The sequence below is a fragment of the Actinoplanes sp. NPDC049599 genome, from assembly GCF_044465625.1.
In the GTDB taxonomy this organism is placed as follows: domain Bacteria; phylum Actinomycetota; class Actinomycetes; order Mycobacteriales; family Micromonosporaceae; genus Actinoplanes.
The window spans coordinates 1-110,902 of sequence record NZ_JBITLX010000015.1 but is presented as its reverse complement, the minus strand read 5'-3'; the positions used below and the strand labels follow the sequence as shown (position 1 = coordinate 110,902).

At 72.3% G+C, this 110,902-nt stretch carries 112 protein-coding genes and 1 pseudogene (1 of these 113 cut by a window edge); 58 read left to right on the top strand and 55 right to left on the bottom strand.

Annotation, left to right across the window (positions count from 1 at the left end):
• Nucleotides 1-641, top strand: the 3' portion of a protein-coding gene (locus tag ACIBQZ_RS25200) for a threonine/serine dehydratase (protein WP_396091221.1). It extends 313 nt beyond the left edge of the window; only the last 641 of its 954 coding nucleotides appear in the window; its start codon lies off the left edge, out of view; it ends in the stop codon at nucleotides 639-641.
• Nucleotides 642-728: 87 nt separating this feature from the next.
• On the opposite strand, the gene ACIBQZ_RS25195 is transcribed toward ACIBQZ_RS25200, so the two are convergent.
• Nucleotides 729-1,937: a DUF349 domain-containing protein gene (locus tag ACIBQZ_RS25195; RefSeq protein WP_396091220.1), complete on the bottom strand. Its 1,209-nt coding sequence runs from the start codon at nucleotides 1,935-1,937 to the stop codon at nucleotides 729-731.
• Between the two features lie 172 nt (nucleotides 1,938-2,109).
• Here ACIBQZ_RS25195 and miaA point away from each other — a divergent pair, with 172 nt between their 5' ends.
• Genes miaA through ACIBQZ_RS25180 form a run of 3 tightly spaced genes read left to right on the top strand, consistent with a single transcriptional unit; the run spans nucleotide 2,110 to nucleotide 4,618 of the window.
• Nucleotides 2,110-3,027, top strand: coding sequence for a tRNA (adenosine(37)-N6)-dimethylallyltransferase MiaA (gene miaA / locus ACIBQZ_RS25190; protein ID WP_396091219.1), 918 nt, complete (start codon nucleotides 2,110-2,112; stop codon nucleotides 3,025-3,027).
• Nucleotides 3,027-3,878, top strand: a complete 852-nt coding sequence (dapF, locus tag ACIBQZ_RS25185; protein ID WP_396091308.1) for a diaminopimelate epimerase — start codon at nucleotides 3,027-3,029, stop codon at nucleotides 3,876-3,878. Before miaA ends, dapF begins: the two co-directional genes overlap by 1 nt.
• Nucleotides 3,878-4,618 carry a glycerophosphodiester phosphodiesterase gene (locus ACIBQZ_RS25180; protein WP_396091218.1) on the top strand — a complete coding sequence of 247 codons (741 nt, stop codon included), beginning with the start codon at nucleotides 3,878-3,880 and terminating at the stop codon, nucleotides 4,616-4,618. The genes dapF and ACIBQZ_RS25180 overlap by 1 nt, the downstream gene beginning before the upstream one ends.
• A gap of 30 nt (nucleotides 4,619-4,648) precedes the next feature.
• Here the strand turns inward: ACIBQZ_RS25180 and ACIBQZ_RS25175 are convergent, their stop codons facing one another.
• A complete protein-coding gene (locus ACIBQZ_RS25175) occupies nucleotides 4,649-6,112 on the bottom strand; it encodes an NAD-dependent malic enzyme (RefSeq protein ID WP_396091217.1) in 1,464 nt (487 codons plus the stop codon).
• 189 nt (nucleotides 6,113-6,301) lie between these two features.
• Here ACIBQZ_RS25175 and hflX point away from each other — a divergent pair, with 189 nt between their 5' ends.
• A complete protein-coding gene (gene hflX / locus ACIBQZ_RS25170; RefSeq protein WP_396091216.1) occupies nucleotides 6,302-7,681 on the top strand; it encodes a GTPase HflX in 1,380 nt (459 codons plus the stop codon).
• A 73-nt stretch (nucleotides 7,682-7,754) separates the two neighbouring features.
• Nucleotides 7,755-9,590 carry a hypothetical protein gene (locus ACIBQZ_RS25165; RefSeq protein WP_396091215.1) on the top strand — a complete coding sequence of 612 codons (1,836 nt, stop codon included), beginning with the start codon at nucleotides 7,755-7,757 and terminating at the stop codon, nucleotides 9,588-9,590.
• 2,248 nt (nucleotides 9,591-11,838) lie between these two features.
• Here the strand turns inward: ACIBQZ_RS25165 and lexA are convergent.
• The gene (gene lexA / locus ACIBQZ_RS25160) at nucleotides 11,839-12,636 is read right to left on the bottom strand and encodes a transcriptional repressor LexA (protein WP_396091214.1); all 798 of its coding nucleotides are present in this window, start codon (nucleotides 12,634-12,636) and stop codon (nucleotides 11,839-11,841) included.
• A gap of 267 nt (nucleotides 12,637-12,903) precedes the next feature.
• Between lexA and ACIBQZ_RS25155 the strand changes: the two genes are divergently transcribed.
• The 3 genes from ACIBQZ_RS25155 (at nucleotide 12,904) to ACIBQZ_RS25145 (ending at nucleotide 17,084) form a co-directional block, all read left to right on the top strand.
• Nucleotides 12,904-13,239: a LysM peptidoglycan-binding domain-containing protein gene (locus ACIBQZ_RS25155; RefSeq protein ID WP_396091213.1), complete on the top strand. Its 336-nt coding sequence runs from the start codon at nucleotides 12,904-12,906 to the stop codon at nucleotides 13,237-13,239.
• 337 nt (nucleotides 13,240-13,576) lie between these two features.
• Nucleotides 13,577-14,098: a transcriptional regulator NrdR gene (nrdR, locus tag ACIBQZ_RS25150; protein ID WP_396091212.1), complete on the top strand. Its 522-nt coding sequence runs from the start codon at nucleotides 13,577-13,579 to the stop codon at nucleotides 14,096-14,098.
• 91 nt (nucleotides 14,099-14,189) lie between these two features.
• Entirely contained in the window at nucleotides 14,190-17,084 is a 2,895-nt protein-coding gene (locus ACIBQZ_RS25145) for a vitamin B12-dependent ribonucleotide reductase (protein ID WP_396091307.1), read from the top strand.
• A gap of 265 nt (nucleotides 17,085-17,349) precedes the next feature.
• Here the strand turns inward: ACIBQZ_RS25145 and ACIBQZ_RS25140 are convergent, their stop codons facing one another.
• Both ACIBQZ_RS25140 and ACIBQZ_RS25135 read right to left on the bottom strand, forming a co-directional pair.
• Nucleotides 17,350-17,793, bottom strand: coding sequence for a hypothetical protein (locus ACIBQZ_RS25140; protein ID WP_396091211.1), 444 nt, complete (start codon nucleotides 17,791-17,793; stop codon nucleotides 17,350-17,352).
• Nucleotides 17,794-17,810: 17 nt separating this feature from the next.
• A complete protein-coding gene (locus ACIBQZ_RS25135; protein WP_396091210.1) occupies nucleotides 17,811-18,152 on the bottom strand; it encodes a hypothetical protein in 342 nt (113 codons plus the stop codon).
• A gap of 332 nt (nucleotides 18,153-18,484) precedes the next feature.
• Here ACIBQZ_RS25135 and ACIBQZ_RS25130 point away from each other — a divergent pair, with 332 nt between their 5' ends.
• On the top strand, nucleotides 18,485-18,733 hold the full coding sequence (locus ACIBQZ_RS25130; RefSeq protein ID WP_396091209.1) for a hypothetical protein: 249 nt from the start codon (nucleotides 18,485-18,487) through the stop codon (nucleotides 18,731-18,733).
• A gap of 10 nt (nucleotides 18,734-18,743) precedes the next feature.
• Here the strand turns inward: ACIBQZ_RS25130 and ACIBQZ_RS25125 are convergent, their stop codons facing one another.
• Genes ACIBQZ_RS25125 through ACIBQZ_RS25115 form a run of 3 tightly spaced genes read right to left on the bottom strand, consistent with a single transcriptional unit; the run spans nucleotide 18,744 to nucleotide 22,507 of the window.
• Complete coding sequence (locus tag ACIBQZ_RS25125) at nucleotides 18,744-19,697, bottom strand: hypothetical protein (protein WP_396091208.1); 954 nt, start codon at nucleotides 19,695-19,697, stop codon at nucleotides 18,744-18,746.
• A gap of 25 nt (nucleotides 19,698-19,722) precedes the next feature.
• Entirely contained in the window at nucleotides 19,723-22,341 is a 2,619-nt protein-coding gene (locus ACIBQZ_RS25120; protein ID WP_396091207.1) for an NACHT domain-containing protein, read from the bottom strand.
• A 31-nt stretch (nucleotides 22,342-22,372) separates the two neighbouring features.
• Nucleotides 22,373-22,507 carry a hypothetical protein gene (locus tag ACIBQZ_RS25115; RefSeq protein WP_396091206.1) on the bottom strand — a complete coding sequence of 45 codons (135 nt, stop codon included), beginning with the start codon at nucleotides 22,505-22,507 and terminating at the stop codon, nucleotides 22,373-22,375.
• A 190-nt stretch (nucleotides 22,508-22,697) separates the two neighbouring features.
• On the opposite strand from ACIBQZ_RS25115, the pseudogene ACIBQZ_RS25110 reads away from it, so the two are divergent.
• A pseudogene (locus ACIBQZ_RS25110) lies at nucleotides 22,698-23,630 on the top strand (MFS transporter); the annotation flags it as partial.
• Between the two features lie 215 nt (nucleotides 23,631-23,845).
• Here ACIBQZ_RS25110 and ACIBQZ_RS25105 read toward each other — a convergent pair.
• Nucleotides 23,846-24,760, bottom strand: coding sequence for an alpha/beta fold hydrolase (locus ACIBQZ_RS25105; RefSeq protein ID WP_396091205.1), 915 nt, complete (start codon nucleotides 24,758-24,760; stop codon nucleotides 23,846-23,848).
• A 25-nt stretch (nucleotides 24,761-24,785) separates the two neighbouring features.
• Nucleotides 24,786-25,241 carry a hypothetical protein gene (locus tag ACIBQZ_RS25100; RefSeq protein ID WP_396091204.1) on the bottom strand — a complete coding sequence of 152 codons (456 nt, stop codon included), beginning with the start codon at nucleotides 25,239-25,241 and terminating at the stop codon, nucleotides 24,786-24,788.
• A 53-nt stretch (nucleotides 25,242-25,294) separates the two neighbouring features.
• Between ACIBQZ_RS25100 and ACIBQZ_RS25095 the strand changes: the two genes are divergently transcribed.
• Together ACIBQZ_RS25095 and ACIBQZ_RS25090 are read left to right on the top strand one after the other, a co-directional pair.
• A complete protein-coding gene (locus tag ACIBQZ_RS25095) occupies nucleotides 25,295-25,507 on the top strand; it encodes a DUF5522 domain-containing protein (RefSeq protein WP_396091203.1) in 213 nt (70 codons plus the stop codon).
• Nucleotides 25,508-25,572: 65 nt separating this feature from the next.
• The gene (locus tag ACIBQZ_RS25090; RefSeq protein ID WP_396091202.1) at nucleotides 25,573-26,127 is read left to right on the top strand and encodes a hypothetical protein; all 555 of its coding nucleotides are present in this window, start codon (nucleotides 25,573-25,575) and stop codon (nucleotides 26,125-26,127) included.
• A gap of 15 nt (nucleotides 26,128-26,142) precedes the next feature.
• On the opposite strand, the gene ACIBQZ_RS25085 is transcribed toward ACIBQZ_RS25090, so the two are convergent.
• On the bottom strand, nucleotides 26,143-26,844 hold the full coding sequence (locus ACIBQZ_RS25085; protein ID WP_396091306.1) for a metal-dependent transcriptional regulator: 702 nt from the start codon (nucleotides 26,842-26,844) through the stop codon (nucleotides 26,143-26,145).
• A gap of 156 nt (nucleotides 26,845-27,000) precedes the next feature.
• Here ACIBQZ_RS25085 and ACIBQZ_RS25080 point away from each other — a divergent pair, with 156 nt between their 5' ends.
• Together ACIBQZ_RS25080 and ACIBQZ_RS25075 are read left to right on the top strand one after the other, a co-directional pair.
• On the top strand, nucleotides 27,001-28,182 hold the full coding sequence (locus ACIBQZ_RS25080) for an acetoin utilization protein AcuC (RefSeq protein WP_396091201.1): 1,182 nt from the start codon (nucleotides 27,001-27,003) through the stop codon (nucleotides 28,180-28,182).
• Between the two features lie 100 nt (nucleotides 28,183-28,282).
• Complete coding sequence (locus tag ACIBQZ_RS25075; protein WP_396091200.1) at nucleotides 28,283-30,829, top strand: GNAT family N-acetyltransferase; 2,547 nt, start codon at nucleotides 28,283-28,285, stop codon at nucleotides 30,827-30,829.
• Between the two features lie 63 nt (nucleotides 30,830-30,892).
• On the opposite strand, the gene sigB is transcribed toward ACIBQZ_RS25075, so the two are convergent.
• Nucleotides 30,893-31,849, bottom strand: coding sequence for an RNA polymerase sigma factor SigB (gene sigB / locus ACIBQZ_RS25070; RefSeq protein ID WP_396091199.1), 957 nt, complete (start codon nucleotides 31,847-31,849; stop codon nucleotides 30,893-30,895).
• 311 nt (nucleotides 31,850-32,160) lie between these two features.
• Here sigB and ACIBQZ_RS25065 point away from each other — a divergent pair, with 311 nt between their 5' ends.
• On the top strand, nucleotides 32,161-32,946 hold the full coding sequence (locus ACIBQZ_RS25065) for a sporulation protein (RefSeq protein WP_396091198.1): 786 nt from the start codon (nucleotides 32,161-32,163) through the stop codon (nucleotides 32,944-32,946).
• 4 nt (nucleotides 32,947-32,950) lie between these two features.
• Here the strand turns inward: ACIBQZ_RS25065 and dtd are convergent, their stop codons facing one another.
• The 6 genes from dtd to ACIBQZ_RS25035 form a co-directional block, all read right to left on the bottom strand.
• A complete protein-coding gene (gene dtd / locus ACIBQZ_RS25060; protein ID WP_396091197.1) occupies nucleotides 32,951-33,373 on the bottom strand; it encodes a D-aminoacyl-tRNA deacylase in 423 nt (140 codons plus the stop codon).
• Nucleotides 33,361-34,005 (bottom strand): phosphotransferase, encoded by a 645-nt coding sequence (locus tag ACIBQZ_RS25055; protein ID WP_396091196.1) that lies wholly within the window; start codon nucleotides 34,003-34,005, stop codon nucleotides 33,361-33,363. The genes dtd and ACIBQZ_RS25055 overlap by 13 nt, the downstream gene beginning before the upstream one ends.
• A gap of 17 nt (nucleotides 34,006-34,022) precedes the next feature.
• Nucleotides 34,023-34,271, bottom strand: coding sequence for a hypothetical protein (locus tag ACIBQZ_RS25050; RefSeq protein ID WP_396091195.1), 249 nt, complete (start codon nucleotides 34,269-34,271; stop codon nucleotides 34,023-34,025).
• A gap of 46 nt (nucleotides 34,272-34,317) precedes the next feature.
• The gene (deoC, locus tag ACIBQZ_RS25045; RefSeq protein WP_396091194.1) at nucleotides 34,318-35,037 is read right to left on the bottom strand and encodes a deoxyribose-phosphate aldolase; all 720 of its coding nucleotides are present in this window, start codon (nucleotides 35,035-35,037) and stop codon (nucleotides 34,318-34,320) included.
• On the bottom strand, nucleotides 35,034-35,762 hold the full coding sequence (locus ACIBQZ_RS25040; protein ID WP_396091193.1) for a GntR family transcriptional regulator: 729 nt from the start codon (nucleotides 35,760-35,762) through the stop codon (nucleotides 35,034-35,036). The genes deoC and ACIBQZ_RS25040 overlap by 4 nt, the downstream gene beginning before the upstream one ends.
• Nucleotides 35,763-35,937: 175 nt before the next feature.
• Nucleotides 35,938-36,258: an antitoxin VbhA family protein gene (locus ACIBQZ_RS25035; RefSeq protein WP_396091192.1), complete on the bottom strand. Its 321-nt coding sequence runs from the start codon at nucleotides 36,256-36,258 to the stop codon at nucleotides 35,938-35,940.
• A 64-nt stretch (nucleotides 36,259-36,322) separates the two neighbouring features.
• Here ACIBQZ_RS25035 and ACIBQZ_RS25030 point away from each other — a divergent pair, with 64 nt between their 5' ends.
• Nucleotides 36,323-36,889, top strand: a complete 567-nt coding sequence (locus ACIBQZ_RS25030; protein ID WP_396091191.1) for an HhH-GPD-type base excision DNA repair protein — start codon at nucleotides 36,323-36,325, stop codon at nucleotides 36,887-36,889.
• On the opposite strand, the gene ACIBQZ_RS25025 is transcribed toward ACIBQZ_RS25030, so the two are convergent.
• Nucleotides 36,855-39,239 (bottom strand): putative bifunctional diguanylate cyclase/phosphodiesterase, encoded by a 2,385-nt coding sequence (locus ACIBQZ_RS25025; protein ID WP_396091190.1) that lies wholly within the window; start codon nucleotides 39,237-39,239, stop codon nucleotides 36,855-36,857. The genes ACIBQZ_RS25030 and ACIBQZ_RS25025 overlap by 35 nt on opposite strands.
• Nucleotides 39,240-39,349: 110 nt before the next feature.
• On the opposite strand from ACIBQZ_RS25025, the gene ACIBQZ_RS25020 reads away from it, so the two are divergent.
• Nucleotides 39,350-39,691: a DUF3099 domain-containing protein gene (locus ACIBQZ_RS25020; RefSeq protein WP_396091189.1), complete on the top strand. Its 342-nt coding sequence runs from the start codon at nucleotides 39,350-39,352 to the stop codon at nucleotides 39,689-39,691.
• On the opposite strand, the gene ACIBQZ_RS25015 is transcribed toward ACIBQZ_RS25020, so the two are convergent.
• Both ACIBQZ_RS25015 and ACIBQZ_RS25010 read right to left on the bottom strand, forming a co-directional pair.
• Entirely contained in the window at nucleotides 39,688-40,578 is an 891-nt protein-coding gene (locus tag ACIBQZ_RS25015) for a carbohydrate kinase family protein (RefSeq protein ID WP_396091188.1), read from the bottom strand. The two genes, ACIBQZ_RS25020 and ACIBQZ_RS25015, sit on opposite strands and share 4 nt — an antisense overlap.
• A gap of 61 nt (nucleotides 40,579-40,639) precedes the next feature.
• On the bottom strand, nucleotides 40,640-41,587 hold the full coding sequence (locus ACIBQZ_RS25010; RefSeq protein WP_396091305.1) for a pseudouridine-5'-phosphate glycosidase: 948 nt from the start codon (nucleotides 41,585-41,587) through the stop codon (nucleotides 40,640-40,642).
• 205 nt (nucleotides 41,588-41,792) lie between these two features.
• Between ACIBQZ_RS25010 and ACIBQZ_RS25005 the strand changes: the two genes are divergently transcribed.
• The 3 genes from ACIBQZ_RS25005 to ACIBQZ_RS24995 all read left to right on the top strand — a co-directional run bounded on the left by ACIBQZ_RS25005 (nucleotide 41,793) and on the right by ACIBQZ_RS24995 (nucleotide 44,456).
• A complete protein-coding gene (locus tag ACIBQZ_RS25005) occupies nucleotides 41,793-42,011 on the top strand; it encodes a DUF3039 domain-containing protein (RefSeq protein ID WP_203765641.1) in 219 nt (72 codons plus the stop codon).
• A 16-nt stretch (nucleotides 42,012-42,027) separates the two neighbouring features.
• Nucleotides 42,028-42,642 carry a trimeric intracellular cation channel family protein gene (locus ACIBQZ_RS25000; protein ID WP_396091187.1) on the top strand — a complete coding sequence of 205 codons (615 nt, stop codon included), beginning with the start codon at nucleotides 42,028-42,030 and terminating at the stop codon, nucleotides 42,640-42,642.
• A gap of 92 nt (nucleotides 42,643-42,734) precedes the next feature.
• Nucleotides 42,735-44,456 (top strand): DEAD/DEAH box helicase, encoded by a 1,722-nt coding sequence (locus ACIBQZ_RS24995; RefSeq protein ID WP_396091186.1) that lies wholly within the window; start codon nucleotides 42,735-42,737, stop codon nucleotides 44,454-44,456.
• A 1,737-nt stretch (nucleotides 44,457-46,193) separates the two neighbouring features.
• On the opposite strand, the gene ACIBQZ_RS24990 is transcribed toward ACIBQZ_RS24995, so the two are convergent.
• Both ACIBQZ_RS24990 and ACIBQZ_RS24985 read right to left on the bottom strand, forming a co-directional pair.
• Complete coding sequence (locus ACIBQZ_RS24990; RefSeq protein WP_125803548.1) at nucleotides 46,194-46,433, bottom strand: hypothetical protein; 240 nt, start codon at nucleotides 46,431-46,433, stop codon at nucleotides 46,194-46,196.
• A gap of 290 nt (nucleotides 46,434-46,723) precedes the next feature.
• Nucleotides 46,724-48,292 carry an RNA polymerase sigma factor gene (locus ACIBQZ_RS24985; RefSeq protein ID WP_396091185.1) on the bottom strand — a complete coding sequence of 523 codons (1,569 nt, stop codon included), beginning with the start codon at nucleotides 48,290-48,292 and terminating at the stop codon, nucleotides 46,724-46,726.
• Nucleotides 48,293-48,574: 282 nt separating this feature from the next.
• Between ACIBQZ_RS24985 and ACIBQZ_RS24980 the strand changes: the two genes are divergently transcribed.
• Complete coding sequence (locus ACIBQZ_RS24980; protein ID WP_396091304.1) at nucleotides 48,575-49,390, top strand: inositol monophosphatase family protein; 816 nt, start codon at nucleotides 48,575-48,577, stop codon at nucleotides 49,388-49,390.
• Nucleotides 49,391-49,397: 7 nt separating this feature from the next.
• Here ACIBQZ_RS24980 and ACIBQZ_RS24975 read toward each other — a convergent pair whose 3' ends face one another.
• Nucleotides 49,398-49,937, bottom strand: a complete 540-nt coding sequence (locus ACIBQZ_RS24975; RefSeq protein WP_396091184.1) for a LytR C-terminal domain-containing protein — start codon at nucleotides 49,935-49,937, stop codon at nucleotides 49,398-49,400.
• 387 nt (nucleotides 49,938-50,324) lie between these two features.
• Here ACIBQZ_RS24975 and ACIBQZ_RS24970 point away from each other — a divergent pair, with 387 nt between their 5' ends.
• Nucleotides 50,325-50,621, top strand: a complete 297-nt coding sequence (locus ACIBQZ_RS24970) for a DUF4193 domain-containing protein (RefSeq protein WP_023561654.1) — start codon at nucleotides 50,325-50,327, stop codon at nucleotides 50,619-50,621.
• Nucleotides 50,622-50,786: 165 nt separating this feature from the next.
• Entirely contained in the window at nucleotides 50,787-51,632 is an 846-nt protein-coding gene (locus ACIBQZ_RS24965; RefSeq protein ID WP_396091183.1) for a hypothetical protein, read from the top strand.
• On the opposite strand, the gene ACIBQZ_RS24960 is transcribed toward ACIBQZ_RS24965, so the two are convergent.
• A complete protein-coding gene (locus tag ACIBQZ_RS24960; protein WP_396091182.1) occupies nucleotides 51,622-52,104 on the bottom strand; it encodes a DUF3093 domain-containing protein in 483 nt (160 codons plus the stop codon). The two genes, ACIBQZ_RS24965 and ACIBQZ_RS24960, sit on opposite strands and share 11 nt — an antisense overlap.
• Before the next feature lie 101 nt (nucleotides 52,105-52,205).
• Here ACIBQZ_RS24960 and dut point away from each other — a divergent pair, with 101 nt between their 5' ends.
• From dut to ACIBQZ_RS24940, 4 genes are all read left to right on the top strand, one after another.
• Entirely contained in the window at nucleotides 52,206-52,682 is a 477-nt protein-coding gene (gene dut / locus ACIBQZ_RS24955) for a dUTP diphosphatase (RefSeq protein WP_396091181.1), read from the top strand.
• A 22-nt stretch (nucleotides 52,683-52,704) separates the two neighbouring features.
• On the top strand, nucleotides 52,705-53,415 hold the full coding sequence (locus ACIBQZ_RS24950) for a DUF3710 domain-containing protein (protein ID WP_396091303.1): 711 nt from the start codon (nucleotides 52,705-52,707) through the stop codon (nucleotides 53,413-53,415).
• Between the two features lie 146 nt (nucleotides 53,416-53,561).
• Nucleotides 53,562-53,942: an OB-fold nucleic acid binding domain-containing protein gene (locus ACIBQZ_RS24945; protein WP_396091180.1), complete on the top strand. Its 381-nt coding sequence runs from the start codon at nucleotides 53,562-53,564 to the stop codon at nucleotides 53,940-53,942.
• Complete coding sequence (locus ACIBQZ_RS24940) at nucleotides 53,939-54,712, top strand: DUF3159 domain-containing protein (protein WP_396091179.1); 774 nt, start codon at nucleotides 53,939-53,941, stop codon at nucleotides 54,710-54,712. The genes ACIBQZ_RS24945 and ACIBQZ_RS24940 overlap by 4 nt, the downstream gene beginning before the upstream one ends.
• On the opposite strand, the gene ACIBQZ_RS24935 is transcribed toward ACIBQZ_RS24940, so the two are convergent.
• Entirely contained in the window at nucleotides 54,709-55,389 is a 681-nt protein-coding gene (locus ACIBQZ_RS24935) for a potassium channel family protein (RefSeq protein WP_396091302.1), read from the bottom strand. The two genes, ACIBQZ_RS24940 and ACIBQZ_RS24935, sit on opposite strands and share 4 nt — an antisense overlap.
• Nucleotides 55,386-56,051: a potassium channel family protein gene (locus ACIBQZ_RS24930; RefSeq protein ID WP_396091178.1), complete on the bottom strand. Its 666-nt coding sequence runs from the start codon at nucleotides 56,049-56,051 to the stop codon at nucleotides 55,386-55,388. The genes ACIBQZ_RS24935 and ACIBQZ_RS24930 overlap by 4 nt, the downstream gene beginning before the upstream one ends.
• 113 nt (nucleotides 56,052-56,164) lie before the next feature.
• On the opposite strand from ACIBQZ_RS24930, the gene ACIBQZ_RS24925 reads away from it, so the two are divergent.
• The 8 genes from ACIBQZ_RS24925 to ACIBQZ_RS24890 all read left to right on the top strand — a co-directional run bounded on the left by ACIBQZ_RS24925 (nucleotide 56,165) and on the right by ACIBQZ_RS24890 (nucleotide 67,636).
• The gene (locus ACIBQZ_RS24925; RefSeq protein ID WP_396091177.1) at nucleotides 56,165-58,219 is read left to right on the top strand and encodes an APC family permease; all 2,055 of its coding nucleotides are present in this window, start codon (nucleotides 56,165-56,167) and stop codon (nucleotides 58,217-58,219) included.
• Entirely contained in the window at nucleotides 58,216-59,562 is a 1,347-nt protein-coding gene (locus ACIBQZ_RS24920) for a class I SAM-dependent RNA methyltransferase (protein WP_396091176.1), read from the top strand. The genes ACIBQZ_RS24925 and ACIBQZ_RS24920 overlap by 4 nt, the downstream gene beginning before the upstream one ends.
• 97 nt (nucleotides 59,563-59,659) lie before the next feature.
• Entirely contained in the window at nucleotides 59,660-61,585 is a 1,926-nt protein-coding gene (dxs, locus tag ACIBQZ_RS24915; RefSeq protein ID WP_396091175.1) for a 1-deoxy-D-xylulose-5-phosphate synthase, read from the top strand.
• A 43-nt stretch (nucleotides 61,586-61,628) separates the two neighbouring features.
• On the top strand, nucleotides 61,629-62,945 hold the full coding sequence (locus ACIBQZ_RS24910) for a PQQ-binding-like beta-propeller repeat protein (protein WP_396091174.1): 1,317 nt from the start codon (nucleotides 61,629-61,631) through the stop codon (nucleotides 62,943-62,945).
• 2 nt (nucleotides 62,946-62,947) lie between these two features.
• Nucleotides 62,948-64,273 (top strand): PQQ-binding-like beta-propeller repeat protein, encoded by a 1,326-nt coding sequence (locus ACIBQZ_RS24905; RefSeq protein WP_396091173.1) that lies wholly within the window; start codon nucleotides 62,948-62,950, stop codon nucleotides 64,271-64,273.
• 38 nt (nucleotides 64,274-64,311) lie between these two features.
• Nucleotides 64,312-65,628 (top strand): hypothetical protein, encoded by a 1,317-nt coding sequence (locus ACIBQZ_RS24900; protein ID WP_396091172.1) that lies wholly within the window; start codon nucleotides 64,312-64,314, stop codon nucleotides 65,626-65,628.
• 89 nt (nucleotides 65,629-65,717) lie between these two features.
• A complete protein-coding gene (locus tag ACIBQZ_RS24895; RefSeq protein ID WP_396091171.1) occupies nucleotides 65,718-66,410 on the top strand; it encodes a response regulator transcription factor in 693 nt (230 codons plus the stop codon).
• Entirely contained in the window at nucleotides 66,407-67,636 is a 1,230-nt protein-coding gene (locus tag ACIBQZ_RS24890; protein WP_396091170.1) for a sensor histidine kinase, read from the top strand. The genes ACIBQZ_RS24895 and ACIBQZ_RS24890 overlap by 4 nt, the downstream gene beginning before the upstream one ends.
• Before the next feature lie 13 nt (nucleotides 67,637-67,649).
• On the opposite strand, the gene ACIBQZ_RS24885 is transcribed toward ACIBQZ_RS24890, so the two are convergent.
• The 6 genes from ACIBQZ_RS24885 to ACIBQZ_RS24860 all read right to left on the bottom strand — a co-directional run bounded on the left by ACIBQZ_RS24885 (nucleotide 67,650) and on the right by ACIBQZ_RS24860 (nucleotide 77,111).
• Complete coding sequence (locus ACIBQZ_RS24885; protein WP_396091169.1) at nucleotides 67,650-68,774, bottom strand: DUF2637 domain-containing protein; 1,125 nt, start codon at nucleotides 68,772-68,774, stop codon at nucleotides 67,650-67,652.
• A 169-nt stretch (nucleotides 68,775-68,943) separates the two neighbouring features.
• Nucleotides 68,944-69,951, bottom strand: a complete 1,008-nt coding sequence (locus tag ACIBQZ_RS24880; RefSeq protein WP_396091168.1) for a hypothetical protein — start codon at nucleotides 69,949-69,951, stop codon at nucleotides 68,944-68,946.
• A gap of 142 nt (nucleotides 69,952-70,093) precedes the next feature.
• A complete protein-coding gene (locus ACIBQZ_RS24875; RefSeq protein ID WP_396091167.1) occupies nucleotides 70,094-71,050 on the bottom strand; it encodes a hypothetical protein in 957 nt (318 codons plus the stop codon).
• Between the two features lie 141 nt (nucleotides 71,051-71,191).
• Nucleotides 71,192-73,249 (bottom strand): 3-hydroxyacyl-CoA dehydrogenase NAD-binding domain-containing protein, encoded by a 2,058-nt coding sequence (locus tag ACIBQZ_RS24870; RefSeq protein ID WP_396091166.1) that lies wholly within the window; start codon nucleotides 73,247-73,249, stop codon nucleotides 71,192-71,194.
• A complete protein-coding gene (locus ACIBQZ_RS24865; RefSeq protein ID WP_396091165.1) occupies nucleotides 73,249-74,445 on the bottom strand; it encodes a thiolase family protein in 1,197 nt (398 codons plus the stop codon). The genes ACIBQZ_RS24870 and ACIBQZ_RS24865 overlap by 1 nt, the downstream gene beginning before the upstream one ends.
• 1,286 nt (nucleotides 74,446-75,731) lie before the next feature.
• Nucleotides 75,732-77,111, bottom strand: coding sequence for a ribonuclease D (locus ACIBQZ_RS24860; protein WP_396091164.1), 1,380 nt, complete (start codon nucleotides 77,109-77,111; stop codon nucleotides 75,732-75,734).
• 177 nt (nucleotides 77,112-77,288) lie between these two features.
• On the opposite strand from ACIBQZ_RS24860, the gene ACIBQZ_RS24855 reads away from it, so the two are divergent.
• The gene (locus ACIBQZ_RS24855) at nucleotides 77,289-78,281 is read left to right on the top strand and encodes a S1C family serine protease (RefSeq protein ID WP_396091163.1); all 993 of its coding nucleotides are present in this window, start codon (nucleotides 77,289-77,291) and stop codon (nucleotides 78,279-78,281) included.
• On the opposite strand, the gene ACIBQZ_RS24850 is transcribed toward ACIBQZ_RS24855, so the two are convergent.
• Nucleotides 78,282-78,854 carry a DUF3000 domain-containing protein gene (locus ACIBQZ_RS24850; protein WP_396091162.1) on the bottom strand — a complete coding sequence of 191 codons (573 nt, stop codon included), beginning with the start codon at nucleotides 78,852-78,854 and terminating at the stop codon, nucleotides 78,282-78,284.
• Nucleotides 78,855-78,940: 86 nt separating this feature from the next.
• On the opposite strand from ACIBQZ_RS24850, the gene hemE reads away from it, so the two are divergent.
• The 3 genes from hemE (at nucleotide 78,941) to hemQ (ending at nucleotide 82,179) form a co-directional block, all read left to right on the top strand.
• Nucleotides 78,941-79,969 carry a uroporphyrinogen decarboxylase gene (gene hemE, locus ACIBQZ_RS24845; RefSeq protein WP_396091161.1) on the top strand — a complete coding sequence of 343 codons (1,029 nt, stop codon included), beginning with the start codon at nucleotides 78,941-78,943 and terminating at the stop codon, nucleotides 79,967-79,969.
• A 114-nt stretch (nucleotides 79,970-80,083) separates the two neighbouring features.
• Complete coding sequence (hemG, locus tag ACIBQZ_RS24840; protein WP_396091160.1) at nucleotides 80,084-81,481, top strand: protoporphyrinogen oxidase; 1,398 nt, start codon at nucleotides 80,084-80,086, stop codon at nucleotides 81,479-81,481.
• Nucleotides 81,478-82,179 (top strand): hydrogen peroxide-dependent heme synthase, encoded by a 702-nt coding sequence (gene hemQ, locus ACIBQZ_RS24835; RefSeq protein ID WP_396091159.1) that lies wholly within the window; start codon nucleotides 81,478-81,480, stop codon nucleotides 82,177-82,179. The genes hemG and hemQ overlap by 4 nt, the downstream gene beginning before the upstream one ends.
• On the opposite strand, the gene ACIBQZ_RS24830 is transcribed toward hemQ, so the two are convergent.
• Entirely contained in the window at nucleotides 82,176-82,619 is a 444-nt protein-coding gene (locus ACIBQZ_RS24830) for a GNAT family N-acetyltransferase (RefSeq protein WP_396091158.1), read from the bottom strand. The genes hemQ and ACIBQZ_RS24830 overlap by 4 nt on opposite strands.
• A gap of 76 nt (nucleotides 82,620-82,695) precedes the next feature.
• On the opposite strand from ACIBQZ_RS24830, the gene ACIBQZ_RS24825 reads away from it, so the two are divergent.
• From ACIBQZ_RS24825 to ACIBQZ_RS24800, 6 genes are all read left to right on the top strand, one after another.
• The gene (locus tag ACIBQZ_RS24825) at nucleotides 82,696-82,971 is read left to right on the top strand and encodes an isoamylase early set domain-containing protein (RefSeq protein ID WP_396091157.1); all 276 of its coding nucleotides are present in this window, start codon (nucleotides 82,696-82,698) and stop codon (nucleotides 82,969-82,971) included.
• Between the two features lie 74 nt (nucleotides 82,972-83,045).
• Nucleotides 83,046-83,651 (top strand): NAD(P)H:quinone oxidoreductase, encoded by a 606-nt coding sequence (gene wrbA, locus ACIBQZ_RS24820; protein WP_396091156.1) that lies wholly within the window; start codon nucleotides 83,046-83,048, stop codon nucleotides 83,649-83,651.
• Nucleotides 83,652-83,700: 49 nt separating this feature from the next.
• Nucleotides 83,701-83,910, top strand: coding sequence for a DUF397 domain-containing protein (locus ACIBQZ_RS24815; RefSeq protein ID WP_396091155.1), 210 nt, complete (start codon nucleotides 83,701-83,703; stop codon nucleotides 83,908-83,910).
• A 74-nt stretch (nucleotides 83,911-83,984) separates the two neighbouring features.
• A complete protein-coding gene (locus ACIBQZ_RS24810; RefSeq protein ID WP_396091154.1) occupies nucleotides 83,985-84,239 on the top strand; it encodes a hypothetical protein in 255 nt (84 codons plus the stop codon).
• 65 nt (nucleotides 84,240-84,304) lie between these two features.
• Entirely contained in the window at nucleotides 84,305-85,102 is a 798-nt protein-coding gene (locus ACIBQZ_RS24805; protein ID WP_396091153.1) for a thymidylate synthase, read from the top strand.
• On the top strand, nucleotides 85,099-85,578 hold the full coding sequence (locus ACIBQZ_RS24800; protein ID WP_396091152.1) for a dihydrofolate reductase: 480 nt from the start codon (nucleotides 85,099-85,101) through the stop codon (nucleotides 85,576-85,578). Before ACIBQZ_RS24805 ends, ACIBQZ_RS24800 begins: the two co-directional genes overlap by 4 nt.
• Here ACIBQZ_RS24800 and msrB read toward each other — a convergent pair.
• Complete coding sequence (gene msrB, locus ACIBQZ_RS24795; RefSeq protein WP_396091151.1) at nucleotides 85,559-85,960, bottom strand: peptide-methionine (R)-S-oxide reductase MsrB; 402 nt, start codon at nucleotides 85,958-85,960, stop codon at nucleotides 85,559-85,561. The genes ACIBQZ_RS24800 and msrB overlap by 20 nt on opposite strands.
• A 76-nt stretch (nucleotides 85,961-86,036) precedes the next feature.
• Here msrB and ACIBQZ_RS24790 point away from each other — a divergent pair, with 76 nt between their 5' ends.
• From ACIBQZ_RS24790 to ACIBQZ_RS24775, 4 genes are all read left to right on the top strand, one after another.
• Nucleotides 86,037-86,525 carry a hypothetical protein gene (locus ACIBQZ_RS24790; RefSeq protein WP_396091150.1) on the top strand — a complete coding sequence of 163 codons (489 nt, stop codon included), beginning with the start codon at nucleotides 86,037-86,039 and terminating at the stop codon, nucleotides 86,523-86,525.
• 112 nt (nucleotides 86,526-86,637) lie between these two features.
• Nucleotides 86,638-87,153: an LPXTG cell wall anchor domain-containing protein gene (locus tag ACIBQZ_RS24785; protein WP_396091149.1), complete on the top strand. Its 516-nt coding sequence runs from the start codon at nucleotides 86,638-86,640 to the stop codon at nucleotides 87,151-87,153.
• Nucleotides 87,154-87,280: 127 nt separating this feature from the next.
• The gene (gene ligD, locus ACIBQZ_RS24780; RefSeq protein ID WP_396091148.1) at nucleotides 87,281-88,324 is read left to right on the top strand and encodes a non-homologous end-joining DNA ligase; all 1,044 of its coding nucleotides are present in this window, start codon (nucleotides 87,281-87,283) and stop codon (nucleotides 88,322-88,324) included.
• On the top strand, nucleotides 88,303-88,572 hold the full coding sequence (locus ACIBQZ_RS24775) for a CGNR zinc finger domain-containing protein (protein WP_396091301.1): 270 nt from the start codon (nucleotides 88,303-88,305) through the stop codon (nucleotides 88,570-88,572). Before ligD ends, ACIBQZ_RS24775 begins: the two co-directional genes overlap by 22 nt.
• Here ACIBQZ_RS24775 and ACIBQZ_RS24770 read toward each other — a convergent pair.
• The gene (locus ACIBQZ_RS24770) at nucleotides 88,562-89,032 is read right to left on the bottom strand and encodes a GNAT family N-acetyltransferase (RefSeq protein WP_396091147.1); all 471 of its coding nucleotides are present in this window, start codon (nucleotides 89,030-89,032) and stop codon (nucleotides 88,562-88,564) included. The genes ACIBQZ_RS24775 and ACIBQZ_RS24770 overlap by 11 nt on opposite strands.
• A 65-nt stretch (nucleotides 89,033-89,097) precedes the next feature.
• Between ACIBQZ_RS24770 and ACIBQZ_RS24765 the strand changes: the two genes are divergently transcribed.
• Nucleotides 89,098-89,556, top strand: coding sequence for a potassium channel family protein (locus ACIBQZ_RS24765; protein ID WP_396091146.1), 459 nt, complete (start codon nucleotides 89,098-89,100; stop codon nucleotides 89,554-89,556).
• Here ACIBQZ_RS24765 and ACIBQZ_RS24760 read toward each other — a convergent pair.
• On the bottom strand, nucleotides 89,507-91,060 hold the full coding sequence (locus ACIBQZ_RS24760) for an alpha/beta hydrolase (protein ID WP_396091300.1): 1,554 nt from the start codon (nucleotides 91,058-91,060) through the stop codon (nucleotides 89,507-89,509). The genes ACIBQZ_RS24765 and ACIBQZ_RS24760 overlap by 50 nt on opposite strands.
• A gap of 84 nt (nucleotides 91,061-91,144) precedes the next feature.
• On the bottom strand, nucleotides 91,145-92,212 hold the full coding sequence (locus ACIBQZ_RS24755) for an ATP-dependent DNA ligase (protein ID WP_396091145.1): 1,068 nt from the start codon (nucleotides 92,210-92,212) through the stop codon (nucleotides 91,145-91,147).
• A 91-nt stretch (nucleotides 92,213-92,303) separates the two neighbouring features.
• On the opposite strand from ACIBQZ_RS24755, the gene ACIBQZ_RS24750 reads away from it, so the two are divergent.
• Complete coding sequence (locus ACIBQZ_RS24750; protein WP_396091144.1) at nucleotides 92,304-93,254, top strand: SDR family NAD(P)-dependent oxidoreductase; 951 nt, start codon at nucleotides 92,304-92,306, stop codon at nucleotides 93,252-93,254.
• Nucleotides 93,255-93,288: 34 nt separating this feature from the next.
• Nucleotides 93,289-94,128: a MerR family transcriptional regulator gene (locus tag ACIBQZ_RS24745; RefSeq protein ID WP_396091143.1), complete on the top strand. Its 840-nt coding sequence runs from the start codon at nucleotides 93,289-93,291 to the stop codon at nucleotides 94,126-94,128.
• Here the strand turns inward: ACIBQZ_RS24745 and ACIBQZ_RS24740 are convergent.
• From ACIBQZ_RS24740 to ACIBQZ_RS24720, 5 genes are all read right to left on the bottom strand, one after another.
• Complete coding sequence (locus ACIBQZ_RS24740; RefSeq protein WP_396091142.1) at nucleotides 94,114-94,491, bottom strand: DUF3037 domain-containing protein; 378 nt, start codon at nucleotides 94,489-94,491, stop codon at nucleotides 94,114-94,116. The genes ACIBQZ_RS24745 and ACIBQZ_RS24740 overlap by 15 nt on opposite strands.
• Nucleotides 94,488-95,243: a HipA family kinase gene (locus tag ACIBQZ_RS24735; protein ID WP_396091141.1), complete on the bottom strand. Its 756-nt coding sequence runs from the start codon at nucleotides 95,241-95,243 to the stop codon at nucleotides 94,488-94,490. The genes ACIBQZ_RS24740 and ACIBQZ_RS24735 overlap by 4 nt, the downstream gene beginning before the upstream one ends.
• A gap of 79 nt (nucleotides 95,244-95,322) precedes the next feature.
• Nucleotides 95,323-95,874 carry a hypothetical protein gene (locus ACIBQZ_RS24730; protein WP_396091140.1) on the bottom strand — a complete coding sequence of 184 codons (552 nt, stop codon included), beginning with the start codon at nucleotides 95,872-95,874 and terminating at the stop codon, nucleotides 95,323-95,325.
• Between the two features lie 74 nt (nucleotides 95,875-95,948).
• On the bottom strand, nucleotides 95,949-97,445 hold the full coding sequence (locus ACIBQZ_RS24725) for a deoxyguanosinetriphosphate triphosphohydrolase family protein (RefSeq protein ID WP_396091139.1): 1,497 nt from the start codon (nucleotides 97,443-97,445) through the stop codon (nucleotides 95,949-95,951).
• 23 nt (nucleotides 97,446-97,468) lie between these two features.
• A complete protein-coding gene (locus ACIBQZ_RS24720; RefSeq protein WP_396091138.1) occupies nucleotides 97,469-98,047 on the bottom strand; it encodes a hypothetical protein in 579 nt (192 codons plus the stop codon).
• Between the two features lie 119 nt (nucleotides 98,048-98,166).
• Between ACIBQZ_RS24720 and ACIBQZ_RS24715 the strand changes: the two genes are divergently transcribed.
• Nucleotides 98,167-99,300, top strand: a complete 1,134-nt coding sequence (locus tag ACIBQZ_RS24715) for an MBL fold metallo-hydrolase (protein WP_396091137.1) — start codon at nucleotides 98,167-98,169, stop codon at nucleotides 99,298-99,300.
• 17 nt (nucleotides 99,301-99,317) lie between these two features.
• Here the strand turns inward: ACIBQZ_RS24715 and ACIBQZ_RS24710 are convergent, their stop codons facing one another.
• The 9 genes from ACIBQZ_RS24710 to ACIBQZ_RS24670 form a co-directional block, all read right to left on the bottom strand.
• On the bottom strand, nucleotides 99,318-100,733 hold the full coding sequence (locus ACIBQZ_RS24710; RefSeq protein ID WP_396091136.1) for a hypothetical protein: 1,416 nt from the start codon (nucleotides 100,731-100,733) through the stop codon (nucleotides 99,318-99,320).
• Nucleotides 100,734-100,821: 88 nt separating this feature from the next.
• Nucleotides 100,822-101,034, bottom strand: coding sequence for a hypothetical protein (locus ACIBQZ_RS24705; RefSeq protein ID WP_396091135.1), 213 nt, complete (start codon nucleotides 101,032-101,034; stop codon nucleotides 100,822-100,824).
• Nucleotides 101,035-101,200: 166 nt separating this feature from the next.
• Complete coding sequence (locus ACIBQZ_RS24700; protein ID WP_396091134.1) at nucleotides 101,201-102,109, bottom strand: diacylglycerol/lipid kinase family protein; 909 nt, start codon at nucleotides 102,107-102,109, stop codon at nucleotides 101,201-101,203.
• Nucleotides 102,110-102,159: 50 nt separating this feature from the next.
• Entirely contained in the window at nucleotides 102,160-102,387 is a 228-nt protein-coding gene (locus ACIBQZ_RS24695; protein ID WP_396091133.1) for a hypothetical protein, read from the bottom strand.
• 195 nt (nucleotides 102,388-102,582) lie between these two features.
• Nucleotides 102,583-103,161 carry a GAF domain-containing protein gene (locus ACIBQZ_RS24690; protein ID WP_396091132.1) on the bottom strand — a complete coding sequence of 193 codons (579 nt, stop codon included), beginning with the start codon at nucleotides 103,159-103,161 and terminating at the stop codon, nucleotides 102,583-102,585.
• Between the two features lie 145 nt (nucleotides 103,162-103,306).
• Nucleotides 103,307-104,596: a hemolysin family protein gene (locus ACIBQZ_RS24685; protein ID WP_396091131.1), complete on the bottom strand. Its 1,290-nt coding sequence runs from the start codon at nucleotides 104,594-104,596 to the stop codon at nucleotides 103,307-103,309.
• A 92-nt stretch (nucleotides 104,597-104,688) separates the two neighbouring features.
• The gene (locus tag ACIBQZ_RS24680; protein ID WP_396091130.1) at nucleotides 104,689-105,156 is read right to left on the bottom strand and encodes a GNAT family N-acetyltransferase; all 468 of its coding nucleotides are present in this window, start codon (nucleotides 105,154-105,156) and stop codon (nucleotides 104,689-104,691) included.
• Nucleotides 105,156-105,869: a dethiobiotin synthase gene (gene bioD, locus ACIBQZ_RS24675; RefSeq protein ID WP_396091299.1), complete on the bottom strand. Its 714-nt coding sequence runs from the start codon at nucleotides 105,867-105,869 to the stop codon at nucleotides 105,156-105,158. The genes ACIBQZ_RS24680 and bioD overlap by 1 nt, the downstream gene beginning before the upstream one ends.
• A gap of 692 nt (nucleotides 105,870-106,561) precedes the next feature.
• The gene (locus ACIBQZ_RS24670) at nucleotides 106,562-107,698 is read right to left on the bottom strand and encodes an 8-amino-7-oxononanoate synthase (RefSeq protein ID WP_396091298.1); all 1,137 of its coding nucleotides are present in this window, start codon (nucleotides 107,696-107,698) and stop codon (nucleotides 106,562-106,564) included.
• Between the two features lie 97 nt (nucleotides 107,699-107,795).
• On the opposite strand from ACIBQZ_RS24670, the gene bioB reads away from it, so the two are divergent.
• The 3 genes from bioB to ACIBQZ_RS24655 are packed head-to-tail and all read left to right on the top strand — an operon-like array spanning nucleotide 107,796 to nucleotide 109,486.
• On the top strand, nucleotides 107,796-108,791 hold the full coding sequence (gene bioB, locus ACIBQZ_RS24665; protein WP_396091129.1) for a biotin synthase BioB: 996 nt from the start codon (nucleotides 107,796-107,798) through the stop codon (nucleotides 108,789-108,791).
• Nucleotides 108,788-108,976, top strand: a complete 189-nt coding sequence (locus ACIBQZ_RS24660) for a hypothetical protein (RefSeq protein WP_396091128.1) — start codon at nucleotides 108,788-108,790, stop codon at nucleotides 108,974-108,976. The genes bioB and ACIBQZ_RS24660 overlap by 4 nt, the downstream gene beginning before the upstream one ends.
• Before the next feature lie 3 nt (nucleotides 108,977-108,979).
• Nucleotides 108,980-109,486, top strand: a complete 507-nt coding sequence (locus ACIBQZ_RS24655) for a GNAT family N-acetyltransferase (protein ID WP_396091127.1) — start codon at nucleotides 108,980-108,982, stop codon at nucleotides 109,484-109,486.
• Nucleotides 109,487-109,549: 63 nt separating this feature from the next.
• On the opposite strand, the gene ACIBQZ_RS24650 is transcribed toward ACIBQZ_RS24655, so the two are convergent.
• The gene (locus tag ACIBQZ_RS24650) at nucleotides 109,550-109,729 is read right to left on the bottom strand and encodes a hypothetical protein (protein WP_396091126.1); all 180 of its coding nucleotides are present in this window, start codon (nucleotides 109,727-109,729) and stop codon (nucleotides 109,550-109,552) included.
• 140 nt (nucleotides 109,730-109,869) lie between these two features.
• On the opposite strand from ACIBQZ_RS24650, the gene ACIBQZ_RS24645 reads away from it, so the two are divergent.
• A complete protein-coding gene (locus ACIBQZ_RS24645) occupies nucleotides 109,870-110,673 on the top strand; it encodes a DUF4184 family protein (protein ID WP_396091125.1) in 804 nt (267 codons plus the stop codon).
• Here ACIBQZ_RS24645 and ACIBQZ_RS24640 read toward each other — a convergent pair.
• A partial coding sequence (locus ACIBQZ_RS24640; protein ID WP_396091124.1) for a hypothetical protein occupies nucleotides 110,648-110,902 on the bottom strand: 255 nt, incomplete at its 5' end. The genes ACIBQZ_RS24645 and ACIBQZ_RS24640 overlap by 26 nt on opposite strands.

Below are 110,902 nucleotides of genomic sequence, written 5' to 3'. Positions count from 1 at the left end.
CGGCCAAGGCGGCCGCGGTGGCGGAGCTGGGCGCCGAGGTGATTCTGCACGGCGCTGACCTGGAGGCCGCCCAGCACCACGCCGAGGCGCTCGCCGAGCGCACCGGCGCGCGGCTGGTCAGCCCGGGGGACACCCCGGAGCTGCTGGCCGGGGTGGGCACGCTCTACCTGGAGATCTTCGAGGCCCGGCCGGACATCGAGGTGCTGTTCGTGCCGGTGGGCAGCGGCACGGGCGCGGGCGCGGCCACCGTGGTGGCCCGCGAGCTGGCCCCGGCCTGCCAGGTCATCGCCGTCCAGTCCGAGCAGTCCCGGGCGGCGCACGACTCCTGGCGCTCCGGCACGCTGGAACGGCGTCCGAACCGCACCCGCGTCGACGGCCTGGCCACCGGCCGCGGCTTCGCCCTGCCCCAGCAGCTCCTGCGCGCCGGCCTGGCCGACTTCGTGCTGGTCACCGACGACGAGGTCAGCGCGGCGCAGCGGTTGCTGGCGGAGACCGCGGACACCGTCGCCGAGGGTGCGGGCGCGGCCGCGCTGGCCGGGCTGCTGGCCCGCCCGGACCTGTGCCGGGGCAGGCGGGTGGCCGTCGTCTGCACCGGCGGCAACGCGACCGACGCGGAACGAGCCGCACTGGGCGCGGCGTGACCGGAGCACCCAGCAAGAGTCCCGCCGGTCAGCCCGACTCACATCGGTGGGCTGGCGGCGGGACTCTGTGCGCGTACCGGAAGGGTTTTATCCTGCTTGCTCGGCCAGGGAGAGGAACTGGCGCTTCGAGGCCAGCGCCTGCTCGGCCTCCTTGATGCGCTTGGCGTCGCCCGCGGCCTGGGCCCGGGCCAGCCGCTGCTCGGCCTCGGCGACCTGCTCGCGCATCTGCTGGAGCAGCGGGTTGTCCTGCGGGGTGGTCTTGCGCCACGCCGAGTCCATCGCCACCCGGATGCGCTCCTCGGCGGTCCGCCAGCGGCGGTCCAGCGAGGCGGTCGACTCGCGGGGCACCCGGCCGGCATCGTGCCAGGCCGCCTGGAGGTCACGGAGCTTGTTCTGCGCGCCGCGCGGGTCGGCGTCGACGTCCAGGGCCTCGACCTCGGCCAGGATCGCCTGCTTCTTCTCCAGGTTGCCCTTGAACTCGGCGTCGCGGGCCGAGAAGACCTCGCTGCGCCGGCTGAAGAAGGCGTCCTGGGCGGCCCGGAAGCGTTCCCAGAGGCGCTGCTCGGCCTCCTTGGCGGCGCGGGGCGCGGCCTTCCACTCGTTCATCAGGTCCTTGAGCCGGTTGGCCGTGGTTGACCACTCGGTCGATTCGGCCAGCGTCTCGGCCTCCTTGACCAGCTCCTCCTTGGCGGTCTGCGCCTGCTTGCGCTGACCGTCGAGGGTGGCGAAGTGGGCGCCGCGGCGGCGGGTGAAGCCGTCCCGGGCAGTCGCGAAGCGCTTCCACAGCTCGCCGTCGGTCTTCTTGTCGACGCCGCGGATGGTCTTCCACTCGTCGAGGATCTCCTTGAGCCGGTCGCCCGCGCTCTTCCACCCGGTCGACTCGGCGGCGATCGTCTCCGCCTCCTCGACCAGGGCGGTCTTGCGCGCCAGCGCCTCGCCGCGGGCCACCTCGCGGGCGGCCTTGGCCTCGCCGGCCTTCTCCTCGGCGACCGTGGTCAGCCGGTCGAGGCGGGCGGCGAGCCCGTCGATGTCGCCGACCACGTGCGCCTCGTCCAGGCCGGCCCGGATCCGCTTCACGCTGGTCAGCGAGTGCGCGGCGTCGGCCGCGCCGGACTTGAGCCGGGCCTCGATGAGGTCGACCTCGGTCACCAGGTCCGCGAAGCGCCGGGCGAAGTGGGCCAGGCCCTCCTCGGGTGTGCCCGCCTGCCACGAGCCGACCACGCGGTCGCCCTCGGCCGTCTTCACATACACGGTGCCGTCGGCATCCACGCGCCCGAAGGCCGTCCAGTCGTTCATGAGCCCACCCTCGTTCTCCCGGCTGCGCGAGCCTCGCTGCTCGCGGCTGCCGCCATAGCGCAGTCGAATGCCATCATTCCACCGGCATTCTTTCTCGCGCATTGTCACAGGTCCAACCCGGTTCCGGGGAAGCGCCCGCGAACGACCGTGACCAGCCCGTTACGGTGGCTCCGTGCCATTGCTCCCATCTCCCGGAGTCGTCGCGGTCGTCGGACCCACCGCGGCCGGCAAATCCGCCCTCAGCATCGCGCTCGCGCACGCCCTGGGCGGCGAGGTGGTCAACGCCGACTCGATGCAGCTCTACCGGGGTATGGACATCGGCACCGCCAAACTGACCCCTGACGAGCGGGAAGGCGTCCCGCACCACGTGCTGGACGTCTGGGACGTGCGCGAGCCGGCGAGTGTCGCGGCGTACCAGGAGCTGGCCCGCGCGGCCGTCGACGACATCGTGGCGCGGGGCCGGGTGCCGCTGCTCGTCGGCGGGTCGGGGCTGTACCTCCGGGCAGTTCTGGAGGAATTTGAGTTTCCCGGTACGGATCCCGGCATTCGGGAGCGACTGGAGCGGGAGCTCGCCGCCGTGGGACCGGCGCCGCTGCACGCCCGGCTGCGCACGCTCGACGAGCCCGCCGCCGACAAGATCCTGCCGTCGAACGGCCGGCGCATCGTCCGCGCGCTGGAGGTGATCGAGCTGACCGGCGCGCCGTTCACCGCGGCGCTGCCGTCGCCGACGCCGTACTACCCCTCGGTGCAGATCGGGGTGGATCGCGACACCGAGGAGCTGGACCGGCGGATCGCCGACCGGGTGGACCTGATGTGGGCGGCCGGGCTGCCGGCCGAGGTGCGCGGGCTGGCCGGGCTGCGCGAGGGCCGGACGGCGAGCCGGGCGCTGGGCTATCAGCAGGCGCTGGCCCAGCTCGACGGCGCGCTGATCGAGGAGCAGGCGATCGAGGAGACCGTCCGGGCCACCCGCCGGTTCGTCCGCCGGCAGCGCTCCTGGTTCCGCCGCGACCCGCGGATCACCTGGCTCGACGGCGGGTCGCCGACCCTGAGGCAGGACGCGTTGGCGGCCTGTGCCGCGGCTGCGCGATGATGGACCGCGTGTTGTTCACCAAGGGCCATGGCACCGGCAACGACTTCGTCATCCTCGGCGACCCGGACGGGGTGCTCGAGCTGGCCCCCGCGCTGGTCGCCGCCCTCTGCGACCGGCACCGCGGGATCGGCGCCGACGGCGTGCTGCGGGTCGTGCGCAGCGCCAAGCACCACGACGGCGTCGCCTACGCGGGCGAGGCCGAGTGGTTCATGGACTACTGGAACGCCGACGGCTCGTCCGCCGAGATGTGCGGCAACGGCGTCCGCGTCTTCGCCCGCTACCTGGTGGCCAACGGCCTGGCCACGCCCGGCCCGGCGGGCCTGCCGGTGGCGACGCGGGCCGGTGTCGTGCGCGCGCTGGTCGGCGCGGACACCATCTCCGTCCACATGAACACCCCCCGGGTGTACGCGGCCAGCACCGCGACCGTCGGCCAGCTCACCTTCCCGGGCGTCGCGGTGAACTGCGGCAACCCGCACCTGGTCTGCGGCCTGCACGACAGCCTGCCGCTGTCCTCGCTCGACCTGCACGTGCCGCCCGGCTTCGACCCCGCGCTGTTCCGGTCCGGGGTGAACGTCGAGTTCACCACGCCGGGCGCGCCGGTCGAGGGCGCCGACCTGCACGTGCACATGCGGGTCTACGAACGCGGCTCGGCCGAGACGCTGTCCTGCGGCTCCGGCGCGCTGGCGGTCGGCGCGGTGGCGTTGCGCGACGCCGGGCTGGCCGAGGGCGTGGTCGCGGTGGACCTGCCGGGCGGCCGGCTGACCGTCACCCACCGCGACGGCGACTGGTGGCTGGCCGGGCCCGCCGTGCTGGTGGCCACGGGCGAGGTCGACCCGGCGGCCCTGTCCTGATGGCCGGGCTGCACCGCGTGGCACACCGCGGGTATTCCGCCGTCGCGCCCGAGAACACCCTGCCGGCCCTGGCCGCCGGGGTGCTGGCCGGCGCGACACTCATCGAGTTCGACGTGCGCACCACCGCCGACGGCGTGCCCGTGGTGATCCACGACCGGACGGTCGACCGCACCACCGACGGCACCGGCCACGTCGCCGAGCTGACCCTGGACGAGATCGCCGCGCTGGACGCCGGCTCCTGGTTCTCCCCGGCATACGCGGGCACCCGGATCCCGCTGCTGCGCGAGGTCATCGACCTGCTCCGGGCGCCCGGGCCCGAGCTGCTGCTGGAGATCAAGCCGCCGGCCACCCTGGAACAGGTGAAAGTGATCATCGGCCAGGTCATCGAGGCGGGGCTGCTGGAGCGGACGGTCGTGCAGAGCTTCGACCCGGCCGTGGTGCGGCTGGCCGGCGAGGTCGCCCCGGAGGTGCGCCTGGGCCTGCTCCGGCACGGCTTCGACGACGAGCAGGAACGCGTCGCCCGGGAACTGGGCATCAGCTACGTCAACCCGGACCTGCGCGCGGTGCTCGCCGAGCCGGCCACGGTGGCGGCGCTGGCCGGCTCGGGCGTCGGGGTCATGCCCTGGACGCCCAACGACCCGTCGGTGTGGGAGCCGCTGGTGGCGGCCGGGGTGGCCGGCCTGATCAACGATCGGACCGGCGAGCTCACCGGTTGGACCATCGCCCGCGGCCTGGCCTGATCGTCTCGGACCAGCCCAGGCCCCGGTGCGTCAGAAGGTGGCCTCGGGGGCCATGTCCAGCTCGGCCTCGGGGACGGCCGCCGGGTTGGCCGGGGCGTGCGCGGTGCCCTTGACCACCGCGCGGATCGCCGCCGCCACCGCCGGGGTGACCCGCGGGTCGAAGACGCTCGGCACGATCACCGTCGGGTTGAGCTTGTCGTCGCCCACCACGTTGGCGATCGCCATCGCCGCGGCCAGCGCCATCTCCTCGGTGAACTCCTCGGCGCTGACGTCGAGCATGCCGCGGAACACGCCGGGGAAGGCCAGCACGTTGTTGATCTGATTGGGCTGGTCCGAGCGCCCGGTGGCGACCACCGCGGCGTGCTGACGGGCCGCCCGCGGGTCGACCTCCGGGTCGGGGTTGGCCAGGGCGAACACGATCGACTTGTCCGCCATCCGGGCGATGTCGTCACCGGTGAGCAGGTTCGGCGCGCTCACCCCGATGAACACGTCCGCGCCCACGATCGCCCCGGCCAGGTCGCCGGAGTAGTTGTCGCGGTTGGTGTGCTCGGTGAGCCACTGCCAGGTCGGGTTGAGGTCGTCCATGCCGCGGTGCAGGGCGCCCCGGCGGTCGTACGCGATGATGTCGCCCACGCCCTGGCGCAGCAGCAGCTTCATGATCGCGGTGCCCGCGGCCCCCGCGCCGGAGACCACGACCCGGACGTCGGCCAGGTTCTTGCCGACCACCCGCAGCGCGTTGGTCAGCGCGGCCAGCACGCAGATCGCGGTGCCGTGCTGGTCGTCGTGGAAGACCGGGATGTCCAGCAGCTCGCGCAGCCGCATCTCGATCTCGAAGCACCGCGGCGCCGCGATGTCCTCCAGGTTGATCCCGCCGTACGCCGGGGCGATCGCCTTGACGATCGCCACGATCTCGTCGGTGTCCTGGGTGTCGAGCACCACCGGCCAGGCGTCCACCCCGCCGAAGCGCTTGAAGAGGGCGGCCTTGCCCTCCATCACCGGCATCGCCGCGTACGGGCCGATGTTGCCCAGGCCCAGGACGGCCGAGCCGTCGCTGACCACGGCGACCGTGTTGCGCTTGATGGTGAGCCGGCGCGCGTCGGCCGGGTTCTCCGCGATGGCCATGCAGACCCGCGCCACGCCCGGGGTGTACGCCCGGGACAGTTCATCGCGGTTGCGCAGGGCGACCTTCGAGTTGACCTCGATCTTGCCGCCCAGGTGCAGCAGGAAGGTGCGGTCGGAGACCTTGCGGACGTCGACGCCGTCCTGCTCCTCCAGCTGCTTGACCACCTGGTCGGCGTGGCTGGAGTCGGCGGTGTCGCAGGTGAGGTCGACGAGCACCCGGGTGGGGTCGGAGTCCACCACGTCGAGGGCCGTCACGATCGCACCGGCCTCGCCGACGCAGGTGGTGAGCCGGCCGATGGATGAGGCGTCGGCGGTCACGGCGATACGGATCGTGATCGAGAATCCTGCACTGGGCAGGCGGGTGGTCACCACGGTGTTCCCTCCGTCGTTGGCGGGTGCGTACCCGCATTCTTGCGCTTCGGGAATACCGGGTACCAATCCGGTGGTTATCTCCAGAGTCAGACACTCCTGCGACAACGCCCCGCCGGGTTATGTGGATGCGCCGGCCCGCCCGGCGTGCCACGATCGGGCGGAGGAGGTCACCTTTTGCGTACTGAGGCATTGGAACCGGAAGTCACCACCGGCGAGCTGGAGCTCGAGGAGCGCCACTCGCTGCGGCGGGTAGCCGGTCTCTCCACCGAGCTCACGGACATCACCGAGGTCGAGTACCGCCAGCTGCGGCTCGAACGGGTCGTCCTGGTCGGCGTCTGGACCGGCGGCAGCATCGCCGACGCGGAGAACTCGCTCACCGAGCTCGCCGCGCTGGCCGAGACGGCCGGTTCCGAGGTGCTCGAGGGCCTCATCCAGCGCCGCAGCCAGCCCGACGCGGCCACCTTCATCGGCCGCGGCAAGGTCGACGAGCTGCGCGACGTGGTCATCGCCACCGGCGCCGACACGGTCATCTGCGACGGCGAGCTCTCGCCCTCCCAGCTCCGCAAGCTCGAGGAGCAGGTCAAGGTCAAGGTCGTCGACCGGACCGCGCTGATCCTGGACATCTTCGCCCAGCACGCGAAGAGCAAGGAAGGCAAGGCCCAGGTCGAGCTGGCCCAGCTGCAGTACCTGCTGCCCCGGCTGCGCGGCTGGGGTGAGTCGCTGTCCCGCCAGGGCGGTGGCGCGGGCGGGTCGGGCGGCGGCGTCGGCACCCGCGGTCCCGGTGAGACCAAGATCGAGACCGACCGCCGGCGGATCAACACCCGGATCTCCAAGCTCAAGCGCGAGATCAAGGCGCTCCGCACGGTACGCCAGACGAAGCGCGCCAAGCGCACCAACAGCGGCGTGCCCGCGGTGGCGATCGCCGGCTACACCAACGCCGGCAAGTCGAGCCTGCTCAACCGCCTCACCTCGGCGGGCGTGCTGGTGGAGGACGCGCTGTTCGCGACCCTCGACCCGACGACCCGCCGGACGGCCGCCGAGGACGGGCGCGTGTTCACGCTCTCCGACACGGTCGGCTTCGTCCGGCACCTGCCGCACCACATCGTCGAGGCGTTCCGCTCGACGCTGGAGGAGGTCGCGTACTCGGACCTCATCGTGCACGTGGTGGACGGCGCGCACCCCGACCCCGAAGGTCAGGTCTCGGCGGTCCGCGAGGTGCTCGGCGAGGTGGGTGCCGACCGCATCCCCGAGCTGCTGGTCGTCAACAAGATGGACGCGGCCGACGAGGAGACCATCCTGCGGCTGAAGCGGGCCTGGCCGGACGCGGTGTTCGTGTCGGCGCGCTCGGGGCTGGGCATCGAGGCGCTGCACGCGGCGATCGCCGCCCGGCTGCCCCGGCCGGCGGTGGACCTACGGGTGCTGCTGCCGTACGACCGGGGTGATCTGGTGGCCCGGATCCACCGCACCGGGCAGGTGCTGGAGACCCGGCACACCGAGCAGGGCACCGAACTGCGGGTGCGGGTGGGCGACCAGCTGGCCGCCGAACTCGAGAACTTCCTGGCGCCCTGAGCCGCCGACCCGGCTGACCAGGGTTGATCCACGCGTAACACCGACACGAGACGCCGCATGCGACACTGATCGGATGCGGCGTCTCGTGTTCCCGGCCATCCTCGCCACCGGGTTGGTGATGATGGGGGCCGTCCCCGCCTCCGCCGAGCCCGCTCCCGCGGTGACCTCGGCCAAGGCCGCGGCCGGCAAGAAGGTCTGTAAGGTCACCGACCCGGCGCTGCCGGAGCTGTCGGGGATCGTGGCCACCAAGAACGGCTTCGTGGTGGTGAACGACGGCGCCGACGAGGTCAGCCGGCGCAAGGTCTTCTTCCTCGACGACGATTGCGACATCACCAAGCGCGTCGACTACCCGTCCCGCCCGCTCGACACCGAGGACCTGGTCCTCTCCCCGGACGGCGACACGCTGTGGATCGCGGACACCGGCGACAACAGCGCCCGCGACGGCAGCGGCGACACCCGCCGCACGATCGGCCTCTGGTCGATGCCGATCAGCGGCGCCAAGGAGCCGAGGATCCACCGCCTGACCTACCCGGACGGCGACAAGCACGACGCGGAAGCACTCCTGTTCACCGGTGACGGCACGCCGATCATCGTGACCAAGGAAGTCACCGGCAAGACGCTGCTCTACACGCCGACGGCCGCGCTGAAGGCGGGCAGCGAAGAGGGCGTGCCGCTGAAGCGGGCGGGCGAGATCGAGCTGCCGAGCAGCGACACCCCGGGCATCCCGATCGCCCGGCTGGCACAGACCACGGTCACCGGCGGTGCGGTCGCGCCGGGCGGCGGCCGGGTCACCCTGCGGACCTACCTGGACGCGTACGAGTGGGACGTGGCCGACGGCGACGTGCTCGGCGCCCTGAAGAACAAGCCCCGCAAGACCCCGCTCCCGAACGAGCCGTTCGGCGAAGCGATCACCTACAGCAACGACGGCAAGCTGTACTACACGGTCTCGGACATGGGCACGGGCGCCGACCAGGACGCCACGAACTACATCCTGAGCTACACCCCGGCCACGAAGATCGTCGAAGCCAAGTCGGACGCGGCGGCGGAAACCGACAGCGGCGCCTCCTGGTACTCCGACCTGAGCCTGACCGACATCACCTACCTGATCGGCGGCGTCGGCGTGCTCGGCGCGCTGCTGGTGGGCGCGGGCGTGATCGGCATCATGCGGGCCCGCAAGAAGCGCAAACTCGACCCACCGACAAAGCCGGACCCGACCGACGCCGACCCCCTGGACGCCAGAACCGAGCTGCTGTCGGTCGGCGGAGCACCGCAACGCCCAGGCGTCTACGGCGGCAACCGCCCACCGGCGGGAGCCCCATCGGGCCCGGGCGTGTACGGCGCGAAACCGGCGGCGCCGGCGAAGGGAAAGGGCGTCTACGGCGGCGGCCAGCAAGGGGGTCGCCCCGGTGGTCCGCCTGCGGCTCCCGCTCCCGGCGGCGGTCGCCCGGGTGGTCCGCCTGCGGCTCCCGCTCCCGGCGGCGGTCGCCCCGGTCAGGGTGGCCGCCCCGGTCAGGGCGGTCGCCCCGGCCAACCCGGCGCTCGTCCGGGCCAGGGTGGCCAGCCGCCGATGCGTCCCGGCCCGCCGCCGGCGCGTCCTGGACAGGGCGGTCAGCCCAGCGGACGCCCGGGCGGCGGCGTCTACGGAGCCCCGCCACCCCCGCCGGCAAGCGGCCGTCCACCGGCCGGAGGACCGCAACGCCCATCCGGCTTCATCGGCCAGGGCGGCGGCGGGCAGCCCGGCAACGGGCAGCGCGGCGGCAACCCGCAGGGCGGAAGGCAGCCGGGCCGACCGGACGACGGGCGGCAGGGCAACGGGATGAACAACTACGCGGACCTGAACGCGCCCCGGCAGGGGACCGAGGGCCGCTTCGGGAACCCGGGCTACGGTCGAGGCCCCCGCAACTACTGATCACAGTGCATCGGACCGGCCAGGCCGCTGTCGCCACCTCGGTGGTGAGAGCGGCCTGTTCTGTTATCGCGGGAAAATCCGGCTCGCGTCCGGTAGGCGGGTGTGGTTCAAGTGGTGGGGCGTCGCAGCTCGTCGGAGTGTTCAGGACCGGGGGCGGGTCGCGGCTGTTCGGGGTGCGCGGTGCGCCTCAGTCCGCTTCGAGTCGTGGCGCTCCTTGCCCGGCCGATCAGTTCGCGTGGCTCCCGGATTCGTGCGGCCCTTCGGTTGCTCGACTTTCGCCATGTGGCGGAGCCCTTAAGCGCCTTGACTTTCGGCGTCCGCGGAGGTCGGGCAGCGTCTCGAAGTTCTCGCCGAGGATTTCGGGACCTCGGGTCGACCGGCGCGATGCAAGATTCACTTCAAGGGCCGGCTGAGCTGAGCGTCCTTCTTGGGGCAACGACGACAGCCCGCAACCAGCTCTCGGGCACCCGCAGTGGCCGACGATGTCTGACATCACTCATATGGCGCTCGCACCGAGGGGCAGCAGCCGACCGCCTCACAGATCTTGGAAAGCAGGGGCGGTCGACTTTCACCATTCAGTGCCGTCGCAGCCTCAGCGGCAGCTTTCCCGCAGATCTTGATGAGCTAGAACGTTTTAGCCGCACCCCACCGTTACAAGGTCCACTACTCGTGCCCCTTTCCTCCTGAAATGAACCCCTCAACCTCCACTACCACCATTCCGCATACCGGACGAACCCGGCAACGGGCTGGATCACCGGGGGACCGTGATCCAGAAATGGCGAAAGTCGAGTGGTTGCGCGTCCCCTTGAGTTCGCGCCCGTCCTCGGGATTTGCGCGGTCCTTTGGATGTGCGCGATCCCTTGATCTGCGCGGTCCTCGGGACTCGCGCGGTCCTCGGGAATCGCGCGGCCGTTTGGTTCGCACGCTATCGGGATACGCGCTGCCGCTGGTTCGCGTAGCCCGTTGGTTCGCACGCTATCGGGATACGCGCTGCTGTTGGTTCCCGTAGCCCGTTGGTTCCCGTAGCCCGTTGGTTCGCGCGGCCCGCCGCCGCCTGCCCGCCGCCGCGGCCTCTTGGCTCGTGCCGCGTTTGTGGGTGTCGGTTCGTGGTGGCTCCGGACCGCGGCGGTTCCGGCTGCATTGCCACATCCGGCTTGCGCGGGCCCATTTCGATTCATGCGGCGCGCGACGGCCGGTTTTGGTTCGCGGTCATCTTGGATTTCGCGCAGCCAAGCTCGGTTCGCCCGGCCGATTGGCTTCGCGGGCGCGTTTCGGCCGTCTCCCGGTTCGCAGCTGGCTTCAGCTCGTGCGGCTGGCGGTGGCCCGTGCGGCTGGCGGTGACCCGCGCAGCTGGCGGTGGCCCGCGCAGCTGGCGGTGGCCCGTGCGGCTGGCGGTGGCCCGTGCGGCTGGCGGTGGCTCGTGCGGCTGGCGGTGGCCCGTGCGGCTGGCGGTGACCCGCGCAGCTGGCGGTGGCCCGCGCAGCTGGCGGTGGCCCGTGCGGCTGGCGGTGGCCCGTGCGGCTGGCGGTGGCCCGTGCGGCTGGCGGTGGCCCGTGCGGCTGGCGGTGGCCCGTGCGGCTGGCGGTGGCCCGCGCGGCTGGCGGTGGCCCGCGCAGCTGACGGTGGCCCGCGCGGCTGGCGGTGACCCGTGCAGCTGACGGCGATCCGGTCGGATGGCGGAGACTCGCCCAACTCGCAGAGACTCGCCCAGCAGGTAGGGTTTGCGCCCCGCAGGCGGGGAATCAAACCAGCCGATTCGTGTCGTGGGACCCGCTCCACCGACTTCGGTCCCAGCCGGCTCTGACTCGCGCGGCCGCCCTTGGTCCTGGCCCGTGGTTGGTCCTGTTCCGCGGTCGGCTCCGGCTCGCGAGGCAGACCCCGGCAAGCGATCTCGCTGAGCCAACCAACCTTCATGGCCCGACTGAACCCGCCAAGCTCAACCGCTCACGATCACAGTGCCGCCGGGCCGCCGTGCCGCTCACGGCCACCATGCCGCCCGACCCATCGCGCCGCCCGACCGCAGTTCCGCCCATGACCACCGAACCGCCCGGCCTGCCACGCCGCCGAACCGCCCACGCCGCCGAACCGCCCACGCCGCCGAACCGCCCACGCCCCAACCCGCGATCCACCCCGGCGGGCCGGCCGAGGCAGATCGTCGGCAGAGCCAGCGGGAGCTGCCCGCCGGAGCCAGCCGGCCGGAGCCAGCCGGCCGGAGCCAGCCGGCCGGAGCCAGCCGCCGTACCCGAACTCAGACCCGGCGCAGGACCGCGACCACGCGGCCCATCACCGTCGCGTCGTCCCCCGGGATCGGGTCGAAGGCCGGGTTCGCCGGCATCAGCCACACGTGCCCCTCCCGCTGCCGGTAGCTTTTCACCGTCGCCTCGCCGTCGATCATCGCGGCCACGATGTCGCCCACGTTCGCCGTCGGCTGCTGGCGGACCACCACCCAGTCCCCGTTGCAGATCGCCGCGTCGATCATCGAGTCGCCCTTGACCTCGAGCATGAAGACGTCGCCCTCGCCGACCAGCTCGCGCGGCAGTGGGAAGAACTCCTCCACCGCCTGCTCGGCCAGGATCGGACCGCCGGCCGCGATCCGGCCCAGCAGCGGCACGTAGGCCGGGGTCGGCCGGGCCGAGCGCAGCGTCTCGTCGTCGACCATCTCGCTGGGCGCCCGGACGTCCACCGCGCGCGGCCTGTTCGGGTCGCGGCGCAGGAAGCCCTTCTTCTCCAGCTCCTTCAGCTGGTAGGCCACGCTTGACGGCGACACCAGGCCGACCGCCTCGCCGATCTCGCGGACGCTCGGCGGGTAGCCGTAGCGCTCCACCCAGTCGCGGATGAACTCGAGGATCCGGCGCTGCCGCGCGGTGAGGTCCGCGGTGACCAGGTCCGGGAACTGGCTGACCACCGGCGTCACGGCGCGCAGCTGCGGCGCGTCACCGCTGCGGGCCCGGGTCGGCGTGCGCCGGCGCATCGCCGCCTTGGTGTTCGCGGCCTCGGGCTTCGAGTCCTTCTGCTGTTGCCGGTTTGTCCGGTCGTCGGTCGACATGTTGGCCCTCCTGTCGGCCAGTGCCTCGTCGGCACGTGGTGCGCTCGCGGAGCCGGGATTCCGTCGTGGGGATGACTTGTGCCCGGCTGACCCCTCTTGACCGAGAACCGTAACTGCGGCGTACGACATATTCAAACATCTGTACGACTTTCTCGCGGCGTGTCGCCCGGAAGTGCTCGACTTCCGTACGCCTGTTCTGATAGACCGTCGTACGGGCGTTCGATCGAACGCTTGTCCGAGGGACGTATGCGGAGAAAGGAATACGCCGTGGTGACCACTGGTATGCGGCGGGTCGGACACCAGGCCCCTTTGCGGCTGACCCGGCGCGGGCGTGTCGTCCTGCTGACCCTCTTCTTCCTCCTCGCGACTCTGGCGAGCGCCGTGTTGTGGACCACAGCGTCCCGGGCCGACGAGCCCCCGGCCGGCCCGCCGCCCACGGTCGTGGTGCAGTCCGGCGACACGCTGTGGGACATCGCCACGCGCACCTCGCCGGGCCGCAGCCCGCATGTCGTTGCCGCGGAGATCCGCAAGCTCAACGGCATGGGCGTCGACGACATCACCGTGCACGCCGGTGACACCTTGGTGGTTCCCCGGGCGCGTTGATCCACTTGCTCGATCCGGAGCGTTGATCATGGAGTTTCGGTGCTGCCCGTGACGGGTGCGGCACGGCTCGTATCGGGGGAGAAAAAGCGGCGCGCCGACGCGCCGGTGAACTTGCATCGACGTCCGCAGCGGCATAACGTCAACCCCAACATCTAGTAGTTACAAGGGTGTAAGTCATCCACAGGTTGGGGTCGGGCAGCCCCGTCATCCACAGGTTCGTCCACAGCCACGACGCGGAATTCACCGCGGCGCGGGCTGTCATTCGGCGTGTCTGGGAGACGGTTCGAGCATCGGTTCCGTCTCGCGGTGGCAGCGCCCGGCGACAGGGGGAATCTCGGTGCGGTGTCCGTACTGCCGGCACGCCGACTCACGGGTGGTCGACTCGCGTGAGGCCGACGACGGTCAGCTGATCCGTCGTCGCCGGTCGTGCCCGGAATGCGGCAAGCGCTTCACCACGGTCGAGGAGGCCGTGCTGGCGATCGTGAAGCGCAACGGCGTCACCGAGCCCTTCAGCCGGACCAAGATCATGAGTGGGGTCCGCAAGGCCTGTCAGGGCCGGCCCGTCGACGAGGACTCGATCGCGCTGCTCGCGCAGAAGGTCGAGGAGACCGTCCGGGCCAAAGGCGCGGCCGAGGTGCCCAGCCACGACGTGGGCCTCGCCATCCTGTCGCCGCTGCGGGAGCTGGATCAGGTCGCTTACCTGCGCTTCGCGAGCGTGTACAAGTCCTTCGACTCGCTCGAGGACTTCGAACGCGAGCTCGCCGAGCTGCGGGAGGCGGCGGCGGGAGCCCGGCATGCGGTGCCGGCCCGGCCGGGTGGCGGACGCCCCGCCAAGTTCACGGAATCGCGTACCAAATAAGGCTTTTTGTGGAGGCATGGCGGTAGCCGTGCCCGGATGTCGGTACCAGATCGCGGTGGGGAAGCTGCGATCTATCGAGGGGGAGCACGAGATGGCCGGTGACGGCATGACAGCAGGCAAGCAGCGCAGTCGCGCGAGCAACGGGGGCGCCGCGGTCGGGGGGCTGCGGATCGAACGGGTCTGGACCACCGAGGGCGTCCACCCGTACGACGAGGTGGAGTGGGAACGCCGCGACGTCGTCATGACGAACTGGCGGGACGGCTCGATCAACTTCGAGCAGCGCGGCGTGGAGTACCCCACCAGCTGGAGCGTCAACGCGGCCAACATCGTCACCACCAAGTACTTCCGGGGCGCGGTCGGCACCGACACCCGGGAATGGTCGCTCAAGCAGCTGATCGACCGGGTTGTGAAGACCTACCGCAAGGCGGGCGAGGAGCACGGCTACTTCGCCAACCCGGGCGACGCGGAGATCTTCGACCATGAGCTGACCTGGATGCTGCTGCACCAGGTGTTCAGCTTCAACTCGCCGGTCTGGTTCAACGTCGGCACCGCCTCGCCGCAGCAGGTCAGCGCCTGCTTCATCCTGAGCGTGGACGACTCGATGGACTCGATCCTGGACTGGTACAAGGAAGAGGGGCTGATCTTCAAGGGCGGCTCCGGCTCCGGCGTCAACCTCTCCCGGATCCGCTCCTCCAAGGAGCTGCTCTCCTCCGGCGGCACCGCCAGCGGCCCGGTCAGCTTCATGCGCGGCGCGGACGCCAGCGCCGGCACCATCAAGTCCGGCGGCGCCACCCGCCGCGCGGCCAAGATGGTCATCCTCGACGTCGACCACCCCGACATCTCCGAGTTCGTCACCACCAAGGCCCGCGAGGAAGACAAGATCCGCGCGCTCCGCGACGCCGGCTTCGACATGGACCTCGGCGGCAGCGACATCGTCTCGGTGCAGTACCAGAACGCCAACAACTCGGTGCGGGTCAGCGACGAGTTCATGCGCGCGGTCGAGGAGGGCGGCACGTTCGACCTCCGCGGCCGGATGAACGGCGAGACGATCGAGACCATCGACGCCAAGAAGCTGTTCACCGAGATCGCCAAGGCCGCGTGGGAGTGCGCCGACCCGGGCCTGCAGTACGACGACACCATCAACGACTGGCACACCAACCCGGAGACCGGCCGCATCACCGCGTCCAACCCGTGTTCGGAGTACATGTCGCTGGACGACTCGTCCTGCAACCTGGCCTCGCTCAACCTGATGAAGTTCCTCAAGGCCGACGGCGGCTTCGAGGTCGAGAAGTTCGTCAAGAGCGTCGAGTTCGTGATCACCGCGATGGACATCTCGATCTGCTTCGCAGATTTCCCGACCCCGCGGATCGGCGAGACCACGCGTGCCTACCGCCAGCTCGGCATCGGGTACGCGAACCTGGGCGCGCTGCTGATGGCGACGGGCCACCCGTACGACTCGGAGTCGGGTCGCAGCGTGGCGGCGGCGATCACCTCGCTGATGACCGGCACGGCGTACCGTCGCTCGGCCGAGGTGGCCGGCGTCGTCGGCGCGTACGAGGGTTATGCCCGCAACGCCGAGGCCCACAAGCGCGTCATGCGCAAGCACGCCGCGGCCAACGACGAGATCCGCCCGTCGGGCGCGGTCGCGACCGCGATCGTGCGGGAGGCCACCCGGCAGTGGCAGAACGGCAACAAGATCGGTGAGAAGAACGGCTGGCGCAACGCGCAGGCCTCCGTGCTCGCGCCGACCGGCACCATCGGCCTGATGATGGACTGCGACACCACCGGCGTCGAGCCCGACCTGGCCCTGGTCAAGTTCAAGAAGCTGGTCGGCGGCGGCTCGATGCAGATCGTCAACCAGACGGTCCCGCGCGCGCTGCGCAGCCTCGGTTACCCCGAGGAGCAGGTCGAGGCGATCGTCGAGCACATCGCCGACCACGGCATCGTGGTCGACGCCCCCGGCCTCAAGCCGGAGCACTACGCGGTCTTCGACTGCGCGATGGGCGAGCGGTCCATCGCCCCGATGGGCCACGTGCGGATGATGGCCGCGGTGCAGCCGTTCATCTCCGGCGCGATCTCCAAGACCATCAACATGCCGGAGTCGGCGACGGTCGAGGACATCGAGAACGTCCACTACCAGGGCTGGAAGCTCGGCCTCAAGGCGCTGGCGATCTACCGCGACAACTGCAAGGTCGGGCAGCCATTGTCCGCATCGAAGAAGAAGTCTGCTGCACCTAGCGAGCAGGGTCAGGCTGTCGCCGTGGCCGAGCCGGTCGTCGAGAAGGTCGTCGAGTACCGCCCGGTCCGCAAGCGCCTGCCGAAGAAGCGCCCGTCGGAGACGGTCTCCTTCTCGGTCGGCGGCGCGGAGGGCTACCTCACCGCATCGTCCTATCCGGACGACGGCCTCGGCGAGGTCTTCCTGAAGATGTCGAAGCAGGGCTCGACCCTGGCCGGCGTCATGGACGCCTTCTCGGTGGCGATCTCCATAGGACTCCAGTACGGCGTCCCGCTCGAGACGTTCGTCAGCAAGTTCACGAACATGCGTTTCGAGCCGGCCGGCATGACCGACGACCCGGACGTGCGCATGGCGGCCTCGGTGATGGATTACATCTTCCGTCGCCTGGCGCTTGACTTCCTGTCCTACGACGCCCGCGCCGAACTGGGCATCTTCACCGCCAAGGAGCGCGCGGCGCAGATCCAGGCGGAAGCCGCGGCCGAGGCCTCGGGCGTGGACCTGGCCGGCATGGCCGCCTCCGCCCCGGTCTCCGCCCCGGTCGGCGCGGCCACGTCCCCGACGGCGACCGTCCCGGCGGCCGACGCGGAACGCAGTGCTCCGGCACCGGTCGGCTCGTCGACCGAGCTGCTCGAGGTCGTGCTGGGCACGTCGGCGGACGCACCGCTCTGCTTCACCTGCGGCACGAAGATGCGCCCGGCGGGCAGCTGCTACGTCTGCGAGGGCTGCGGCTCCACCTCGGGCTGCAGCTGAAACCGGGAAGTTCAGGTATGTCTCCTGTGACTGACTCCTAAAAGGAGTCACTGGTAGACATCACCCCTGGTGAAGCTCTACAACAGATGCCTCCCATCCGATTTCGGGTGGGAGGCATCTTGCTCGGGCGTACAGCCCGTCCATCCTCGTCGACGGTCGCTACCACACCGCCGCGTCGCACTGGCTGCGCCGTAAGCACCAGCGGCGACCGGTGATGGACACGACCGTCGCTCACGCTCGCCGACTCGCCGCCTGGATCGAGTACCTACGCGTCGTACGGCACCGCATCGACGCCGCCGAGCACCGCAGCGACGTGTTCGTTGCCGACGAAGACGACCTGCTCGCCTACTACCGCGCTCGGCAGTACGACCAGGACACACAGGTCTCTTCCGCGACCTGGCAAGCCCAGCGCTCCACCCTCAAGCAGTTCCACGAGTTCCTGCATCGCACCTACAACGTGCCATTGCCGTTCGACCTCGAACGCATCAACCTGCCCGACGGCCGCAGCGTCCAGGCAATCGCGGGCCTCAAGCCGCGCCGCCGCACCGGCAGCCGCGGCACCCCGATCACCCCGGGCTTCGCCGACCTGCTCGTCCAAGGCGCCTTGCGGATCGACCGGGACGGTCGGCAGCACGACGTGCGAACCGTCGACCGCGATGCCGCTCTCGTCAGCCTCGGGCTCGCCCGCGAGAAACAGGAGAAGGTCCACCGGCCGCCTTCAGACGGCTACTCCGGCCAGCGTCCCACGAACGCGCCGTCAGGAATGCGATCCTCGACGAGGAGAGCGACGAACTCATCGAGCAGAGTCGCAAGTTCGTCGCGGCTGATCAGGTCGTAGTGCTTGTTGACTATCCTGTCGTCGCCGACGCGGACTGTTTCCAGTTCCGCCTCACCGGTGCTCCAGATCATGATCTCGGCGAGCCACGCTGCGGACTCGAACTCGCTGCTCACCACAGGTTTGCCGTGGTTCGGTGAGATGGGCTGCGTTCGCCACACCAGACCGAGCCGCGTCCACGCCTCGGCCCGAGTCGCAACCTGGGAGGCAAGTTCCTCCAGAGGAAATGTCACGCGGGGGACTATCGCACGGCGCTCGGTCGAACCACGACCTCGAAGCCGTACCCGTCGCGCCGACGGATGTCCTGCAATGTGGGATCAGTAGTAGTGTTTCCAGCGGCTCTGAGAGACAGCGAGCGCCAGGAGACACTCCTCAAGTTCCCAGGAACAGCTGACCATCGAGATGCCCCCGGACCCGTTGCGGTCCGGGGGGATTTTCCCCTGACGCCGGCGCCCCACGTGCAGGTCACGATCTGGGACAAGGGGTGTCGCTTGGGCGGCAGTGACGACAGCCCACGGCGGCGTCTCGCGCGGCTCCGTCCGATCGCCGCCGGTAGGTTGTGCCCATGCAACCAGCAGCCGGACCGATGAACCACGAGGTCGACGCCGCCGTCGTCCTCAGCGGCCAGTTCGACCCCCGGCCGTACCCGTTCCCCTACCTGGCCGTCGTGGCGAACGTGGGCATGCCGGGCACCATCGTGTCGGCGTTGATGACCGCCGTGGGGATGCTGAAGGAGCACGGCTGGGAACTGGTCAGCGTCGCCGACACGGGCGGGACCGTCCTCCAGCTCACGGCCTTCCTCAAGAGGGTGTGACAAGCGCCCGTCACCGAGCGGCCGCGGTCTCGTTCTCCGGCGTCGGCAGCGGGCCGAAGAATCGCTCCGGTGGCGTCAGCGTCAGCCGCGCCATGTGCACGACCCAGCTCCACGCTCCTCCCTCGTCGGCCTCGTCCAGGCGGCCCTCCAGGATGCCGTACTCGTCAGCCGGAAGGAGTTCGGGGAGCTCCAGGATGATCCACCAGCGTCGCAGCCGTGGCATCCGATCGTCGCGGACGAGGTGGCTGAGCGCGTTCGCCGCCGCCCGGCGGTCGATGCGGGCCAGGTGGGTGATCGCGGCCGACCGCGCCGCGCTCCAGTAACCGCCGCGGGTGTGGGCGATGCCGGACAGAACGGCGCTCGCCTCCTCCGCCGGCAGCATCCGCGCGGCGACCACGACCCTGAGCGTCGCCGGTGTGGTGTCGTCGGTGGCCAGCGCGAGAATCCGTGCGCGCAGCGACGCGGACAGGCCCGGCTCGGGCACTTCCTCAAGGACGTCGGCGATGGTCTCCACCGCCTCCCGGCGGTGCCGCAGCGGCAGCGCGTCGGCGAGGGCGATCCAGGCCAGCGGCGCCAGGTCGCCCCAGGACTCGGCGGAGATGGTCGCCGCGCGCAGCCGGAGCTGCGGCGCGGAGTGGGCCCCGGCGAGCCGTTCGAGCAGCGGTCGGCCGACGGTCGCGTCGGTCTGGACGAGGCCGACGACCGCGCGTGTTCTGGTCCGTGCCCGACGCCATTGCTGGCGCGCTATCCGGCGCAGGTGTTCCGTTCCCCGGGCGTCGCCCAGCGCGGTCAGCGCGACCGCGGCCTGGACGCTCGCATGGGAACCGGGCCGTCGCCGGGTCGCCCGGTAGAGCGCCTCGCGGGCCCGCCGGTCGCCGTGCAGGGCCATCGGATACCGCAGCTGGGTGCGCAACTCGGGCTCGAAGCGGTGGGTGGCGAGCAACGTGTCGAGTCGCGGCAGCACGTCGAGCCGGCCGGCGTGCAGGAGTTCAACGAGGGATCAGGGCCTCTGCCTGCGGGCGGAGCGCGCCGTTGAGCGCGCGTTCCAGGACGACGACGTCGCCGCCCATCTGGGCGAGCCGGCGCGCGGCCGCGATGCGTACCTGGGGCTGGCCGGAGCCCTGCGCCAGCTTGCTGAGCGGCTTGAGGTCGCCGGCGTCGGCCAGGTGCGCGGCAGCGCCGAAGGCCATGGGGTAGTCCGGGGCCTCGTCGACGATGGCGCGCAGCACGCCGAGCGCGTGCCGGTCCCCGCGCCCGAACAGGTCGACGCCGGCGGCGAACGAGGCGCGGAGGCCGTCGGCGGGGTCCGCCGGCGGCCAGCGCTCCAGGTTCGCCTTCGTCGCGAGGAGCCGGAGCGTCTCGGGATCGCCGGCGTCCGCCAGCGCGACCGCGATCCTGACGCGCTGGAGCCGGCTGATGTCAACGGCGTCCACCATCGCTCGCAGGGGCTCCAGGTCGCCGCTGTCGGCCAGGTGCCGGGCCGCCTCCAGGCGTTCCCGGTCCGAGGCGCTGACGTCAGCCAGCCGCTGCCGCAGCGCGTGCTGCCCGAGCACGCCCAGCGGCTTGCCGCCGTCCGGCGCCGCCTCATCGGGCTGCGGCAGGTCCAGCTCGGGATTGATCCGCACCCCGCGTTCCTCGAGGGTGTTGACGATCCACTCGAGCTCCGTGCTGGAGGCGTGCGGCATCAGCGAGCGCAGCAGCTTGATGCCGGCGGCCGACTCGATGTCCGCGACCCGGTCGGCGATGAAGGCACGTGCCCACACCGACACGTCGGGGTCCAGCACCACGCCGGTCATCCGGGCCAGGACGTCGGTGTCGACGCTCAGCTCGCCCAGGATGCGGAGGGCATCCGGCGCCTGCACGGATTCGTCGGTGATCTGCCGGAGGAGCGAGTCGACGATTCTGGTCCGGGTGGCCGCTGCCACCGGGACACCGTCGGCCAGCAGGTCGCCGGCGGCGACGACGTTCGCGCTGTCCAGCAGGCCGGTGACGAGGCGGTCGGAATCCGGCCGCCGGGCCGCGGCGAATCCCGCCAGGCTGCGGGTCGCGGGGTTCGCCGCCTGCACCCGCCAGCGCTCCGGATCGAACGTGGGCTCGCCGGCCCGGGCGGCGAAGTACTCGGCGAAGCTCTGGTGTGCGAACGCGACGCGATCCCGGTGCAGCGTGAACACTCCGGTCGCCAGCAGCAGGTCGCGCAGCATCTGGCCGCCGTCCGGGCTGACCCTGACGAGGTCGTATCGGGTGTGTTCTTTGACCCAGGTGCCGGCGACGTCGGTCAGCCGTACCCCGGGGTCGGCGAGCCAGGCGGCGCCGCAGGTGTCCAGCAGCTCGCTCACGTGCACGTCGATGTCGGACCACAGCCACTGCGCGACCGCCCTGCCGCCGACGCCCCGGGACAGCAGTTCCGGCTCGGCGGCCTGCCGCAGCCGGGCCAGGGACGGCTGTCCGTTGAGGAGATGCTGGACGAACCGTTCGTACAGGGCAGCGCGGCTGGACGGGAGCGCCCGCTCGCGCTCCTGCTCGAAGACCAGGGCGGCGATGGTGGCCAGCAGGGGTATGCGGGCCACCGGGCCGAGCCGGGCTCCGGCGACCCGGGCCTGGAAGAGCGCGGCCTGCTGCTTGGCCCGCCGCAGATCCGTCGGATGGCGCGCGACGAACCACCGGGCCGCGAACTCGGCCAGATCCGCCCGGTCGAACGGCCGCAGTTCGTACTCGCCGACCGCCGGGCCACGCAGTTCGAGCAGCTCGGACTCGGTCAGCGGGCGGCTGGCGATGAGGAACCGGTAGTGGCTGTCGGCCGCCAGCAGGTCGCGTATCCGCCACAGCACCGTGGAGCGCTTGTGGGCGTCGGCCACCTCGTCGAGCCCGTCCACCAGGACCCGCCAGCTGCGGCCCACGGCCGGTGGTTTCTCGAACGTGCTGCTGGGCAGGGTGATGTCGAGATCCCGCTGCACCGCCTGGGCGAGCGCCTGCGGGAGGTGGAGGCTCGCCAGGTCGGAGGCGTGCACCGACACGGCGAACTCTCCCGTCGGGCGCCCGGCGAGCAGGTGGCGGGCCAGCTCGTCGGCGACCATGGCGAGAAAGATCGATTTGCCGGCGCCCGCGTCGCCCAGCACCACGGCGTGCCGCTGGGCGCGCAGCACCTGGACCGCGTTGATCGTCCGGCTGCCTTCCCCCTCGCTTCGGCCGTCGAGCCGGACCCGTTGCCGGACGTACAGCTCGGTCAGCGCCGGCACGTGGCCGAAGAACCGGTAGCGGTGCCGGGTCGCGTCCGCCCGCTGGGCCTCGAGCAGCGCGGTCAGGCTCGGGTCCGGGCGTCGCCGTTCCCGCCGGACGCGGCCCAGCAGCACGGCCATTCCCGCCAGGAGCGGGACGATGGACCAGGCGGCGGCCCGGGACACCACGGCGGGCACGCCGGGCAGCACCAGCAGGAGCGCGAGGGCAAAACCGACCGCGGCGAGGGTGATGACAGCCGCTCGGGTCCAGCCGCCGCGGGACCGCTCACGGCCCGAGCGCAGCGCGACGACCAGCCCCAGGACCGCGACAGCGGCACCGACGATGGATGCGATCTTGTCGCCGGTGTCGAGAAGGGAGCCGGGCTGCGCCATCCTGTGGGATCGTATCGGCTCGGGCCTCCGCTCAGGGCCGTGGCGTCCACTGCGGGCCGCGGCCGGTCAGCCCCAGCATCCGATCGAGCAGCGGCGCGTCCCGCGGCACCGGGACCTCCGCGCCGTAGGCCTGGATCCGCCGCCCCAGCTCGGCCGGCCGGGCCACCTCATCGCGCCGCCGGGCGCGATGAGGTGGTGTTCCCGCGTGACCGCCGAGGACAGGCGGAGGGGGACAGCCGTCACTGATCAACGATCTTACGATTCGGCACTTTAACGGTTAAGTTGGCGGGGTGACTGCTGACGCCGACCGCTCGCGCCTGGAGACCGCCAAGGTCGCCGTCGGCGTCACCTTCGGCATGAACGGGCTGGCCTACGCCGGCTGGTTCGCCCGCATCCCCGCGGTCCGGGAGGACCTGGGCCTGAGCTCGGCCGGGCTGGGGCTGCTGCTGCTCTGCCTCTCCGGCGCGGCGCTGGCGGCGATCCCGCTCTCCGGCCCGCTGGTGCAGCGGGTCGGCGCGGGGCGGGCGGTGCTGTTCGGCAGCCTGTCCGTGACGCTGGGGCTGCTCGCCCTGGCCGCCGGCACGCAACTGGGCTCGGTGCCGCTGGCCGGCGCCGGGCTGATCCTGCTCGGCATGGGCAACAGCACCTGGGACGTGGGGATGAACGTGGAGGGCGCGGACGTCGAGCGCCGCCTCGGCCGCACCCTGATGCCCCGCTTCCACGCCGGCTTCAGCCTCGGCACCGTGGGTGGCGCCGGGATCAGCGCCGCCACGGCGGCGGCCGGTGTGAGCGTCTCCGTGCAGCTGCTGTGCACCGCGGCGCTCGGCGCCACGGTGATGATCCTGACCGTCCGCCGCTTCCTGCCGCACACCGCCACCACCGCCGAGCAGCGCTCGGCCGGCCGGGTGCGCGACGCCTGGCGGGAGCCGCGCACGCTGCTGATCGGCGTGATCATGATGGGCTTCGGCTTCACCGAGGGCGCGGCCAACGACTGGCTGGCGATCAGCCTGGTCGACGGCTACCACGCCGGCGAGACGACCGGCGCGATCGGCTTCGGCTTCTTCGTGACCGCGATGACCCTGGGCCGCCTCTTCGGCGGCAACGCCATCGAACGCTGGGGCCGGGTACGCGTGCTGCGCGCCACCGCCCTCTCCGCCCTGACCGGCCTGCTGCTGGTGGTCTCGGGCATCGGCGTGCCGCTGGTGCTGCTCGGCGCGCTGCTCTGGGGCGCGGGCGCCTCCCTGGGCTTCCCGATCGGCATGAGCGCGGCCGCCGACGACCCGCTGCGCGCGGCGATCCGGGTGTCGGTGGCGGGCTCGATCGGCTACGGCGCGTTCCTGGCCGGCCCGCCGCTGATCGGCGTGCTGGCGCCTCGGGGTGCTCAACGCCCTGCTGGTGGTGGTGGCGGCGATCGGTCTGGGGCTGGCGGCCTCGGGCGCGGCCCGTCCGCTCCCGGTGCGCGAACCGGCCGAACCCGAACCCACCCCGCGGGCCTGACCGCCGGTCAGCGGCCGTCGGTGAGGAAGTCGCCGATCAGCGAGGCCAGCAACTCGGGCTGCTCCACCACCATCGCGTGCGAGGCGTCCTCCAGCTGCAGGTACCGCATCCGCGGGTTGGCCTGCGCGCCCGCGGCCGCCTGCGCGAGCAGGTAGCGCCGGTGCGCCGCATACAGGTCGGCGAACGGCTCCTGCTCCGGCAGGTCGCGGGTGGACAGCACTGCCAGCGTGGGTGCCGGCGTGCCGGCGTACACCGGGCCCAGGTCCAGGTCGTTCATCAGCTTGCGCAGTTCCCCGGCCGTCGCGGCCGACGGCCGCATGGTCGTCTCGCCGTCCTTGTGCGCCAGGTTGCGGCGGAAGCCCTCGATCCACACCTTCTCGTTGGCGCCCATGTCCCGGGCCGCCATCTGCTGCCGCTCCACCAGGTCGGGCAGCTCCTCGGCGGGGATCGTGCGGCCCATCCCGGCGTGCGTCGTGTCGAAGACCTCCGTCAGCCGGGCCAGCTCGGCCGCCGCCCGTTCCGGGTCCAGTCCGGGCAGCTGCTCCGGGCGGGTCGGCGGCGGGGTGCCGTCCAGGGACACCACGCCGGGCGTCTCCGGGTGCCGCTGGCCCCACAGCGTGGCCAGCATCCCGCCGAGCGAGTGCCCGGCCACCGCGGGCCGGTTCAGCTCCAGCTGGACGGTCACCGCGGCGATGTCGCCCAGCGCCGCGTCCCAGGACCAGGGCCCGTCGCCGGAGCGGCCGTGGCCGCGCAGGTCCAGGGTGATGACCCGGTGCCGGGGCCGCAGCGCGCGGGCCAGCGTGGTCAGCGTGGCGAGGTTGCCGCCGAAGTCGTGCAGCAGCAGCAACGGCGGCTGGTCCCCGCCGAAGTCGCGGACGGCGATCGGCAGCTCACCGGCGTCGACCAGTCGGTCGTTGATCACAGCGTCTCTCCCTGCGTTCTGATGGTCATCGGTCGGTGCCGCGCAGCCGGTCCCGGACGGCCGCCGAGGGCACCCCGCCGTCCGGGTGCCGGGGGAGCCGTCCCCGGCGCACCAGGTCGTGCACGCCCTGGCGGGTGATGCCGAGCATGGCGCCGGCGGTGGCGTACGAGACGGACTCCGCGGCCGGATGCCCCACCCGCACCGCCACCACCGCGCCGAGCGGGGTGCGCCACCACTCCGTCGGCGGGTCGAACGCCTGGTCGTCCGGGTACAGCGTGGCGACCAGCCGGACGGCCGCGCGGACGGCCACCGCGTCGTCGCCGTCAAGCATCTGCGCGGCCCACCGGCGGGCACGCAGCCGGACCAGCCCGCGCAGCGCCGCCACCGCGTCGTCGCCCTCCAGCAGCACCTCCAGCGGGTCCAGCAGCCGGATGTCGAGGAGCCGGACGATCTGGTCGACCAGCGCGTTCTCGGTCGGCATACCGCCATGCTCGCGCTACTTGACGCCAAGTGTCAAGTAGCTACGCTGGGTGGGTGAACGCCGAGCCGCATCCCAGCCGGCTCGCACCCGAGCACCCGCGGCGCGCCGAGATCCTCGCCGCCCATGCCGCCGCGCTCGCCGCCGGCCAGGCCGGCTACCTCGACCCGGAAACCGGCCTTTTTGTGCTCACCGCCGGCTTCCTGGCCGGGCGCGGCACCTGCTGCACCCGGGGCTGTCGTCACTGTCCGTACGTCGGCGGTGCCTGAGCCGGCCTTTCGTCGGTGCCCCGCGGCACAGTACGGTGTGCCCCGAATTATTCGGGAGGACACACGTGCGTTCGCGTCTCATCGCCCTCGGCGCCGCGACGGCGGTGCTCGCCCTGGCGGGCTGCTCGGACCGGCCGGACGACGAGACCGGGCTGCCTCCCGTGCACCTCGTGCAGCAGCCCGCAGCCTCGGCCGGCGGCGCCTGCATCCTCTGGGACTACGCGTTCATCGAGCAGACGATCGGCGTGGCGTTCACCGTCGCCGCCTCCGACCAGGTCGACGACACCTCCACCTGCGTGGTGCAGACCGACACCGCCGACTGGCCGGATCTGGCCCTGTCGGTGGTGGAGAGCACCAAGGCCGACGCCGAGATGTTCGCCGAGGAACTCGTGCCCAGGAAGGCCACCAAGCTCAAGGGGCTCGGCAAGGCCGGCTACCGGCTGGTGAGCAAGGCCTCCGGCGGGCACGGGCCGACCATCGAGATCGGCTGGCTCAGCGAGGCCGAGCAGCTCCAGACGCTGCGCTACACCTTCCCGAAGGGCGCCGGGAAGGACGCGGTCGACGAGCTCTCGCCCAGGCTGCTGGAGCTCGCCAAGGCGATGGACACCACCGACGGCTGACCGCCGGTGGTGCCGTCAGCGCGCGTCGACGAACACCCGGGAGGCCACCTCGCGGGGCAGCCGGATCTTGTCGCCGGACCGGTCGATGGTCACGCCGTCGCGTTCCTGCGCCACCGTGACGGTCGCGCCCGGGTCGATGCCGGCCGCGTGCAGCTGGCGCAGCACCCCGGCGTTGGTCTGCACGCTCTCGCAGATCCGGCGCACGACCACGCTGCCGGTCAGCCCGGGGAACGCCAGGTTCCGCTCGCCCGCGTTGACCGCGCTCGAGCTGTTGCCCAGCGGCTCCTCCGCCGGCAGCCCGAGCACCTCGAGGCCGGGGATCGGGTTGCCGTACGGCGACCGGGTCGGCTTGTTGAGCAGCTCGTAGACCTTGCGCTCGACCGAGTCGCTCATCACGTGCTCCCAGCGGCAGGCCTCCTCGTGGGCCTCCTCGTAGGGCATGCCGATGACGTTGACCAGCAGCAGCTCGGCGAGCCGGTGCTTGCGCATGACCGCCACCGCGGCCACCCGGCCCTCCTCGGTCAGCAGCAGGTGCCGGTCGTTCTCGACGGTCAGCAGGCCGTCGCGCTCCATCCGGGCGACGGTCTGGCTGACGGTAGGTCCGCTCTGGTGCAGGCGTTCGGCGATGCGGGCGCGGAGGGGCGGAACCCCCTCCTCCTCGAGCTCGAGGATCGTCCTCAGGTACATCTCCGTGGTGTCGACGAGATCATTCAAGATGCGGCCCTCCCAGCAGCGATATTACCTCGCAGCCGGGGCTTGACTTCGTGCCGACGAGGTGGGTCAAGTGACCTTACCGGACCCGGGGATCCGCTGCCCTGATCCCGCGTCGGTGCCCGGTCCGATTGTTCCCGTCCACGTGGCAGCATGAGGCACATGGCGGAGTCGACGGCGGTGGTCTGGGACGAGGCACTGCTCACGTACGACATGGGTGACCATCCGATGAATCCGGTGCGGGTGGAGCTCACCATGGCGCTCGCCCGCGAGCTGGGCGTGCTGGACCGGCCGGGGGTGCGGCTGATCGTGCCGGCCCCGGCCGACGACGCGGCGCTCACCCGGGTGCACCGGCCCGACTACCTGGAGGCCGTGCGGATCGCCCCGCACGATCCGTTCTTCCGCGGCTGGGGCCTCAACACCCCGGACAATCCGGTCTTCGAGGGCATGCACGAGGCGAGCGCCCGGATCTGCGGCGCCACGCTCGCCGCGGCCGAGGCGGTGTGGTCCGGCGCGGTGACCCGCGCGGTGAACATCTCGGGCGGCCTGCACCACGCGATGGCGGCGCGGGCGTCCGGCTTCTGCGTCTACAACGACCCGGCGGTCGCCATCGCGCGGCTGCTCGATCTGGGTGCGCAGCGGATCGCGTACGTGGACATCGACGTCCACCACGGCGACGGGGTGCAGGCCGCCTTCTACGACGACCCCCGCGTGCTCACCGTGAGCCTGCACGAGACGCCCCTGGCGCTGTTCCCCGGCACGGGTTTCCCCGACGAGACGGGCGGGCCGGGTGCCGAGGGCGCCTCGGTCAACCTGGCGCTGCCCCCCGGCACCGGGGACGCCGGCTGGCTGCGGGCGTTCCACGCGGTCGTGCCGTCGGTGCTGCGGGCTTTCTCGCCGCAGATCCTGATCACCCAGTGCGGCGCCGACGCGCACCGGCTCGACCCGCTGGCCGATCTGCGGTTGTCGGTCGACGGCCAGCGCGCCGCGTACATCGCGCTGCGGGCGCTGGCCGACGAGCTCTGCGCCGGCCGCTGGGTGGCGACCGGCGGCGGCGGGTACGCGCTGGTCGAGGTCGTGCCCCGGGCCTGGACGCACCTGCTGGCGGTGGCCACCGGCGCGCCGCTGGATCCCCGCACGGAGACGCCGCCGGGCTGGCGCAAGCTCGCCGCGGACCGCCGCCCCGGCGCCGAGGTGCCGGCCACGCTGACCGACGGCACCACGCCGCCGGTCGAGCGCTGGGAGCCGGGCACCACCCCGGACCCGATCGACAAGGCCATCATGGCGACCCGGATGGCGGTCTTCCCGCTGCACGGGCTGGACCCGCACGACAGCCGGGACTGAGGAGGCACGTCATGACCGCCTGCACCGAGCGGCACCCAGCCGCGCTGAACGACGGCCTCGCAGGCGAGGGCCAGAAGGGCATGACAAAGGTGGCGCAGTCATGACCAGAGAAGCGGATGTGCTGCTCTCCGACGGCAGCGCGGTACACATGCGACCGATCCGCCCCGAGGACGCACCGGCCATCGTGGAGTTCCACTCCCGGATGAGCGACCGCACCCGCTACCTGCGCTACTTCTCGCCGTACCCGCGCATCCCGGAGCGCGACCTGGCCCGCTTCGTCAACGTCGACCACCACGACCGCGAGGCCTTCGTGATCGTCAGCGGCGACCGGATCATGGCGGTCGGCCGGTACGAGCGGCTCGGCCCGGACTCGCCCGACGCCGAGGTCGCGTTCGTGGTCGAGGACGCGCACCAGGGCCGGGGGATCGGCTCGGTGCTGCTCGAACACCTCGCCGACGCGGCCCGGGAGAACGGCATCAGCCGCTTCGTCGCCGAGGTCCTGCCGCAGAACGGCGGCATGCTCCGGGTCTTCAGCGACTTCGGCTACCAGGTCCAGCGCAAGTACGCCGACGGCGTGGTGCACCTGGGCTTCCCGATCGCCCCGACGGAGAAGTCCCGCGAGGTGCAGGAGAGCCGCGAGCAGCGCACCGAGTCCCGGTCGATCGCGCGGCTGCTGCATCCGCGCGGGGTCGCGGTGTACGGCGCCAGCGCCAGCGGACAGGGCGTCGGCGCGGCGATCCTCGGCAACCTGCGCGACGGCGGCTATACCGGCACCATCGTGCCCGTGCACCGCAGCGCGGACCGGGTGGCGGGGCTGCCGGCGTACCGGTCGGCGACGGCGGCCGGGGCCGCGGTTGACCTGGCGCTGATCGCCGTGCCGCCGGACGGGGTCGCGGACGCCGTGGCCGACGCGGCCGCGGCCGGTGCGGGTGGCCTGGTGGTGGTCTCCGCCGGCTTCGCCGAGACGGGCCAGCAGGGCGCGCTCGCGCAGCGCGCGCTGATCGACGCGGCCCACGCGGCGGGCCTGCGCGTGGTGGGCCCGAACTGCCTGGGGATCGCCAACACCGACCCATCGGTACGCCTGAACGCCACGCTCGCGCCGCGACTCCCGGCCGCCGGGCGGGTGGGCTTCTTCAGCCAGTCCGGTGCGCTCGGGGTGGCTCTGCTGGCCGAGGCGGACCGGCGCGGGCTGGGGCTGTCCAGCTTCGTGTCGGCCGGCAACCGCGCCGACGTCTCCGGCAACGACCTGCTCCAGTACTGGCAGGACGACCCCGGCACCGACGCGGTCCTGCTCTACCTGGAGACGTTCGGCAACCCGCGCAAGTTCGCCCGGCTGGCCCGCCGGATGAGCCGGGTCAAGCCGGTTGTCGCGGTGGCGTCGGCGACCCGGCCGGCCGGGCTGGCCGGCGACCTGCCGGGCCCGGACACCCGCGCGGTCACCGCCCTGTTCGCCCGGTCCGGGGTGATCCGGGTGGACACCGTCGCCGAGCTGTTCGACGTCGGGCTGCTGCTCGCCCACCAGCCGCTGCCGGCCGGCCGCCGGGTCGCGATCGTGGGCAACTCGTCGGCGCTGAGCGGGCTGGCCGTGGCCGCCTGCCGGGCCAACGGCCTGACCGTCGCCGAGGGTTATCCCCGCGACATCAGCCCGGAGGCGGGCGCGCACGACTTCGCCGACGCCCTGGCCGACGCCGCGGTCGACGACCGGGTGGACGCGCTGGTGGTGGTCTTCGCGCCGCCGCTGCCCGGCCAGCTCCCGGACGAGGACGCCGATTTCACGGCGGCGCTGGGCAGTGTGGCGCTGGCCGGCGAGAAGCCGACCGTGGCGACGTTCCTGCTGGGCACGATGCCGGAGCGGGTGCCGGCGTACCCGTCGGTGGAGGAGGCCGTCCGGGCCCTGGGCCGGGTCGCCGGGTACGCCGACTGGCTCCGCCTGCCACCGGGCACCATGCCCGCGCTGTCCGGCGTGGACCCCGGCGCCGCGGAGTTCGCCGGCCCCCCGACCGACCTGCTCGCCGCGTACGGCATCAAGGTCGAGCCGTCCAGCTCCGCCACCTCGGTCGACGAGGCCCTGGCCGCCGCCGACGCGCTCGGCTACCCGGTGGCGCTGAAGGCCGCCGGCGGCGCGCTGCGGCACCGCATCGACCTGGGCGCGGTCCGGCTGGCCCTGGCCGACGCGGACGACCTGCGGGCGGCGTACCGCGAGCTGGAGTCGGCGTTCGGCCCGCACGTGCTGGTGCAGTCCATGGTCCCGCCGGGAGTGGCGTGCACGATCGAGGTGGTCGAGGACCCGGCGTTCGGGCCGGTGGTCGGCTTCGGCCTGGGCGGGGTGGCCAGCGAGCTGCTCGGCGACCTGGCCTGGCGGGCTGCGCCGCTGACCGACCGGGCGGCGGCCGCGCTGGTCGACGAGCCGCGCGCGGCGCCGCTGCTGCACGGCTACCGCGGCTCGGCGCCGGTCGACCGGGACGCGCTGACCGACCTGCTGCTGCGGGTGGGCCGGCTGGCCGACGAACACCCGCGGGTCCGCGCGCTGTCGCTGAACCCGGTGCTGGCCCGCCCGGACGGCATCACGGTGCTGCACGCGTCGGTGGAGATCGGCGAGGCCGGGGTGCGCCCGGACACCGGCCCCCGCCGCCTGCACAGCGCCTGACAATTCCCGGACACGGCGGAGGCCGGTCGCGAACCGCGACCGGCCTCACCCTTCCTTACAAGATCAACTGGCGTACGCCTCCAGGCGCGACGCCCGCTGCGGGTCCCGCAGCTTCGACATCGTCACCTTCTCGATCTGGCGGATCCGCTCGCGGCTCAGGCCGAACTCGCGGCCCACCTCGTCGAGGGTGCGCTGGCGGCCGTCGTCCAGGCCGAAGCGCAGCCGGATCACCGCCGACTCCCGCTCGGAGAGCGTGGAGAGCACGATCTCAACCTCGCCGCGCAGTTCGCTGCGGCCGACGCTGTCGCCGGGCTCGCCGCGCGGATCCACCGCGGCGACGAAGTCACCCAGCGCGCTCTCGCCGTCCTCGCCGACCGCCTGGTCCAGGCTGACCGGCTCCCGGTCGTACGAGATGAGCTCGATGACCTGGAACTCCGGGACGCCCATGGCCTTGGCGATCTCGGCGACGCCGGGCTCGCGGCCCAGCGTGGCGGCGAGGTCACGGCGGGCCCGGACCATGCGGTTGACCTGCTCGACCATGTGCACCGGGATGCGGATGGTGCGGGCCTGGTCGGCCATGGCGCGGGTGATGGCCTGGCGGATCCACCAGGTGGCATACGTGGAGAACTTGTAGCCCTTGGTGTAGTCGAACTTCTCGACCGCGCGGATCAGGCCGAGGTTGCCTTCCTGGATCAGGTCCAGGAACGCCATGCCGCGTCCGGTGTAGCGCTTCGCGATGCTGACCACCAGCCGCAGGTTCGCCTCGAGCAGGTGGTTCTTGGCGGCGCGGCCCTCGGTGATGATGGTCTGCAGCAGGGGCGCCAGGTCGTCGCCCGCCGCGGGGAGCTTCTCCTCCGCGTAGAGGCCCGCCTCGATCCGCTTGGAGAGAGTCACCTCCTCGACCGCGGTGAGCAGACGCGTGCGGCCGATGCCGTTGAGGTACGCCCGGACGAGGTCGGCGGAGACGCCGCGCTCGTCGATCGCGTCCAAGTCGGCCAAGGGCTCGACACCGTCAGTCATGATGTTCTCAGCAGCAACCGCCGCCGTGGACTCCGTCGCCTTCATCTGCAGGACCACCTTTCAGTCCCCTCCCCGCGTTCACCAGTGGTGCATTCCCAGCCGCATTCGTGCCGGTGATCACTAGCTTGGCGGCAGGCGCGTTAAGCGGAGGTGAGGCAAGCGTCCAGGTGGCATGAATCGGGGAGAACCCTGAGGTCGCCAACCCGACAGCGTGCCCGGATTGGTGGGACATTTACGGAGAGTGACGCAATTCCGAATGTCGCGCGCGGGGTCGATAATCGGCGGCAGTCCGTTACGAGGAGGAAAAGTCCGTGGTCTTCAAGCGCATGATGCAGGCGATGGGTGTCGGGGGCCCGTCCGTGGAAACGGTGCTCGCCAACCCCAATTGCCGGCCCGGGGGATATCTCGAGGGGCAGGTGCACGTCATGGGCGGCGACCACGCCGTCGACATCGAGTACGTCGCGGTCGGCCTGATGACCCGGGTCGAGGTGGAAAGCGGCGACAGCGAGTACAACACCGACCAGGAGTTCCACCGGCAGCGGCTGACCGGCTCGTTCAAGCTGGACGCCGGCGCCCGGCACGACATCCCGTTCCGCTTCGACGTGCCGTGGGAGACGCCGATCACCGAGGTGTACGGCCAGCACCTGCACGGCATGACGATGGGCCTGCGTACCGAGCTCGAGGTGGCCCGCGCGGTCGACAAGAGCGACCTGGACGCGGTCAACGTGCACCCGCTGCCGGCCCAGGAGCGGATCCTGGACGCCTTCCTGCGGCTGGGCTTCCGGTTCAGCCGCGCCGACGTGGAGCGCGGCCGGGTCCACGGCGTGCAGCAGACGCTGCCGTTCTACCAGGAGATCGAGTTCTACCCGCCGGCCCAGTACGCCGCCGGCATCACCCAGCTCGAGGTCACGTTCATCCCGACCCCGCACCAGCTGCAGGTGGTGCTGGAGATCGACAAGCGCGGCGGGCTGTTCACCGAGGGCCACGACGCGTTCGGCCGCTTCGACGTCGACTACCACACGGTCGACCAGGTCGACTGGACCGCGCAGCTCAACGGCTGGCTGCAGCAGTCCGCCTCGCGCCGCGGCTTCTTCTAGACCGCTAGAGCTCCAGCCAGACGGTTCTCGGGCCCACGTTCACGCTCTCCACCAGCATGTGGGCCCGGAACCGTCCGCTCTGCACCACCGCGCCGCGCTCCCGCAGCGCCGCGACGAACGCGGTGACCAGCGGCTCGGCCACCTCGGCCGGCGCGGCGGCGGACCAGGTCGGCCGCCGCCCTTTGCGCGCGTCGCCGTAGAGGGTGAACTGGCTGACCACCAGCAGCGGCGCGCCGGTGTCGGCGGCCGAGGCCTCGTCGTCGAGGATGCGCAGCTCGTGCACCTTGCGGGCCAGGGTGGCGGCGGTCGCCGGGGTGTCGGAGTGGGTGACCCCGACCAGCACCAGCAGCCCGTCCTCGATCTTGCCGACGACCTCGTCGTCGACCGTGACGCTGGCCCGGCTCACCGTCTGGATCAACGCGCGCACGAGAGCACCTTCTCCGCGGCCCGGTCGAGCGGCTCGGTGCCGTCCAGTTGCCGGTCGCGGAACCGCACGACCTCGTCCAGCAGGCGGGTGGGCGCGCCCGGCGCGCGGCGCAGGAACGCGGTCAGCGCCAGCTCGGCGGGACCGGCCTGCGCGTGTTCCGGGTCGGCCGCGACCTGGGCCAGGATCAGCGCGGTGAGCCCGGTGTCCAGGTCGGGGTCGCCGGCGCGGGCGTTGCACCAGTCGATCACCACCGGGCCCCGGCTCGACATGATCACGTTCTCCGGGTGCAGGTCGAGGTGCAGGATGCGGCTGCCGGCCGCCGCTCCCGGCCACGGCGGCAGCTCGTGCAGTTCGCGCAACAGGTCGGCCAGGCCGGCGGCGCCCTCCTCGATGCCGAGGGCGCCGGTGCCGAACGCCTCAGCCATCGTGGGGCCGTCGAGGCGTTCCATGACCATGTCGGGGCCGGCCGCCTCGTACACGGCGGGGACCGGGTAGCCGAGTCCGGCGAGGTACCGCATCGCGGCCACCTCGCCGGTGACGTCGGCTTCGCGCCGGTAGCGGCGCAGCACCCGCCGGTCGTCCAGCGCGTACACGTCGGCCTCGCGGCCGGAGGCGAGCAACGGTCCCGTCACCCGCCGAGATTATCCGCTCAGTCGACCGGGGTGGTCATCGCGCCGGTGGTGGCGTCGCCGGTGGTGGTCGGTGCCACGCCGGGGCCGGAGCGGGGGCGCGCCTTGAAGCTGTTCGGGCCGGCGTTGCCACCTGTCGTGGTCATCACGCCGCCGCCGGCGGGCGGCGGGCCGCCGTTGACCAGTTGCTCGGTGTCCGTGCCGGCGGCCAGGGTGCTGGACAGGTCCGGGTCGTCCGCGCCGCTGCCGATCTTGTTGTGGTCAGTCATGGCCGGGGGATTGCCCCGACGCTCCGCCGGCAAACAACCGCCGATCTCAGTACGCGTCGGCGGGAACCGGGCTCGGCGTGGCGGCCGGCTCACCCCGGCGCCGGGCGGCCAGGTCGTCCAGGATCGCCGCGGTGGCGGTGGCGCCGAACCGGGTCGCGCCGGCCGCGGCCAGCTCGAGCAGGGTGTCCAGGGTCCGTACCCCGCCGGCGGCCTTGACCTGCACCGCGCCGGAGACGGTCGCGCGCATCAGCCGGATGTCGGCCAGGGTGGCGCCGCCCGGGGCGAACCCGGTGCTCGTCTTCACGAACCCCGCGCCCGCCCGCTCGGCGAGCCGGCAGCCGGTGACCTTCTGCTCGTCGCTGAGGTACGCGTTCTCCAGGATGACCTTCACGCACCGGCCCTGCGCCGCCGCCACCACCGCGGCGATGTCGTCGTGCACGGCCTCGGTCTCACCGCCGCGCAGCCGGCCGATAGCCAGCACCATGTCGATCTCGTCGGCGCCGGCGGCCACCAGCGCCCGCGTCTCGGCGACCTTGAGGGCGGTCGTGGTGCTGCCGTGCGGGAAGCCGACCACGGTGCCGACCAGCACGCCGGACCCGGCCAGGAGCGCGGCGGCCAGCTCCACGTCGCCGGGACGCACGCAGACCGAGGCGGTGTGGCGCTCGGCGGCGACCGCGCAACCCTGCCGCACCTCGGCGGTGGTCAGCTCGGGCCGCAGCAGGGAATGGTCGATCATCGCGGCGACCTGCTCGACGGTGGGGATCACGAGGCTTCTCCTTCTCGGGGCGGCTGCACATCGAAGGTGACGCGCAGCGAGTAGCGGGAGCCGACGTACCGGCTGACGCTGAATTCCAGGGGCGCGGCGTGCTGGTCGACGATGACCCGGCTCTCCACCAGCAGCGGCTCGGCGGCACTGACCTGCAGGCGGGGGCCGTCCGGGCCGGCCGGCTGGGCGGTCAGCGTCGAGGAGCCGAGGGTGGGCCGCAACCCGCGCTCGTGCAGGGCGCGGTGCAGCGAACCGGCCTCCAGGTCGGCGTCGAGCAGGCTCGCGAGGTGCGGCGGGAAGCACGCGTACTCAACCGCCAGCGGAAGGTCGTCGGCCAGCCGGACCCGGACGATCGAGACCAGGCTGGGCGCCGCGGCGGTGAGCTGGAGCGCCGCGGCCTCGTCGGCGGTAGCCGGCCGGACCTCACCCTCGACCAGGCGCGAGCTGGGCACCCGCCCCCAGCTGCGCACCTGGTCGTGAAAGCTCATCAGGGTGCCGGCGGCCCGCGGCGCGGGCCGCTGCCGCACGAAGGTGCCACGACCCTGGATCCGCTCAACGAGCCCGTCGGCCTCCAGCGCGTTGAGCGCGGCGCGCACGGTCATCCGCGCGACACCGAACTCCTCGGCAAGCGCGGTCTCGGCGGGCACGAGATCACCGGGGCTCGCGGCGGTCAGGCGGGCGCGCAGGGCTCGCTCGATGCGCACGTAGAGCGGGGTGTTGGCCACGGCTCTCCTCCAGGTCGTCTAGACAACCTAGAAGTTAGCAGACCGGGTCGATGCAGCTGCTACGGCGGCCGGACGAGGCACTCCAGCATGGCGACATGAGGCTTGAGGTCACCGCGGAGCGCGGCGGCCGAGGCGATGTCGTTCTCGGCCCCGTCGACGTAGGGGTCTTCGTCGGTCACGCGGCGCGGTGGTAGGCGAGCAGCATCGCTTCCATCTGTCCCGCCGTGATGCGGCCCTGGGTGAACAGTCCGGCCAGCTCGGCCGCTATCGACGACGGCTCCGGCCCTTCGGCTCGCAGTGATCCGGCGGCGTCGTCCACGGCGCGGGCGCGCTCGCCGCGGAGTTCGTCGTATACCCGGACCGGTACGAGCACGCCGACCGCCTTCCGGTGGGAGCCCAGGAACACCGAGTCCACGGAGCCTCGGCCGAATCGGGCGAGCAGGTCGGGTAGCTGCTTGCGGGCCTCCGCGACGCCCAGCACATCCTGACGTGTCATTCCTGAATGGTACAAGAAGATGTACAACTTTTCTCGGAGCGGTCCGAGGTAGCAAGATGGCGGCATGACGATGTCGTTGCCGATCGACGCCGCGGCCAACGAGCTGCTCTCCACCGACCCGCTGGCGCTGCTCATCGGGATGGTGCTGGACCAGCAGGTGCCGCTGGAGAAGGCGTTCAGCTCGCCGTACGTGCTGGCCCAGCGGCTCGGTCACGCCCCCACCGCCGACGAGCTCGCCGACTTCGATCCCGACGCGCTCGTCGCCCTTTTCGCCGCCCCGCCCGCGCTGCACCGGTTCCCCAAGGCCATGGCCGGGCGCGTCCAGGAGGTCTGCCGCGCCCTCGTCGGCAGCTACGACGGTGACGCCGCCAACCTCTGGCGGGGCGTTGCCGACGGTCCGGAGCTGGTCAGCCGGATCGCCGCCCTGCCCGGCTTCGGCAAGCAGAAGTCGCAGATCTTCACCGCCCTGCTCGGCAAGCAGTACGGCGTCCGGCCCCCGGGCTGGCGGGCGGCCGCCGGCGCCTACGGCGAGGAGGGTTCGCACCGCTCGGTCGCCGACATCGTGGACGTCGATTCGCTGGGCCGGGTGCGGGCGTTCAAGAAGGAGATGAAGGCAGCGGCGAGGGGCTGAGCAGCAGCTCGTGCAGCTCCGCCGGGGGCAGCGGGCGGGCGAACAGGTAGCCCTGGCCCACGCTGCAGCCCAGCAGCTGGAGTTCGGCCGCCTGTTCCGCCGTCTCGATGCCCTCGGCGACCGTGGTCAGGTGCAGCACCTGGCTCAGCCGCAGGATCGCCTCGGTGATGCCGGAGCCCTCGGGGGTGCCGTTCAGCTCCGCCACGAAGCTGCGGTCGATCTTGAGGATGTCGACCGGCAGCCGGGTCAGGTAGTGCAGCGACGAGTAGCCGGTGCCGAAGTCGTCGATGGCCACGTGGATGCCGTGGTCGCGCAGGGCGCGCAGCTTGGCGATGCCGGCGCTCTCGTCCACCAGCGCGGACTCGGTGATCTCCAGGACCAGCCGTTCCGGGGCCAGCCCGGTGCGGGCCAGCACGTCGAGCACGTCCGCCACCAGCGTCGGCTCCTGCAGTTGCCGGGGTGACAGGTTGACGCTCACGTAGAGGTCGCCCCACTCGACGACCTGGCGGCAGGCCGTCTCCAGCACGAACAGGCCGATCGCGCTGATGGTGCCGCTGCGCTCGGCGATCGGGATGAACTGCGCCGGGGAGACCACGCCCAGCCGCGGGTGGTGCCAGCGGACCAGGGCCTCGGCGCCGACCGGGCGGGTGTCCGCCAGGTCCACCAGCGGCTGGAAGAGCACGTGCAGCTCGCCGCGTTCCAGCGCGCCGGCGAGGTCCTCGCCGAGCCGGGCGTCGGCCGCGCGGCGGTCGGTCATCGACGGGTCGTGCAGCTGCACGCCGTGGGTGCCCAGGTGCTTGGCCTGGTACATGGCGATGTCGGCGCGGCGCAGCAGTTCCTTGGGGGTGTCGCCGGTCCGGCCGGTGGCCACGCCCACGCTGGCCCGGACCGGCAGCACGTCCTCACCGACGCGGACCGGCGCGGCGGCGGCCAGGCCGAGGATGCGCTGCGCCGCCACGACGGCGTGGTCCGTGTCCGGCACGCCGGTGATCAGCACCACGAACTCGTCGCCGCCGATCCGGGCGGCGACGTCGCCGGTGCGGACCCCGGCCAGCAGGATCTGCGCGAACTCGGTCAGCACGGCGTCACCCGCGGCGTGCCCGTGCACGTCGTTGACCAGCTTGAAGTCGTCCAGGTCGATGAGCAGCAGGGCGATGTCGGTGCGCCGGCCGACCGCCTCGGCCAGCCGGGCGTCCAGGCCGGCCCGGTTGGCCAGGCCGGTGAGCGGGTCGTGCAGCGCCATCTGCTCCAGCTCGAGCTCGCGTTCGCGCAGCCGCACCTCGACCTGCTGGCGCCGGTCGATGTCGCGGCGCAGCGCGGCCGTGGCGGCGTCGACCTTGCCCATCGCGCGGTTGCGGGCGCCGGTGAGCAGGGCGACGAGCAGGGTCAGCAGCAGCGCGATGGTCATCGCCACCGCGAACGTGGTCTTCACGATGTCGCGGTCGGCCTCCTGCAGCAGCTGCTCGGTCGGGTGCACCTCGAGTTCCCAGGTGCGCAGCCCGGCGGAGACGGTGGTGACCCGGTTCAGCTCGGCGGAGTAGCGGTCCGCGCGGATGCCGGACGTGGCGATGGTCAGCTCGACGGCGTCGGTCGGATCGTCCAGCTCGGCGCTCACCGTGCCGTGTGCCTGCGTACGGAGGGTCTCGGCGAGCAGGTCGTAGCCGTGCACGCCCATGGTGAGCCAGCCGCGGAAGGCGCCGCCGATCCGGGAGACCGGCACCGCGAAGGTGAACGAGAGCTGTTGCCGGGTGGCGGGCAGTGCCTGGTCGCTGGGCAGGACGTAGGCCCGGCTGACGGCGAACCCGCCGATGGCGTACGCGTCCTGCAGGGTCTCGGCCGCCTCGCGGTCCGCGGAAAGGTCGGTCCCGGGCACCACCGGCACGGAGTCGAAGGAGCGGGTGAAGACCGTGAACGCGTGTTCCTCGCCGGTGGTGGCGGCCGGCCGCAGCGTCAGGCCCTCCGCGCCACGGCCACGCCAGTACGCCTGGAGCGCCGGGATCCCGGACTCGGGGGCCGTGACGACGTAGCCGAGCGAGGTGGCGCCCGGCAGGTGCCGGTTGCTGATCTTGTTGGTGATCCACTGGAAGTCGCCGGCGGTCAGGTCGGTCTGCGCCCCGAGCGCGATGGAGATGTCGGCGAGCGTGTCGCCGTACCGCTGGATCTGGGTGGTGATCGCCCGGCTGAGGTCGCTGGTGTAGCGGTCCATGAGCTGGGCCGCGTAGCGCTGCTCCGCGGTGCGCGCGGTGCGCGCGGCGATTCCCGAGGTGGCGCAGCCCAGCAGCGCGACCACGACGACGAGGGCGACGCCGGACCAGCGTCGCCGGTTGAGCCCGGAGAACGGCCACCGCACATCTGGAAGATCGGTCGCCGCGCCGGGAACTGAAAGATTCGGTCGGCTGCGTCGATTCTGGTCGCGGCCCGCCGACGGTGCGAGGATGAGATGTCGATCGGAGTTCCAAGGTGAAGAAGCAGCCGGTGTTGATCACCAACGCCGCTCGCAGCCAGAGCGAACAGCTCCGCGCCCGTCAGATCCGCTATGTGACCATGATGAGCGCCCGGGCCGCCTGCCTGATCATCGGTGCTGTCCTGGTCAGCGTCCGTCCGCCGCTGCTGCCGCTGTGGCTGATCCTCTGCGCGGCCGGCATGATCTTCCTGCCCTGGGCCGCGGTGCTGATCGCCAACGACCGGCCGCCGAAGAGCCGGGCCCACCCGGCCGCGACCCCGGCGGCCGACCAGCAGCGGATCCTCGAACCGGAGGCGGCCGAGGTCATCAAGCAGCGCACCATCGACGTCGAGCCCTAGGCGGTCCGCGGCCGCGCGCCGATCGTCTGCACGGCCGCCGCGCCGAGTGCGGCGCCGGCCGCGAGCGCGGCCGCCGGGTCCGCCCCGGCACACCAGGCGGTGAGCAGGCCCGCCGCGAAGGCGTCACCGGCCCCGGTCGGATCGATCATCGGTACGCGCACACCCGCGACCGACCGCAACACCCCGTCCCGGGCCGCCCAGACGGCACCGTCGCCCCCGCGTTTGACCACCACGTTGCCGGCGTCCGCGGTCAGCACGGCCGCCTGTTCCTCCGGCGTACCCGCCCCGGCCAGCACGGCTGCCTCGTCGGCGTTGCACAGCAGCAGGTCGGTGCCGTGGATCAGGTCGAGGAACGCGCGGGCGCCGAGCTGCCGCAGCGGCTCCGCGGACGCGGCGTCGACGCTGGTGCTGAGCCCCCATTCCCGGGCCGCCGCCAGCGCCGCCAGGCCGCCCGGGCGCGACCCGGTGTGCAGCAGCGGGTAACCGGAGAGGTGCAGGTGGGTGACGCCGGGCGCGTTCCGGACGGCGGCCCGGACGTCCGCCGGGTCCAGCAGCAGCGCGGCGCCCCGGTCGGTGATCATCGTGCGCTCGTCGGCCGAGCTGAGCACGACCACGCTGCCGGTGGCCACCCCGGCGTGCGCCCGGACCGCGCAGTGCACCCCGGCCGCGACCAGCTCGGCGATCCGTTCCCGCCCGGCGTGGTCGTCGCCGACCGCCGCGATCAGGATCACCCCGGCGCCGGCGCGGGCGAGCCACGCGGCGGTGTTGGCCGCCTGCCCGCCCCCGCCGACCGAGATCCGCGCGTCGGTGTCCGAGCCCACGGCGAGCGGGCCGGCGTGCGCCACGAGCACGTCGGTCACCAGGTCACCGACGACCAGGACGGTCACGCCGCGCGGTCCCGGTCCTGGCCGGCCCCGGCGTACGCCGGGCGCCGCTCGGTGCGGCCGGTCATGCCGGCAGGGCGAATCCGAGCGTCGCGGGCGCCGGGGTGGCCGCCGCGGCGATCTGCGCGGCCAGCGCCGCGTTCCGCAGGATGATCCGCACGTTGACCGCCAGGCTCCGGCCCTCGGTGCTGCTGTGGAAGTGCGCCAGCAGGAACGGCGTCACGGCCTTGCCGGTGATGCCGTCGCGGGCCAGCAGCGCCAGCCCTTCGGCCAGGGTGCGGTCGTGCAGGGCCGGGTCGAGCTGCTCGTCGACCGGCAGCGGGTGGCCCAGGACCAGCGCGCCGGCGCCCACCGCCTGGTCGGCCCGGGCCGCGATCACGTCGGCGACCTCGCGGGGCGAGTCCAGCCGCCAGTCGACGTCGAAGCCGCCGTCGGTGACGAAGAAGCCCGGGAAGCGGTGGGTGCCGTAGCCGGCGACCGAGACGCCGAGGGTCTCCAGGCGCTCCAGGGTCGCGCCCACGTCGAGGATCGACTTGACCCCGGCGCAGACCACGACGATCGGGGTGCGCGCCAGCGTGGTCAGGTCGTTGGACTCGTCGAAGGTGCTGCTCGCGTCGCGGTGCACGCCGCCGAGCCCGCCCGTGGCGAACACCTCGATGCCGGCGGCCGCCGCGATCGCGCTGGTGGCGGCGACCGTGGTGGCCCCGTCCGCGCCGCTGGCGGCGGCGACGGCCAGGTCGCGGACCGAGAGCTTGGCCACGCCGTCGGCGCCCGCGAGATGCTCGATCTGGTGGTCCTCGAGACCGACGACGAGCTCACCGCCGATCATGCCGATGGTGGCGGGCACGGCGCCGTTGTCGCGGACGGTCTGCTCGATCTCCCGGGCGACCCGCAGGTTGTCGGGCCGGGGCAGGCCGTGCGAGACGATCGTGCTCTCCAGCGCCACCACCGGGCGGCCGTCGCGGCGCGCCCGGGACACGTGGTCGCCGTAACGGATGGCATAGCGGCCCATCTGCCGCGTGGAATCGGTCACGATGGCAACGGTACGGGGCTCCGCCGCCCCGTTGTCGTTGGACCGACCAGGCGTGAGGTGTCAGACTTGCGGGTTGAAGCTTCTTCCGCGGTGACCGGGGGGCACGCGGGCCCGGCCACATTGCCGTTCCACCGGCACTGTGCCGTTGAGCACACAGTCATGAGACTCATGAAGGGCAGATGCCGTGAGCACGCAGATCCTGGAGCGTCCGGAGACCAAGGACGCCGACACCGGTCCCGAGATGTTCCACTACGTGCGCAAAGAGAAGATCGCCGAGAGTGCCGTGATGGGCACCTTCGTGATCGCTCTGTGCGGGGAGAAGTTCCCGGTGACCAAGTCGCCGAAGCCGGGCTCGCCGGTGTGCCCGCAGTGCAAGGAGATCTACGAGTCGATGAAGCACTGACCCGCGGCGGGTGCTCGTGACGGGCAGCTACAGCCTGCTGGTCGCGGACCTGATCGGGGTGGCCGTCTTCGCGGCATCCGGCGCCAGCGCCGCCGTCGCGAAGCGGCTCGACCTGTTCGGTGTCGGCTTTGTCGGCTTCGTCGCCGCGCTCGGCGGCGGCATCCTGCGCGACCTGGTGATCGGCGCGGTGCCGCCGCTCGCCTTCTCCGACTGGCGGTACGCGGTCACGGCCGTGGCCGCCTCGGTGGCGGTGTTCTACCTGCATCCGCAGCTCAACCGGCTGCGGCGCACGGTGCTGCTGCTGGACGCCGCCGGGCTGGGTCTGTTCACCGTCACCGGCACGCTCAAGGCCCTGGACGCCGGGGTTCCGGCCGTCGGCGCGTGCCTGATCGGCATGCTCACCGGCATCGGCGGCGGCCTGGCCCGCGACCTGCTCACCGGCGAGATCCCGGTGGTGCTGCAACGCGACATCTACGCGGTGGTCGCGCTGGGCGGCGCGGCGGCGGTGGTGCTGCTGAACCGGCTCGAGCTGGCCGGCCCGGTCCCGCTGGCGGCCGCCGCGGCCGGGGTGACCGGGGTACGCCTGCTCGCCCTGTACCGCCGCTGGTCGCCACCCGTCGCGGTGCCGTGACCACGCCGCCGGCGCGCCGCCGCTATGCTGGGTTTCGCCTCTGCGGCACGTCCGCAGGGGCATTTCTGTGAGTCGAGAGGATCGTCGCAGCCTTGAGTCCGCCCCTGCCGAACCTGGAGACCTTCCCGCCGCTGCGAGCCTGGCAGCGCAAGGCGCTGGTGGAGTATCTGCGCAGGCGCAGCGCAGACTTCATGGCGGTGGCGACCCCGGGCGCGGGCAAGACCACGTTCGCCCTGCGGATCGCGGCCGAACTGCTCGCCGACGGCACGGTCGAGGCGGTCACGGTGGTGTGCCCGACCGAGCACCTGAAGACCCAGTGGTCGGCCGCGGCGGCCCGGGTGGGCATCCAGCTCGACCCGTCGTTCCGCAACGCGGACGTGCACTCGTCGCGGGACTTCCACGGCGCCGTGCTGACGTACGCGCAGGTGGGCATGGCGCCCGCGGTGCACCGGCGGCGCACCATGACCCGCCCGACGATGGTCATCCTCGACGAGATCCACCACGCCGGCGACTCCCGCACCTGGGGCGACGGCGTGAAGTCGGCCTTCGAGGAGGCCGAGCGCCGGCTGATGCTCACCGGGACGCCGTTCCGCTCCGACGACAACCCGATCCCGTTCGTCACCTACGAACGCGGTGAGAACGGCCTGCAGCGCTCCCGCTCCGACTCGATCTACGGCTACTCGGACGCGCTGCGCGAGGGCGTCGTGCGGCCGGTCATCTTCCTGGCGTACTCGGGGGAGACCCGGTGGCGCACCAGCGCGGGTGACGAGCTGGCGGCCCGGCTGGGCGAGCCGATGACCAAGGACCTGGTGTCCCAGGCCTGGCGAACCGCGCTGGACCACCGCGGCGACTGGATGCCCCAGGTGCTGCGGGCGGCGGACGCCCGGCTGTCCCGGCTGCGCGAACACGGCATGACCGACGCCGGCGGCCTGGTCATCGCGAGCGACCAGCAGACCGCCCGCGCGTACGCGAAGCTGCTGAACGAGATCACCGGTGAGCCGGCGGTCGTGGTCCTCTCGGACGACCAGGGCGCCTCGGCCCGGATCGGCTCGTTCGCGCGCTCCGAGGAACGCTGGATGGTCGCGGTCCGGATGGTGTCCGAAGGCGTCGACATCCCCCGCCTGGCCGTCGGCGTGTACGCGACCAGCGCCTCCACCCCGCTCTACTTCGCCCAGGCGATCGGCCGCTTCGTCCGCGCCCGCCGTACCGGCGAGACGGCGACGGTCTTCCTGCCGAGCGTGCCGCATCTGCTGGGCCTGGCCAGCGAGATGGAAGCGGAACGCGACCACATCCTCGGCGCCCCCAAGGACCCCGACGGCCTCGACGACGACCTGCTGGAACGCGCCCAGCGAGCCGAGGACGCGGAAGGCGACCTGGACAAGCGCTTCGAAGCCCTGTCCGCAACGGCCGAACTGGACCAGGTGATCTATGACGGCGCCTCGTTCGGCACCGGCGCCCTCACCGGCACACCCGAGGAGGAGGAATACCTGGGCCTCCCGGGCCTCCTGACGCCCGACCAGGTGGCCGTACTGCTCAGCCAACGGCAGAGCAAGCAGATCGCCGCCCAGAAGCGGCAGAAGGCCGCTGAGCCGGTCCCGGCCCAGCGCGAGCCGGTGGCGACCCTGAGCGCGGGCGAACGCCGAAACAGCCTCCGCCGCCAGCTGAACACTCTGGTGGCGGCCCACCACCACCGCACCAACCTGCCGCACGGCAAAATCCACGCGGAGCTGCGACGCCTGTGCGGCGGCCCGCCGAGCGCCCAGGCAACAATCGAACAACTCGAGGAACGCATCGCCACCATCCAGACGATGTAAACCCCCATCTGAGGTGTCGTACCTACCCGATCAGGTGCCGGGCCGCACTGGCGCGCACCCCTCCCCACCGGAATACCCACCGGCGTCTGCAGCCAGAACGGATCTTGAAGCAGGCGGACAGCGCTGCGCCTTGCCCGCGCTGCGCCTTGCCCGCGCTGCGCCTTGCCCGCGCTGCGCCTTGCCCGCGCTGCGCCTTGCCCGCGCTGCGCCTTGCCCGCGCTGCGCCGAGCCTGCGTCGTGCCTCGCCCGCGCTGCGCCGAGCCTGCGTCGCGCCTCGCCCGCGCCGCGCCGAGCCTGCGTCGCGCCTCGCCCGCGCCGCGCCGCGCCCGCACCGAGCCTTGCCCGCACCGAGCCTTGCCCGCGCCGAGCCTTGCCCGCACCGAGCCCGCGCCGCGCCTCGCTCGCGCGTCGCCTTGTGCGGCCACTTCTTTGTGCGGGTGTCCCTTGCGCGGGCGTCGCTTTGTGCGCCCGTTGGCGGAGCCGCGCGGTGGCTGGCCGCGAGCCGCATGGAGACCACCACCGTTCCAAGATCCGCGAAGGACCGGGTCCGCGAGGCGGATGACGCCGCCTGTGGGCACGCGGCACACGATGTGGTGCCCCATGAGTCCACCGCACCCCCGACTTTCGCCATTTTTTGGATCACGGTCCCCCGGGATCCAGCCCGTTGCCGGGTTCGTCCGGTATGCGGGATTGGCCCTTGGAGGGTGTGGAGAGGTTAAGGGGTTTATTTCAGGAGGAAAGGGGCGCGAGTGGTGGATCTTGTAGCGGCGGGGTTTAGCTGGAACGTTTTAGCTCATCAAGATCTGCGGGAAGGCTGCCGCTGAGGCTGCGACGGCACTGAATGGCGAAGGTCACCGCACCCAATCCCACAAGGTTCGCGCCAGCGCGGGGCGGCGCGGAGCGGCGGGGCACGGACGGCGCGGGCGGCGGAGCGCGGTGTGAGGGTGGCAGGGCGCGGGATAGGGGGCGGCAGGGTAGGGGTAGGGCGCGGGGTGGCGGGGCGCGGGGCTGGCGACGCAGGGGTAGGCGCGCGGCAGCGCCGGGGCGGGCAAGGGCGGCGCGGGCTGGCGGGCAGCTGCGTAGGCGGGCGGCGCGGGCTGGCGGGTAGCTGCCCAGGCGGGCTGGCGGGCAGCTGTCTTGGCGGGCGGCGCGGGCTGGCGGGTAGCTGTGTAGGCGGGCGGCGCAGGCTGACAGGCAGGCGGCAACCGGGCGAGCGTGGCGGGGCGAGGCGGCGCATCGCGGCGCCGGATGTGAGTGCTGCGGCGGCCCCTGTGGCTAGCCGGCTGCGCACCCCTGCGCGACAAAGATTCAGGTGGGCGTCGGGACAAGGTCGGGGCGGCGATGTGCGTCGCGGGCACTCTGGGATGTGGCCGCTCCGCTGGCCCCTGCGACGTTGTGGCGAGTTCTGTGCCCTCATGCCGGATGTGCGTGCGCTCGGCGGTCCCTGCGGCGTTGTGGCGAGCCCCGCACCCCGATGAAGGCGCACCCCGGCCCCAGCGGCGCTGTGGGGCGATCCGCACCCCACGCCACAGGGTCCGGGTGAGTGACCAAGGCGAGGCGGGTTGAAGCGGTCGGCAAGCCGGGCACGAACGCTGTTGTCGCCTCAACACCCGGCAACCAGCGCGAGCTAAACGGACCTCGGCGGGAGCGACATGCGCCCTCAGGCGCGACCCTACAAAAGATCGTGGAAAAGGGACGCCCAGACCATCGGGCGTCCCTTTTGATCGTCTTCGGGGGTTAGTTGGAGTTAGACATCATGTCTGCGCCGCGCCAGGAGAACTCCGGGTCAGCCTTGTACTGGACCGTGATCTTCACCAGGTCCTCGGCATACCGGTTGGCGTGGTGTCCGCAGAACACCAGCTCGCTGCCACCAGCCAGGGTCAAACGGAGCTTTCCGGCTGCGTTGCAGCGGTCGCACCGTTCATCGGCTGCTGGTCCGGCCACCGTTCCCGCCGGCGGCGTGAGAGTCGGGGTCATCGCCTTCCTCCTCTGGTCGTCACCGATGAACATGTTCCTCGGCTACTGCTCACCCATGGTGCAACACCCTTGGCCCTACCAGCCTTCCCACTGTGTCCCGGGGGGACCCAAGTCACATGTGGTCCGGCTAGTGTGCCGTGCACCAAGGGTGCCACGTCAACGATCACTTCTGCACAACGGTCTGATCACCACCGCATGATGTACGGGTGGTGACCAAACAGGCACGGATTGTTGACTGAACGGGGGTTAATCCCGTATTGATCAAGGTGTCCGTGCCTGTGGTGATCGACTTAGTCCAGGTAGTCCCGGAGGACCTGGGACCGGGACGGGTGTCGCAATTTCGACATCGTCTTGGATTCGATCTGCCGGATGCGCTCGCGGGTGACCCCGTAGACCTGGCCGATCTCGTCCAGGGTGCGCGGCTGGCCGTCGGTCAGGCCGAAGCGCAGCCGCACCACGCCCGCCTCGCGCTCGGAGAGCGTCTGCAGGACCTGCTGGAGCTGGTCCTGCAGCAGCGAGAACGACACCGCGTCGACCGCGACGACCGCCTCGGAGTCCTCGATGAAGTCGCCGAGCTGGCTGTCGCCCTCGTCACCGATGGTCTGGTCGAGCGAGATGGGCTCCCGGGCGTACTGCTGGATCTCCAGCACCTTCTCCGGGGTGATGTCCATCTCCTTGGCCAGTTCCTCCGGGGTGGGCTCGCGGCCCAGGTCCTGGAGCAGCTCACGCTGTATGCGGCCGAGCTTGTTGATGACCTCGACCATGTGCACCGGGATGCGGATGGTGCGGGCCTGGTCGGCCATGGCGCGGGTGATGGCCTGGCGGATCCACCAGGTGGCATACGTGGAGAACTTGTAGCCCTTGGTGTAGTCGAACTTCTCGACCGCGCGGATCAGGCCGAGGTTGCCTTCCTGGATCAGGTCCAGGAACGCCATGCCGCGTCCGGTGTAGCGCTTGGCCAGCGAGACCACGAGCCGCAGGTTGGCCTCGAGCAGGTGGTTCTTGGCGCGTTCGCCGTCGCGGCCGATCCAGCGCAGGTCGCGCTCGAAGTTGCGCTCGAGCTTCTCCTCGCCGTCGTCGCAGGCGCGCAGCCGCTCCGCGGCGTACAGGCCGGCCTCGATCCGCTTCGCGAGCTCGACCTCCTGCTCCGCGTTCAGCAGCGGGACCTTGCCGATCTGCTTCAGGTACGCCCGGACGGAGTCGGCGGACGCGGTGAGCTCGGCGTCGCGGCGCGCCTGCTTGAGCGCCTCGGACTCCTCGTCGTCCCACTCGAAGTCGCCGTCGGTCGCCGTCGCGGCCGCGTCGGTGGCGGCGGCCTGGACCAGGGCGGCCGGCTCCTCCACGACGACGTCCTCGATCGCGGCCGCGAGCTCCTCGGGGTCGATCTCCTCGCCCTCGGCGGGGGTCTCGCCCGGCTTGGCGGCCTTGGCGGGGGCCGCCTTGGCGCCGGGAGCGGCCTTGCGGGGCGCGCCGGCCGCCTTCTTGGCGGGTGCGGCCTTCTTGGCGGCGGGGGTCGCCGCGGCTGCGTCGTCCTCCGTGCCGGCCTGCTTCGGCGCGGGTGCGGCCTTCTTGGCCGGCGCCCGGGTCGCCTTCGCGGTGGTGGCCTTGGAGGCGGGCGTGGCCGCGCGGGCGGCGGCGACGCGGCGGCGGGTGCTCGCCGAGCCGTCGACGACCACGGTGACTCCCGCGTCCACGAGGGCGCGGAGGATCTTCTTGGCCTGGGCCGGCGTGACGTCGGCTGACTCGACCGTCTGCACGACCTCGGCTGACGTGATCTGCCCGCCCGCACCCTGTGCATGGGCGATCAGGGCCTCGGTGAGAGAGCGAACGTCGGCACCGGTCTGGTGGGCTTCTGTCACGAATGACCTTCCGGAGGGCGATGTAACACGGCCATGAAACCCAGCGCAGCGCGCGGCGGAACGAGGCTGGCCGGTGTGGTGTGGGAGCCCTCGGGACGCGGACGGGCCCGCTGGCGGCTGTCCGTGAAGCGTGGGCAGGGGTGAATTGTAGCGCCGTCCGGCTAGATCCTCCCGCCGCAGCACGCCACCGGCACGCCGAGGTGGGTCCGGAGGGGGGTAGCGGGGCCCCGGAAGGCGCTTGCCGGGAGAATGACAACGGTGGAAAGGACGGTCATCGTGGCTGTGGAACCGGGGAACTCGACGCCCGAGACATTACTCGGGATCGCCGTACGGATCGCCCGGGAGGCCGCGGCCACCGCGTGGCGGACCCGGGCCGAGGCGATCACCGATGTGCAGACCAAGAGCACGGACACCGACGTGGTGACCGCGGCCGACCGGGCCGTCGAGCGCCAGGTGGTCACCGCGCTGGCCGCTGAGCGCCCCGGAGACGGCGTACTGGGCGAGGAGTACGGGGATTCCGCGGCCACGGCCGCCGGGGCCGTACGGTGGATCCTGGACCCCATCGACGGCACCGTGAACTACCTCTACGGCCTCCCGCAGTACGCGGTCTCGCTGGCGGCCGAGGTGGACGGCGTCGTGGTGGCCGGCGTGGTGCACAACCCGGCCACCGGCGACGAGTGGACGGCGACCCTGGGCGGCGGCGCCTGGCGGGCCGGGAGGCGGCTCACCGGCTCGGCCCGGACCACCCTGGACCAGACGCTGGTCGGCACCGGCTTCGGTTACGACCCGGCCCGGCGCGCGCACCAGGGCGCGGTGGTCGCCGCGCTGCTGCCCCGGATCCGGGACATCCGCCGCTTCGGCGCCGCCTCGCTGGACCTGTGCCTGGCGGCCGAGGGCAGCATCGACGCCTACTTCGAGAAGGGGCTCAACCCCTGGGACCACGCGGCCGGCGGGCTGGTGGCCACCGAGGCGGGTCTGCGGGTGTCCGGACTCGACGGTGCGCCGGCCGGGCCGGACATGGTTCTCGCCGCCCCGCCGGCCGTCTTCGCCGCGCTGCACGACGCCCTGGTGGAGCTGGACGCCGCCGGTGGTCCGTGACCGGGGGTCAGGAGTCCTTCTTGGCGGGCGCCACGCAGGCGCCCAGCGGCACCTCGGGCTCGCCCAGCTCGACCAGCGACTGGTTGACCTCGGTGGTGGTGGCCAGCTGCTGGAAGCCGCTGCCGACGACCACGTCCACGACCGCGCCCTTGCGCTTGGCGTCGTACTGCACGTCGGCCTGGTTCAGGAAGTACGCCCGCAGCAGCCAGGCCGAGCCGACCGCCTCGGGGCCGTATCGCATGACCGCGACGCCGTCGACCTTCTTCTTGTTCTCGGCCGGCTTGACGGTCTTGAAGCGCCGGTTCTTGAACTCGTTGGTGACGCTGTCGGCCAGGCCCGGGGTCTTGGTGCCGTTGTAGACCTTCACGGTCACCTGCTCGGGGTCGTCGGGCAGGGTCACGTTCGCCAGCACCGAGCCGTCGGGGCAGCCGCCGCCGGCGACGGCGTCACCCTGGGTGTCGCGGACCAGCGCCACGATGACGAAGACCACCGCGGCCACGGCGAGCACGCCGACCACAACGAGTGCTCGGACGCGGGCAAAGCTCATGGAACTGGCTCCCGGGATCAGCTCGATCGACCGCCGTCCGGTGCCGGACGGGGTATCGGTGAGGTTAGCGTCTGGGCGCCAAGCCTGCGGAAAGAGGGAATGTTCCCGGCGCGCCGACGATGATCCACGGGCTCCGGCCCCTACTTTGATGTCGCCTCGGTCACATCGGGAACAAAGAGCCACCCGCGCGCGTACAAGCCTCGCGCAAGGGCGGTAAGGTGCCGCGTTTGCCGGGGCAGTTTCACGAGGGGGTGGGGGCGCCCCGGCGGACGGGCGATCCCTGCGAACAGATCAGGGGAAAAAAAGTCCGCCGCACCCGGGAACCGAAACGCCGTCGCTGGCGTTACTAACGCCAAGTGACACATCGATACAGGAGAGTGAAAACCGATGGCCACCGACTACGACGCCCCGCGTCGCGACGAGGTCGACCTCGGCGAGGACAGCCTCGAGGAGCTCAAGGCCCGCCGCGCCGACTCGCAGTCGGGCGCAGTGGACGTCGACGAGGTCGAGGTGGCGGAGAGCTTCGAGCTCCCCGGCGCCGACCTGGCCGACGAGGAACTCACCGTCAAGGTGCTGCCGATGCAGACCGACGAGTTCCGCTGCGCCCGTTGTTTCCTCGTGCATCACCGCAGCCAGCTCGCGGTGGAACGCAACGGGGAACTGATCTGCCGCGAGTGCGCCTGACCGGCGCGCCCGCGGGCAGGACCCCCGGTCGTCGCCCGACGGCCGGGTCACGAACCGACCCCTGATGCACCGGCCGCCGGTTTGACCCGGCTGCTCCGCCGGGTATCAGGCTGACCGGAGACGCCAACGGCCATGCTGCCGGCAGCAGAAACGGAGAGGTCGACGATGAGCCGCCCAGATGACGACTCGGCACAGTCCGCAGATCCGGGGCGTGAGCTCATCAAGGTCGGCCCCGCCGAGCCTGCCGGCCCCGACGATGCCGGGATCGGCGCCACCGTGGCCGCGCTCACGGCCGACGACCTGGAGCCGGCCGGCCGCCGGCGCCTGCTCGGCCGGCTCGTCGGCGACGTCCGCCGGCGCGGGCTCGGTCAGCTCTTCCGGCCCAAGGCCGCGCTGCGCTGGATGGCCGACGTCGTCGCCGACGTGGCGCCGTACGTGCCGGTCCGCGATCTGGCGACGCTGCGCCGGCACCACGACGGGCTGACCGGCGACGCGCTCGCCGAGCGGCTCGTCCGCAACGCCGCCCGGGCCACCGCCGGGGTGGGCGCGGCCGGCGGCGGTGTCGCCTCGCTCGAATGGGTCGCCACCCCGACCCTGCTCTCGGCCCCGGTGCTGCTGGCCGCCGAGACGGTCGCGGTCGTGGCCATCGAGCTCAAGCTGATGGGTGAGCTGCACGAGGTGTACGGCCGGCCGGTCACCGGCAGCCCCGTCGAGCGCGCCTCCGCCCTGATCCAGGCCTGGTCCGGCCAGCGCGGCGTCAACCCGCTGGTGCCGGGCGTCGGCGTCGCCACCGTGCTGGGCACCGCGGCCCGCAAGGAACTCCAGGGCACCCTGCTGCGCCGCTTCGGGCGCAACCTGACCACGCTGGGCCCGCTGCTGACCGGCGCGGCGGTGGCGAGCTACCTGAACCGGCGGGCCACCCGCAGCCTTGGCGAGAAGCTCATCAAGGACCTGCGCCGCCAGGGCAAGGCGGTCATCGAGGGCGAGCAGCGCCGGGAACTCAACCCCTAGCGCGCAGCAGCGCGGTGGCCAGCTCGACCGGGTGCCGGGTGGAGACCACCCAGAACGGCGTCGGGTCGGCCGGATCGTCCAGCAGCACCTGCACGGCGCCGCCGATCCACGGCCGCTGCACCACGAAGGCCAGCGGGTGCGAGCCGACGCCCAGCGCCTCGCGCTTGCCGGCGGCGTCCAGTGGCACCACGTCGGCGATCACGCTCAGCGGCAGCCGGGCGTCGTCGACCTGGAGCTCCGTCGCGGTGACCACCACCCGGATCCGGTCGGCGCGCCACAGCAGGAACACGGTCAGCGGCAGCAGCACCGCGAACGGCACCCAGGCGCGCAGCCCGGTGCCACCCATCCAGATCTCGGCGGCGAGCAGGGCCGCCACGGCCAGCCAGCCCGGCCACGCCAGCCACGGGATGCGCAGGCGCTCGGCATACGCCGGAGGCGGCGCGGTCGTGCGTGCGGAGGCCTCGGATGTCACCCTGGTGAGGGTACGGCGCGCCTCCGTCCGCGGCGACGGCAGGATGGCAGGGTGGGTGCCGCTCGCCCGCCGTGGAGATCGCCGATCGTGAGGACACCACCGTGACCGACCCCGTGGACATCCAGGTCCGCCGGCTCGACCCGGACCTGCCGCTGCCGGCGTACGCCCACCCGGGCGACGCGGGCGCGGACCTGGTCGCCGCCGAGGACGTCGAGCTCGAGCCCGGCGCGCGCCGGCTGGTGCGGACCGGGCTGGCGATCGCGCTCCCGTCCGGCTACGTCGGGCTGGTGCACCCGCGCTCCGGGCTCGCCGCCCGCCTCGGCGTGACCGTGCTCAACGCGCCCGGTACGGTCGACGCCGGTTACCGCGGCGAGATTCTGGTGAACCTGGTCAACCACGACCCGGCGGTCACCGCGAAGATCTCCCGGGGCGACCGCATCGCTCAGCTCGTCGTGCAGCGGGTCGAACGGGCCGTGTTCCACGTGGTCGACGAGCTCCCCGGCACCGACCGGGGTGCGGGCGGACACGGTTCGACCGGCGGACATGTCGCCCTGCCGGCGCAGCAGAAGCAGCTCTAGATCGAAGAAGGTGGCAACGCAGATGTTCTCCCGCAAGCGCGGCGGTCCGAAGCACGTGCGCCCGGACGACGCTCCCCAGTCGGCGGCGCTCGCCAAGAGCATGGGCGACGAGCCGGCTCCCCGGCACGGCCCGTACGACAGCAGGCACGCTCCCGACGGGGTGCAGCGCCTGGACCTGGGCAGCCTGCTGATCCCGGCGATCGAGGGCGTCGAGGTGCGGGTGCAGGCCAACCCGGACGGCGGCGTCGAGCAGATCGTGCTGGTGCACGGCGACAGCGCGCTGCAGCTCGGGGTCTTCGCCGCGCCCCGCAGCGAGGGCATCTGGGACGAGGTGCGCGCCGAGATCGCCGCGGCGATGAAGTCCGACGGCGCCGCCCCGCAGGAGTTCGACGGGCCGTACGGCGTCGAGCTGGCCGCCCGGGTCAACACGCCCGAGGGGCCGGCGGATGTCCGGTTCGTCGGCGTGGACGGCCCGCGCTGGATGGTCCGCGCGCTGTTCCAGGGCCTGGCCGCCGCCGACCCGGCGCAGGAGGGCGTGCTGGGCGAGTGCCTGCGCGGGCTGGTCGTGGTCCGCGACGAGGAGGCCCGCCCGGTCCGCGAGGCGCTGCCGCTGCGGCTGCCGCGCGAGATGGCCGAGCACGCCGAGCACCACGCCGAGGGCGAGGACCCGACCCCGCCGGACGTCGCCACCAACCAGCAGTTCCCCGGCCCGAACGGCCGGCACGTGCACTGATCGGAACGGCTGCCGGTGAGGTACGTCACCGGGGCTAATTCCGGCGTACCGTTAACGGGCGGCACCTATCCACACTGGGTGCCGTCCGCCGGTACCCCCGCCGGCGTGTTTCCACGGCTTGCCGAGGAGAGGGTGGCACCGAGGTCATGGCGACCGATGAGCGCACCAAAGGCCTGCGCGGCTTCTTCGAGCGGTTGACCGCTTCCGAGGAGGAGCTGGACGCGCAGGAGCTGCAGCGTGACAGCGCCAAGTGCGGTGCCATGCCGGCCGGTCAGTGCCGGCGCGGCCAGGTCGTCTCGGTGTCCGGGCGACTGCGGACGGTGGCGTACACTCCCCGCACCAACCTGCCGACGCTTGAGGCCGACCTCTACGACGGCAGCGACGTGGTCACGCTCGTCTTCCTGGGCCGGCGCTTCATCATCGGGATCGAACCGGGTCGTCAGCTCACCGCCCGCGGCCGGATCGCCCTGCGCGACGACCGCAAGGTCATTTACAACCCGTACTACGAGCTGGAGGCGCCCCGGTGACACCCGGCAGCGAGCCCCGTCACGCCGCGCACGAAACCGTGGAGGAGAGGGTCGCCGAGGAGGTCGTCGAGGAGCTCGACCTGCACCCGGTCAAGGAGCCGGAGCGGGACGACGAGCCCTTCCCCTCGATGAGCGAGCAGATCTCCGAGCAGCTCGGCGGGGTCCGCGGGCTCATCGAGTCCAGCGTGCCGGTGCTCGCGTTCGTGGTGCTCAACGTGCTGCTCGGCGAGGCCGGGCTGGATCTGGGCAAGAAGACCGCGCTGTACTGGGCGATCGGCGGCAGCGTCGGCTCGGCCCTGGCGATCGGCGTCTACCGGCTGACCCGCAAGCAGCCGATCCGGCACGCGGTCAACGGCCTGTTCGGCATCGCCATCGGCGCGTTCCTGGCCTGGCGCACCGGCGACGCCAAGAACTTCTACCTGCCGGGCATCCTGCTGACGCTGGGCCAGGTGGTCGTGCTGATCGCGTCGGTCGCGGTCCGCCGGCCGATCATCGGGTACGTCTGGGGCGTGCTGGCCAACGGCGGCAAGCACGACTGGTTCGACAACCCCCGGCTGTTCCGCACGTTCCAGTGGCTGACCCTGGTCTGGGCGGCCTCGCTGTTCATCCGCGCGGGCGTGCAGGGCTGGCTCTACCTGGCGGACCAGGCGAACGCGATCGGCGTGGTGCGGATCCTGATCAGCTGGCCGATCTACGCCGCGACCTTCGCCTTCACCGCGTGGGCCGTGCACCGGGTCACCTCCACCCAGCGCGTGCAGGAAGCCGCCTAGCCCGGCTCGCGGGTGTTGCCGAGCAGCACCGCGCGGACCGCGTCCTCGACCTCCGAGGTGCAGACGAAGATCAGCTCGTCGCCGGCCTCCAGCGGGTCGTCCGGCGTCGGCACCAGCACCCGCTTGCCGCGCAGGATCGCCACCAGGGCGGAGTCGCGCGGCATCGGCACCGAGCGCACCGGCTCACCGACGTACGGCGCGGTGGCCGGCAGGGTGATCTCCACCAGGTTGGCCTCGCCCTGCCGGAAGGTCATCAGCCGGACCAGGTCGCCGACGGTGACCGCCTCCTCGACCAGCGCGGCCATCAGGCGCGGTTTGCTGACCGCGACGTCGACGCCCCACTGCTCGGTGAACAGCCACTCGTTCTCGGCCCGGTTGACCCGGGCCACCACCCGGCTGACCGCGAACTCGGTCTTGGCCAGCAGCGAGCAGACCAGGTTGGCCTTGTCGTCGCCGGTGGCGGCCACGACCACGTCGCAGTTCGCCACGTCGGCCTCCTCCAGGCTGCTGACCTCGCACGCGTCGGCCAGCACCCACTCGGCCTGCGGCACCCGTTCCGGGCGCAGCTGGCGGGGCTGGCGCTCGATGAGCATGACCTGGTGGCCGTTGCCGATGAGCTCACTGGCGATCGAGCGGCCCACGTTGCCGGCGCCCGCGATGGCGATCCGCATGGTCAGTGACCTCCCAGCCCGGCGCCCGCGGCGTTCGTGAGCACGGTGTCGACGATGTCGTCGGTGACCAGCATGAACACCTGGTCACCATCCTGCAGCACGGTGGACGGGGTGGCCAGCGAGCCGATCCCGAAGCGCATCAGGTACGCCACCCGGGCGCCGGTGGCGTCCTCCAGCGCGGTGACCGTCTGACCCACCCAGTCCCGGTGCAGCGGCGCCTCGACGATCGACACCGCGCTGGTGGGGTCGCGGAACACCTCGACGGTGCCCTCCGGCACCAGGTGCCGGACCATCCGGTCGGCGGCCCAGCGGATCGTGGCCACCGTCGGGATGCCGAGCCGCTCGTAGACCTGGGCCCGCTTGGCGTCGTAGATCCGGGCGACCACCCGCGACACGCCGAAGGTCTCGCGGGCCAGCCGGGCCGAGATGATGTTGGAGTTGTCGCCGCTGGAGACCGCCGCGAACGCGTCGGCGCGCTCGATGCCGGCCGCGCTGAGCACCTCGCGGTCGAAGCCGATCCCGGTCACCGTGGTGCCGCCGAACTCGGCGCCCAGCCTGCGGAAGGCGTCGGCGTTCTGGTCGATCACCGCGACGGAGTGGCCGCGTGCGTCGAGCTTGTGCGCCAGCGTCGAGCCGAGCCGGCCACAGCCCATGATCACCACGTGCAAGGTTTTGCGCCTTCCCGCTGGATGCGTACGTAGCAGAGCGTGCCATGCGGCGGCGACGTCCGTTGGCCGGGGCGGCCGACGGCGTGGCGTGCGCAGCCGTACCCTTGGCGCTTGTGGCAAGTTCGACGTCCCTCGCGAAGCGGCTTCTGCTCGGCCGGCCCTTCCGCTCCGATCGGCTCCAGCACACGCTGCTGCCGAAGCGGATCGCGCTGCCCGTCTTCGCCTCGGACGCGCTGTCCAGCGTCGCGTACGCGCCCGACGAGATCCTGCTGACGCTCTCCATCGCGGGCGCCGGCGCGTTCTTCTACTCGCCGTGGATCACCCTGGCGGTCGCCGTCGTGATGGTCACGGTGGTGGCGAGCTACCGGCAGAACGTGCACGCGTACCCGTCCGGCGGCGGTGACTACGAGGTCGCGACGGTCAACCTCGGCCCGCGCTTCGGGGTGGCGGTGGCCAGCGCGCTGCTGGTCGACTACATCCTGACCGTGGCGGTGTCGGTCAGCGCCGGGGTCGCGAACCTGGGCTCGGTGGTGCCGTTCGTGGCCGAGCACAAGATCGGCATCGCGCTCGCGGCCATCGCCCTGCTGGCCGCGCTCAACCTGCGCGGGCTGCGCGAGTCCGGCACCGCGTTCGCCATCCCCACGTACCTGTTCATCGTGGTCATCCTCGGGATGATCATCACCGGCCTGGTCCGGGTCTACCTGCTCGGCCAGGACCTGCGCGCACCCAGCGCGGACATCGTCATCGAGGCCGAGACCCAGCACCTGACCAGCTTCGCCTTCGTCTTCCTGCTGCTGCGCACGTTCTCCTCGGGCTGCGCCGCGCTGACCGGGGTCGAGGCCATCTCCAACGGCGTGCCGGCGTTCAAGCCGCCGAAGAGCAAGAACGCGGCCACCACGCTGCTGCTGCTGGGCGGCATCGCCATCACCATGTTGGTCGGCATGATCATGCTGGCCCGCGCCACCCACCTGCAGTACGTCGAGGACCCGCTGCTGCAGATCGTCGGCGGGCCGGACAACTACGTGCAGAAGACGGTGACCGCGCAGCTCGGCGAGACCGTTTTCGGCAGCGGTTCGATCCTGCTCTACGTGGTCGGCGTGGTCACCGCGTTGATCCTCTTCCTGGCCGCGAACACCGCGTTCAGCGGCTTCCCGGTGCTCGGCTCGATCCTGGCCCAGGACCGGTACCTGCCCCGCCAGCTGCACACCCGCGGTGACCGGCTGGCGTTCAGCAACGGCATCTTCTTCCTGGCCGGCGCCGCGATGCTGCTCATCGTGTCGTTCGAGGCCGAGGTCACCCGGCTGATCCAGCTCTACATCGTGGGCGTGTTCGTGTCGTTCACGCTGTCGCAGGCCGGCATGATCCGGCACTGGAACCGGCTGCTGCGGACCCAGCGGGATCCCGGCGCCCGGCGCCGGATGTTCCGGTCCCGGGGGATCAACACCTTCGGCATGGCGCTGACCGGCGCGGTGCTGATCGTCGTGCTGGTCACCAAGTTCCTGCTCGGTGCGTGGATCGCGATCGTCGCCATGCTGGTGATCTACGCCGGCATGCTGGGCATCCGCAAGCACTACGTCCGGGTCGCACAGGAGCTGGAGCCGAGTGAGGAGCGTCCGGTGCTGCCCTCGCGCAACCACGCCATCGTGCTGGTCAGCAAGGTGCACAAGCCGACCCTGCGGGCGGTGGCGTACGCCCGGGCGACCCGGCCGGACACGCTGACGGCGGTCACGGTCAACGTGGACGACAAGGACACCCGCGCCATCCAGGCCGAGTGGGAGCGCCGGCAGGTGCCGGTGCCGCTGACCGTGGTCGACTCGCCGTACCGGGAGATCACCCGCCCGATCATCGACTTCGTCAAGGGCGTGCGCCGCGGTTCGCCGCGCGACGTGGTCACCGTCTTCATCCCCGAGTACGTGGTCGGCCGCTGGTGGGAGAACCTGCTGCACAACCAGAGCGCGTTGCGGATCAAGACCCGGCTGCTGTTCGAGCCCGGGGTCATGGTGACCAGCGTGCCGTGGCAGCTGCGGTCCAGCCAGGACCGCGACCTCGACCGGCTGGACCGTGACCTGAGCCGGGCGCCGGCCCGCGGCCCGCGTATCCGTCCCGACGGTGTGCCGGCCACGGTGGCCGCCGCACCTCCCGCCGACCCCCCGGAAGAGCCGAAGTGAGCGACGAACTGTTCGAGGGTGACCGGATCGACGTGACGGTCGGTGAGCCCGCCCACGGCGGGCACTGCGTGGCCCGGATCGGCGGCCCGCACGGCCAGGTGGTCTTCGTCCGGCACGCGCTGCCGGGCGAGCGGGTCACCGCCGTGGTGACCGAGCTGCACAAGGGCTACCTGCGCGCGGACGCCGTGGAGATCCACGAGGCGTCGCCGGACCGGGTGGCCGCGCCGTGCGCGTTCGCCCATCCCGGCGGCTGCGGCGGCTGCGACCTCCAGCACGTCGCGCCGGCCGCGCAGCTGGCCTGGAAGTCCGCCGTGGTGCGCTCGCTGCTGGGCCGGATGGGCGGCCTGAGCAGCGAGCGGATCGCCGAGCTGGACATCCGGGTGGAGCCGCTGCCGGGCGGCCCGCTGGGCTGGCGGTCCCGGGTCCGGTACGCCGTGGACGCCGCCGGCCGGCCGGGCCTGCTGCAGCACCGGTCGCACGAGGTCGTACCGATCGACCGCTGCCTGATCGCCCACCCGGAGCTGCAGAAGCTCGACGTGACCGGCCGGCTGTGGCCGGACGCGGCCGCGGTTGAGGTGGTCGCCTCGACCGGCGGCGACATCAGCGTCCGGCCCCGCCCGGCCACCACCGCGCTGCTCGCGCCCGCCGAGCCGGTGGCGCCCGGTGCGCTCGTGCCCGGCGGCAACGGCCTCCCCGGCGAGCCGGCCGAGGCGCCCGCCGACGGCCCGGCCGAGGTGACCGAGCTGGCCGTCGGCCGCAAGTGGCAGGTGCCGCCGGACGGCTTCTGGCAGGTGCACCCGGCCGCGGCGGACACCCTGGTGGGCGCGGTGCTGGAGCTGCTCCAGCCGGCCGAGGGGGAGAGCTCCTGGGACCTGTACGGCGGCGCCGGCCTGTTCGCGGCGGCGCTGGCCGAGCGGACCCGGGGCCGGGTGACGGTCATCGAGTCCGCGCCGGTGGGCGTGACGGCGGCCCGGACCAACCTGGCGGACCTCAACGGCGTCGAGGTGGTGGCCGGCCGGGTGGACGTGGCGCTGGGCCGGCGCCGGGTGACCGGGCCGGTGGACCTGGTGGTGCTGGACCCGCCGCGGACCGGCGCGGGCACCAAGGTGGTCCGGGCGATCACGACGGCCCGGCCGCGCGCGGTGGCCTACGTGGCCTGCGACCCGGCCGCGTTGTCCCGGGACGTGCAGACCTTCGCCGCCGAGGGGTACAAGCTGGCCGCGCTGAAGGCGTACGACTGCTTCCCGATGACCCAGCACATCGAGTGCGTCGCCCTGCTCGTGCCCGGCTACCAGCCGCCGGCGGAACAAGTGGTCTCGTCGAACGACGCCGCGGGGCAGTGATCTGAGTCACCGGAGGTTGTGCAGGTTTTGTGGAGGACGTCTCTGTGGCCGTTCGCGCCAGATGCGTGGGCGCGTTCCGCCGATAGACTGACTCCTCATGAGCGAGCGCAGTGATCAGACGACGGCCGGCATCCTCGCGGGCATCAAGACCCCCGGCGACCTCAAGCGCCTCGATCCCGATCAGCTGACCCTGCTCGCGGCGGAGATCCGCGACTTCCTGGTGGCCAAGGTGTCGCGCACCGGCGGGCACCTCGGCCCCAACCTCGGCGTCGTGGAGACCACCCTGGCCCTGCACCGGGTCTTCGACTCGCCCCGGGACAGGGTGCTGTTCGACACCGGCCACCAGGCGTACGTGCACAAGATCGTGACCGGCCGGCAGGACGGGTTCGACCGGCTGCGCCAGCGCGGCGGGCTCTCCGGCTACCCGAGCCAGGCCGAGAGCGAGCACGACCTGATCGAGAACTCGCACGCCTCCACCGCCCTGTCATACGCGGACGGCCTCTCCAAGGCCTTCACGCTGCGCGGCGAGGAGCGGCACGTGGTGGCCGTGGTCGGCGACGGCGCGCTCACCGGCGGCATGTGCTGGGAGGCGCTCAACAACATCGCGTCGGCGAAGAACCGCCTGGTCATCATCGTCAACGACAACGGCCGGTCGTACGCGCCGACCATCGGCGGGCTCGCCGACCACCTCTCCACGCTGCGCCTCAACCCGGGCTACGAGCGGGTGCTCGACCTGGTCAAGGACGCGCTCGGCTCGACGCCGGTGGTCGGCAAGCCGGTCTACGAGGTGCTGCACGCGGTCAAGAAGGGCATCAAGGACGCGGTCAGCCCGCAGCCGATGTTCGAGGACCTCGGCATCAAGTACCTCGGCCCGATCGACGGGCACGACATCCAGGCCATGGAGTCCGCGCTGCGCCGGGCCAAGGGCTTCAACGCCCCGGTCATCGTGCACGCGGTGACCCGCAAGGGCTACGGCTACCGGCCCGCCGAGGACGACGAGGCGGACTGCCTGCACGGCCCGGGCGCGTTCAACCCGGAGACCGGTGCGCTGACCGCGAAGCCGTCGGTGAAGTGGACCCACGTCTTCGCCGAGGAGCTCGTCGCGATCGCCGACGAGCGTCCCGACGTTGTGGGCATCACCGCCGCGATGGCCGAGCCCACCGGCATCGCCGCGCTGCAGAAGAAGTACCCGGAGCGGGTCTACGACGTCGGCATCGCCGAGCAGCACGCCGTCACCTCGGCCGCCGGCCTGGCCATGGGCGGCCTGCACCCGGTGGTCGCCGTCTACGCGACCTTCCTCAACCGGGCGTTCGACCAGGTGCTGCTGGACGTGGCGATGCACGGGCTGCCGGTGACGATCGTGCTGGACCGGGCCGGCATCACCGGTCCCGACGGCCCGAGCCACTACGGCATCTGGGACATGAGCGTCTTCGGCGCGGTGCCCGGCCTGCGGATCGCCGCGCCGCGCGACGCCGCCACCCTGCGTGAGGAGCTGCGCGAGGCGGTCGCCGTCGACGACGGGCCGACGATCGTGCGGTTCCCGACCGGTTCGGTCGCCGCCGACCTGCCGGCGCTGCGCCGGGTCGGCCCGGTCGACGTGCTGCGCGAGGACGAGCGCAAGGACATCCTGCTGGTCGCGGTGGGTGCCTTCGCCAAGCTGGGGATGGAGGTCGCCGAGCGGATCGCCGAGCAGGGGTACGGCGTCACGGTCGTCGACCCGCGCTGGGCCCGCCCGGTGCCGATCGAGCTGGCCGCGCTGAGCCGGAGCCACCGCCTCGTGGTGACGCTCGAGGACGGCATCCGGGCCGGCGGCGTGGGCGAGGCGGTCGCCAGCTCCCTGCGTGACGCCGGCGTCGACGTGCCGCTGCGGGACCTGGGCGTGCCGGCCGGCTTCCACCCGCACGGCAGCCGCGCCGAGATCCTCACCGCGCTCGGCCTGACCGCCCAGGACGTCGCCCGCGACGTGACGGAGTGGGTCTCGCAGCTGGAGGACCCGGCCACCGAGCACCAGCCGCAGCGCTGAAGATCAACGGGCTGATTCGTTATCTGCCCGTTATCTTTGGAGCATGGCGGCGGAGACATTCGGCGGCAATACGGTAGTCATCGACCTCGGCCTGGCCCGGGGTGAACCCGACGAGTACGTCCGCCCGGCCCGCTCGACCATGCCGGACTGGTTCGCCCCGGTGCTCGTCGCGGTCATCGTGCTGCTGTCGTCCGCGGCCTCGGCGGCGCCGCAACCCTCGGCGCTGTCGCCCGTGCTGACGCTGCCGTTCGGGCCCGCCGACCCGTACGCGCTGACCGACGACGGCGACCTGCTCGCCCAGACGTACGGGACGATCAGCTCGTACGACCTGAGCGACGGGCACCTGAACTGGCAGGCCGGCTCGGTGTCGCCGACGTACCGGTTGCGCACCGGCGGCGACCTGGTGCTGATGCGGCCGTGGAGCGGCACCCAGGGCGACCCGGGCACCACCGCCATCTCGCTGACCACCGGGGTCGCCCAGTGGCGGCGCTCCGGCAACGTCGTCACCATCGCCGGTTCGAGCGCGCTGCTCGCCGTCAACGCCGTGCGCAGCTCCGGGTCCGGCCGCCGGGTGCAGGGTCCGGTCGACGCGCTTGAACCCTTCGGCGGCACCACCCGCTGGCAGGTGCCGGTCCCGTCGACGGCGGTGCTGATGGGCGTGCCCGGCCCGGGCGACAACGGCCCGCGGATGCTGCTGATGCACGACAGCCAGCTAGCCGCCGTGCACGACCTCGACAACGGCCGCCTGCTGGCCAGTGCCCGGCTGCCGGCCGCCGACTACGGCCCGGACAACCCGAGCATCGCCGGCGGGCTGCTGGTGCTGCGGCACCCCACGCCGACCGGGCGGATGGTCAGCGCTTTCGACCCGGTGACGCTGCGGCTGCGCTGGGTCCGGCCGGCCGGCTTCGCGTTCGGGGTCAGCTCGTGCGGGCCGCTCATCTGCCTCACCGGGCCGGACGGGGTCCGCGCCGTCGAGGCGGACGACGGGCTGCAACGCTGGTTCCGGACCGGCTGGCGCAGCGTCGAGCAGCGCGGCGGGGCGCTGGTGGCGTTCGGGACGCCGGAGGGCGAGACCGAGCCGGTCGGCACGATCGAGCCGGCCACCGGCGAGGTGCTGGTCGACCTGCGCGGCTGGCGGCTGGTCTCCGGTCCCGGAGGCGGGGACCACCTGCTGGTGACCCGGGCGGCCGATGCGTCAGGCCGTACCATGGTCGCCGTCGCCGCCCCCGGCGGTGTGCGACCGGAGCTGCTGGCCGATCTGCCGGCCGGCACCGGCGACTGTCAGTCCGTGCCCGGCCGGCTCGTCTGCCGGGAGTCGACCGGCGAGCTGGTGGTCTGGGCCTACCGGCGAAAGGACTGAGCGTGGCGCTGATCGAGCTGAGCCCGGAGACGCCGGCTCCGCCCGCGGCAGCCACCCCGCCGCTCGCCTACTACTACCGCCGGGCCGGCCTCGCGCTGGCCGTCCTGCTGCTGCTCGCGCTGGGTGGGGCCGCGCCGGCCGGCTCGGTGCTGCTGACCCGGATCGGTGCGGTGCCGGTCGCCACCGGCGGTGACTTCCAGCTGGTCGGCGGCCTGCTCTACACGATGGACCTGGACGCCGAGCCACGCGTGCTCACCGCCTGGCAGCCCACCACGCTGCGGCCGCTCTGGAGCTATCGCGGCACCACGACCGAGGACCCGTTCTTCGTGAGCGCGGCGACGGACGGGTTCACCGTGCTGCGCTCCGGGCGCGGCATCACCGTGCTCGACGCCCGGACCGGGGCGGTCCGCTGGACCTCGCCGGTCGCCGTGCAGCCGGTGAACGACCGGACCGCGTTCGTCGAGGAGGAGATCTTCCGGCCCGGCACCGAGTACGACGCGGAGTCCGGCGACCCGGGCCAGCTCTACGGCACCAACACCGGGCCGCTGCACACCGAACCGGCGCTGCGCACCGAGCTGCGCGGCGTCGACCTGGCCACCGGCGCGAAGGTGTGGTCGCTGACCCTGCCCGGCTCGGTCTTCACCACCTGGACGGGCGCGCCGGAGAACGCCGTCGTGGTGCTCACCTCCGACCGGCTGCTGGTGCTGTCGCCGACCACCGGCGCGGTGCTGCGGGAACGGCCGGTGCCCGCGATCGGCGGCGTGACCGCGGGGGAGGGTGAGGTCGTGGGCGACACCGTGCTGGTGCACTACGGCGACTACGGCACGGGCGGGCTGGTCACCGCGTACGCCCTGGACACGCTCGCCGAGCGGTGGCGCCAGGATCAGCCCGACCCGGCCGGCAACTCCGCCGGCTGCCTGGGGCTGACCTGCGTCCGGAGCGGCAACGAGCTGATCGTGCTGGATCCGCGTACCGGTGCCGAGCGCTGGCGGAGCACCGACAGCATCGTGCTGGCGTTCGGCACCGGCGCGGTGCTGGAGACGCGGGGGCCGAGCCGCCCGCTGCGCACCGCGGACGTCGTCACCGGGCAGCAGGTGACGGATCTGCGCTGGTGGCGGTTCTTCTTCCCGGTCGAGGGCGGGCGCGCGTACCTGGTCAGCCGGTTGGACGGCAACCGCAACACCGTCTTCGGCCTGCTCCGGCAGGGCGCCACGGCGGTGCAGCCGCTCGGCCGGCTGCCCGAGACGACCGTGCAGTGCCAGTCGGTGCCGGGGCTGCTCGCCTGCCGGGTGGCGACCGGCATCGAGGTGTGGGCCATCCCCGGCTGAGCGCCGCGATCGGCGGTCGCCGGGCGCACAATGGCGGCGTGGGCGACGTCCTGATCGACCTCGGTGAGCAGCACGGCCGGCTCCCGAGCGAGACCGTGGCGTCCCTGGACCGGCCGCACCGCTTCCGCGGCATCCTCGCGTCCCTGACGGCCGTGCTGCTGGCCGGCCTCGGCGGGGCCGCGGTCACCCGGGCGCCGGTCGCGCCGGTGCTCGTGGCCGCCCGGCTCGGCGACACCATGTTCGTCGAGCAGAGCCGGCTCTACGTGGTCGGCGGCAACCGGGACCCGCAGGGCGCCGCGATCCAGCACAAGATCGTCAGCATGTACGCGCTGCCCGGCGGCGAGCTGCTGGCGCACACCACGGTCGCCGTCACCGGGGCGATCTTCCAGGTCACCTCGGTGGCGGAGACGGTGCTGGTGTCGTACCAGGTCGACACCGTCGGCGCCGAGGCGACGGTGGCCCTGCAGGCCGGCACCGACCGGGCGCTCTGGCGGGCACCGGCCCGGCTGCTCAGCGTCTCGGCCGCCGACGGCCTGGTGCTGCTGCGGGAGAACAGCCCGCGCTTCGGCGACCTGCACTGGTACGGCCTCGACCTGGCCACCGGCCGCACCCGGTGGTCGCTGGAGCAGCCGCTGCAGGGCTACACCACCGAGGCCGGCTACCGGGCCGGCTTCCCGCGCCGGCTCATCACCGCGACCACGGCCGGGCACATCGAGGTCCGCGACACCGTGAGCGGCACGCTGCTGGTCGAGGGCGACGTGACCGCGCGACCCGGCTGGTCGCGGCGTGGCATCACCGTGTGGCCCACCGGCGACCTGGTGCTGGTCGGCGGGCTGGGCGGGATCACCGCGTACACCCTGGCCGGGCTGAGCCCGCGCTGGCACAGCGGCCTGGAGCTGTCCGGCCGCTGGGTGCAGGACTGCGTCAACGCCATCTGCGTCTTCGGGTACCGCGGCGGGGTGCAGGTCCTCGACCCCGGTACGGGACAGGTGCGCTGGGCCGCGGACCGCTGGACCATGGCCGCCGAGGCCGGCTCGTACCTGCTGGTCAGCGGCAACCAGGGGCTGGAGGGGCGGTATCCGCTCGCGGTGGTGGAGCCGGTCAGCGGCGTCGTGCACGGCGACTTCGGTGCGTGGCGGGCGGCCGGTCCGCCGCGCGCCGACGGGACGGTGGTGGGCCTGCGCCAGCGCATCGGCGACGACGTGGTCTTCTACGCGCTGCTGGACCCGGTGACGCTCGCCGTCCGGGTGCTCGGCACGGCCACCACGGTCTCCGGCGACTGCCAGGCGACCACCGAGGTGCTGGTCTGCCGCCGGATCGACGCGGGCGTTGCGATCTGGCCCCTGACCCAGTAGTAACCGACCGGTAGCCTGCACTCACAGCCCCTTTACGGTGCGGCGGCAAGGCTGTGCGGTGAGCTGACTTTGAGTGCGGAGGACCCCGGGTGCGCGTACTGGTGGTGGAAGACGAGCGGAACCTCTGTGACGCGATCGCCCGGGGGCTGCGGCGCAAGGGGATGGCGGTCGACGTCGCATACGACGGGCTGACCGGCCACGAGATGGCATACGTGACCCGCTACGACGTCGTCGTGCTGGACCGTGACCTGCCCGGCATGCACGGCGACGAGATCTGCGCGGCACTGGTCGCCTCCGGCGCGCTGACCCGGGTGCTGATGCTCACGGCCAGCGTCACCGTGGCCGACCGGGTCGAGGGGCTGCAGCTGGGCGCCGACGATTACCTGCCCAAGCCGTTCGCGTTCGAGGAGCTGGTGGCCCGGGTCCAGGCCCTGGGCAGGCGGGCCACCCCGGCCGCGCCGCCCGTGCTGACCGTCGGCGACCTGATCCTGGACCAGGCCCGCCGGGTGGTGACCCGCGGCGGCGCCCCGATCGACCTGACCAACAAGGAGTTCGGCGTCCTCGAGGAGCTGCTCAAGGCCCGCGGCGGCGTGGTATCCAGCGAGGAGCTGCTGGAACGCGTCTGGGATGCCAACACCGACCCGTTCACCACGACGGTCCGGGTGACGGTCATGACGCTGCGCAAGAAAGTGGGCGACCCACCGCTGATCGAGACGGTGGTCGGCGCGGGCTACCGGGTGCCCGAGCCCGTCGTGGTGCTGCCCGCCGGCGGGCCGGCATGACGGTGTACGCCAGCCGGCGTGAGCGGATGCGGATGCGGCCGACGCTGCGGCTGCGGCTCACGCTGCTCAACGGCATCCTGCTGGTCGGTGCCGGCGCCATCCTGGTGCTGCTGGCCTGGCTGCTGGTCGGCGACGCCCTGCACCCGGCGGACGAGCTGCAGGCCGGCACCCAGGTGGTGCTCCGCGACGGCGCCCGGCTGGACGCGCTCACCTGGCAGACCGATCTGGTCAACAGGGCGTCCCAGGAACTGCTGATCAAGGGCCTGATCGCGCTCTTCGCCATCGGCATCATCGGCATCGCGGGCGCGTACGCGGTGGCCGGCCGCGCCCTGCGCCCGCTGCACTTCGTGACGGCGACCGCCCAGCGGCTCGGCGAGGAGACGCTGGACCAGCGGATCCGCTACTCGGGCGCGGACGACGAGGTGGCCGAGCTGGCCCGCACCTTCGACGCGATGCTGGACCGGCTGGCCGGGGCGTTCGAGTCGCAGAAGCGCTTCGTGGCCAACGCGTCGCACGAGCTGCGGACCCCGCTGGCGGTCATGCGCACCGAGATCGACGTGACGCTGAGCGACGACGAGGCCGACGTGGCCGAGTACCGCCGGATGGCCAAGGTGGTGCGCAACGCCTCCGAACGCGCGAACGGGCTGGTGGACGCGCTGCTGGTGCTGGCCCGCAGCGAGGCGCAGTCGGGGCGGCGGCTGGTCCGCAAGGTGCCGGCCGACCTGGCGACCAGCGTCTACAACGCGCTGTCGGCGGTCAAGGCCGAGGCGGAACGGATGAAGCTGGAGGTCACCACCGACCTGCAGGCGGCGCCGGTGGTCGGCGACCCCAGCCTGCTGGACCGGCTGGCCGGGAACCTCATCGAGAACGCGATCCGCTACAACCACCTGATGGGCAAGCTGTGGTTGCGCACCGAGAACACGGACGGGCACGCCCGGCTGGTGGTGGGGAACACGGGCTACGAGGTGGACCCGGGTGACGTCCCCGGGCTGTTCGAGCCGTTCCGCCGGGGCGGGTGGGAACGCACCGGGTCCCGCGGGTCGGGGCTCGGGCTCTCCATCGTCCGGGCCGTCTGCGACGCCCACGGCGGCACCGTCTCGGCTGTGGCTCAGCCCGGCGGGGGGCTTGAGGTCTCCGTACGGCTGCCCGCGGCCGACACCACTCCGGTGGTGGCGGCCACGGCTACCGTGCCCCGGGCCAAGGGTCTGGGTATCGCCTCGTCGTGACCGGCGGGCCTGGTCAGGCGGCCAGGCGGAGGTCCTCCTGGCCCGCTTCCCGCCGGATCGTGCGCCAGCGGGAGACGCTGATGCCGAGTTCGGCGGCCAGGTCCGCGTCGGTGAGGTCCGGCCGGGCTGCCTTGATCTTGGCGGCGGTCGCCAGGGTCTCCGCCGGCGACCTGCGCGGCTTGGCCGAGGGCTTCGTGGCGGTGGCCTTCGCGGACGGCTTGGCGGTCTTGGTGGTGGCGGTGACCCGGCCCTGGCGGGTCAGGGCGGGGTTGAACGCGGAGATCTCGGCGCCGCGGGTCCGGGGGAGGGTCGCGCGGGGGAGCTTGGCTGCTACCTCGGCCAGGGCTGCCGCGGTGGCGGGGCTGCGCCGGGTGCTGGCGGCGGTCGGGACCGGGATCAGGCCCGGCACGGTCGTCCCGGCGGTGCGGGTGTCGGGGGCCGTGCTCTGACCGCCTGCCGTGCTCTGACCGCCGGCCCGGCTTTGACCGCCTGCCGTGCTCTGACCGCCTGCCGTGGCATTTGCGCCGGCCGCGGCGGTTGTGTCGACTGCGCCGGCCGTGGCGGTTTCGCCAGCCGCGGCTTTTGCGTCGAGTGCCACGTTTGCGCTGATCGCGCCGTTTGTGCTGGCTGCACTGGTTGCTGCGGTCGCGCTGGCTGCGGTCGCGCTGGCTGTGGTTGCGCTGGCTGTGGTTGCCAGGACCGCCGCTCGGGCGGTGCGGGTGGCCTCGGCGCGGGCTTCGGTCTCCAGCAGGGCGATCTGGCCGCCGAGCTCGACCAGGCAGATGCTGGCCACCACGATCAGGCCGTCCACCGACAGCGGCAGCAGGTAGGCCGACGCGCCGGTCTCGCCGTAGCGGGCGGCCACCCCGGCCATGTGCCAGTAGGAGACCCAGGCGGCGATGCCGGCGATCGTCGCGGTGGCGAACAGCCGGGCGAAGGCGAGGGAGCGGCGGTGGACCGGGACCCGCGAGATCAGCTCGACCGTCAGCAGCAGGGCGAGCGGCGGCCAGGCGGCGATGGCCTGGCTGATCGGGTTGTCCAGGGCGTGCAGAATGTTCGCGGCGACCGAGGCCGCGACGCCCAGGACCAGGGTCGCTCGCACGGCCCAGCGGACGCGGCGAAGTTGCGGGAGTACCACCGGACGCTCCTCTGAGAAGTCGAAACGAAAAGCCGGGCCCCGTGGGGGACCCGGCGGATCATCCTGTCGTGCTGATGTTTCGGTACGGCATCGGTCGGCCGGACCCCGGCAGACCGCGACCCGTTCGTGTCGGGAGCGATACGAACGTGTGACGCAGCCTCCCGGCGTGTCAGTTTGACTTCTGCTCGACCTGGCCTCGCAGCTTGACGAACTCGTCCTTGGCCTCGCCCAGCGAGGTGAAATACCAGATCAGCAGGCCGGAGCTGCCCTCGTCGGCCCAGGCGCACAACGCCAGCGGCACGCCCTCGTCGGAGCCCTTGGCGCACTTGGCCGCGCCACCGAGCGGGCCGGGCGGGATGCTCGAGACGTTCGTCAGCTTCAGGTTGTCGAAGCTGGAGCCGGCGAAGGCGCCGTCCACCTCGTCCTTCGGGTCGCGCACATAGGACTTGGCCGCCACCACCATGACCAGGTCGCGCTTGGCCGGGACGCCGTAGAGGGCGCCCACCGACTGCGAGGCGCCCGGCAGCAGCGCCAGGTTCTCCTCCAGCTTCTCGACCGTGTCGGCGAACTTGGGGTCGGTCACCCGCGGCCGGCCGCCCAGCGTCCGGGGCTCCACGATGGTGATGACGGCCCGCGGCGGGGTCGTGGTGATCCCGGGGGTGGGCGCCGTCGAGGTGACGGAGGTGGCGAAGCTCTCGGCGGTGTTGCGGCCCGCCAGGTAGATCGCGGTGCCGCCACCGACGCAGAGCACCAGCACCAGGGCGACGGAGACCAGCGTGATCGGCAGCGCCCGGGACTTCTTCGGCGGCGCCGGCATCGGCGCGGGGAAGCCGCCCTGCGGCGGGTAGCCGGGCTGCGGGTACGACGGTGTCGGCCCGTAGGCCGGCGGCGGATAACCCGGCTGCGGCGGCACCGAGGCGGGCACGTCCGGGTTCGGCTGCCCCTGGTAGGGCTGCCCGGGATAGCCCGGCTGACCCGGATACCCCGGCTGACCCGGATAGCCCGGCTGACCCGGATAGGGCTGCCCAGACCCGGGCTGCCCAGACCCGGGCGGCCCGGAGCCGGGCGGCCCCGACCATGGCTGCTCACCGGACGGCGGGCCCGGATACGGCTGGCCGGAATGCGGCTGGCCGGGGTAGGGCTGGTCCGGATAGGGCTGGTTCGGCGGCTGCGACATCAACGCTCCATCGATCGGGCTACAGCACCGCGCAGCCTAGCCGCCGCCGGCCACGCGGTGATCTCCCGCCCGCCGCGAGCCTCGCCACATCCGGCGCGGCGAGCCTTGCCACATCCGTGCGCTGCGGGGCTCGCGGTTGGTGTCACGCCTTCTTCTCGACCTCGCCGCGGAGTGTGATGAACTCCTTTTCAAGGTCTGCCTTCTCCTTGAACATCATCGTCAGCATGCCCACGCTGCCGTTGTCGGACCAGACGCAGACCGCCATCGGCACGCCCGCGGTGTCGGTGTCGCCGCACTTGGCGATGCCGCCGAGCGGGCCCGGGTCGGTGTCGGTCATGTTTTCGATCTTGAAGCCGCCGGAGCTGTCGAGGCCGGAGTTGAAGCTGTCGAAGCGGTCCTGGGCCGAGCCGTTGATCGAGGAGGCCGCGGCCACCATGACGATGTCCTGATTTTGCACGTCGCCGTAGATCGCGCCGACCGAGCCGGTGGCGCCCGGGATGTTCGACATGACGGCGTCCAGGCCGTTGACGCTGCTCTGCAGGGTGGGGTCGTCCGCCTTGGGCCGGCCGCCCAGCGTCTCGGGCTCGACCACCGTGATCTTGCTGGCGTCGACGACCTGTTCCACCTTGTCCTTGGCCGCGACGAACGTGACCACCACGCCGGCGACGCACAGCAGCGCGACGACGCCGACCACGATCAGCACGATCTTGAGCGCGGACGACTTCTTCTTCGGCGCCGGGCCCATGCCGTACTGCGGGGCGTTCTGGCCCGGGTACGACCCCGGCGGGTAGGAGCCCTGGCCGGGTGGCGGGTAGGAGCCGTGGTCGGCCGGCGGCTGGTACGACCCGTGGTCCGGCGGCGGCGGGTAGGAGCCGGGCGGCGGCGGATACGAGCCCTGCCCCGGCTGCGGATACGAGCCCTGCCCTGGCGGTGGCGGATACGAGCTCTGCCCCGGCGGTGGCGGGTACGAGCTCTGCCCGGGCGGCGGTGGGTATGAGCCCTGGCCCGGCGGTGGGTAGGAGCCCGGGGCCGCCGGCGGCTGGTAGCCCTCCTCGGGACCGGGCTCGCCGGGGTAGGGCTGGTACGGCGGCTGTGACATGGGAACTCCCGGACTAAAGAGGTCAGCCGCCGGAGCGTACCGATTCGCCGGCGGCAGTGGCGTCGTCAACCCGTCAGTCGGGTGAACAAACCGGCGTCCCCGGACCCGGGTGCGGGCCCAGGGACGCCGGTTGGTGACACGTCAGGCGGGCAGGCTGGCCACGCCCGGCGGCAGGAACCGCTTGCCGGTGACCCGCTCCGAGGTGCCGCTGCGGTCCAGGTACGGCGTCACGCCACCCAGGTGGAACGGCCATCCGGCGCCCAGCAGCATGCACAGGTCGATGTCCTGTGCCTCGGCGACGACGCCCTCGTCCAGCATCAGCCGGATCTCCTGCGCCAGCGCGTCCAGCGCCTGCTGGCGTACCTGGTCGCCGGTCAGCGGGGCGGAACCGCCCTCGACCAGCTTGACCACCTCGGGGTTGATCTCGTCGTCGACCATCAGCGGCAGGCCGGCGTCGACGATCTTGCGCAGGTTGGGGCTGTCGCCGAACCGGTCCGGGAACGCCCGGTGCAGCGTCTCGCCCACGTGCAGGCCCACCGCGGGGCCGACCAGCTGGAGCAGCGCGATCGGGCGCATCGGCAGGCCCAGCGGGTCCAGCGCGGTGTCGACCACGGACAGCGGCGTGCCGGCGTCGATGGCGTTGAACACCTCGCTGGTGAACCGGGTCAGCAGCCGGTTGACCACGAACGCCGGGGCGTCCTTGACCAGCACCGACGACTTGCGCAGCTCCTTGCCGACCGCGAACGCCGTGGCCAGCGTCACGTCGTCGGTGCGATCGCCCTTGATGATCTCCAGCAGCGGCAGCACCGCGACCGGGTTGAAGAAGTGGAAGCCGACGACCCGCTCGGGGTGCTCGAGGTCGGCGGCCATGTCGGTGATCGACAGCGAGGAGGTGTTCGTCGCCAGGATCGCCTCCGGGGAGACGATCTTCTCCAGCTCGGCCCAGATCTGCTTCTTCAGGTCGAGGTTCTCGAAGACCGCCTCGATCACGAAGTCGGCGTCGGCGAACACCGACTTGTCGACCGAGCCGCTGACCAGGCCGCGCAGCTTGGCCGCGGTGCCCTCGTCCATCCGGCGCTTGCCGACGAGCTTGTCGATCTGGCCGCGGACGTAGTCGACGCCCTTGTCGACCCGGCTCTGGTCCAGGTCGGTCATGACCACCGGCACCTGCAGCCGGCGGGCGAAGAGCAGGGCGAGCTGGGAGGCCATCAGGCCGGCGCCGACGATGCCGACCTTGGTGACCTTCCGGGCCAGCGACTTGTCCGGCACGCCCACCGGGCGCTTGGCGCGCCGCTGGACCAGGTCGAACGCGTACAGGCTGGCGCGGGACTCGTCGCCCATGATCAGGTCGGCGAGGGCTTCCGTTTCGGCGGCCGTACCGTCTTCGAAGCTGGCGTCCTTCGCCAGCGCGAGCAGTTCGAGGGCCTTGTTGGCCGACGGGACCGCGCCGTGCAGGCGCTCGTCGAGCTGCTGCTTGGCGAAGAAGAGCACGCCCTCCCACATGTCCTTGTCGACCTCGGGCCGCTGCACGGTCACGTCGCCCTTGACGACGCCGGCGGCCCACTCCAGCGAGCGCTCCAGGAAGTCGGCGGCCTCGAACAGCTCGTCGGCGACACCCATCTCGCGGGCCTGCTTGGGCCGCAGCACCTTCTGGGTGAGCGGGTTCTGCAGGATGATCTGCGCCGCGCCGGGCACGCCGATCAGGTTGGGCAGCAGCTGGCTGCCGCCCCAGCCGGGGATCAGGCCGATCGCGACCTCGGGCAGGCCGAGGGCCGCGGCGCCGGTCGACACCGTGCGGTAGTGGCAGTGCAGCGAGACCTCGAGCCCGCCGCCGAGCGCCGCGCCGTTGATGAACGCGAACGTCGGGATCGTACTCGACCGGAGCCGGGCGAACACCCGGTGACCGAGCTCGCCGAGCGCGACGGCCTGCTCCCGCTCGGTGATGAGCGGCATGCCGGTGATGTCGGCGCCCACGCAGAAGATGTACGGCTTGCCGGTCAGCGCGATGAACGCCGGATCGGCCTCGGTGGCCGCGGTGATGGCCTCGTCGAGCGAGCGCAGGCCGGCCGGGCCGAAGCTGTTCGGCTTCTTGTAGTCCAGGCCGTTGTCGAGGGTGATCAGCGCGGCGGGCTTGTCCAGCCCCGGCAGCTTCACCAGGCGCAGCAGCGACTTGGTGACGACCTCGTTCGGGTACTCCATCACTTGTCCGCGCCTTCCCAGTTCGGGTTCTCCCAGATCACAGTGCCGCCCATGCCGATGCCGATGCACATGGCGTTGATGCCGTACCGCACCTCGGGGTGCTCGGCGAAGTGCCGGGCCAGCTGCGTCATCAGCCGGACGCCGGAGCTCGCGAGCGGGTGACCGATGGCGATCGCGCCGCCCCACGGGTTGACCCGCGGGTCGTCGTCGGCGATGCCGTAGTGGTCGAGGAACGCCAGCACCTGCACGGCGAAGGCCTCGTTGAGCTCGAACAGGCCGATGTCGTCGATGGTCAGCCCGGCCAGGCGCAGCGCCTTCTCGGTCGACGGGATGGGCCCGTACCCCATGATCTCGGGCTCGACGCCGACGAAGCCGTACGAAACCATCCGCATGGCGATCGGCAGGCCCAGCTCGCGGGCGGTGTCCTCGCTGGCCAGGATGGCCGCGGTGGCGCCGTCGTTGAGGCCGGCCGCGTTGCCCGCGGTGACCTTGCCGTGCGGCCGGAACGGCGTCTTGAGCGTGGCGAGCTTCTCCATCGACGTCTCGCGCGGCGCCTCGTCGGCCGTGGCCAGGCCCCAGCCCTGCTCGGCGTTGCGGATCGCGACGGGCACCATGTCGGGCTGCAGCTTGCCGTTCGCGTACGCCTTGGCGGTCTTCTCCTGCGACGCGAGCCCGTAGGCGTCGACCCGCTCCTTGGTGATGCCCGGCAGGCGGTCGTGCAGGTTCTCCGCGGTCGAGCCCATCACCAGCGCGGACGGGTCGACCAGCTTCTCGGCCAGGATCCGCGGGTTGGGGTCGACGCCCTCACCCATCGGGTGGTGACCCATGTGCTCAACCCCGCCGGCGATGGCAACGTCGTAGGCGCCCATGGCAATGCCGCCGGCGACGTTGGTCACCGCGGTCATGGCGCCGGCGCACATCCGGTCGATGGCGTAACCGGGCACGGTCTTGGGCAGTCCGGAAAGCAGCGCAGCGGTGCGGCCGATGGTCAGGCCCTGGTCACCGATCTGCGTGGTGGCGGCGATGGCGACCTCGTCAACCCGTTCCGGCGGCAGCTGCGGGTTGCGCCGCATCAGCTCCCGGATACAACGGATCACCAGATCGTCGGCGCGGGTCTCGGCATACATGCCACCCGCCTTGCCGAACGGGGTGCGGATGCCGTCAACGAAGACGACCTCGCGGCTTACTCGGGGCACAACAAGCCTCCTTGCAGGCGAACCCAGGGGAGTTTCATGCTACTCGCCGGTAACTTCCTTGCCTACCCGGCCTCCTGAACGTATGCGAGCGGCCGGCCGAAATCCGGAGGTCAGCGGGGGAGGGGAAGGTTCAAAAGCTGCTGTCGTGCCTGGTTGCATGGCTCTGACCGTCGCTCCCGCCGAACGCAGGGTGATTGCATGGTTGGTTTCGCCGACGGCTGGTTGCGTGCCCGGCGGGGTCGCGATGAGGTCCGCACGCAGCTGACCACCGCGCCACACGGTGATCGTCGCGCTTTGCTCTCGCGCCGCCTCGCCCCGCCTTGCCCTCACCCGTCCCGCCTTGCCTCGCCCCGCCCGCCTTGCCCCGCCCGCCTTGCCCCGCCCGCCTTGCCCCGCCCGCCTTGCCCCGCCCGCCTTGCCCCGCCCGCCTTGCCCCGCCCGCCTCGCCTTGCCCCGCCCGCCTCGCCCCGTCTCGCCCCTGCCTGGCCCCCGATCCGTCCCGCGTTGCTCGACTCCTGACCTCGGCGACGCCCCGATCCCCACTGCCGCGCGCTCTGCCTGATTCGCCCTGCTCTGTCCTATCCTCCTGCCGGATCTTGGGAGGATTTGGCCCCCATGGAGTCTTTTGCGTGGTTGGCGTATCGGGCGATGGCAATAGCCCGCCGGAGTGACGTGGGCCGCGCGCCGACCGCCACCGACGCGCAAGATTTCGTTCTTGTTGATGTGGTGTGAGCTCCGAACCTTAAGTCCACAAGATCGACAATTCGCTGCTCGCTTCGTGACTTTTACGCTCTTTGTTCCCTTAGGAGTTCCGCGATGTGAGAATCCTGCTCAATATGTGGCCCAGTGCTGCGGGTTCGGCGGTGGGCAGGCCTACGGCAATGCTTGGCGCGGCCGTTTCGGCGCGGCAGAAGCGTGTCGCCCGTCCGGGGGATGGCGATCGATCATCACAACAGCCACGCAAAAGACTCAGCGGGCCATAGTGCTACAAGATTCGCCAGAATGTCCTTTTCTGGCGTGTTCGGGATCGCCCGCCGCTGTGAGCGCCGCTGCCCGCCGGCTGCATTCCGCTCCCAGCCGACCGCCGTCTTGCCGACCGCCGGTGCACGTCCGCCGCCGCCGATCCGTCTGCCGTCTGCGCGGGCTGGTCGGCTGCGCGGGCTTGTCCTGTGCGGGGGCTGGTCGGCTGCGTGGGCTGGCTGTCTGTTCGGGCTGGCCGTTTGTGACAGGGCCTGAATGTGCGGCAGCCCGGCTGCCTGGGCAGGCGGCCGGGCTGTCGGGTTGAGTCAGTCGGTCGGGGGCACCGAGCTCGTCGGTGGCGCAGCCGGAGGCGTTGGGCCGGCGGGCGGGGCGGGCGGTGGTTCCGGGAGGACTTTCGCGATGCCGTCGGCTATCAAGCCCACTTGCCAGTTTCGGGCGCCGAAGCCTTGTAAGGTGTCTGCCACCGTTTGGGGGGTTATGTCCTCGGGCGGGGACCAGGCCAGGCGGCGGATGAAGTCTGGGCTGATCAGGTTTTCCGGGGGCAGGGTGTGTGCTTCGGCCGTACCGATGACGACCTGGCGGCAGCGTTGCAGGCGGGCTGCCGCGACCGGGTCGCGTTCCGCCCAGCGGTGCGGTGGGGGTGGGCCCTCCACCGGCACGTTCACCGGGAGTTCGTCGTCCGGCAGGGCGCGGGCCGCGTCCAGGGCGTCCAGCCAGACGCGGGCCAGGCGGCGCACCGAGCGGCCGCCGAAGCCCGGCAGGCCCAGCAGGGTGCGTTCGTCCTTCGGGTCGAGTTCGGCCGCGGCGACGATGGCCGAGTCCGGCAGGACCCGGCCCGGTGCCGAGTCGCGGCGGGCGGCGACGCCGTCGCGGGCGTACCAGAGGGCACGGACCCGGGACTGGGCCCGGGCGCCGCGGACGCGGTGGATGCCGGAGGTGCGCCGCCACGGGTCCGGGCGGGGGCGCGGGGGGCGGTCCGTGCTGGCCACCAGGGCCGCGAACTCCTCGGCCGCCCACGCCGTCTTGCCCTGCCGGTCCAGTTCGGCGGCCAGCAGGTCGCGCAGGTCGGTCAGCAGTTCCACGTCCAGGGCCGCGTAGGTCAGCCAGGATTCGGGCAGCGGGCGGGTCGACCAGTCCGCGGCCGAGTGGTGCTTCTCCAGCGAGCGGCCCAGCAGCTGCTCGGTGAGGGCGGCCAGGCCGACCCGTTCGAAGCCGGCCAGCCGGGCGGCCAGCTCGGTGTCGAACAGCCGGCGCGGCTTCATGCCCACCTCGGCCAGGCAGGCCAGGTCCTGGCTGGCGGCGTGCAGCACCCACTCGGTCTCGGCCAGTGCCGCGTCCAGGGTGCGCAGGTCGTCCAGCGGCATCGGGTCGATCAGCACCGTGCCGGCGCCCGCCCGGCGCAGCTGCACCAGGTAGGCCCGCTGGGTGTAGCGGTAGCCGGAGGCACGTTCGGCGTCGACGGCCACCGGGCCGGAGCCGGCGGCCATCCGGGCCACCACTTCGGCCAGCTCGTCGGCGGTCTCCACGGGCCGTGGCGTGCCGTCGCGGGGAGCGGTGAGGGGGACGGAGGTGCGGGCAGGTTCGGGCTCGGGACCGCCAGACATCGGGTCGGGCGGCACGGCGTGCGGTCCGTCCCCTGCTTGGTCCGGCGCGTCCCGACGGCGCAGGGGTGCTTCGTCGGTCACTCCGTAACCGTACGGGGGTACCGACCCCCGGGTGCGCAGCCGGGTCCCGGCGCGTCGGCTCTCGATCCACTCTGCTCGACACGAGTTGTTTCAAGAAAGCCCGCGCGCGCCCGTCCGCTGACCCCTTTTCGTCCGTACTAAGGGTCGGGAGCATCGAGACCGGGAGGCCCGCGCCGCATGACGACCGCCTACGACCCCTTCGGGGTGCCGGGCCAGCGCCGGCCACCGCAGGATCCGCTGCTGAGCCTGCCCGACCACCCCTCGGGCGAGTGGGCGGCGACCGCGCCGCGCTCGCTGCCCCGGTTCGGTCATCCGCGCCCGGCCAGCCAGTTCAGCGGGCCGTACCTGGCCTCGCCGACCGGCACCGTGCGGTATCCGGTGGTGGCCGACCCGGCGACCGAGCCGGCCGTGCTCAACGGCCGCGGTCGCGGCCGGCTGCTCACCGTGGCGCTGGTGGTGCTCCTGCTGCTGGTCACCGGCGGGCTGGCGTGGCGGCTGGAGCAGGCGAACAGCCGGCACAGCGACCAGCTCGCCGCCGCGCTGCTGCGCCAGGACCAGCTCACCCAGCGGGCGGACCGGCTGGAGCAGAAGCTCGCCGGGGTCTTCGACCCCGAGGCGATCTCGTCGTCGGTGCTGCCGAGCGTCTTCCGGGTCCGGGCCGGCAACTTCACCGGTACGGCGTTCTCGGTCGGCGACCGCGCGGCGGAGGGCCAGGCGAACCTGCTGACCAACTTCCACGTGGTCGAGTCGGTGTGGGAGTCGGGCGGCCGCAAGGTCTTCCTGGAACGCGGTAAGGACGAGGTGTCGGCGACCATCGTCAAGGTCAGCAAGGGCAAGGACCTCGCGCTGCTGCGGGCCAACCGCAAGATCGCCGGGTTGGACGTGGCGCCCAAGACGGTCAAGCCGGGCCAGCAGGTCGTGGTGGTCGGCGCGCCGCTGGGGCTCGAGGACTCGGTGACGACCGGCGTGGTGAGCGCCTACCGGCCGGACGACTCGGAGGGGCCGACGATCCAGTTCGACGCCCCGATCAACCCGGGCAACTCCGGCGGGCCGGTGGTGAACAGCGCCGACGAGGTCATCGGGCTGGCGACCGCCAAGGCCCGGGACGCCGAAGGCATCGGTCTCGCGGTGCCGATCAAGACCGCCTGCGACACCTTCAAGATCTGCTAGTCAGTTCGCCCCGGCGCGCTGGCGGTTGCCCAGGGCGGTGACGCCCGGGGGCGGCAGGCCGGCCGTCGAGGCGAGCATGGTGCACCAGCCCTGCAGGTGGGCGCCCAGGTCGTCGGAGGTCGGCGTCCACGATGCCCGAATTTCCAGATCCGCTGTCGGCGCCGGGCCGGCCAGCTCGCCGAAGCGGGTGGACGTGGTCTGGGTGATCGTGCCGCCGATCGCCGTGTAGCCCGCCGCGTGCTGATCCAGCCCGTCGGTGAGCCAGGTCCACGCCACCGCGGGCAGCAGCGGGTCGCCGGCCATGTCCGACTCCAGCTCCGCCGTGATCAGCGTGACCAGCCGCAGATTGCCCTGCCAGGCGTCGTGGCCGGCCGGGTCGTGCAGCAGGATCAGCCGGCCGCTGGCCACCTCGTCGCCGTCGCGCAGCACGGTCGCGCTCAGCGCGAAGCCGTACGGCGCCAGCCGCTGCGGTGCCGCGATCTCCTCGAGGAGTATCTCCTCGCGGGGTGCGGCGGCCCGCAGCCCGGCGACGGCGCGGGTGAACGCCTCGGGTGCAGCGGACGTGGGACCCATGCCTCGAAGCCTATGCCGATCACCGGGGAACCGGGCCGCGCGGCGCGCCGCACGGGCCCGTTCACTCACGTGGCACGATGTCGCGGGTGACCACGACTCTCCAGGATTCGGCGTTCGTCCGGGCCGCCCGCGGCCTGCCGGTGCCGCACACACCCGTCTGGTTCATGCGGCAGGCGGGGCGTTCGCTGCCCGAGTACCGCAAGATCCGCGCGGGGGTCGGCATGCTCGAGTCCTGCCGCCGGCCCGACCTGGTCACCGAGATCACCCTGCAGCCGGTCCGCCGGCACGGTGTCGACGCGGCGATCCTGTTCAGCGACATCGTGGTGCCGCTGGCCGCGGCCGGCGTCGACCTGGACATCGTGGCGGGCACCGGCCCGGTGGTGGCCGAGCCGATCCGCACCGCCGCGGACGTGGCGCGGCTGGGCCCGCTGGAGCCGTCGGACGTCGGCTACGTCGACGAGGCGGTGCGGCTGCTGGTGCCCGAGCTCGGCGCGACCCCGCTGATCGGCTTCGCCGGTGCGCCGTTCACCCTGGCCAGCTACCTGATCGAGGGCGGGCCGTCGCGGACGTACCTGAAGACCAAGGCCATGATGTACGGCGAGCCGGACCTCTGGCACGCGCTCTGCACCCGGCTGGCCGAGATCACCCTGACCTTCCTGCGGGTGCAGATCGGCGCCGGGGTCAGCGCGGTCCAGCTCTTCGACTCCTGGGCCGGCGCGCTGTCGGAGGCCGACTACCGCCGCTACGTCCTGCCGCACTCGGCTCGGGTGCTGGGCGGGCTGGCCGACGCCGGCGTGCCGCGGATCCACTTCGGGGTCGGCACCGCGGTGCTGCTCAAGGCGATGGGCGAGGCCGGCGCCGACGTGGTCGGGGTGGACTGGCGCACGCCGCTGGCCGAGGCGACCACGCTGATCGGGCCGGACAAGGCGGTGCAGGGCAACCTGGACCCGGCGATCCTGTTCGCGCCCTGGGAGGTCGTCGCGCGTGAGGCCAAGCGGGTGCTGGCCGAGGGCAAGGCCACCCCGGGGCACGTGTTCAACCTCGGCCACGGCGTCATGCCGGAGACGGACCCGGACGTGCTGACCCGCCTGGTCGACCTCGTGCACACCGCCTGAGGGACCTTCGGCCCTGGCTTCGGGGCCTGCGCTTCGGCGAGGGTGCGTGCCGTGCCTGTCACATCGAAGTACCCCGGTGGCCGGGGAGCGCCCCGACCTGACAATGTGGGACGCGTGCGGAAACGGGTGGCGGTCGTCGGCGGCGGGATCGCCGGGCTGGCTGCCGCGGTGCGGATCCGGGACCGGGCGCCCGCGGACACCGAGATCATCATCTATGAGCAGTCCGGGCGGCTCGGCGGCAAGCTGCGCACCGGCGAGCTGGCCGGCGCCACGGTCGAACGCGGCGCCGAGTCGTTCCTGGTCGGCGGGCCGGACGGCGGTGAGTCCGCGGCCGTGCAGTTCGTCCGGCGGCTCGGGCTCGGCGACCGCCTGGTCCACCCCGCGGCGATCCCGGCCGCGCTGGCGATCGGCGGCGCGCTGCTGCCGGTGCCCACGGGCACGCTCGTGGGTGTGCCCGGGGATCTGAGCTCGCTCGGTGCGGTCGCGCACCCGGCCGCCGGCGCCGACCGCGACGAGGGCCGCCCGCTGCTCGCCGCGGGTGCCGACGTCGCCGTCGGCGCGCTGGTGCGCCAACGGTACGGCGACGAGATCGCCGACCGCCTGGTCGACCCCCTGCTCGGCGGGGTGTACGCGGGCCGTGCCGACCACCTCTCACTGGCCACCACCATGCCCGCGCTGGCCTGCACCGCCCGCACCGAGCACACCCTGGCCGGCGCCGTGCGGGCCGCCCGGGCCGCCGCGGTCCGGGTGCCCGGCCGGCCGATCTTCGCCGCGCTGGAGGGCGGGATGACCCGGCTGGTCGCCGCCGCCGCGACCGCCGGCGGTGCCCGGATCAGCCTGGGCCTGCCGGTCCGCGAGATCGCCCGCACCGCGCACGGCTGGCGGCTGCTGCTGGGCCCGGTCCCGGCCCCGCAGACCGACGACGTGGACGCCGTGGTGCTCGCGGTGCCGGCCCGGCCCGCCGCCCGGATGCTCGCCGGGGTCGACCTGACCGCCGCGGCCGCGATCGAGGCGCTCGACTACGCCAGCGTCGCGCTGGTCGCGCTCGCGCTGCCGCCGGGCACCCCGCTGCCCGAGCTGTCCGGCTTCCTGGTGCCGCCGACCGAGGGCACCCTGGTCAAGGCCGCCACGTTCTTCACCCGCAAGTGGCCGCACCTGGGCGGCGCGGACGGGCCGGTGATCATCCGGGCCTCGCTCGGCCGGGCCGGCGAGGAGGACCGGCTGCAGCACGCCGACCCGGTGCTCACCGCGACCGCGCACGCCGAGCTGGGCCGGCTGCTCGGCGGCGAGCTGCCCCCGCCGATCGGCTCCTGGGTGCAACGCTGGGGCGGCGGCCTGCCGCAGTACGCCCCCGGCCACCTGGACCGGGTGGCCCGGGCCCGCGCCGCGCTCGCCGTCCGGCCCGGTCTGGCCCTGGCCGGCGCCGGGTTCGACGGGGTGGGCATCCCGGCCTGTGTGGCCAGCGGCGAGAGCGCCGCCGACGACGTCCTGAAATACCTGGAGGAGCTATGACCGAGCAGACCAACGCGGCGCGGGTCAAGGAACTGAACGCGACGATCCGCTACACGATGTGGTCGGTGTTCAAGGTCGCGACCCCGCTGCCGGCCCTGCGCGAGGACCTGGCGAGCGAGGTCGACACGCTCTTCGAGCAGCTGCTCGGCAAGGACGTCGTGGTGCGCGGCACGTACGACGTGGCCGGCCTGCGCGCCGACGCGGACATCATGGTGTGGTGGCACTCGGAGTCGCCGGACGCGCTGCAGGAGGCGTACGGGCTGTTCCGCCGCACCGCGCTGGGCCGGCACCTGACCCCCGTCTGGTCCCAGATGGCGCTGCACCGCCCGGCCGAGTTCAACAAGAGCCACCTCCCGGCGTTCCTGGCCGGCGAGGAGGCGCGCCCGTACATCTGCGTGTACCCGTTCGTGCGGTCGTACGAGTGGTATCTGCTGCCCGACGAGGAGCGCAGGTTCATGCTGGCCGAGCACGGCAAGATGGCCCGCGGCTACCCGGACGTGCGGGCCAACACGGTCGCGTCGTTCGCGCTCGGCGACTACGAGTGGATGCTGGCCTTCGAGGCCGACGAGCTGCACCGCATCGTCGACCTGATGCGGGACCTGCGGGCCTCGACGGCGCGCCGGCACGTCCGCGAGGAAGTCCCGTTCTACACCGGCCGCCGCCGTTCGCTGACCGAGCTGGTCGCCGCCCTGCCCTAGGGCCTGCGCATCGGCACGTGCGGGATGCCGTCCTCCAGGTAGCCCGGCCCCGCCTCGACGTAGCCGAACCGGCCGTAGAAGCCGGTGAGGTGCGCCTGGGCCTCCAGCGTGCTCGGCCGGTCGCCGATCACGGCCAGCGCGTGCGCCATCAGCCGGCTTGCGTAGCCACCCTTGCGGGCGGCCGGCGCGGTCACCACCCGGCCGATCCGCTCGGTGCCGTGCTGGTCGAGGATCCGCAGGTACGCGAGGATCTCGTCGCCCCGGGCCAGCCACACGTGGCGGGTGCCGGGCTCGTCGTCGCGCCCGTCCAGCTCCGGGTACGGGCACTTCTGCTCGACCACGAACACGTCGACGCGCAACTTCAGGATCGCGTACAGGGTGGTGGCGTCGAGGTCGCGGAACGACGCCACCCGGATCTCTTCGTGGGGCTCCGGAGGCATGAGTCGGATTTTAGGCGTCACCAAGTCGCACCCTTCCACGTTGGTGCAGGAGGAGCCGCGCACCCTGGAGACGAGAATGATCAAGCGAAGCAAGCTCTTCGGCAACAAGACCCGGGTCACCTTCTGCCTGCCGAAGGACGCCCCCGACGGGCCGGTGAGCGTGGTCGGCACGTTCAACGGCTGGGAGCCGGGGCTGCACGAGCTCAAGGACCGGCGGGACGGGACCCGGACGGTCACCGTACGGCTGGACCCGGGCCACTACCGCTTCCGCTACCTGGCCTCCGACGGCATCTGGCTGGACGACGAGCACGCCGACGCGGTGGGCCCGCACGGCAGTGAACTTCTGCTCTGACGTTTCGTTCGGCTGCGCCCGGGCACCTGTCGCGGGAATAGTTGACGTGACAAACAACTGCGGAAGGGGCCCTCGTGGCTGATGTGAAGCTTGCGATCGTGTACTACTCCTCGACCGGCACGATCCACGGCATGGCGGAGCGGATCGCCCGGGCCGGGGAGAAGGCGGGCGCCGAGGTCCGGCTGCGGCAGGTGGCCGAGCTGGCGCCGGAGGAGGCCATCGCCTCCAACGCCGCCTGGAGCCAGCATTTCGACAGCACCAAGAACGAGCCGAAGGCCACCGCCGACGACATCGTCTGGGCCGACGCGGTGCTGTTCGGCACGCCCACCCGGTACGGCAACGTGGCCAGCCAGCTCAAGCAGTTCATCGACACCCTGGGCCCGCAGTGGGGGCAGGGCCTGCTCGCCGACAAGGCGTACGCCGGCTTCACCGCCTCGATGACCGCGCACGGCGGCCAGGAGTCGACGCTGCTCGCGCTCTACAACACGATCTACCACTTCGGCGGCATCGTGGTGGCGCCCGGCTACACCGATCCGCTGAAGTACGCCGACGGCAACCCGTACGGTGTCTCGCACGTCACCGGCGGCGGCAACGACGCCCCGCTGGGCGACGCGGAGAACAACGCGCTCGACCACCTGGCGCAGCGGATCGTCAAGATCGCCGGAAAGCTCTCCGCCTGATCGGGTTACCTCTCTTGACCCATGGCCGTGACTTGGCAGACTGTCACGCGTGGTGAAAAAGTTCGAGGCTGACCTGACCAATGCCGAGTGGCGCCGCAGCGGTGGCCCCCAAACGGAAGCCGCCGTCGAGGTGGCCCTGCTTGACGGGGGCGTCGCCGTGCGTGACTCCCGCAAGCCCGACGGCGACGTGCTGTTCTTCACGCCGGCCGAATGGGACGCCTTCGTCGGGGGCGCCAAGGACGGCGAGTTCGACCTGTAGCGTGGCGAAGACGGACATAGGGCGGTATCCGGATATCAACCTGAATAAGGTTCGTTTCTGGGTAACCTGCCGATATGACCATTCACGAGAGTTCTGACCTGCTGAAAAAGGTGGAGCGGTACGAGGCTGCGGTGAAGGAGCTCGAGGCTGCTCACGAGGACGTCAAGGACGTGCTCATCGACACCATCCTGTTCGCCCGGTGGCAGCAGCTCGGCGCTCGGCTGGGCTTCTCGGCGGCCGACCCCGCGAAGCAGCGGGAGGAGCCCAACCGTGACCTCCAGCAGCTCAACCAGCAGATCTCGGCGATGAGCGAGTCCTGGGCGCATTAGCCCGGTGACCGGCGACGCCCGGGGCCCTCGCGGCCCCGGGCGCCCGGAAGCGCTAGCGTGGCGCCATGGTCGACACCCAGTACGAAGAGCTGCTGCGCCGGGTTCTCGAGACCGGCATCCCGAAGGCGGACCGCACCGGCACCGGCACGGTCAGCCTCTTCGGCGAACGTCTGCGCTATGACCTGGCGCAGGGCTTCCCGCTGATCACCACCAAGCGGGTGCACTTCAAGTCCGTCGCGGTCGAGCTGCTCTGGTTCCTGCGCGGCGACAGCAACACCCGGTGGCTGCGCGAGCACGGCGTGACCATCTGGGACGAGTGGGCCGACGCGGACGGCGAGCTGGGCCCGGTCTACGGCAAGCAGTGGCGGTCCTGGCCCACCCCGGACGGCGGCCACGTCGACCAGATCACCGAGCTGCTCGCCACCCTGCGCCGCGACCCGGACTCCCGCCGCATGATCGTCTCGGCCTGGAACGTGGCGCAGCTGCCCGAGATGGCGCTGGCCCCGTGCCACGCGCTGTTCCAGTTCTACGTCGCCGACGGCAAGCTCTCCTGCCAGCTGTACCAGCGCAGCGCGGACATGTTCCTCGGGGTGCCGTTCAACATCGCGAGCTACGCGCTGCTGACCCAGATGATCGCCGCGCAGGCCGGCCTGCTCCCCGGCGACCTCATCTGGGTGGGCGGCGACTGCCACGTCTACTCCAACCACGAGGAGCAGGTGCGCGAGCAGCTCAGCCGGCCCGCGTACGCGTTCCCGAGGCTGGAGATCGCGCCGGCGGACTCGCTCTTCGACTACACCTACGAGCACTTCTCGGTCGTCGGCTACGAGCACCACCCCGCGCTGCGCGCCCCGGTCGCGGTATGACGATCCACCTGATCTGGGCCGAGGCGCACGACGGCGTGATCGGCTTGAAGGGTGAGATCCCCTGGCGGGTGCCGGGGGAGCAGCAGACCTTCAAGCAACGCACGATGGGCGCCACCGTGGTGATGGGGCGCGCCACCTGGGACTCGCTGCCGGAGCGCGTCCGCCCGCTGCCCGGCCGGCGCAACGTGGTGCTGACCCGGCAGCCGGGCTGGGCGGAGGCCGAGGCCTTCGGCTCCGTCGAGGAGCTTTTGCGGGTGCACGACGAGTTCTGGGTGATGGGCGGGGCCGCGGTCTACACCGCGCTGCTGCCGTACGCCGGCCACATCGTGCGGACCCGGATCGACCTCGCGGTGCCCGGCGACACCTTCGCCCCGCGGCTCGGGCCGGAGTGGCAGCTCGCCGCCGGTGCCGAGACGCGGACGTCGGACACCGGCGTGCGATACACGATCGAGGAGCTTATTTCGGGTCGAGCCTGATCGACAGGCTGTTCACGCAGTGCCGGGTGTTCTTGGCCGTCATCATCTCGCCCTTGAAGACGTGTCCCAGGTGGCTGTCGCACCGGGCGCAGCGGATCTCCGTACGGACCATGCCGAGGCTGCGGTCCTCGATCTCGCGGATCGCGCCCGGGATGGCGTCGTCGAAGGACGGCCAGCCGCAGTGCGAGTCGAACTTGGTGTCGCTGGGGTAGAGGTCGGCGCCGCAGGCCCGGCAGGCGTACATGCCCTCGGTCTTGGTGTCGACGTACTCGCCGCGCCAGGCCGGCTCGGTGGCGCCCTGGCGCAGCACCCGGAACTCGTCGGGGCTCAGGCGGACCCGCCACTCTTCTTCGGTGGTGGGCAGGGTGGTCTTGTCGGTCATGCCTCCAAGGTACGTCGGTACGGCGGCGGCGCACCGCCAGTGCGCCGACCGGGCGGCCCGCATCCGTTGAGCAGTCATGGATGCAGCGCGATTCAGCCCCACCTGGCAGCAGGCCCTCGCCCATGGTTCGTACCTCGGCCTGCTCGTGTCGGTCGTCGCCGTGACGGCCGGCCTGCTCGCCGTGCTGGTGGCCCAGGCGGGCACGACGGCCTTCGCGCCGCCGGCCTGGTTGTGGGCGGTGCTGACGTTCGCTCCGCCGCTGGTGGGCGCGCTGCTGGGGGTGCTGGTCCGGCCCCGGCTGAGCACCGAGATCTGCGCGGGCGGGATCCGTACCGTGACGCCCTTCGGGGTGGGGCTGGAGCCGTGGAGCCGGGTGGTCGACCTGCGGGCCGAGCGGCGCGGGGCGCGCACCGTGGTCTCGGTCTACCTGGAGTCCGGCGCGAGCGTGCAGTTGCAGGCGCCGTACAGCGGGGAGTTGTTCGCCGCGGACCCGCGGTTCGAGCTCAAGGTCTTCGCGCTGTCCCAGCTGTGGCGCAGCCACCGGTTCGGCGGCGTGCCGAGCTGATTCACCCTTTTGATGGCGACACGCCGGTGTCCCAATGCCGCAAAATCGGGCAATAGCCGCTAAGCTCCCATCGGACCAAGACTGACATACCGCAACAGAACGGATACCCTTCATGAGTTTGACGCGCCGGTTGACCGCAGGACTGCCCGCGGTCGGCGTCACCGTCCTTGCCGCTCTGGCCCTCTCCGGGGCCCCGGCTGCCGCGACGGGCGACGAGTCCGCCGCTCGCGCCAAGCAGCCCGCCGTGATGACAACGCCGTGCTCGGAGGTTCCGCGCGGCGCCAGGTGCGACTACGCCGACGACGAGACACCGGGTGACACCGGTGCCACGCCGGACGACAACGGCGGCGCCGGCCCGACCCGCGGCAACGGCGGCTACGGCGGCGAGAGCCCGACTCCGTCACCGAGCCCGTCGACGCCGACGGCCAGTGTCGACACTGTGCCGCCGGGCGGCGAGAGCCCGGCGACCTCCCCGGCGCCGACCAAGAGCACCCCGGGCGGGGTCAGCGCGGGCGGCACGCTCCCGCTGACCGGCGCGCCGATGGGGCTCACCATGGCCATCGGCGGCCTGATGGTCGCCGGCGGCGCGGCTGCCGTCTACTACACCCGGCGTCGTCGCAGCGCCTGATCGGTAACTGCCACGGAAGGCCGCCCCCGGGATGTCCCGGGGGCGGCCTCGTTTGTCAGGACAGCTGCCAGGCCGCGCATCGGCGGATCCGGCGGGGGCGGTGTCCATCAGGGACTAGGGTCTTGGCATGGCCGCATCGTCCAAGTCGCCCGCTGTCGAGGTCGAGGTCGCCGGTCGTCCGGTACGGCTGAGCAGCCCCGACAAGGTCTGTTTCCCGCAGCAGGGCTACACCAAGCGGGACGTCTTCGAGTACTACCTGGCGGTCGGCGACGGCATCATGCGTGCCCTCGACCACCGGCCGACGACCCTGCAACGCTTCCCCGACGGCATCGAGGGGGAGATGTTCTTCCAGAAGCGGATCTCCACCCGGGGCGTACCGCCGTGGGTGGAGAGCGCCACCATCACCTTCCCGAGCGGCCGCACGGCCGCCGAGCTCTGCCCCGTGGACCTGGCGCACGTGGCCTGGGCGGCCCAGATGGGCACGATCGTCTTCCACCCGTGGCCGGTCCGGGCGGCGGCCCCCGACAACCCGGACGAGCTGCGCATCGACCTCGACCCGCAACCGGGCACGAACTTCGCCGACGTGGTCGGCACGGCCGGGGTGGTTCACGAGGTCCTGGACGAGCTGGGCTGGACCGGCTACCCGAAGACCTCCGGCGGCCGCGGCGTGCACGTGTACGTGCGGATCGCGCCGGCGCACTCCTTCGTGGAGGTGCGGCGGGCGGCGATCGCGCTGGCCCGTGAGGTGGAACGGCGCAGCCCCGATCGGATCACCACGGCGTGGTGGAAGGAGGAGCGCGGCGAGCGGGTCTTCCTGGACTACAACCAGACCGCCCGGGACAGGACCATCGCGTGCGCGTACTCGTTGCGGGCCAATGCCCGGGCGACGGTCTCCACGCCGGTCACCTGGGCCGAGCTGACCGAGGTCGAGCCGGACGACTTCGACCTGCGCACGGTGCCGAAACGCGTCAAGGCGATCGGCGACCCGCACGCCACGATCGACGACGTCGCCCACGACATCGCGCCGCTGCTGGAGTGGGCGGCCCGCGACGAGAAGGCGGGGCTGGGGGACCTGCCGTATCCCCCGGACCACCCGAAGATGCCGGGCGAACCGCCACGCGTCCAGCCGAGCCGCAAGAACGCTGCCAACTGGGCGGAAGGCGGCAGCTGACGAGCACCGGCGCGGGCGTCACGCGATGCGGGCCCGGGCGCTGCTCGACGGGTACGCGGCCCGGGTCCCGCTGCGGGCGTCCTCCGCCGCCGGCCCGCCCGCGTTCGTCGCCGTCGACGGCGGGGTGCCGGTCGGTCTTCTACGACCGGTCCAAGAACGGCTCGAAGACCTGGTGCTCGATGGAGGTCTGCGGCAACCGCAACAAGACCCGGTCCTACCGCCGGCGCCAGGCCGGCGCTACAGACTGAGCTTGAAGCCGACGTGCGAGGGTTCGAAGCCCAGCGAGGCGTAGAACCGGTGCGCGTCGGTGCGGCGCCGGTCGGTGGTGAGCTGGGCCAGGCCGCAGCCGCGCTCCCGGGCCCGGTCCAGCGCCCAGGCCATCATGGCCCGGCCGACCCCGTGCCCGCGCAGGTCGGTGCGCACCCGGACGGCCTCGATGGTCATCCGCTCGGCGCCCCGCCGGCTCAGCGAGGGGATGAAGGTGAGCTGGCAGGTCCCGACGACGACGCCGTCCCGGTCGGCCACGACGAGTTCGTTGCGCGGGTCGGCGTCGATCGCCTCGAACGCCGCCCAGCAGGCGGCATCCGCGGCCTCGTCCGTCGGGTCCGGTGCCGGGGTGCGGGAGCGGGCTATCTCGTCGTCCGAGAGCAGTTCCAGGATCGCGGGGACGTCGGCGCGCGTCGCGGTACGGAAGATCACTTGGGCCACGTGGACATCGTGACACGGCCGTCGGGGTGAGCCGCCGGATGGCCGCCGCAGGGCACGATGACCGGATGCGACTGCTGCTGCTCCCGGCGCGATGGGCCTACCGCGGGCTGATCTGGCTCGCCAACTCACCGCGCAAGTTGATGTTGTCCTACGCGCTCCTCATCGCGACGTGCAGCGTGCTCTACCACTTCTTCGAGAAGGATGCGTCCTACGGTGACGCCCTCTGGTGGGCGGTGGTCACCGCGTCGACTGTCGGCTACGGCGACATCTCGCCCGAGACGTGGCAGGGCAGGCTGATGGCCGCCATGCTCATCTCGATCATGGTGCTGATCGTTGTGCCGCTGATCACGGCGCACTTCGCCAGCAAGCTCATCGTCAATCACGACGCTTTCCAGCACGAGGAGCAGGAGGAGCTGAAGCAGAACCTGCGGCACGTGCGCGGCCTGCTGGAGGAGCTGGCCGCCCGGGAGGGGATCACTGCGGCGGACAGCGCAGTCCCTCCTTCGGCACCCGCAGATCGATGAGGTAGCCGTCGACCGCGTCCACGATGCACTTGGTGCTCGGGTATGCGGTGTGCCCCTCGCCCTCCCAGGTGAGCACCTGACCCGTGCCGAGCATCTTGGCCAGCTCGGCGGTGTTCTCGTACGGCGTCGCGGGGTCACCCGTCGTGCCGACCACCACGATCGGCGGCGCCCCGACCGCGGCCCCGGCCGGGTACGGGTCCTTGCTGCCCGGCCAGAACGTGCACGGCAGCATGCCCAGCGCCAGCGCGGCGCCGAACAACGGGTACTTCTTGCGCCACTCGCCCTGCAGCTGGCGGATCTTCTCCACCGTCGGGGCGTCCGCAGTGTCCGCGCAGTTCACCGCGAGGTTGGCGTCGAACAGGTTGGAGTAGCTGCCGTCCGGCTTGCGGTCCGCATACTGATCGGCGAGGTCGAAGATGCCCTCCGCGTCGCCGGTCCGCAGGTCGTCGACGGCCTTGGCGAGCTGCTGCCAGCCGGACTCGGTGTAGAGCGACGAGATCACCGCGACGAAGATCCAGCCGGCGGTGGCCTCCCGTCCGTCCGGCCCCTCGACCGGTGACGCGTCGGCCTTGGCCAGCGCGTCGGTGACCGCGCCGCGGGCGTCCGGGGCGATCGGGCACTTGGCGGCGTTCGCCTTGCACCAGGTGGTGAAGTTGGTGAACGCGCGCTCGAAGCCCCTGGCCTGCGACTCGGAGCCGGCGATGAAGTCCTGCTTCGGGTTGATCGCGCCGTCCAGCACCAGCGCCCGGATCTTGTCCGGGAACAGCTGCGCGTACGTGGCGCCGAGCAGCGTGCCGTAGGAGAAGCCCAGGTAGGTCGTCTTCTGGTCGCCGACGGCGGCGCGGATCGCGTCCATGTCGCGGGCGGCCTGCTCGGTGGAGAACAGCGGCAGCTGGGCGCCGTACTTCTGGCCGCAGCCCTCGGCCACCCGCTCGTTCAGCGCGACGACCTGCTGGAACTCGGCGGCGCTGGTCGGGTCCGGCGGCGCCGCGAACGTCGCGTCCTGGTCGGCCGAGCTGATGCACTTGATCGGGTCGGAGCGGCCGACGCCGCGCGGGTCGAAGCCGACGATGTCGAACCGGTCGGTGACCTCGGTCGGCAGCCCGCCCAGCGCTTGGCCGAAGGACAGGTAGACGGCCGTGTCGATGCCGGAGCCGCCCGGGCCGCCGGGGTTGATCAGCAGCGAGCCGATCCGGTCGCGCTGGGTGGCCGAGCGGATCCGGATCATCGCGACGTCGTAGGTCTCGCCGGACTGCGCCGCCGCCCAGTTGCGGGGCACGGCCACCGACGCGCAGTCGTAGGTCATGCCGGACGCGGCCCGGCCGACCAGCCCCTGCGGCACGTCCGGGCACGGGCTCCACTGCGCCTGCGTGCCCGGCACCGCGGGCGGCGCCTTGCTGCCGCCGGTGACCGGCGCGGCGCCGTCGGAGTCGTCTGGTGCGAAGACCGGCAGCGTGCAACCGGCGGTCGCGATGACCGCGACGACCAGTGCGGCCAGGACCATTCGGGGGGTACGCGGCACGGTGCGCGGCCTTTCTCGATCGGCTCTTGCTCGCACGAGGCTAGCCGAGCGGTCTGACAACCTGACTCAGCGGCTCGTCAGCACGTCCGCGAGCTGGAACCGGACCGGGCGTTCCAGCTGGAGATAGGTGCAGGAGCGGGGCTCGCGGTCCGGGCGCCAGCGCTCGAACTGGGCGGTGTGCCGGAAGCGCAGGCCTTCCATGTAGTCGTAGCGGACCTCGACCACCCGTTCGGGGCGCAGCGGCACGAACGACAGGTCCTTGCCGTTGTTCCAGCGGCTGACCTCGTTCTTGCGCGGGGTGCGCTCGCCCTGCTCGTGCGCCGCCCAGTTCCACGGGTGCCCCTCGAACGTGGTGACCAGGTGCTGGAGCTCGGTGAACAGCTCCTCCCGGACGGCCATCGGGAACGAGCCGATCACGCCGACCGAGACCAGCACGTCACGCTCGTCGTAGAGGCCGAGCAGCAGCGAGCCGATCCGGTTCTCCCCGGACTTGTGCACGCGGTAACCGGCCACGACGCAGTCCGCCGTACGCTTGTGTTTGATCTTGGTCATCACCCGCTTGTCGGGTTCGTAGCCCAGCTCCTTGCCCTTGGCGATGAGCCCGTCCAGCCCGGCGCCCTCAAACTCGGCGAACCAGCGGCGGGCCGTCTCCAGGTCGTCGGTGGCCGGCGTGACGTAGACCGGGGGCTTGGCGTCGGCCAGGCACCGCTCCAGCCGGGCCCGGCGCTCGGCGAACGGCAGCGTGGTCAGGTCCTCGTCGCCCAGCGCCAGCAGGTCGAAGGCGACAAAGCCGGCCGGGGTCTGCTCGGACAGCAGCTTGACCCGGCTCGCCGCGGGGTGGATGCGCTGCTGCAGGGCCTCGAAGTCGAGGGTGTTGCGCTCGGTGTCGGCGACGATGATCTCGCCGTCGATCACCGCGCGCGCCGGGAAGTTCGCCAGCACCGCCTCGACGACCTCGGGGAAGTAGCGGGTCATCGGCTTTTCGTTGCGGCTGCCGATCTCCACCTCCGGGCCGTCCCGGAAGATGATCGAGCGGAAGCCGTCCCACTTGGGCTCGTAGAGCTGGCCGGCGGGGATGTCCGCGACCGGCTTGGCCAGCATCGGCTTCACGGGCGGGTTGATCGGCAGGTCCATCGGCCCAGTCTCCCCGTTCGTGGCGGGAAAGGAAGCCCGGACGCTCCGGATGAGCACGTTCACGGGCCCGCGTGCCGGGTATGGGGCTGCCATGAGCTCACGTGTGGTGGTACTGACCGGTGCGTCCAGCGGGATCGGCCGGGCCGCCGCGCTGGCCTTCGCGGCGCGGGGCGACCGGCTGGTGCTCGCCGCGCGGGGCCTGGCCGACCTGGAGCGGGTCGCCGCGAGCTGCGGCGGGAGCCCGCTGGTGATGCCCACCGACATCAGCGTCCGGGCCGAGGTCGAGGAGCTGGCGGACGCGGCGGTACGGCGGTTCGGCCGGATCGACGTCTGGGCGGACAGCGCGGCCGTGATGGCGTACGGCAAGTTCGAGGACGTGCCGGCCGACGTCTTCGACAAGGTGGTGACCACCGACCTGCTCGGCTCGGCGAACGTGGCCCGGGCGGCGTTGCGGGTGTTCCGGGCCCAGGGTCGCGGCACCCTGATCCTGTGCGGCTCGCTGCTCGGGCACATCACCGCGCCGTACATGTCCGCGTACGTGACCTCGAAGTGGGGTCTGCGGGGCCTGGCCCGGACCCTGCGGCAGGAGACCCGTGACACCCCGGGCATCAACGTCTGTCAGCTCGTACCCGGCAGCGTGGACACGCCGATCTACACCAGCGCGGCCAACTACGCCGGCTTCGTGGGCCGGCCGCCGCCGCCGGTGGACAGCGCCGAGCGGATGGGCGCGGGGATCGTCCGGCTCGCCGGCCGCCCGCGCCGGGAGCTGTCGGTCGGCGCGGCCAACCGCTTCACCGAGTTCGGCTTCAAGGCCCTGCCGCCGGTCTACGACGCGCTGGTCGGGCCGATGATGGGCCGGCTCGGGCTGAGCCGCCGGCGGGCCGAGCCGGGCACCGGCAACGTGTTCGGTCCCGCTCCCCGGCAGGAGGGCGGTCCGGTCCGCTGGGGCCGGCTGCCGGTCGCCGCGCTCGCCGCCACCGCGACCGTGCTGGCCTCGACCACGGTGGCCGCGGGCGTACGCCGGATCCGCCGCGGGTCTTGAGCCGGCCCCTGGGGCAGGGTGCACACTCGTCGGCATGACCGTCCGGGACCAGCGCGGGCTGACCATCGGCGAGTTCGGCCGCCGGTCCGGCCTGTCCGTCAAGGCGCTGCGCCTCTACGACCTGTCCGGGCTGCTGCCGCCGGCCGGGGTGGACCCGGTCAGCGGCTACCGCCGGTACGCGGCCGCGCAGCTGGACCGGGCCCGCCGGATCAGCCTGCTGCGCCGTCTCGACATGCCGCTGGCCGTGGTCACCGAGGTGCTGGCCGGCACGGACGCGGAAGCGGTGGAACGGCTGGACCGCTGGTGGGCGGCGCAGGAGCAGGCCACGGCCGCCAAGCGCGGCAGCATCGGCTGGCTGCGCATCCAGCTCGCCGCGGCCACCCAGCCCCCGGTGCGCTACGACGTGCACCGGCGTGCGGTGCCGGCCACCAAGGTCGCGTCCATCCGCCGGGAGACCGACCAGCAGGGTCTGGCCGAGGCGATCCGCGAGTCGCAGTGGGCGCTCCGGGACCGGCTGACCGGGGCCACGGTCACCGCCGAGCACTGGGTGATCTACCACGGGTTCGTGACCCCGGACAGCGAGGCGACGATCGAGATCTGCGTGCCGTTCACCGGCCCGGCCGAGCCCGCCGACGCGATGGTCATCCGGCTGGAGCCGGCGCACACCGAGCTCTGCGCCACGGTCACCCGGGACGACTGCTTCTATCCCCGGATCATGGTGGCCTACGACGCCCTGTCGCGGCACGTCGCTGCCGAAGGGCTGAGGCTGGTCGCACCCGTCCGGGAGGTCTACCTGGCGCAGTGGGACACCATCGCCGGCACCGACCCGTTCGTGCACGTCGCCCAGCCCGTGGCCGGCCTACCGGACGAGTAGCTCGACCAGCCGGTCCAGCTCGGCGGACGGGTCCTCGGCCAGCCCCATGTGCACCGGCCCGGCCTGCAGGATCGTGCTGCGCGGCGCGACCAGCCAGCGGAACCGCTCGCCCGGCTTCATCTCCCGGGCCGCGCCGCCGTCCGGGCCGCCGGCGCAGGTGATCTCCCAGGACTGCAGCGAGGCCCGGATGCCGTCCAGGTCGGCGTTCGGGTCCAGGGCCAGCAGCCGGGGCTCGTGCAGGTGGGTGCGGGCGGCCATGAAGTCGAGCCGCTGGCAGTACAGGACCACCCCGGCGTTGATGAACTCGCCGCGCTCGACCCGGGGGACCGCGCGGATGACCGCGTACTCGTAGGGGGCTCTCATCGGGCGCCGCCCGGCAGCCAGGCCGCGGGATCGGTGGCCCGGGCCACCAGGTGGTCGCGGTAGGCGTCCCGTGCCTCGTCGGCGGAGCCGAAGTCGAACTCGGCCAGCCACTCGTCCGGCACCAGCGCGATGACCTCGGCCAGCATCGCGGGCGTGAGCTGGGCGGCCAGCTCCGGCCCGGCGGTCGCCAGCTCCGTCGCGTACGGCCGCAGCACGTGATCGTCCCACTGGTAGGCCCGGTGCACGACGTTGCCGGCCCGCGGCCAGTTGTGGTGGAAGTACAGCGTCGCGCCGTGGTCGATGAGCCAGAGGCCGGCGTGCCAGATCAGCAGGTTCGGGTTGCGCCAGCTCCGGTCGACGTTCTCCACGTACGCGTCGAAGGCCAGCGTCCGCGACGCCAGCTCGGCGTCGACCGGGTGCGCCACCGGGTCGTAGCCCAGCGCGCCGGGCAGGTAGTCCATCCCGAGGTTGGCGCCGGCGCTCGCCTTGATCAGCTCCTGCACCTCCTCGTCGGGCTCGGCGCGCGCCACGACGGGATCCAGCTGGGCGACGACGAGCTCCGGCACGGGCAGCCCGAGCCGCCGGGCCAGCTCGCCGGAGATCACCTCGGCGACCAGCGCCTTCGGGCCCTGACCGGCGCCGCGGAACTTCACCACGTACGTGCCGAGGTTGTCCGCCTCGACGATGCCGGGCAGCGAACCGCCCTCGCGCAGCGGGGTGACGTAGCGGGTGGCGGTGACCTCGGGCAGCACGCCGCTCACCCTAGTGCGTGCGGCCGGCGGGCCACCCAGCCGCGGTACCAGCCGGGCGGGCCGCCGAGGTCGCCGACGATCAGGCCGCGTTCGGGCCGCGGCGGCGCAGGTCCTCGACCTTGGTCATGGCGTCGCGCAGGTCGGTCAGCCACTCCTCGGTGTGCTCGCCGACCAGCTTGACGCACCAGGCCAGCGCCTCGGACCGGCTGCGGGCCACCCCGGCGTCGACCAGGGTGTCCAGCACCAGCCGCTCGGGCTGGCGCAGCCGGGTCATCACCGGCGCGGCGAGGTGGGTGAACAGGTCCTCGGTGTCGCCGCAGCGCACGCCCCAGCTGACCTTGCGCTGGTAGCGGTGCTCGACCTGGAGGGCGACCTTGATCCGGTCGTCCCGGGTGTCCTCGCGGAACTGGTGGATCCGGCCGGCCTGGGCCGCGGACCGGTCGGCGTCGGTGGCGTCGGCGCCCAGCTCGGGCGTGGGCACCCGGCCCCAGATGATGATCTCGTCGCGGTCGACGACGACCTGGGGCGGTTCGGTGAACCAGCCGTCCGGGACGGCGCCGGTGATCCAGGCGGCGGCGTCATCGGCGGCGGGCGGCTCGGTGCGGGCCCCGGAGGGCGGACGGAAGCGCATGGGAACCTCCAAGCGAAGCGATGATTACATGCTTACACCGTTTCATCGCTTGCGCCAGTAAGTCCGTTCCGCTCTCAGAGGACAAACGCGTCCGTCCAGAGCTGGCGGGTCCGCCCGGACAGGGCGTCCATCAACGCCACCGCCTGGCTGTCCGTCAGCGCCGCGACGAAGTCGATCACCGCGCGGCCGCGGGCCCGGTAGATCCGGTCCGGGGTGCCCTCCGGCAGCTCCGCCTCGGCCAGCTCCACCAGGTCGCGGATGCGCCGGGGCAGGCGTTCGGTCTCGTCCGGGTCGGCCAGCCAGGCCAGCAGCGCCTCCACCAGCGAGCCCACCAGCCGGGCCTGGCCACGCTGGTGCAGGGCCAGGTCCGGGCGGGCCAGCACGAACCGGTTCTGGACGAACTTGAGCACCTGCACCTCGTGCCACTGGGCCGGCGCCAGCAGCACGTGACCGGAGCGCACCGCCGGGTTCGCGGTCACCTCGATCGAGCTCACCAGGCGCTGGGTCCAGGTCGCGGAGAAGGCCGCCACCTGGGCCTCCGCGTCCAGCGAGCCGTCGAACGGCGCCGCCAGCAGCCCGTCCACCAGCTCGGCGCGGACCTGCTCGACCGCCGCGGCGAACGCGTCGTCGTCGCTGATCCAGCTGTCCTTGCGCTGCAGCTGGCGGCGCAGCGCCTCGATCGAGCTGCCCGGGCGGCGCTGCGCGTGGGCCAGCTCCTCGTCCGGGACCGAGCCGAACGCCGACCGCTGCCACGCCGTCAGCTCCGCCGCCACCGAACCCTGCTGCAGCACGCCGACCCGGTACACGTCCTCGAGGTCGTGGATCGCGTACGCGATGTCGTCGGCCGTGTCCATCACCGAGGCCTCGGCGGTCTGCTGCCAGTCGGCGACCCGCCCGGCGAACGGCAGCCGCGCCTGCACCATGTCCTCGACCTCGGTGGTGTACGCGCCGAACTTCAGCGAGCCGCCGTCCGGGTCGTCCGGCGGCGCGGCCGCGCCGCGCGGCGGCGGGTCCATCAGCCGGGGATGCGGCGCCGGGTGGGTGCGCCGGGTCCACGGGTACTTCAGGATGGCCGCGCGGGTCGCGGCGGTCAGGTTCAACCCGATCGTGGCCTGGCCGCGGATCTCCGTGCTGGTCACGATCCGGTACGACTGTGCGTTGCCCTCAAAACCGTCGCGCAGCCCGAGGCGCTGCCGGGCGAGCTGGTCGAGCACCCGCTCGCCGAGGTGGCCGAACGGCGGGTGCCCGAGGTCGTGCGCGAGCGCGGCGGCCTCCACCACGTCCGGATCGCAGCCGCCCAGCTTCTCCAGCAGGTCGCCGTAGCGGGCGTCCGCGGACAGGCGCTCCGCGATGGCCCGGCCCACCTGGGCCACCTTCAGGCTGTGCGTGAGCCGGTTGTGCACCAGCAGGCCCACCCCGCCGGGGCTGATCACCTGGGTGACGCCGCCGAGCCGGGCGAAGAACGGGGAACTGACGATCCGGTCCCGGTCCACCCGGTACGGGCTGGTGGCGAGGTCACCGGGGGCGACAAGGCTGTCACCGAAGAGGCGTCGGGCGCGTGGATCGTCCATGCGCCCGACGCTAATGCATCAGCTCAGCGGCTCTGGAGCGCGTCCAGGGCCACCGACATCGCGGCGACCAGGCGGCGGTCCAGCTGCGGGTCGTGGATCGTCACGACGTACTTGTCGCGCAGGCCCCACTTCTTGACCACCGAGAACGCCGGGCGGTCGTTCAGCAGGAACTCGAAGTGGTACGGCAGCCAGGACAGCGAGTCCACGAACCGGCGCAGGATCGCGACGGTGAGGTTGGTCTCCCGGCCGATCATCTCGCCGTAACCGGGCTGCTCGAGGTGCCACGTCGAGCGCAGCAGCGATTCCTTGAAGTTCTTCCGGAACAGGCCGATAGGACTACCGGCGGCGTCCGTGATGTCGTACGTGGCGCCCAGATCGAGCACCTGCCGAGCCTTGAAGCCGAGGACCGGAGTCGTCTTGGTGTCGTCGGTGTAGAGAGTCACCTGCTCCTTGAACGCCATCCGCTTCTGCTGGGCGAACGCGAGCACGCCGGCCTCGGACCCGTCGGGGGCGACGGCGTGGACCTCGTACTGGTTGACCATCAGGCGGATGCGCTGGCGCACGATGAATTGTTGCTGGGTCTGAAGGGTGTCGACAGTCACGGCGGCAGTGTGACACACCGGTGCTTACCTGAGGAGATCCACAGCACGACGGTGGCGGTGGATGCCGATGGGCGGTCAGACTTGGCAGCCGGGACAGAACTGACACGGAGGATGCACGCATGGCGAAACAGGCAGACGGCCGGCGGGGACGCGCCGGGGCATACCTCGCCCTGGCTCTGGGGGCCGCTGCGGCGTGGGCCGCTCGTGACATCCCCTCGCAGATCGGCAGCCGGAAGATCGGCGCCCGCGCGGAGGGTGACCGCGGCGAGCGGTACCGCCGCTCCCCGCAGTTCGCCGACGGCAAGTTCCGCAACGCCGACCCTGCGACCATGGTGACGGCGGCCTCGATGCCCCGGCTGTTGACGGCGGCCCTGACCGACCGCGACCGCCGGCATCCGAGCCAGCCGATCCCGGTGCTGCGCCCGGAGACCGGTGGCGACCCGAACGGCCTCTACGTCACCTGGTACGGCCACTCGTCGGCGCTGATCGAGATCGAGGGCCGCCGGGTGCTGCTCGACCCGGTGTGGAGCGAGCGCTGCTCACCGTCCCGGCTGAGCGGGCCGAAGCGGCTGCACGAGCCGCCGGTCGCGCTGCGTGAGCTGCCGCCGATCGACGCGGTGCTGATCTCCCACGACCACTACGACCACCTGGACATGGACTCGATCCGCAACCTGGTGGACCTGCAGGCGGCGCCGTTCCTGGTGCCCCTGGGCGTCGGCGCCCACCTGGAGCGCTGGGGCGTGCCGCCGACCCGGATCATCGAGCTGGACTGGAACGAGCGCGCCACGGTCGCCGGCATCGAGTTCATCGCGACGGCGGCCCGGCACTTCTCCGGCCGCGGCTTCACCCGCGACGAGACGCTGTGGGCCTCCTGGGTGATCGCCGGGCCCAACCGCAAGGCGTTCTACTCCGGCGACACGGGCTACTTCCCGGGTTTCGCGCGGATCGGCGCGGAGCACGGCCCGTTCGACGTGACGCTGGTGCAGATCGGCGCGTACGGCGACGCCTGGCCGGACATCCACATGCTGCCGGAGGACGGCGTCGCGACACATGTGGACGTCCAGGGCGGGCTGATGATCCCGGTGCACTGGGCGACGTTCAACCTGGCGCTGCACGACTGGCCGGAGCCGGCGGACCGGGCCTGGCGCGAGGCCAAGGCGCGGGACGTGCGGCTGGCGGTGCCGCGGCCGGGCGAGCGGGTGGACGTGGACAACCCGCCGGCGGTGGACGGCTGGTGGCAGGCGATCGCCTGACCGTCACCGGCTGAGCCTCAGTCGACGTACCAGGAGCCGGCGGCGGCGCGTGGGGTCCAGTCGCCGCCGGGCAGCGGGATCGTCAGGGCGATGTCGTCGGCGGTCGCCGCCAGCGTCGGCGGGCGGGTGAGGGTCAGGCCGTCCGGGGTGACCGTGAGCGGCGCGTGGCCCAGCGGCTCGGTGAGCACGATGACCACGATCGTCTCCCGGCCGCCCCGCCGCACGTCCAGGTGGACGACGGTGCGGTCGGGCTCGACGTCCACGAAGCGCAGCCGGCTCCCGGTGAGGTCCAGCTCGCCGAGCAGCCGGGCGGCGGTGCCGACGGTGATCCGTACCGGGGTGGGCGGGGCCGTGGCGCCGGGCAGCTCGGGCACCTCGATCGCCATCCGCCGGCCGACGTGCCGGAGCAGGGCGTGAGCCCGGCCGTCCTGGGTCGCCAGGATCTCACGCATCCGGCGGGCGGCCCACCGGGCGCGCACGGCGGTGGGCCGCGCCCGGAAGAGCCCCGCGTTCAGCCCGCCGCAGAGCGTGGCCGCCGCGGCCAGCTCGCCGCGCCGCAGCAGGTGGGCGTGCCGCATCATGCGCAGCTGCACCATGATCATGAGTTGCAGCCCGCCGAGCAGGTCGGCGCCGCGCGCGGCGAGCTCCGGGATCTCCGGAGCCGTCTCGCGGACGCCCGCGACGGCGTCCCGGGCGGCGGCCGACTCCTCCCAGAGCGCGTCGTGCGGATACCAGGTGACGTCCCGGCCGGTCAGCCGGACATCCGCCAGGTCGAGGCCGGCGCCGTCCCCGGTCACCACCACGGCCGGTGACCCGCTCAGCCGCACCTCGCCGCGCCCGGCGTGCGGGAACGTCAGGGCGGTCGCGTCGCCGAACCGGAAGTGCAGCTCGGGCGGGCCCGCCTCGGCGTCCGGGTAGCGCCGGCTGCCCGCCGACACCTTGACGAAGCCGCCGATCCGCTGCGGGTCCGGACCGTGCACGTCCAGCCGGGCGCCGACGACGGCGCCGCCGGTCAGGTCGTAGTCCGCGTGGATCAGCTCCGCGGCCCGCGCGGTGACCGGCTGCTGGGCCGCGATGAGCCGGCCGTCCCCGCTGCGGAACGGCGCTCGGTCGTCCCGCTCGGCACCGAGCAGGGCGGCCGGATCGAGCCCGAGACCGTCGAGATGACCGGCCATCCAGCGGCGATGGTCGGCGCTGGCCATGAACCCCAGCCGGCGCCAGACGGCCCGCGCCGCGGACCGCCGCTTCCACAGAGGAGCCGTGCCGGCGGCCACGGCGGGCAGCAGGTGGTTGTCCCACAGGTCGAACTGACCGATGAGGAACTCCCGGTCGAGCAGCCGGGGGTGCGCGGCGGCGGCTGCGGCGTCGGCATAGGTCCGATCCAGCAGCAGACCGAGGGCGGCAGCCTCGTCCGTTCGTCCGGTCCAGATCATGCAGGCACTCTGCCAGGTCCGGCGCTGCCCAACCACACGACATCAGGTCAGGTTCTCCGCACGCACGGACCTGGCGGAGCGGCGGCCGTCAGTGGGCGGCGTCGTAGGCGGCGGCTGTCACGGTGAGGAGCAGGAAGATCGTTCCGAACACCAGCGGCCGGGTGTGCCCCCAGGCGACCCGGCGCTTGTTCGGCAGGTCCCGCCTGGCGGCGCGGACGTCCCGCCACGCCGCGTGGGCGCGGCCGATGCGGTAGCCGATGACGATGACGGTGGCGGCGGTCATGACCGTTGCGACGCTCACTGCGGAACTCTGGTGGTAAGGCATTGCCGACCCCCTGGAGATGCGTAGCGGTGCCCGACGCCATCAGTGTGGGGTCGGGGCATCACCACGGGCCAGGGGATTCATCGGCCTTAAGAGCTATAAACCAGAATTACCGGTACGTAGGACGACATACACTTTCTGTCGCTTATCCGACCCGGTCCTCGGGCACGCAGACCTTGACGGCGGCCGGCGCGACCTCCACCCGGATCCGCTTGACCGACCCTCGCGCGCCACCGTCCAGTTCGTACGTCAGCGGCTTCTTCAGCTTCACGTCGATCCGCCGGGCCCGGGTCATGTGCACGAACGGCGAGTCCGCCGAGCGGCCCACCGCCATCCGGCCCATGGTGCGCGCCCATTGCGTCACGCCGCGGGCGGTGGCCACCCCGACGTCCAGCCAGCCGTCGTCCGGCTTCGCGTCGTCGAAGGCCTTGATGCCGCCGGTCACCGTGCTGACGTTGCCGACCAGCACGCAGCTCGCGTCGTCGGCGAACCAGGGGGTGCCGTCCACCTTGATCGTCGCCTTCGGGGCCTCGCCGTCCAGGTGGCGCAGGCCGGTGTAGACGTACGAGAGCTTGCCCAGCCGGTCCTTCAGCTTGCCGTCGGCGTCCTGGATCATCGCGCCGTCGAAGCCGATGCCGGCCATCACGGCGAAGTGTTCGCCGTTGAGCACGCCCAGGTCGATCCGGTGCCGCCCGCCGTGGAACGCGATCCGGACCGCCTCGCCCAGGTCGTGCGGGATGCCGAGGTTGGTGGCCAGCAGGTTCGCCGTGCCGGCCGGGATGATGCCGACCGGGACCTTGGCGCCGCCCTTGGTCTGCGCCAGGGTGTCCAGCGAGCGCTGCACCATGCCGTCGCCGCCCCACACCAGCAGCAGGTCCGGCTCCGTCGCGAGGGCCTTGCGCACCTGCTTGGGAGCCTTCCGGCTCTTCGGCACCTCGTGCCAGACGAGCTCGTCGACACCTTCGTCGGTGATCAGCCGGCGCAGCTCGTCGAGCCCGCCGCCGAGTGTCTTGCGCCGGTGGGCGACCACGGCGACTTTCCGGGGAGTCCGCATGGCATCGGCGTTTACCCGATGCCATGCATTCCTACGCCCCCGGCCGGGCCTCACGCCCCGCGGATCATCTGGATCACGTGGTGCGCGATGGCCACCACGGACGCCAGCACCGAGCTGACGACGGGGGCCAGACGAAGAACGGACCCGGTCCGGGTCCGCTGCGGCGCGATCTTCCTGAGGGTGACGTCCCGGCGATGGGGCGTCAGGCGGTGCGTCTCGCGGCGCGCGAGCCGGTGCGCCAAGCTGCGGGGCCGGAGCCGATTCTGTCGAAGGACCATCGGGCCACTCCCTCCTGGACGAGCGGCACAAACATGCCCCATTTAGCTACATGTGACCGCCATGTACCCAGGATGAGGCATCAACGGCGGCAGCACAAGGTATGTGGATGGTTGCTGTGTCGCAACCTGCCATGTGGCACAAAGGTGCCGGGGCGGCCCGCACCGGCCGCCCCTTCCCGTGCTGTCCCGGTGTCCTCAGTGCACGCTCTCGCGCATGCGCTGCTCGGCGGCCGCGCTGCGGATCACCATCAGCCGCAGCTCCAGCTCGTCGGAGACCATCGACGCCAGGTGGGTCAGCGCGGTGAGCTGCCGCTGCGTCACCTCGCGCGGCCGGTTGTCGATCACGTTGACGGTGCCGAGCCGGTAGCCGTCGTGGGTGCGGATCGGGGCCGCGGCGTAGAACCGCAGGCCGAGCTCGCCGCGGACCAGCGGGTGCTCCAGCGTGCGGGGGTCGACGGCGGCGTTGTTGATCACGTACACGTCGTCCTGGGCGATGACCGACGCGCACAGCCCCGGCTCCTTGCCGACCTCGCGGACGCCGGTCAGGCCCTGGCAGGCGGCGAGCCAGACCCGGTCCTGCTCCACCAGCGACACCGTCGCGATGGGAGTGTCGAAGATGGCGCCGGCCACAAAGGCGATCCGGTCGTACGCGTCCTCTACCGGCTGATCCACCAGCCGGTAGCGGCGTACGGCCTCGAGGCGGCGCTGCTCCTCGGGGCTGTCATTGTCCAGATACTCGTAAGCGTCGCCCGACACCGGGCTGCTGTTCGTCACGGGGGAACCACCTCACGCAAATGATCGCTCGCGGTCACTGCGAGCCTAGTGAAAGTGACCTGGGCGTCCGCAACGGCTGAGCCGGTCAAATCCACCGCGATGATCGTGCCGGGGGCCGGATGTCGCACAAACTGTCAGGCAGTCCCTAGTCCTCGTCGTCGTCCTCGGTGCGCGGCAGGGCGCGCAGCCGGACCCGGGTGATCGCCCGCCCGGTCACCTCGACCACCTCGGCGGTGAACTGCGGCAACGTCACGACCTCGCCCGGTTCGGTGGGAATGTGGCCGAGCACCGCCAGCACCATGCCCGCGACGGTGGTGTAGTCGCCCTCGTCGTTGCCGGTGCCGTCGAAGCCGATGTCGGGCAGGTCGTGGATCGGGAACGAGCCCGGCATCAGCAGCGCGCCGTCGGACTCCTTGACCACCGACTGCACGTCCCGGTCGGTCTCGTCGTAGATCTCCCCGACGATCTCCTCGACCAGGTCCTCCATCGTGATGATGCCGTCGATGGCGCCGCGCTCGTCGACCACCAGCGCGATCTGCTGGCGCTCCAGCCGCATCTGGCGCAGCGCGTCGGAGACCCGCAGCGTCTCCGGCAGGAACAGCCCCGGCCGGGCCACCGCGTCGACCGGCCCCTGCGCGCCGACCAGGTCCCGCAGGTGCACCACGCCGAAGACGTCGTCCAGCCCGGCCGGCCCGACCACCGGCGCGCGCGAGTGCCCGCCGGCGATGAGCTGGGTCAGCGCCTCGGGCGCGGCCAGCCCGGTCGCCAGCGTCAGCACGTCCCGGCGCGGCACCAGGATCTCCCGCAGGATCCGGTCGGCGATCTCGAACGCGCCGCTGATGATGGTGCGCTGCTCGATCGAGAAGTCCTGCTGGGCGGCGACCATGTCGCGGATCTCCTCGGTGCTGACCTCCTCCCGCTGCGCCGACGGGTCCCCGCCGGCCAGCCGGACGAGCACGTTGGTCGCCACGCTGAGCAGCCAGACCGCGGGCCGGGAGATCGTCGACAGGATGTCCAGCGGCCGCGCCACCAGCAGCGCCCAGCCCTCGGTGCGCTGCATCGCGATCCGCTTCGGCGCCAGCTCACCGATGACCAGCGTGACGAACGTCAGCACGATGGTGACCAGCACGATGGAGACCGGCTCGGCGGCGTTGCCCAGGAAGCCCAGCGGCTTGACCAGCGGCCGTGACAGCGAGACCGCGGCGGCCGCCGACGCCAGGAACCCGGCCAGCGTGATGCCGATCTGAATGGTCGCCAGGAACCTGTTCGGGTCCCGGGTCAGCCGGCCCAGCACCCGGCCGCGCCGGGAGCCGCGTTCCAGTTTCTGGATCTGGCTGTCACGCAATGACACCAGGGCCATCTCGCTGCCGGAGAACGCGGCATTGACCAGCACCAGCACCAGCACGAGCAAGACCTGCCCGCCTATGCCATCCACGACAGTTTCCGCCCCTCAGGCGTTGCGATCACGAGCCACACAGGCTATCGACAGTCGGTCACGGTCGCGCGGCGGCAGGCGGGAAAAACAGTTCAAACCCGCTTTTCCAGGTACGTGATGCCGACCGGCGCCGCCCCCGGCCCCCAGCCGGTCTCGACGTAGCCGAGCTTGCGGTAGAGCCGCAGGTTGGCCGCGCTGGTGGCGCCGGTGAACAGCTCGAAGCGGTCCACCCGGCCGGCCAGCGCCGCCTCGATCGCCCCGGCCAGCCGCGCACCGAGGCCGTGACCCTGCAGGTCGGGGGCGACGGCGAGCCGGCCGACGTGACCGGTGCGCCCGGCGACCCGGGCGCGGACGGACCCGACGAGCCGAGATCCCAGCCGGGCCACGAGCACCACGGTGTCCGGGTCGGCGAGGGCGGCCCGGACCTCGTCCAGGGTCTCGGTCAGCGGCGGCAACGTGAACGAGTTGTTCAGGGCGCCCTCGGCGAGGAACGCGGCCCGCTGAACGGTGAGCAGCTCACCCGCGTCGGCGACAGCGGCCGGCCCGATCACGACCTCCATCAGCTGACCTCGTCGGCCCAGACCCGCCAGTCGTCGAGCACGCCGTACAGCGCGGGGGTGAGCCAGCCGGGCGCGGACCGCTGGAAGACCCCCGGCTCCATCCCGGCGGCGCCGTCCGGCAAGGCGCCGACCAGGTGCGGAACCAGCTCGGTGAGGTTGGCCCAGTGCACCAGCTCGGGCTCGGCGGGCCAGGCGCCCAGCACCACCTTCGCCGGCACGCCGCGGCGCTCCAGCGCCTCCAGCGTCAACGCCGTGTGGTTGAGCGTGCCCAGACCCGCGCGGGCCACCACGATGGTCTGCCCACCCAGCGTGGTGGCCAGGTCGGCGACGGTCCAGGCCTCCCCGGAGGGCCGGACGCCCATCGGCACCAGCAGACCGCCGGCGCCCTCGACCAGCACCAGGTCGTGCTTGTCGGCCTCGGCCCGGATCGCGTCGACAACCTCATAGAGCTCCAGTGGCGCCAGCCCGGCGACCCGGGCGGCGGCGAGCGGCGCCAGCGGATCCGGGTACGACGTGAGGGTGCGCGCGGTGTGCGGATGCGCGAGCCGGGTGACGAGATCGATGTCGGTGGGGCCACCCTGGGCGGTGCCGGTCTGCCCGGGCTTGACAACGGCAACCCGCAACCCGGCGGCCTGGGCGGCGGCAGCGATGGCCGCGGTGACGATGGTCTTGCCGACGTCGGTGTCGGTGCCGGTGACCAGCACGATGCCCAGCCACTCCCCGGCCTCGGTGGGCCTGGCGGGGCGAGCGGCGGGCTCCGGCGTGCGCCCGGCCTCGGTCGCGACCCGGCTGGTCTCGGTCCGGGCTGTGGCCTGGCTGGTCTCGGTGGTGGCCCGGTTGGTCTCGGTCCGGGTCTTGGCCCGGTTGGTCTCGGCCTGGACCTGGGCCGTGGCCTGGCCGGTTTCGGCAGTGGCCCGGCTGATCGCGGCCTCGGTCTCACCTGTGGCCCGGGTGGTATCGGCCTGGACCTGGGCCGTGGCCTGGCCGGTTTCGGCAGTGGCCGGGCTGATCGCGGCCTCGGTCTCACCTGTGGCTCGGGTGGTGTCGGTCTCGGTGGTGGGCTGGCTGGTCTCGGTTCCGGGGGAGAGGCCGGCGTCCTCGGGTGATGCGGGGCCGGCGATGGGTGAGACCGGGACCGGCAGCTCAGGGCCGATCGGCTGAGGCCGGCCCTGGGTCGGGCCGGTCGGCTCGGGGCCTGGCTGCGGGGTTGCCGCTCCGGGGCCGCCCGGCTGCGGGCCGGTTGGCGCGGGTAGGCCGGGCTGCGGGTCGGCCAGGGAGGCCGGGGAACCCGGGGAGGCAGGGTCGGCCGGGGAGGCAGGGTCGGGATCGGTGGGCGAGGCCGGCTCCGGCGCCGCCGGGGATTCTTCTGGTGGGCGGCGTGGGGTGTTGCGGTTCCAGATCCAGCTCATGGCGCGCACTCCACGATCATGTCCAGGGCTCGCGCGAAGTCCGCCGCCGTGATGCCCGCGTTCAGCGTCAGGCGGAGCCGGGACGAGCCGTCCGGCGTGGACGGTGGGCGGAAGCAGCCCACCGCGATGCCCCGGTCGCGGCAGTCCGCCGCCCAGGCCAGTGCCGCCTCCGGACCCGGGGCCGGCACCGAGAGCACCCCGGCCGCCGGCCGCCGCACCCCGAACCCGGCCGCGCTCAGCCGGCGTGCGGTCAACTCACCGCGGGTGGAGAGCACGGCGCGGCGGTCGTCGGCTGCCCGGGCGATCTGCAGCGCCGTGTGCACGCCCGCCACCACGGCTGGCGGGGGCGCCGTGTCGTAGATGAACGTGCGGCCCGTGTCGATCAGGTGCCGGATCAGTGCCGTCGGGCCGGCGACCACGCCGCCCGCGCCGCCCAGCGACTTTGACAGGGTCGCGGTCACGACCACGTCCGGCTTGCCGGCCAGGCCCGCCGCTGCGACGCCGCCTGCGCCCTCGGCGCCGAGCACGCCCACCGCGTGGGCGTCGTCGACCAGCAGCAGTGCTTCGTGGGCCGTGGTCACCGCGTGCAGCTCGGCCAGCGGCGCGAGGTCGCCGTCGACGGAGAACACCGACTCGGTGACGAACACCGCCGGCCGGCCGGGGTGGGCGTCGAGGATGCGGGCGAGGGCGGCCGGGTCGGCGTGCGGGGCGACGACCACCTCGGCGCCCGAGCCCTTGCAGCCGTCGATCAGGGAGGCGTGGTTGTAGCGGTCGGACACCAGCAGGGTCTCCGGGCCGGCCAGCGCCCGGACCGCGCCCAGGTTGGCCAGGTAGCCCGAGGAGTAGACCAGCGCCTGCTCCGCGCCGAGCCACTCGGCCAGCGCCGTCTCGAGTTGCGCGTGCAGGTCGGTCGAGCCGCGGACCAGGCGCGAACCGGTGGCGCCCAGCCCGTACGCCCGCAGGGCCCGGACCGAGGCCGCGATCACCTCGGGGTGGGCGGCCAGGCCGAGGTAGTCGTTGCCGGCCAGATCGACCACCGGGTCGGCAGCGGATCGCGGCCGCAGGCTCCGGGTCAGGCCGGCCTTGGCCCGCGTGCGGGCCTGGCGCTCCAGCGCCTCCTGCCAGCCCGCCAAAGCACCCTCGCCCTCATCGCCGGAACCCCGTTCGCCGGGCAAACTATCACCCGGCTCCGACATCCAGGCCGGGCGGAACGCCTTGTAGGGTACGGGCATGCCAGAGATCCTCGACCGGGCCCGGGCCCGGGTTCTTGCCGACGGTGCCGGGCTCGACGAGGCGGGCATTCTCGAGGTGTTGCGGCTGCCCGACGACGCGCTGCCCGAGCTGCTCCAGCTCGCCCACGACGTACGGATGAAGTGGTGCGGCCCGGAGGTCGAGGTCGAGGGCATCGTGTCGCTCAAGACCGGCGGCTGCCCCGAGGACTGCCACTTCTGCTCGCAGTCCGGCCTGTTCACCTCGCCGGTGCGCGCGGTCTGGCTGGACATCCCGTCGCTGGTCGAGGCCGCCCGGCAGACCGCGGCCACCGGCGCGACGGAGTTCTGCATCGTGGCGGCCGTGCGCGGCCCCGACGCGCGGCTGATGGCGCAGATGCGCGAGGGCGTCAAGGCGATCAAGGAGGCCGTCGACATCCAGGTCGCGGCCAGCCTCGGCATGCTGACCCAGGAGCAGGTCGACGAGCTCGTCGCGATGGGTGTGCACCGCTACAACCACAACCTCGAGACCTGCCGGTCCTACTTCCCCGACGTGGTCACCACGCACTCGTGGGAGGAGCGCTGGGGCACGCTCACGATGGTCCGCGACTCCGGCATGGAGGTCTGCTGCGGCGGCATCCTCGGCCTGGGCGAGTCGATCGAGCAGCGTGCCGAGTTCGCCGCGCAGCTCGCCGAGCTGGACCCGCACGAGGTCCCGCTCAACTTCCTCAACCCGCGCCCGGGCACCCCGCTGGGCGACCGCCCGGTGGTGGAGGGCAAGGACGCGCTGCGCGCGATCGCCGCCTTCCGGCTGGCCATGCCGAAAACCATCCTGCGGTACGCGGGCGGTCGCGAGATCACCCTGGGTGACCTGGGCACACGTGACGGCCTGCTCGGCGGCATCAACGCGGTCATCGTCGGCAACTACCTGACCACGCTGGGCCGTCCCGCCACCGCCGACCTGGAGCTGCTCCAGGAGTTGAAGATGCCGGTCAAGGCGCTCTCGGCGACCCTGTGACCGTTCCGGTGTGGTGTGACCGGTGCGGGCAGCCGACCGCCGAGGGTGACCACTCCGCGTGCGTGGCGGCCCGCGAGCTGGAGCCGCCGCGGTTCTGCCCGGCGTGCCGCCGCCGGATGAAGGTGCAGGTCGTGCCGGCCGGTTGGAGCGCGACCTGCGTCGAGCACGGCCTCCGGAGCTCCTGAGCGATGCTGACCGGCGCCCTGGTCGTGCTGCGCCCGGCGACGCCGGCCGACGTGCCCGCCCTGCGGGCCGTCCGGGACACCGCCGAGGTGCGGGCCCGCTGGCGGGGCCCGGCCGACGTGACGGCGGAGATCGTGGAGTCGATCGCGGACCCCGACCTGCACTACCTGGCGATCATGGTGGACGGCCGGGTGGCCGGCGCGATCCAGTGGGCGGCCGAGGAGGACCCGGACTACCGGCACGCCAGCATCGACATCTACCTCGACCCGGCGGTGCACGGCCGCGGGGTCGGCACGGACGCGGTCCGGACGCTCGCCGCCCACCTGATCGACACCGAGGGCTTCCACCGGCTGGTCATCGACCCGGCCGCGGACAACGCGGCGGCGATCCGCTGCTACGCCAAGGTGGGCTTCCGGCCGGTCGGCGTGCTGCGCCAGTACGAGCGCGGGGCCGACGGCTCGTGGCACGACGGCCTGCTGATGGATCTGCTGGCCGCCGAGCTCATCCGCTGAGGGACCCATCGGCGAGGGGGGGGCGCCCGGGGGGGCCCCCCCCCCCCCCACGAAGACGGAAGATCAGCGGCGGGAGTAGCTCCGGCCGCGGATGGTGGTGCCGACTCCGGCCAGGTGCAGGGCCAGGCAGAACAGGCCGGCCAGGAGCAGCGTCATCGGCGTGAACGCATCACCCAGGTCGGCGTCGGCCCAGTCGAGCAGGAGTGCGAGGCCGAAGATCACGGCGGAAGCGATCGCGAGCATGGTTTCCTCCTCTGAAGGTCCCCAACGGATGAGGGACTATCCCTTCCCGGCGATCACCGGGCGTTGGGATGATCTTGAGGCCGCCGACCGGAACGTGCATTTCGAGTCAACCCGTCGGCGATGTGAGGTTAGGAGCAATCGTGCCGTTCACCGGCAGTCACCCGGCCGCCGTGCTGCCGTTCCTCAAGACCCCGCTGGTGCCGTCTGCCCTGGTGATCGGCAGTATGAGCCCGGATCTCGTCTACTACTTGGCGTTGCCCGATCCGGTGCGCTGGCGGTTGTCCGAAATCAGCCATTCCGGACCCGGGATCTTCGGCTTCGACCTGGTCTGCGGGCTGATCGCGTTCGTGCTCTGGCAGGCGCTGATCGCGCCGCTGGCGGTGGCAGTGGCTCCGTCCGCGGTCCGCGACCGCCTGGGCCCGGAACTGCCGGTTCCGCTCCTCCGCCAGGTGAGTGGCACGCGTCCGTTAGTCCTGCTCGTGGTTTCTCTGTGGGTCGGGTCGATCACGCACGTGCTTTGGGACGCGTTCACGCACCCGGACCGGTGGGGTGCCAACCACATCTCCTGGCTGGCGGAGAAGCACGGCATCCTGCCGGGCTATCGCTGGGGGCAGTACGTGAGCAGCGTGATCGGGCTGCTGCTGATCGGCTGGGTGCTGTGGCGTTGGTGGTTGCGCACGACCCCGCAGCCCGGCCTCCAACGCATCCCCGCTGTGCGCCCGGCGGTCGCGGCCGGCGTCTGGGGGCTGGTGCTGTTCTGCGCTGGGGTAGGCGGGCTGGTGGGGGCCTGGGCCTCGCTCAGCGACTCCTTGGGTGCTGGCTCCCTGGCCTTCTTGGTCGCTACCTACGGCGGAGTGGCTGCGTTGGCGGCAGTTCTGGTGTGTGCGCTGCTGGTGGTACCCCGCAATCGGGCTGCCGTCAGGGAGCTGAGTTCTGCGCCTTAGCAGCCTTTTTCCGGGGTTTGCCGAGTTCCTCGGCCAGCGCCTGATGCATCGGCTGCCCCTTGGCCAGCCAGCCCGCTCGCTGCGGCCAGCCCCGTTGCACCGTCTCGATGATGATCCGGTCGAAACCCGGTAGGTCGCCCCGGTCCACCGCGGTCAGGAAGTCCGACCAGTGCATCACCTCGAGGTTCGTGAAGTACGGCGCGAGCAGGCCCTCGGCCCGGGAGATGAA

Coding starts and splice junctions, on each gene's coding strand:
- ACIBQZ_RS25195 (WP_396091220.1), bottom strand. CDS start 1,937: ATGAACGACTGGACGGCCTTCGGGCGCGTGGATGCCGACGGCACCGTG.
- dapF (WP_396091308.1), top strand. CDS start 3,027: ATGGACCGCGTGTTGTTCACCAAGGGCCATGGCACCGGCAACGACTTC.
- ACIBQZ_RS25180 (WP_396091218.1), top strand. CDS start 3,878: ATGGCCGGGCTGCACCGCGTGGCACACCGCGGGTATTCCGCCGTCGCG.
- ACIBQZ_RS25165 (WP_396091215.1), top strand. CDS start 7,755: ATGCGGCGTCTCGTGTTCCCGGCCATCCTCGCCACCGGGTTGGTGATG.
- lexA (WP_396091214.1), bottom strand. CDS start 12,636: ATGTCGACCGACGACCGGACAAACCGGCAACAGCAGAAGGACTCGAAG.
- ACIBQZ_RS25145 (WP_396091307.1), top strand. CDS start 14,190: ATGGCCGGTGACGGCATGACAGCAGGCAAGCAGCGCAGTCGCGCGAGC.
- ACIBQZ_RS25130 (WP_396091209.1), top strand. CDS start 18,485: ATGCAACCAGCAGCCGGACCGATGAACCACGAGGTCGACGCCGCCGTC.
- ACIBQZ_RS25120 (WP_396091207.1), bottom strand. CDS start 22,341: ATGGCGCAGCCCGGCTCCCTTCTCGACACCGGCGACAAGATCGCATCC.
- ACIBQZ_RS25100 (WP_396091204.1), bottom strand. CDS start 25,241: ATGCCGACCGAGAACGCGCTGGTCGACCAGATCGTCCGGCTCCTCGAC.
- ACIBQZ_RS25080 (WP_396091201.1), top strand. CDS start 27,001: ATGGCGGAGTCGACGGCGGTGGTCTGGGACGAGGCACTGCTCACGTAC.
- ACIBQZ_RS25075 (WP_396091200.1), top strand. CDS start 28,283: ATGACCAGAGAAGCGGATGTGCTGCTCTCCGACGGCAGCGCGGTACAC.
- sigB (WP_396091199.1), bottom strand. CDS start 31,849: ATGACTGACGGTGTCGAGCCCTTGGCCGACTTGGACGCGATCGACGAG.
- ACIBQZ_RS25050 (WP_396091195.1), bottom strand. CDS start 34,271: ATGACTGACCACAACAAGATCGGCAGCGGCGCGGACGACCCGGACCTG.
- ACIBQZ_RS25035 (WP_396091192.1), bottom strand. CDS start 36,258: ATGACACGTCAGGATGTGCTGGGCGTCGCGGAGGCCCGCAAGCAGCTA.
- ACIBQZ_RS25030 (WP_396091191.1), top strand. CDS start 36,323: ATGACGATGTCGTTGCCGATCGACGCCGCGGCCAACGAGCTGCTCTCC.
- ACIBQZ_RS25010 (WP_396091305.1), bottom strand. CDS start 41,587: ATGGGCCGCTATGCCATCCGTTACGGCGACCACGTGTCCCGGGCGCGC.
- ACIBQZ_RS24990 (WP_125803548.1), bottom strand. CDS start 46,433: ATGACCCCGACTCTCACGCCGCCGGCGGGAACGGTGGCCGGACCAGCA.
- ACIBQZ_RS24975 (WP_396091184.1), bottom strand. CDS start 49,937: ATGAGCTTTGCCCGCGTCCGAGCACTCGTTGTGGTCGGCGTGCTCGCC.
- ACIBQZ_RS24970 (WP_023561654.1), top strand. CDS start 50,325: ATGGCCACCGACTACGACGCCCCGCGTCGCGACGAGGTCGACCTCGGC.
- ACIBQZ_RS24965 (WP_396091183.1), top strand. CDS start 50,787: ATGAGCCGCCCAGATGACGACTCGGCACAGTCCGCAGATCCGGGGCGT.
- ACIBQZ_RS24950 (WP_396091303.1), top strand. CDS start 52,705: ATGTTCTCCCGCAAGCGCGGCGGTCCGAAGCACGTGCGCCCGGACGAC.
- ACIBQZ_RS24945 (WP_396091180.1), top strand. CDS start 53,562: ATGGCGACCGATGAGCGCACCAAAGGCCTGCGCGGCTTCTTCGAGCGG.
- dxs (WP_396091175.1), top strand. CDS start 59,660: ATGAGCGAGCGCAGTGATCAGACGACGGCCGGCATCCTCGCGGGCATC.
- ACIBQZ_RS24910 (WP_396091174.1), top strand. CDS start 61,629: ATGGCGGCGGAGACATTCGGCGGCAATACGGTAGTCATCGACCTCGGC.
- ACIBQZ_RS24890 (WP_396091170.1), top strand. CDS start 66,407: ATGACGGTGTACGCCAGCCGGCGTGAGCGGATGCGGATGCGGCCGACG.
- ACIBQZ_RS24880 (WP_396091168.1), bottom strand. CDS start 69,951: ATGTCGCAGCCGCCGAACCAGCCCTATCCGGACCAGCCCTACCCCGGC.
- ACIBQZ_RS24875 (WP_396091167.1), bottom strand. CDS start 71,050: ATGTCACAGCCGCCGTACCAGCCCTACCCCGGCGAGCCCGGTCCCGAG.
- ACIBQZ_RS24870 (WP_396091166.1), bottom strand. CDS start 73,249: ATGGAGTACCCGAACGAGGTCGTCACCAAGTCGCTGCTGCGCCTGGTG.
- ACIBQZ_RS24855 (WP_396091163.1), top strand. CDS start 77,289: ATGACGACCGCCTACGACCCCTTCGGGGTGCCGGGCCAGCGCCGGCCA.
- ACIBQZ_RS24850 (WP_396091162.1), bottom strand. CDS start 78,854: ATGGGTCCCACGTCCGCTGCACCCGAGGCGTTCACCCGCGCCGTCGCC.
- hemQ (WP_396091159.1), top strand. CDS start 81,478: ATGACCGAGCAGACCAACGCGGCGCGGGTCAAGGAACTGAACGCGACG.
- ACIBQZ_RS24830 (WP_396091158.1), bottom strand. CDS start 82,619: ATGCCTCCGGAGCCCCACGAAGAGATCCGGGTGGCGTCGTTCCGCGAC.
- ACIBQZ_RS24825 (WP_396091157.1), top strand. CDS start 82,696: ATGATCAAGCGAAGCAAGCTCTTCGGCAACAAGACCCGGGTCACCTTC.
- ACIBQZ_RS24810 (WP_396091154.1), top strand. CDS start 83,985: ATGACCATTCACGAGAGTTCTGACCTGCTGAAAAAGGTGGAGCGGTAC.
- ACIBQZ_RS24805 (WP_396091153.1), top strand. CDS start 84,305: ATGGTCGACACCCAGTACGAAGAGCTGCTGCGCCGGGTTCTCGAGACC.
- ACIBQZ_RS24800 (WP_396091152.1), top strand. CDS start 85,099: ATGACGATCCACCTGATCTGGGCCGAGGCGCACGACGGCGTGATCGGC.
- msrB (WP_396091151.1), bottom strand. CDS start 85,960: ATGACCGACAAGACCACCCTGCCCACCACCGAAGAAGAGTGGCGGGTC.
- ACIBQZ_RS24790 (WP_396091150.1), top strand. CDS start 86,037: ATGGATGCAGCGCGATTCAGCCCCACCTGGCAGCAGGCCCTCGCCCAT.
- ACIBQZ_RS24785 (WP_396091149.1), top strand. CDS start 86,638: ATGAGTTTGACGCGCCGGTTGACCGCAGGACTGCCCGCGGTCGGCGTC.
- ligD (WP_396091148.1), top strand. CDS start 87,281: ATGGCCGCATCGTCCAAGTCGCCCGCTGTCGAGGTCGAGGTCGCCGGT.
- ACIBQZ_RS24765 (WP_396091146.1), top strand. CDS start 89,098: ATGCGACTGCTGCTGCTCCCGGCGCGATGGGCCTACCGCGGGCTGATC.
- ACIBQZ_RS24760 (WP_396091300.1), bottom strand. CDS start 91,060: ATGGTCCTGGCCGCACTGGTCGTCGCGGTCATCGCGACCGCCGGTTGC.
- ACIBQZ_RS24755 (WP_396091145.1), bottom strand. CDS start 92,212: ATGGACCTGCCGATCAACCCGCCCGTGAAGCCGATGCTGGCCAAGCCG.
- ACIBQZ_RS24750 (WP_396091144.1), top strand. CDS start 92,304: ATGAGCTCACGTGTGGTGGTACTGACCGGTGCGTCCAGCGGGATCGGC.
- ACIBQZ_RS24745 (WP_396091143.1), top strand. CDS start 93,289: ATGACCGTCCGGGACCAGCGCGGGCTGACCATCGGCGAGTTCGGCCGC.
- ACIBQZ_RS24740 (WP_396091142.1), bottom strand. CDS start 94,491: ATGAGAGCCCCCTACGAGTACGCGGTCATCCGCGCGGTCCCCCGGGTC.
- ACIBQZ_RS24730 (WP_396091140.1), bottom strand. CDS start 95,874: ATGCGCTTCCGTCCGCCCTCCGGGGCCCGCACCGAGCCGCCCGCCGCC.
- ACIBQZ_RS24725 (WP_396091139.1), bottom strand. CDS start 97,445: ATGGACGATCCACGCGCCCGACGCCTCTTCGGTGACAGCCTTGTCGCC.
- ACIBQZ_RS24715 (WP_396091137.1), top strand. CDS start 98,167: ATGGCGAAACAGGCAGACGGCCGGCGGGGACGCGCCGGGGCATACCTC.
- ACIBQZ_RS24710 (WP_396091136.1), bottom strand. CDS start 100,733: ATGATCTGGACCGGACGAACGGACGAGGCTGCCGCCCTCGGTCTGCTG.
- ACIBQZ_RS24700 (WP_396091134.1), bottom strand. CDS start 102,109: ATGCGGACTCCCCGGAAAGTCGCCGTGGTCGCCCACCGGCGCAAGACA.
- ACIBQZ_RS24695 (WP_396091133.1), bottom strand. CDS start 102,387: ATGGTCCTTCGACAGAATCGGCTCCGGCCCCGCAGCTTGGCGCACCGG.
- ACIBQZ_RS24680 (WP_396091130.1), bottom strand. CDS start 105,156: ATGGAGGTCGTGATCGGGCCGGCCGCTGTCGCCGACGCGGGTGAGCTG.
- bioB (WP_396091129.1), top strand. CDS start 107,796: ATGCCAGAGATCCTCGACCGGGCCCGGGCCCGGGTTCTTGCCGACGGT.
- ACIBQZ_RS24655 (WP_396091127.1), top strand. CDS start 108,980: ATGCTGACCGGCGCCCTGGTCGTGCTGCGCCCGGCGACGCCGGCCGAC.
- ACIBQZ_RS24650 (WP_396091126.1), bottom strand. CDS start 109,729: ATGCTCGCGATCGCTTCCGCCGTGATCTTCGGCCTCGCACTCCTGCTC.